At 56.9% G+C, this 114,851-nt stretch carries 106 protein-coding genes, 5 tRNA genes and 1 riboswitch (1 of these 112 running past the window's edge); of the genes, 65 read left to right on the top strand and 46 right to left on the bottom strand.

Translation table 11 applies throughout. The features are described from left to right. The first annotated feature begins 74 nt into the window (after positions 1-74). Positions 75-1,496 (top strand): ribosome biogenesis GTPase Der, encoded by a 1,422-nt coding sequence (der, locus tag OZ656_RS11595; protein ID WP_183577928.1) that lies wholly within the window; start codon positions 75-77, stop codon positions 1,494-1,496. A 33-nt stretch (positions 1,497-1,529) separates the two neighbouring features. Here der and pta read toward each other — a convergent pair whose 3' ends face one another. The 3 genes from pta to OZ656_RS11580 are packed head-to-tail and all read right to left on the bottom strand — an operon-like array spanning position 1,530 to position 7,379. Then, on the bottom strand, positions 1,530-3,683 hold the full coding sequence (pta, locus tag OZ656_RS11590) for a phosphate acetyltransferase (protein ID WP_036149660.1): 2,154 nt from the start codon (positions 3,681-3,683) through the stop codon (positions 1,530-1,532). Between the two features lie 14 nt (positions 3,684-3,697). Beyond that, entirely contained in the window at positions 3,698-4,903 is a 1,206-nt protein-coding gene (locus tag OZ656_RS11585; protein ID WP_379944511.1) for an acetate/propionate family kinase, read from the bottom strand. 16 nt (positions 4,904-4,919) lie between these two features. Then, a complete protein-coding gene (locus OZ656_RS11580; protein WP_379944510.1) occupies positions 4,920-7,379 on the bottom strand; it encodes an EAL domain-containing protein in 2,460 nt (819 codons plus the stop codon). 236 nt (positions 7,380-7,615) lie between these two features. Between OZ656_RS11580 and ccoM the strand changes: the two genes are divergently transcribed. Beyond that, positions 7,616-7,765 carry a cytochrome c oxidase subunit CcoM gene (gene ccoM, locus OZ656_RS11575; protein ID WP_022992482.1) on the top strand — a complete coding sequence of 50 codons (150 nt, stop codon included), beginning with the start codon at positions 7,616-7,618 and terminating at the stop codon, positions 7,763-7,765. Positions 7,766-7,785: 20 nt separating this feature from the next. On the opposite strand, the gene OZ656_RS11570 is transcribed toward ccoM, so the two are convergent. From OZ656_RS11570 to OZ656_RS11560, 3 genes are all read right to left on the bottom strand, one after another. Then, positions 7,786-7,861: transfer RNA gene (locus OZ656_RS11570), tRNA-Glu, on the bottom strand. An 86-nt stretch (positions 7,862-7,947) separates the two neighbouring features. Further along, complete coding sequence (locus OZ656_RS11565) at positions 7,948-8,853, bottom strand: TIGR01777 family oxidoreductase (RefSeq protein ID WP_206852231.1); 906 nt, start codon at positions 8,851-8,853, stop codon at positions 7,948-7,950. Between the two features lie 40 nt (positions 8,854-8,893). Next, positions 8,894-9,271, bottom strand: coding sequence for a sirohydrochlorin chelatase (locus OZ656_RS11560; protein ID WP_022992480.1), 378 nt, complete (start codon positions 9,269-9,271; stop codon positions 8,894-8,896). 101 nt (positions 9,272-9,372) lie between these two features. Here OZ656_RS11560 and OZ656_RS11555 point away from each other — a divergent pair, with 101 nt between their 5' ends. The 6 genes from OZ656_RS11555 to OZ656_RS11530 all read left to right on the top strand — a co-directional run bounded on the left by OZ656_RS11555 (position 9,373) and on the right by OZ656_RS11530 (position 14,533). Next, positions 9,373-9,975: a DUF924 family protein gene (locus OZ656_RS11555; RefSeq protein ID WP_273031454.1), complete on the top strand. Its 603-nt coding sequence runs from the start codon at positions 9,373-9,375 to the stop codon at positions 9,973-9,975. Between the two features lie 98 nt (positions 9,976-10,073). After that, complete coding sequence (locus OZ656_RS11550; RefSeq protein WP_379944509.1) at positions 10,074-10,820, top strand: TetR/AcrR family transcriptional regulator; 747 nt, start codon at positions 10,074-10,076, stop codon at positions 10,818-10,820. Between the two features lie 98 nt (positions 10,821-10,918). Next, positions 10,919-10,994, top strand: a tRNA-Gly gene (locus tag OZ656_RS11545). A gap of 131 nt (positions 10,995-11,125) precedes the next feature. Continuing rightward, positions 11,126-11,923 (top strand): MOSC domain-containing protein, encoded by a 798-nt coding sequence (locus OZ656_RS11540; protein WP_379944508.1) that lies wholly within the window; start codon positions 11,126-11,128, stop codon positions 11,921-11,923. Positions 11,924-11,927: 4 nt separating this feature from the next. Next, positions 11,928-13,865, top strand: coding sequence for an ATP-binding cassette domain-containing protein (locus tag OZ656_RS11535; RefSeq protein WP_379944507.1), 1,938 nt, complete (start codon positions 11,928-11,930; stop codon positions 13,863-13,865). Next, complete coding sequence (locus tag OZ656_RS11530; protein WP_379944506.1) at positions 13,862-14,533, top strand: DUF6901 family protein; 672 nt, start codon at positions 13,862-13,864, stop codon at positions 14,531-14,533. Before OZ656_RS11535 ends, OZ656_RS11530 begins: the two co-directional genes overlap by 4 nt. Positions 14,534-14,556: 23 nt before the next feature. Here the strand turns inward: OZ656_RS11530 and OZ656_RS11525 are convergent, their stop codons facing one another. Both OZ656_RS11525 and OZ656_RS11520 read right to left on the bottom strand, forming a co-directional pair. Next, positions 14,557-14,988: a universal stress protein gene (locus tag OZ656_RS11525; RefSeq protein ID WP_379944505.1), complete on the bottom strand. Its 432-nt coding sequence runs from the start codon at positions 14,986-14,988 to the stop codon at positions 14,557-14,559. Between the two features lie 142 nt (positions 14,989-15,130). Continuing rightward, the gene (locus OZ656_RS11520) at positions 15,131-15,949 is read right to left on the bottom strand and encodes a hypothetical protein (protein WP_379944504.1); all 819 of its coding nucleotides are present in this window, start codon (positions 15,947-15,949) and stop codon (positions 15,131-15,133) included. Between the two features lie 315 nt (positions 15,950-16,264). Between OZ656_RS11520 and fadB the strand changes: the two genes are divergently transcribed. From fadB to topA, 3 genes are all read left to right on the top strand, one after another. Further along, positions 16,265-18,412: a fatty acid oxidation complex subunit alpha FadB gene (fadB, locus tag OZ656_RS11515; protein ID WP_199451822.1), complete on the top strand. Its 2,148-nt coding sequence runs from the start codon at positions 16,265-16,267 to the stop codon at positions 18,410-18,412. 32 nt (positions 18,413-18,444) lie between these two features. After that, the gene (fadA, locus tag OZ656_RS11510) at positions 18,445-19,620 is read left to right on the top strand and encodes an acetyl-CoA C-acyltransferase FadA (RefSeq protein WP_379944503.1); all 1,176 of its coding nucleotides are present in this window, start codon (positions 18,445-18,447) and stop codon (positions 19,618-19,620) included. A 265-nt stretch (positions 19,621-19,885) separates the two neighbouring features. Next, positions 19,886-22,525, top strand: coding sequence for a type I DNA topoisomerase (gene topA / locus OZ656_RS11505; protein ID WP_379944502.1), 2,640 nt, complete (start codon positions 19,886-19,888; stop codon positions 22,523-22,525). Positions 22,526-22,592: 67 nt separating this feature from the next. Here topA and OZ656_RS11500 read toward each other — a convergent pair whose 3' ends face one another. After that, positions 22,593-23,468: an NAD(P)-dependent oxidoreductase gene (locus OZ656_RS11500; protein ID WP_379944501.1), complete on the bottom strand. Its 876-nt coding sequence runs from the start codon at positions 23,466-23,468 to the stop codon at positions 22,593-22,595. Between the two features lie 341 nt (positions 23,469-23,809). Here OZ656_RS11500 and OZ656_RS11495 point away from each other — a divergent pair, with 341 nt between their 5' ends. Both OZ656_RS11495 and OZ656_RS11490 read left to right on the top strand, forming a co-directional pair. Further along, the gene (locus tag OZ656_RS11495; protein WP_049756858.1) at positions 23,810-24,286 is read left to right on the top strand and encodes a M48 family metallopeptidase; all 477 of its coding nucleotides are present in this window, start codon (positions 23,810-23,812) and stop codon (positions 24,284-24,286) included. Further along, the gene (locus OZ656_RS11490; protein WP_049756860.1) at positions 24,256-25,017 is read left to right on the top strand and encodes a pilin; all 762 of its coding nucleotides are present in this window, start codon (positions 24,256-24,258) and stop codon (positions 25,015-25,017) included. The genes OZ656_RS11495 and OZ656_RS11490 overlap by 31 nt, the downstream gene beginning before the upstream one ends. A gap of 80 nt (positions 25,018-25,097) precedes the next feature. Here the strand turns inward: OZ656_RS11490 and gltA are convergent, their stop codons facing one another. Continuing rightward, positions 25,098-26,372 (bottom strand): citrate synthase, encoded by a 1,275-nt coding sequence (gltA, locus tag OZ656_RS11485; RefSeq protein ID WP_011784657.1) that lies wholly within the window; start codon positions 26,370-26,372, stop codon positions 25,098-25,100. 47 nt (positions 26,373-26,419) lie between these two features. Here gltA and OZ656_RS11480 point away from each other — a divergent pair, with 47 nt between their 5' ends. From OZ656_RS11480 to rluB, 14 genes are all read left to right on the top strand, one after another. Next, complete coding sequence (locus OZ656_RS11480; protein ID WP_014421719.1) at positions 26,420-26,644, top strand: hypothetical protein; 225 nt, start codon at positions 26,420-26,422, stop codon at positions 26,642-26,644. A gap of 204 nt (positions 26,645-26,848) precedes the next feature. Continuing rightward, on the top strand, positions 26,849-27,226 hold the full coding sequence (gene sdhC / locus OZ656_RS11475; RefSeq protein ID WP_011784658.1) for a succinate dehydrogenase, cytochrome b556 subunit: 378 nt from the start codon (positions 26,849-26,851) through the stop codon (positions 27,224-27,226). Then, a complete protein-coding gene (gene sdhD / locus OZ656_RS11470; protein WP_011784659.1) occupies positions 27,223-27,564 on the top strand; it encodes a succinate dehydrogenase, hydrophobic membrane anchor protein in 342 nt (113 codons plus the stop codon). Before sdhC ends, sdhD begins: the two co-directional genes overlap by 4 nt. Positions 27,565-27,567: 3 nt before the next feature. Next, on the top strand, positions 27,568-29,340 hold the full coding sequence (sdhA, locus tag OZ656_RS11465; protein WP_011784660.1) for a succinate dehydrogenase flavoprotein subunit: 1,773 nt from the start codon (positions 27,568-27,570) through the stop codon (positions 29,338-29,340). A 15-nt stretch (positions 29,341-29,355) separates the two neighbouring features. Further along, positions 29,356-30,060, top strand: coding sequence for a succinate dehydrogenase iron-sulfur subunit (locus OZ656_RS11460; RefSeq protein WP_011784661.1), 705 nt, complete (start codon positions 29,356-29,358; stop codon positions 30,058-30,060). A 316-nt stretch (positions 30,061-30,376) separates the two neighbouring features. Then, positions 30,377-33,214 carry a 2-oxoglutarate dehydrogenase E1 component gene (locus OZ656_RS11455; protein ID WP_011784662.1) on the top strand — a complete coding sequence of 946 codons (2,838 nt, stop codon included), beginning with the start codon at positions 30,377-30,379 and terminating at the stop codon, positions 33,212-33,214. 25 nt (positions 33,215-33,239) lie between these two features. After that, complete coding sequence (gene odhB / locus OZ656_RS11450) at positions 33,240-34,463, top strand: 2-oxoglutarate dehydrogenase complex dihydrolipoyllysine-residue succinyltransferase (RefSeq protein WP_379944500.1); 1,224 nt, start codon at positions 33,240-33,242, stop codon at positions 34,461-34,463. A gap of 35 nt (positions 34,464-34,498) precedes the next feature. Beyond that, positions 34,499-35,941: a dihydrolipoyl dehydrogenase gene (gene lpdA, locus OZ656_RS11445; protein WP_011784664.1), complete on the top strand. Its 1,443-nt coding sequence runs from the start codon at positions 34,499-34,501 to the stop codon at positions 35,939-35,941. A gap of 196 nt (positions 35,942-36,137) precedes the next feature. Beyond that, positions 36,138-37,304, top strand: a complete 1,167-nt coding sequence (gene sucC, locus OZ656_RS11440) for an ADP-forming succinate--CoA ligase subunit beta (RefSeq protein WP_011784665.1) — start codon at positions 36,138-36,140, stop codon at positions 37,302-37,304. Next, complete coding sequence (sucD, locus tag OZ656_RS11435; RefSeq protein WP_011784666.1) at positions 37,304-38,176, top strand: succinate--CoA ligase subunit alpha; 873 nt, start codon at positions 37,304-37,306, stop codon at positions 38,174-38,176. Before sucC ends, sucD begins: the two co-directional genes overlap by 1 nt. A 234-nt stretch (positions 38,177-38,410) precedes the next feature. Continuing rightward, a complete protein-coding gene (locus OZ656_RS11430; protein ID WP_014421716.1) occupies positions 38,411-39,586 on the top strand; it encodes a tryptophan--tRNA ligase in 1,176 nt (391 codons plus the stop codon). A 37-nt stretch (positions 39,587-39,623) separates the two neighbouring features. Further along, a complete protein-coding gene (locus tag OZ656_RS11425; RefSeq protein ID WP_011784668.1) occupies positions 39,624-40,451 on the top strand; it encodes a ScpA family protein in 828 nt (275 codons plus the stop codon). Positions 40,452-40,467: 16 nt separating this feature from the next. After that, positions 40,468-41,133 (top strand): SMC-Scp complex subunit ScpB, encoded by a 666-nt coding sequence (scpB, locus tag OZ656_RS11420; protein ID WP_011784669.1) that lies wholly within the window; start codon positions 40,468-40,470, stop codon positions 41,131-41,133. Between the two features lie 41 nt (positions 41,134-41,174). Continuing rightward, positions 41,175-42,161, top strand: coding sequence for a 23S rRNA pseudouridine(2605) synthase RluB (rluB, locus tag OZ656_RS11415; RefSeq protein WP_153740166.1), 987 nt, complete (start codon positions 41,175-41,177; stop codon positions 42,159-42,161). A 9-nt stretch (positions 42,162-42,170) separates the two neighbouring features. On the opposite strand, the gene OZ656_RS11410 is transcribed toward rluB, so the two are convergent. Continuing rightward, positions 42,171-43,097, bottom strand: a complete 927-nt coding sequence (locus OZ656_RS11410) for a GGDEF domain-containing protein (protein WP_022992465.1) — start codon at positions 43,095-43,097, stop codon at positions 42,171-42,173. A 272-nt stretch (positions 43,098-43,369) separates the two neighbouring features. Here OZ656_RS11410 and OZ656_RS11405 point away from each other — a divergent pair, with 272 nt between their 5' ends. From OZ656_RS11405 to OZ656_RS11385, 5 genes are all read left to right on the top strand, one after another. Further along, on the top strand, positions 43,370-44,050 hold the full coding sequence (locus tag OZ656_RS11405) for a GntR family transcriptional regulator (RefSeq protein ID WP_272998638.1): 681 nt from the start codon (positions 43,370-43,372) through the stop codon (positions 44,048-44,050). Position 44,051: 1 nt separating this feature from the next. Next, complete coding sequence (smc, locus tag OZ656_RS11400; RefSeq protein ID WP_379944499.1) at positions 44,052-47,543, top strand: chromosome segregation protein SMC; 3,492 nt, start codon at positions 44,052-44,054, stop codon at positions 47,541-47,543. A gap of 130 nt (positions 47,544-47,673) precedes the next feature. Then, a complete protein-coding gene (zipA, locus tag OZ656_RS11395) occupies positions 47,674-48,684 on the top strand; it encodes a cell division protein ZipA (RefSeq protein ID WP_379944498.1) in 1,011 nt (336 codons plus the stop codon). Positions 48,685-48,708: 24 nt separating this feature from the next. Continuing rightward, a complete protein-coding gene (gene ligA, locus OZ656_RS11390) occupies positions 48,709-50,745 on the top strand; it encodes an NAD-dependent DNA ligase LigA (protein WP_379944497.1) in 2,037 nt (678 codons plus the stop codon). A gap of 147 nt (positions 50,746-50,892) precedes the next feature. Further along, positions 50,893-53,631, top strand: coding sequence for a hypothetical protein (locus OZ656_RS11385; RefSeq protein WP_379944496.1), 2,739 nt, complete (start codon positions 50,893-50,895; stop codon positions 53,629-53,631). Positions 53,632-53,659: 28 nt separating this feature from the next. Here OZ656_RS11385 and OZ656_RS11380 read toward each other — a convergent pair whose 3' ends face one another. The 3 genes from OZ656_RS11380 to OZ656_RS11370 form a co-directional block, all read right to left on the bottom strand. Beyond that, entirely contained in the window at positions 53,660-54,304 is a 645-nt protein-coding gene (locus OZ656_RS11380) for a CBS domain-containing protein (protein ID WP_379944495.1), read from the bottom strand. A gap of 90 nt (positions 54,305-54,394) precedes the next feature. Further along, positions 54,395-56,290: a bifunctional tRNA (5-methylaminomethyl-2-thiouridine)(34)-methyltransferase MnmD/FAD-dependent 5-carboxymethylaminomethyl-2-thiouridine(34) oxidoreductase MnmC gene (gene mnmC, locus OZ656_RS11375; protein WP_379944494.1), complete on the bottom strand. Its 1,896-nt coding sequence runs from the start codon at positions 56,288-56,290 to the stop codon at positions 54,395-54,397. A gap of 5 nt (positions 56,291-56,295) precedes the next feature. Next, positions 56,296-56,904, bottom strand: a complete 609-nt coding sequence (locus tag OZ656_RS11370) for a peptidylprolyl isomerase (protein WP_023008230.1) — start codon at positions 56,902-56,904, stop codon at positions 56,296-56,298. A gap of 204 nt (positions 56,905-57,108) precedes the next feature. Between OZ656_RS11370 and OZ656_RS11365 the strand changes: the two genes are divergently transcribed. Then, a complete protein-coding gene (locus OZ656_RS11365; protein ID WP_014421704.1) occupies positions 57,109-57,852 on the top strand; it encodes a hypothetical protein in 744 nt (247 codons plus the stop codon). A gap of 71 nt (positions 57,853-57,923) precedes the next feature. On the opposite strand, the gene OZ656_RS11360 is transcribed toward OZ656_RS11365, so the two are convergent. From OZ656_RS11360 to flgA, 3 genes are all read right to left on the bottom strand, one after another. Further along, positions 57,924-58,394, bottom strand: coding sequence for a flagella synthesis protein FlgN (locus OZ656_RS11360; protein ID WP_121206371.1), 471 nt, complete (start codon positions 58,392-58,394; stop codon positions 57,924-57,926). Positions 58,395-58,401: 7 nt separating this feature from the next. Further along, positions 58,402-58,728 (bottom strand): flagellar biosynthesis anti-sigma factor FlgM, encoded by a 327-nt coding sequence (flgM, locus tag OZ656_RS11355; RefSeq protein WP_011784682.1) that lies wholly within the window; start codon positions 58,726-58,728, stop codon positions 58,402-58,404. A 127-nt stretch (positions 58,729-58,855) separates the two neighbouring features. Then, complete coding sequence (gene flgA / locus OZ656_RS11350; protein ID WP_183577961.1) at positions 58,856-59,563, bottom strand: flagellar basal body P-ring formation chaperone FlgA; 708 nt, start codon at positions 59,561-59,563, stop codon at positions 58,856-58,858. A gap of 184 nt (positions 59,564-59,747) precedes the next feature. Between flgA and OZ656_RS11345 the strand changes: the two genes are divergently transcribed. The 4 genes from OZ656_RS11345 to OZ656_RS11330 all read left to right on the top strand — a co-directional run bounded on the left by OZ656_RS11345 (position 59,748) and on the right by OZ656_RS11330 (position 62,960). After that, positions 59,748-60,677: a chemotaxis protein CheV gene (locus OZ656_RS11345; RefSeq protein ID WP_121206373.1), complete on the top strand. Its 930-nt coding sequence runs from the start codon at positions 59,748-59,750 to the stop codon at positions 60,675-60,677. Positions 60,678-60,712: 35 nt separating this feature from the next. Then, on the top strand, positions 60,713-61,540 hold the full coding sequence (locus OZ656_RS11340; protein WP_023008233.1) for a protein-glutamate O-methyltransferase CheR: 828 nt from the start codon (positions 60,713-60,715) through the stop codon (positions 61,538-61,540). Between the two features lie 34 nt (positions 61,541-61,574). Beyond that, positions 61,575-62,474, top strand: a complete 900-nt coding sequence (locus OZ656_RS11335) for a LysR family transcriptional regulator (protein WP_379944493.1) — start codon at positions 61,575-61,577, stop codon at positions 62,472-62,474. Between the two features lie 120 nt (positions 62,475-62,594). After that, complete coding sequence (locus tag OZ656_RS11330) at positions 62,595-62,960, top strand: hypothetical protein (protein WP_379944491.1); 366 nt, start codon at positions 62,595-62,597, stop codon at positions 62,958-62,960. Between the two features lie 57 nt (positions 62,961-63,017). Here the strand turns inward: OZ656_RS11330 and OZ656_RS11325 are convergent, their stop codons facing one another. Both OZ656_RS11325 and OZ656_RS11320 read right to left on the bottom strand, forming a co-directional pair. Continuing rightward, positions 63,018-63,686: a cupin domain-containing protein gene (locus OZ656_RS11325; protein WP_379945212.1), complete on the bottom strand. Its 669-nt coding sequence runs from the start codon at positions 63,684-63,686 to the stop codon at positions 63,018-63,020. 21 nt (positions 63,687-63,707) lie between these two features. Then, entirely contained in the window at positions 63,708-64,238 is a 531-nt protein-coding gene (locus tag OZ656_RS11320) for an isochorismatase family protein (protein ID WP_011784689.1), read from the bottom strand. A 202-nt stretch (positions 64,239-64,440) separates the two neighbouring features. On the opposite strand from OZ656_RS11320, the gene OZ656_RS11315 reads away from it, so the two are divergent. Then, positions 64,441-64,531: transfer RNA gene (locus tag OZ656_RS11315), tRNA-Ser, on the top strand. A 45-nt stretch (positions 64,532-64,576) separates the two neighbouring features. On the opposite strand, the gene OZ656_RS11310 is transcribed toward OZ656_RS11315, so the two are convergent. The 4 genes from OZ656_RS11310 to OZ656_RS11295 form a co-directional block, all read right to left on the bottom strand. Then, positions 64,577-65,467, bottom strand: coding sequence for an AEC family transporter (locus tag OZ656_RS11310; protein ID WP_049756924.1), 891 nt, complete (start codon positions 65,465-65,467; stop codon positions 64,577-64,579). Positions 65,468-65,523: 56 nt separating this feature from the next. Beyond that, entirely contained in the window at positions 65,524-65,802 is a 279-nt protein-coding gene (locus OZ656_RS11305; RefSeq protein ID WP_222448158.1) for an acylphosphatase, read from the bottom strand. A 76-nt stretch (positions 65,803-65,878) separates the two neighbouring features. After that, positions 65,879-66,892 carry a c-type cytochrome gene (locus OZ656_RS11300; RefSeq protein WP_011784692.1) on the bottom strand — a complete coding sequence of 338 codons (1,014 nt, stop codon included), beginning with the start codon at positions 66,890-66,892 and terminating at the stop codon, positions 65,879-65,881. A 13-nt stretch (positions 66,893-66,905) separates the two neighbouring features. Continuing rightward, positions 66,906-67,553 (bottom strand): cytochrome c, encoded by a 648-nt coding sequence (locus OZ656_RS11295; RefSeq protein WP_011784693.1) that lies wholly within the window; start codon positions 67,551-67,553, stop codon positions 66,906-66,908. Between the two features lie 223 nt (positions 67,554-67,776). Between OZ656_RS11295 and OZ656_RS11290 the strand changes: the two genes are divergently transcribed. Beyond that, positions 67,777-68,181: a DUF1330 domain-containing protein gene (locus OZ656_RS11290; RefSeq protein ID WP_011784694.1), complete on the top strand. Its 405-nt coding sequence runs from the start codon at positions 67,777-67,779 to the stop codon at positions 68,179-68,181. Positions 68,182-68,193: 12 nt separating this feature from the next. On the opposite strand, the gene OZ656_RS11285 is transcribed toward OZ656_RS11290, so the two are convergent. Together OZ656_RS11285 and OZ656_RS11280 are read right to left on the bottom strand one after the other, a co-directional pair. Then, positions 68,194-68,526 (bottom strand): branched-chain amino acid transporter permease, encoded by a 333-nt coding sequence (locus OZ656_RS11285; RefSeq protein ID WP_011784695.1) that lies wholly within the window; start codon positions 68,524-68,526, stop codon positions 68,194-68,196. Then, positions 68,519-69,223 carry an AzlC family ABC transporter permease gene (locus OZ656_RS11280; RefSeq protein WP_041656245.1) on the bottom strand — a complete coding sequence of 235 codons (705 nt, stop codon included), beginning with the start codon at positions 69,221-69,223 and terminating at the stop codon, positions 68,519-68,521. The genes OZ656_RS11285 and OZ656_RS11280 overlap by 8 nt, the downstream gene beginning before the upstream one ends. 156 nt (positions 69,224-69,379) lie before the next feature. On the opposite strand from OZ656_RS11280, the gene OZ656_RS11275 reads away from it, so the two are divergent. The 5 genes from OZ656_RS11275 to pgsA all read left to right on the top strand — a co-directional run bounded on the left by OZ656_RS11275 (position 69,380) and on the right by pgsA (position 74,504). Next, entirely contained in the window at positions 69,380-70,999 is a 1,620-nt protein-coding gene (locus OZ656_RS11275) for a methyl-accepting chemotaxis protein (protein WP_379944490.1), read from the top strand. A 74-nt stretch (positions 71,000-71,073) separates the two neighbouring features. Continuing rightward, positions 71,074-71,337 (top strand): hypothetical protein, encoded by a 264-nt coding sequence (locus OZ656_RS11270; RefSeq protein WP_379944489.1) that lies wholly within the window; start codon positions 71,074-71,076, stop codon positions 71,335-71,337. A gap of 102 nt (positions 71,338-71,439) precedes the next feature. Next, entirely contained in the window at positions 71,440-72,099 is a 660-nt protein-coding gene (gene uvrY, locus OZ656_RS11265; RefSeq protein ID WP_011784699.1) for a UvrY/SirA/GacA family response regulator transcription factor, read from the top strand. Next, positions 72,083-73,942, top strand: coding sequence for an excinuclease ABC subunit UvrC (uvrC, locus tag OZ656_RS11260; RefSeq protein WP_379944488.1), 1,860 nt, complete (start codon positions 72,083-72,085; stop codon positions 73,940-73,942). Before uvrY ends, uvrC begins: the two co-directional genes overlap by 17 nt. Positions 73,943-73,949: 7 nt before the next feature. Continuing rightward, a complete protein-coding gene (gene pgsA, locus OZ656_RS11255; RefSeq protein ID WP_273031113.1) occupies positions 73,950-74,504 on the top strand; it encodes a CDP-diacylglycerol--glycerol-3-phosphate 3-phosphatidyltransferase in 555 nt (184 codons plus the stop codon). Here pgsA and OZ656_RS11250 read toward each other — a convergent pair. From OZ656_RS11250 to thiB, 8 genes are read right to left on the bottom strand one after another with little or no spacing between them, the layout of a single operon-like run. After that, positions 74,501-75,109, bottom strand: coding sequence for an ABC-type transport auxiliary lipoprotein family protein (locus OZ656_RS11250; RefSeq protein ID WP_379944487.1), 609 nt, complete (start codon positions 75,107-75,109; stop codon positions 74,501-74,503). The two genes, pgsA and OZ656_RS11250, sit on opposite strands and share 4 nt — an antisense overlap. Further along, positions 75,106-76,044 carry an MlaD family protein gene (locus tag OZ656_RS11245; RefSeq protein ID WP_379944486.1) on the bottom strand — a complete coding sequence of 313 codons (939 nt, stop codon included), beginning with the start codon at positions 76,042-76,044 and terminating at the stop codon, positions 75,106-75,108. The genes OZ656_RS11250 and OZ656_RS11245 overlap by 4 nt, the downstream gene beginning before the upstream one ends. Further along, positions 76,044-76,838 carry an ABC transporter ATP-binding protein gene (locus OZ656_RS11240; RefSeq protein ID WP_011784704.1) on the bottom strand — a complete coding sequence of 265 codons (795 nt, stop codon included), beginning with the start codon at positions 76,836-76,838 and terminating at the stop codon, positions 76,044-76,046. The genes OZ656_RS11245 and OZ656_RS11240 overlap by 1 nt, the downstream gene beginning before the upstream one ends. Before the next feature lie 3 nt (positions 76,839-76,841). Then, a complete protein-coding gene (locus OZ656_RS11235; RefSeq protein ID WP_011784705.1) occupies positions 76,842-77,990 on the bottom strand; it encodes an ABC transporter permease in 1,149 nt (382 codons plus the stop codon). 36 nt (positions 77,991-78,026) lie between these two features. Further along, a complete protein-coding gene (locus OZ656_RS11230) occupies positions 78,027-78,641 on the bottom strand; it encodes an ATP-binding cassette domain-containing protein (RefSeq protein ID WP_153740141.1) in 615 nt (204 codons plus the stop codon). Then, entirely contained in the window at positions 78,634-79,080 is a 447-nt protein-coding gene (locus tag OZ656_RS11225) for a hypothetical protein (protein ID WP_379944484.1), read from the bottom strand. Before OZ656_RS11225 ends, OZ656_RS11230 begins: the two co-directional genes overlap by 8 nt. Before the next feature lie 20 nt (positions 79,081-79,100). Next, positions 79,101-80,300 (bottom strand): ABC transporter permease subunit, encoded by a 1,200-nt coding sequence (locus tag OZ656_RS11220; RefSeq protein WP_379944483.1) that lies wholly within the window; start codon positions 80,298-80,300, stop codon positions 79,101-79,103. A gap of 4 nt (positions 80,301-80,304) precedes the next feature. After that, entirely contained in the window at positions 80,305-81,309 is a 1,005-nt protein-coding gene (gene thiB, locus OZ656_RS11215; RefSeq protein ID WP_278349991.1) for a thiamine ABC transporter substrate binding subunit, read from the bottom strand. A gap of 48 nt (positions 81,310-81,357) precedes the next feature. Then, positions 81,358-81,449, bottom strand: a riboswitch (TPP riboswitch). 164 nt (positions 81,450-81,613) lie between these two features. Here thiB and OZ656_RS11210 point away from each other — a divergent pair. The 5 genes from OZ656_RS11210 (at position 81,614) to OZ656_RS11190 (ending at position 84,903) form a co-directional block, all read left to right on the top strand. Then, the gene (locus OZ656_RS11210; RefSeq protein ID WP_278349990.1) at positions 81,614-82,357 is read left to right on the top strand and encodes a murein L,D-transpeptidase catalytic domain family protein; all 744 of its coding nucleotides are present in this window, start codon (positions 81,614-81,616) and stop codon (positions 82,355-82,357) included. A gap of 128 nt (positions 82,358-82,485) precedes the next feature. After that, positions 82,486-82,561, top strand: a tRNA-Gly gene (locus tag OZ656_RS11205). Positions 82,562-82,618: 57 nt separating this feature from the next. After that, a tRNA-Cys gene (locus OZ656_RS11200) sits at positions 82,619-82,692 on the top strand. Positions 82,693-82,973: 281 nt separating this feature from the next. After that, entirely contained in the window at positions 82,974-84,464 is a 1,491-nt protein-coding gene (locus OZ656_RS11195; protein ID WP_199452636.1) for a Fic family protein, read from the top strand. Positions 84,465-84,582: 118 nt separating this feature from the next. Then, positions 84,583-84,903 carry a metallophosphoesterase gene (locus OZ656_RS11190; protein ID WP_379944482.1) on the top strand — a complete coding sequence of 107 codons (321 nt, stop codon included), beginning with the start codon at positions 84,583-84,585 and terminating at the stop codon, positions 84,901-84,903. Between the two features lie 29 nt (positions 84,904-84,932). Here the strand turns inward: OZ656_RS11190 and OZ656_RS11185 are convergent, their stop codons facing one another. Then, positions 84,933-86,663 (bottom strand): bifunctional diguanylate cyclase/phosphodiesterase, encoded by a 1,731-nt coding sequence (locus tag OZ656_RS11185; protein ID WP_286715376.1) that lies wholly within the window; start codon positions 86,661-86,663, stop codon positions 84,933-84,935. Positions 86,664-86,812: 149 nt separating this feature from the next. Between OZ656_RS11185 and OZ656_RS11180 the strand changes: the two genes are divergently transcribed. Beyond that, positions 86,813-87,664, top strand: coding sequence for a putative RNA methyltransferase (locus tag OZ656_RS11180; protein ID WP_278349989.1), 852 nt, complete (start codon positions 86,813-86,815; stop codon positions 87,662-87,664). Here OZ656_RS11180 and OZ656_RS11175 read toward each other — a convergent pair. The 3 genes from OZ656_RS11175 to OZ656_RS11165 form a co-directional block, all read right to left on the bottom strand. Beyond that, entirely contained in the window at positions 87,646-88,392 is a 747-nt protein-coding gene (locus OZ656_RS11175; protein ID WP_278349988.1) for a DUF3581 family protein, read from the bottom strand. The two genes, OZ656_RS11180 and OZ656_RS11175, sit on opposite strands and share 19 nt — an antisense overlap. Positions 88,393-88,585: 193 nt before the next feature. Continuing rightward, on the bottom strand, positions 88,586-88,792 hold the full coding sequence (locus OZ656_RS11170; protein ID WP_011784828.1) for a cold-shock protein: 207 nt from the start codon (positions 88,790-88,792) through the stop codon (positions 88,586-88,588). A gap of 246 nt (positions 88,793-89,038) precedes the next feature. Continuing rightward, positions 89,039-89,911, bottom strand: a complete 873-nt coding sequence (locus OZ656_RS11165) for a LysR family transcriptional regulator ArgP (protein WP_278349987.1) — start codon at positions 89,909-89,911, stop codon at positions 89,039-89,041. 89 nt (positions 89,912-90,000) lie between these two features. On the opposite strand from OZ656_RS11165, the gene OZ656_RS11160 reads away from it, so the two are divergent. From OZ656_RS11160 to OZ656_RS11145, 4 genes are all read left to right on the top strand, one after another. Beyond that, positions 90,001-90,606 carry a LysE/ArgO family amino acid transporter gene (locus tag OZ656_RS11160; protein WP_278349986.1) on the top strand — a complete coding sequence of 202 codons (606 nt, stop codon included), beginning with the start codon at positions 90,001-90,003 and terminating at the stop codon, positions 90,604-90,606. Between the two features lie 125 nt (positions 90,607-90,731). Further along, positions 90,732-91,886 carry an efflux RND transporter periplasmic adaptor subunit gene (locus OZ656_RS11155; protein ID WP_286715381.1) on the top strand — a complete coding sequence of 385 codons (1,155 nt, stop codon included), beginning with the start codon at positions 90,732-90,734 and terminating at the stop codon, positions 91,884-91,886. Further along, positions 91,883-93,817, top strand: coding sequence for a MacB family efflux pump subunit (locus OZ656_RS11150; RefSeq protein ID WP_278349984.1), 1,935 nt, complete (start codon positions 91,883-91,885; stop codon positions 93,815-93,817). Before OZ656_RS11155 ends, OZ656_RS11150 begins: the two co-directional genes overlap by 4 nt. Positions 93,818-93,821: 4 nt before the next feature. Next, positions 93,822-95,267, top strand: coding sequence for an efflux transporter outer membrane subunit (locus OZ656_RS11145; RefSeq protein WP_278349983.1), 1,446 nt, complete (start codon positions 93,822-93,824; stop codon positions 95,265-95,267). On the opposite strand, the gene OZ656_RS11140 is transcribed toward OZ656_RS11145, so the two are convergent. The 7 genes from OZ656_RS11140 to OZ656_RS11110 form a co-directional block, all read right to left on the bottom strand. Continuing rightward, entirely contained in the window at positions 95,215-96,009 is a 795-nt protein-coding gene (locus OZ656_RS11140) for an RES family NAD+ phosphorylase (RefSeq protein WP_278349982.1), read from the bottom strand. The two genes, OZ656_RS11145 and OZ656_RS11140, sit on opposite strands and share 53 nt — an antisense overlap. Beyond that, entirely contained in the window at positions 96,006-96,371 is a 366-nt protein-coding gene (locus tag OZ656_RS11135) for an MbcA/ParS/Xre antitoxin family protein (protein ID WP_278349981.1), read from the bottom strand. Before OZ656_RS11135 ends, OZ656_RS11140 begins: the two co-directional genes overlap by 4 nt. A 66-nt stretch (positions 96,372-96,437) precedes the next feature. Beyond that, complete coding sequence (locus OZ656_RS11130; RefSeq protein WP_011784836.1) at positions 96,438-97,997, bottom strand: FGGY-family carbohydrate kinase; 1,560 nt, start codon at positions 97,995-97,997, stop codon at positions 96,438-96,440. Continuing rightward, entirely contained in the window at positions 97,990-99,588 is a 1,599-nt protein-coding gene (locus tag OZ656_RS11125; protein ID WP_011784837.1) for a glycerol-3-phosphate dehydrogenase/oxidase, read from the bottom strand. Before OZ656_RS11125 ends, OZ656_RS11130 begins: the two co-directional genes overlap by 8 nt. Positions 99,589-99,595: 7 nt before the next feature. Beyond that, positions 99,596-101,200, bottom strand: a complete 1,605-nt coding sequence (locus OZ656_RS11120; RefSeq protein WP_011784838.1) for an FAD-binding oxidoreductase — start codon at positions 101,198-101,200, stop codon at positions 99,596-99,598. Positions 101,201-101,323: 123 nt separating this feature from the next. Next, positions 101,324-101,983, bottom strand: a complete 660-nt coding sequence (locus tag OZ656_RS11115) for a transglutaminase-like cysteine peptidase (RefSeq protein WP_011784839.1) — start codon at positions 101,981-101,983, stop codon at positions 101,324-101,326. Between the two features lie 8 nt (positions 101,984-101,991). Further along, positions 101,992-102,648, bottom strand: a complete 657-nt coding sequence (locus OZ656_RS11110; protein ID WP_011784840.1) for a type II secretion system protein N — start codon at positions 102,646-102,648, stop codon at positions 101,992-101,994. Between the two features lie 206 nt (positions 102,649-102,854). On the opposite strand from OZ656_RS11110, the gene gspE reads away from it, so the two are divergent. From gspE to gorA, 11 genes are all read left to right on the top strand, one after another. Then, entirely contained in the window at positions 102,855-104,363 is a 1,509-nt protein-coding gene (gspE, locus tag OZ656_RS11105) for a type II secretion system ATPase GspE (protein WP_278349980.1), read from the top strand. Positions 104,364-104,366: 3 nt separating this feature from the next. After that, a complete protein-coding gene (gspF, locus tag OZ656_RS11100) occupies positions 104,367-105,578 on the top strand; it encodes a type II secretion system inner membrane protein GspF (protein WP_011784842.1) in 1,212 nt (403 codons plus the stop codon). An 88-nt stretch (positions 105,579-105,666) separates the two neighbouring features. After that, positions 105,667-106,113, top strand: coding sequence for a type II secretion system major pseudopilin GspG (gene gspG / locus OZ656_RS11095; protein ID WP_031210904.1), 447 nt, complete (start codon positions 105,667-105,669; stop codon positions 106,111-106,113). A 6-nt stretch (positions 106,114-106,119) separates the two neighbouring features. Further along, entirely contained in the window at positions 106,120-106,647 is a 528-nt protein-coding gene (gene gspH / locus OZ656_RS11090; protein ID WP_014421646.1) for a type II secretion system minor pseudopilin GspH, read from the top strand. Next, the gene (gene gspI / locus OZ656_RS11085; protein ID WP_011784845.1) at positions 106,644-107,021 is read left to right on the top strand and encodes a type II secretion system minor pseudopilin GspI; all 378 of its coding nucleotides are present in this window, start codon (positions 106,644-106,646) and stop codon (positions 107,019-107,021) included. Before gspH ends, gspI begins: the two co-directional genes overlap by 4 nt. Then, a complete protein-coding gene (gspJ, locus tag OZ656_RS11080; RefSeq protein WP_011784846.1) occupies positions 107,021-107,785 on the top strand; it encodes a type II secretion system minor pseudopilin GspJ in 765 nt (254 codons plus the stop codon). The genes gspI and gspJ overlap by 1 nt, the downstream gene beginning before the upstream one ends. Beyond that, the gene (gene gspK / locus OZ656_RS11075) at positions 107,778-108,776 is read left to right on the top strand and encodes a type II secretion system minor pseudopilin GspK (protein ID WP_278349979.1); all 999 of its coding nucleotides are present in this window, start codon (positions 107,778-107,780) and stop codon (positions 108,774-108,776) included. Before gspJ ends, gspK begins: the two co-directional genes overlap by 8 nt. A gap of 2 nt (positions 108,777-108,778) precedes the next feature. Beyond that, the gene (gene gspL / locus OZ656_RS11070; protein ID WP_011784848.1) at positions 108,779-110,086 is read left to right on the top strand and encodes a type II secretion system protein GspL; all 1,308 of its coding nucleotides are present in this window, start codon (positions 108,779-108,781) and stop codon (positions 110,084-110,086) included. 4 nt (positions 110,087-110,090) lie between these two features. Next, the gene (gene gspM / locus OZ656_RS11065) at positions 110,091-110,624 is read left to right on the top strand and encodes a type II secretion system protein GspM (RefSeq protein ID WP_011784849.1); all 534 of its coding nucleotides are present in this window, start codon (positions 110,091-110,093) and stop codon (positions 110,622-110,624) included. A gap of 39 nt (positions 110,625-110,663) precedes the next feature. After that, positions 110,664-111,335 (top strand): GNAT family N-acetyltransferase, encoded by a 672-nt coding sequence (locus tag OZ656_RS11060; protein WP_011784850.1) that lies wholly within the window; start codon positions 110,664-110,666, stop codon positions 111,333-111,335. Positions 111,336-111,352: 17 nt separating this feature from the next. After that, the gene (gorA, locus tag OZ656_RS11055) at positions 111,353-112,714 is read left to right on the top strand and encodes a glutathione-disulfide reductase (RefSeq protein WP_011784851.1); all 1,362 of its coding nucleotides are present in this window, start codon (positions 111,353-111,355) and stop codon (positions 112,712-112,714) included. Positions 112,715-112,764: 50 nt separating this feature from the next. Here the strand turns inward: gorA and OZ656_RS11050 are convergent, their stop codons facing one another. Further along, positions 112,765-114,699: an ATP-binding protein gene (locus OZ656_RS11050; RefSeq protein ID WP_011784852.1), complete on the bottom strand. Its 1,935-nt coding sequence runs from the start codon at positions 114,697-114,699 to the stop codon at positions 112,765-112,767. Further along, positions 114,696-114,851: the end of an ABC transporter substrate-binding protein gene (locus OZ656_RS11045; protein ID WP_041656790.1), read on the bottom strand. It continues 759 nt past the right edge of the window; the window shows 156 of its 915 coding nt (coding positions 760-915); its start codon lies off the right edge, out of view — the gene reads right to left on this strand; the stop codon is at positions 114,696-114,698. The genes OZ656_RS11050 and OZ656_RS11045 overlap by 4 nt, the downstream gene beginning before the upstream one ends.

Raw genomic sequence — 114,851 nt, 5'->3', positions numbered from 1 at the left:
CCCCGACAAGTTTATGCCCGGCCCAGGCTTTAGCCTGTGTGCCGGGTTTCTGGTTTCTTGAATAGCAGATCAATATGACCCCAGTTATCGCCCTTGTAGGCCGCCCCAACGTTGGTAAGTCAACGTTGTTTAACCAGATGACCCGCTCAAGGGATGCTCTCGTAGCGGACTTCCCCGGGCTGACCCGGGACCGAAAATACGGTGAGGGCAACTACGAAGGCCAGAAATTCATCGTTATCGATACGGGCGGCCTTACCGGTGACGAAGCCGGTATTGACGCCGAAATGGCTCGCCAGTCAATGCAGGCGGTAGAAGAAGCGGACATTGTCCTGTTTCTTGTGGACGGTCGGGCAGGACTGACCGCGGGCGATGAAATGATCGCGGATTATCTGCGCAAATCGGGCAAACAGGCTCATCTGGTGGTTAACAAGACCGATGGCCAGGATCCGGACGTGGCGGCAGCGGACTTCTACAGTCTGGGGTTCGAGTCCACGTTTCTGATTGCGGCGGCCCATAACCGCGGCATCCTGTCTTTGCTGGAAGCGCTGCTGCCGGAACCGGAAAATCCGGAAGACCAGGACCGGGCGGATCGTTACCCGGGTATCCGGATTGGTGTGGTGGGGCGGCCGAATGTGGGCAAGTCTACCCTGGTTAACCGCATGCTCGGTGAAGATCGGGTGGTGGTGTACGACATGCCGGGTACTACTCGCGACAGCGTTTACATTCCCTATGAGCGCCAGGGCCATGAGTATACCTTGATTGACACTGCCGGGGTTCGTCGCCGAAAAAATGTTCGCGAGGCGGTGGAGAAGTTCTCCATTATCAAGACACTGCAGGCGATTGATGATGCCCATGTCGTGATTCTGGTAATCGATGCCCGGGAGGGGCTGGTAGACCAGGATCTGCACCTGATCGGGTTTGTACTGGATGCGGGCCGCTCACTGGTGATCGCCATCAACAAATGGGATGGCATGGATCCGGAAGACCGTGACCGGGTAAAAGAGCAGGTGGCCAGGCGCCTGGATTTCCTGGATTATGCGGGCAAGTATTATATCTCGGCACTGCACGGCACGGGCGTCGGAACCATGTATGAGTCGGTCCAGGCCTCCTATGAATCCGCGATGTCAAAGTGGCCAACCAACCGGTTGACTGCAATCCTCCAGGATGCCGTTGCTCAACACCAGCCGCCGATGGTTCATGGTCGCCGCATCAAGCTGCGATACGCTCACCAGGGTGGCTCCAACCCGCCGGTTGTGGTGGTGCATGGTAATCAGGTGGATTCACTACCCGGTGCTTACAAGCGTTACCTTGAAAACACCTTCAGAAAGGTGCTGAAAGTCGTGGGCGCGCCGATACGGTTTGAATTCAAGTCAGGCGAGAACCCCTTTGCAACCAAGGTCGACCGTCTGACGCCTCGGCAAAAGGTCAAGAAGGACAACGACCTGAAGAAAGGCCGTCGGATCAAGAAGACCCGGCAGAAAAGCGTTAAACGCTGATCTGCCGGGGCTAGTCCCTGCCAGGAGCCCTGATCAGGCGGCTCCTGCATCCGCGACCTGTTTTGCCTGTACTGCCGTCAGGGCAATGGTGAAGACAATGTCTTCCACCAGGGCCCCGCGGGACAGGTCGTTTACCGGTTTTCGCAAGCCCTGGAGCATGGGCCCCACGCTGACGACATTGGCACTGCGCTGCACCGCCTTGTAGGTGGTGTTGCCCGTGTTCAGGTCCGGGAACACAAACACGGTAGCCTTGCCGGCCACCTTGCTGCCCGGGGCTTTGGATTTTGCCACGCTCTCAATCGCCGCAGCATCGTATTGCAGCGGTCCGTCAATGAGTAGATCCGGGCGCCGTTCCCGGGCAATGCGGGTGGCTTCGCGAACCTTGTCGACATCCTCACCGCTGCCGGACTCGCCGGTACTGTAGCTGATCATTGCAACCACAGGTTCAATACCAAAGGCTTCAGCAGATTCGGCACTCTGTATGGCAATATCGGCCAGTTCTTCGGCATTCGGGTCTGGGTTGATGGCGCAGTCGCCATATACCAGCACCTGTTGCGGTAACAACATGAAGAATACCGATGACACCACCTTGGCGTTGTCATGGGTCTTGATCAGTTGGAGGGCAGGGCGCACGGTGTTGGCCGTGGTATGAATAGCGCCGGATACAAGTCCGTCGGCTTCGTCCATGGCCACCATCATGGTACCCAGAACGACGTTATCCTCCAGCATGGCTTCGGCCATATCCGGTGTCAGGCCTTTATGTTTTCTCAGCTCCACCATGGGCGCCACGTAACGCTCGCGCACCGATTGCGGGTCTATGATTTCCAGGTCATTTGGCAGTTCCACGCCCTGGGAGGCGGCGACTGAGCGAATTTCGTGTGGATCACCGATCAGCGCGCAATGAGCCAGGTTACGTTGATGGCAGATAATGGCTGCCTGAATGGTTCTGGGTTCACTGCCTTCTGGCAAGACGATCCGCTTGGCTGCAGCCCGGGCTCTCTCCGATAGCTGATAACGGAATGCCGGAGGCGAGAGCCGACGTTGGCGCTGAACTTTCAGGTGCTCCTGCAGCCACTGGGTATTGATTCGCCGGGCCACAGATTCCATGGCTTCTTCAATACGTTCCGGATCGTCAATGGGAATGGCTGAAGACAGATTTGCCAACAGGTGGGCGCTCTCGTAGGTATTGGTTTCCGAGCTCAGCACTGGCAAACCGGTGTCCAGTGCCCGCCGACACAACTCTATAACCCGTTCGTCCGGCATCAGGCCGCCTGTCAGCATCAGCCCGGCAAGCGGGACACCATTGAGGGCGGCGACGGCCGTGGCCACTACGATATCCTCGCGATCACCAGGGGTGACCATCAGGGTGCCTGGCTTGAGGGTGTCGGTCATGTTGCGGATGGATCTGGCGCACACTGATACCCGCTGCACCCGCCGTGAGTGCATTTGCCCTTCGTGCAGTACCGGAACACCAAGCTCTCGCGCTACATCAGAGACCCGGGGTGCCAGCAGTTGTGGTTGCCAGGGAATCTGCGCCAGCAACTGGAAGCGGCCGTTCGCGAACACTTTGCAGGAGGTGTGATAATCCGTTTCGGTGGCTTCACTTGCCGGCGGATGATCCAGTGCCATACCGGACTTCTGTGGTTCTCCCACCTTGTTAAGAATGACCGCAATCACGTCAGGATCCGACGGTGCCGCAAACAGGCGTGAGGAGAAATCCAGGTCGTCATCGAGCTCGCTGGCAGTACAGCTCTTCGGTGTGCTCACCAGGATCACTTCGGAACCGAGATTGCGGGCGACTTCCACGTTCAGCCGGGCGATATAGGCTTCGGTTCTGTCCGGTACCAATCCTTCAATGATGACCACATCCGCTTCATTGGCGACTTTCTGGTATTCACCGACCACGTTCTCCATCAGCAGGTCTGCTTTGCCGTGGTTCAACAGCTGCTGGGCTTGTTTCAGGGGAATCGGGTCGGGTGGTTCGAGGTGGCTGCGGGCACGCACAAAGGCCACCGAAGAATCCTTGCCGTCGTTATGAAGCGCTTCGCCTCTGTGTACGGACTGACTGAATGGTTTGTAAAAGCCGACGCTCACTCCTTCCCGTTCCAGGGCGCGCAGAAGACCTAGGCATACGGATGTCAGGCCGGAGTCAAGAGAGGTTGGGGCTATGAAAAGACTTTTTGCCATGATTGTTCCAGGTTTCATTCTTCGGAGTGTTCGGTGCCGGCAGCGGCCAGGCGGGAGGCTTCTCGGGCAATCACCAGTTCTTCATTTGTGGGAATGACCAGCGCCGGATAACGCGAGTCCGGGGAACTGATGCGGCCATCACTCCAGCGGCCGTGATGCTCGTTGAGGTCCGGATCCAGCTCAATCCCAAGCAGGTGCAGATGTCGGGTTGTGTCCTGGCGAATGCGGGCACTGTTTTCACCGATGCCGCCAGTGAAGACCAGAGCGTCCAGTTTTGTCAGGGACGCGGTCATCGCTCCAATATACCGCGCCAGGCGGAAGCAGAATACGTCAATTGCCAACTGTGAGGGTTCGTGGCCATGGTCAGCCAGCTCGCACAAGGTTCGCATGTCGTTGGTCTGGCCTGAGAGCCCCTGCAATCCGCTTTCTTTATTCAGCATCTCGTGGACGTCATTGGCACTCATGCCACGACTTGCCAGGTAATCGAAAAGCCCGGGATCGACATCCCCGCTGCGGGTGCCCATCACGAGTCCCTCAAGCGGAGTCAGGCCCATGCTGGTATCGACGCTGAGCCCATTCTGGATCGCTGTGATGCTACAACCGTTACCCAGATGGGCAGAGATAATTGAGGTAGTGGCCGGTGTCTTGTCCAGCAGACGAGCGGCCTCGTGTGCCATGAAATAATGACTGGTGCCGTGGAAGCCGTAACGACGCACTCCCCAGTCGCTGTAGAACCGTTCCGGTAGTGCGTATCGGTAAGCGCGCTCGGGCAGGGTCTGATGGTAAGCGGTATCGAATACCGCGATCTGTGGAACGTTCGGGAACAGCGCCTGCATGGCGCGAATGCCCGCGAGGTTTACCGGATTATGCAGGGGGGCCAGCGCTGCGCAGGCTTCAATGGCGGACACTGTTTGATCATCAATCAACGAAGCTTCACGGAAGGTTTCGCCCCCATGGACCACTCGATGGCCAACAGCCATGGGTTCGCCCGTCATCAGAGCCCGGTCTTTAAATGCGTTGACGAGCGCCGCCAGCGCCTGGCTGTGGCTGGCACCGGAAGGTAAGTGAACCGGTGTTTTGTCGCCACTGATACGGGCAAAGGCATCGGATTGATTGAGTCTTTCCGCCAGGGCAGAGGTGATTTTATGGTGGTCGTGATCAAACAGGGCAAGTTTCAGTGATGAACTGCCGCAGTTCACGACGAGGATAGAGTCGTCCATGGTTGTGCCGTGTTGATTACTTGAGATTGGCCCGCTCATTGGTTTCGAGCCAGTGAATGAAATCCTGCTCGGGCAGGGGGCGACTGTAGAAGTAGCCCTGGGAGTAGTCGCAATGCTCCGCTTTCAGGAAGTGAGTCTGATCCTCTTCCTCAACGCCTTCGGCGACCACTTTCAGGCCAAGACTGTGGGCCATGTTGATAATCGCGCGAACCAGGGAAGCGTCTTCGTTTTCTTTCAGGACATCCTGAACAAATGACTTGTCGATTTTCAGGGTATCGAAGGGATAGCTTTTCAGATAGCTGAGTGCCGAATAACCAGTTCCGAAATCGTCGACCGACAAGCGGATTCCAACTTTGTCGAGTTGTTTGAGGATATCAGCGGTTTCGATGGAATTGTCCAGAATCAGCCGTTCCGTGATTTCCAGTTCCAGCAGTTCCGGCCGTAAATTGCTGTCGTTCAGCGCGCGCATGATGGCGTCGGTAAACCCGGGGTCCCGGAACTGGCGTGGTGATACATTGACGGCAATGCTGATCTCGCGCCCGGTCATCGCCTGCCAGCAGTACGCGGCTTGACAGGCTTCCTTGACGACCCATTCGCCGATCGGAATGATCAGGCCGGTTTCCTCGGCCAGCGGAATAAAGCGATCTGGCATCACCATGCCCATGGCCGGATTGTTCCAGCGAAGCAGGGCTTCTGCCGCCACCAGGCCACCACTGGCGGTGTCGACAATGGGTTGGAAATAGAGCTCGAATTCACCCAGCTCCAGGGCCTTGCGCATGTGAGATTCCATCTGCAGGCGCTCGTGGGAAACCTCGGTCATCTCCGGAGTAAAGCGGGCATAGGCGCTCTTGCCTTTGTGTTTTGCCTCGTACATGGCCGCATCGGCGTGCTGGAGCAGGGTGCCGCTGTTATCCGAGTCGTCCGGGAAGGTGGCGATGCCAATACTGGTCGTAACGAACACTTCCTGGCCGCTGAGCATAAACGGAGGTGCGAAGGTTTTCAGAATACGTTCAGCAACCTGGCGAGAGGCGTCCGGCCCGTTAAGCCCCGGCAGCACCACAAGGAACTCATCACCCCCCAGTCGGGCAACCGTACTGGTGCCTCGCAGGCAACTGGAGATCCGGCGCGCGGCTTCAATCAGCAGCGTGTCGCCGGCATCGTGGCCGAGCGTGTCGTTGATGTGCTTGAAGTTGTCCAGATCCAGGAACATCACACCAACCTTGGATTCATCACGCCTTGCCTGGGCCAGCGCCAGTTTAAGACGATCAAGTGCAAGCATCCGGTTGGGAAGCCCGGTAAGGATGTCGTAGTTCGCTTGCCGCAACAGTTGTTGTTCGTAACGTTTGCGGATGCTGATGTCTTCCCCGAGTATCAGGTAACCGGTGGTTTCACCGTTATTGTCCTTGATAGGGGTGACCACAAGCTGTTCCCAGTAGCGCTCGCCATTTTTCCGTGTGCTGTTGACTTCGCCTTGCCAAACGCCCACGCGCTGTACCTGAAGCCTGATGGATTTCCAGAGCTGTCTGGCTTCGTGGGAATCCACACCAGGGTCAATGAGTGAGGAGGGATGCTTGCCGATGATTTCAGACGGGCTGTTCCCCGTCAGCTGGCTGAATTTCCGGTTCGCATATTCAATGCGCCATTGCCGGTCACAGATCAGAACCGAAGACGGGCTCTGGTCGATGGCTTTGGAGAATTTACGAATTTCGGCTTCATCCCGTTCCCGCCTTGCCACGTCATCGGTAAGGCGTTCGCGCATCTGGTTAATGGCTTCCGTCACCATACCCAGTTCATCACGCTGGTAAGCCGGCGTATCAGGCCTATCCAGTTCCAGCGGGCGCGCAAGATTCCGCAATGACAGATCGCGGGTGTAGTCAGCCATGTCAGCCAGGTGGCGGGTGACCAGGTGGCGGAAGATCCATAGAATCAGAATGGAAACAAAGAAAACGATCAGGAACTGGGTGCCAAGAATGAACCCCACCCGGCGCCGCAGCTCATCGTACACTCGCTGCAGGCTGGCGGTTATGGTGAGTTCGCCCAGCTGGAACTCGGCATCGTCACGATAGATCAGCTCAAAACTGTGGGTGAGGGTATCGGCTTCTCTTGGGAGCTCTCCCATGACCAGCTCCGAGTCAGGTTCAATCCGGAGCCGAAGGTGTTCGATATCGGGCAGACTAAGGATACCGTCCATTTGGGTTTGCAGGTGCTTTTGATCCAGCGCCCACAGGCTCTGGGCAAGACTGGAACGATAACCGGATTCGATAACCTGCATCCGCTGTTCAATCTTGGACAGATCCTCCCGGTAGTCTGAGTAGATCTGGATGCCGGATGCGAGCAGTGTAAAAGCAGAGCTGAACAGAAGGATCCATGCCACCAGCCGGAAAGATAAAGGAGAGGCTGCACGAAAACGTTTCAAACGCGTCGCAATGTCTGGCATGTCTTTGATTTTTCGACCATCCAAGGAAGTATCGGACATAGCAATTACAGAAGCGATCCCTGACTTTGTTACCTGTATTCCCTTGCCTACGACTATAGCAGCAGTTTATGGCAAATGCGCTGCAAACTCAGGATAAATCGAGAGAAATGGGGCAGGGCGTCTCACTTTGGCAATTATTGCAATGACGAAATGAGCTTGATGCAGATCAATACGGGGCAGGCGGTGCCGGCGTAACCTGAGCTTAATCAAGTTTTACAGGTACAGGAGACATAGCCATGTATATGGACGCAGTTGTAATCGCCGGAATCGCCACAGTATTGCTGATGATTGGCTTCTTCGTCGGAGTTGGCATCTTCGTCATGAAGGATCAGAAGAGCCATGCTGCTAAAGGAGGAAAGCACCACCAAGGTGGTCATGGCAGCTGACGAACAGACAGCTTTGAAATTGGCGTCCCCTAGGGGGTTCGAACCCCTGTTGCCGCCGTGAAAGGGCGGAGTCCTAGGCCACTAGACGAAGGGGACGCAACGTTTTCAAAAGCTTGCCTCGTCGAGGTGGCGCGTATATTAAGTAAGGTGCCCTGGGCTGTCAACGCTTTTTCTTAAAAAAGTTAAGTTCCCACACTTTCCCTTAACGCGGCTTCCAGTTCCGCAAACCGGAATTCAAAACCCTCACGTTTTAGCCGTTCCGGTATCGCCTTCTGACCGGTCAGTAACAGCCCGGCCATTTCCCCCAGCATCAGTTTCAGCGCAGGCGCTGGAGCCGGTATAACGGCTGGGCGGTGTAGAACCTGTGCAAGCGTTCTCGTAAATTCCGCATTGGTGACCGGGTTCGGGCTGACCATATTGTAGGGGCCGCTTGCCGTTGGCGTATCCAGCATCCAGAGCAGGCCGGAAACCACGTCGTCCCTGTGAACCCAGGGCATGTATTGCCGTCCGGAGCCCAGCTTTCCGCCAAGCCCGAGCTTGAAGGGCAGGATCATGCGTTGCAGAAAACCGCCGTTACGGCCGGCCACCACGCCGGTGCGGGACAGGCAAACGCGCACGCCATCAGTTTCAAGCTTCAGTGCCTCCTGTTCCCAGTCCCGGCACAGTTGGTGTGTAAACTCATCATGGGGTTCTGTGTCTTCGGTAACCAGGTGATCCCCCTGGTTGCCATAAAAGCCGACGGCAGAGCCGGATACCAGAACCTCCGGCATGTTGCTCCAGGTTCTGACCACTCCGACCAGGGTGCGGGTAAGATCAATGCGGCTGGCACGCAGTTGTTCCTTGCGGGCATGGCTCCACCGTTTGTCGGCAATGCCTTCCCCTGCCAGGTTGATAACTGCATCGAAGCCCGGGTGTGCGCGCAACTTTTCCAGATCATCCGTGACTTCTACCCGGCCGCAGATGGAGCGCACGGCATCCGGCTTCTGACGGCTGAGAACTGTTAGCCCATAACCGCGTTCAATCAACTCTCGGCATAGTATGTGGCCGATAAACCCTGTGGCACCGGTAACCAATATACGTTTGTCCATGGGTTCCCTCCTGCGATCGGAATCCGTCGTTGGTTCTTTGTCAGTGTTCAGAGCGCTCCAGTTCCTCCTTAACCACATCACGGATGGCCAGTCCAAGCCTCGGATTTTTCCCGATTGGTTCAGCCAGGCGGATAGTAACGCCGTGTTCCGCCTCCAGCTTTTCGATCATGGCTGGCACATCTTTTCGCAAGTGGCGGCCCGCAGCGAGAAATAACGGGACGACCGTGAATTGCTCTACGCCTTGCCCTTTGGCCCGGTTCACAATGGTATCCAGCGAGGGTTCTGCCAGTTCCATATAGGCAATGGCTGCGTTCTCGATTGACTCTACGGTCGGTTCGGCCAGTTTCTCGAAGGTTTCGCACCAGCGTGCGTCGCTGCTGCCGTGGGCCAGTAGAATAATCTGGTGTGGTTGGGTCATAACATCTCCGATCTGGTCGTTTGTCTTGATACGACCGTAAACTTGACGACAGTGGGCCGTTTAAAGTGATCCTGACAATCAATGTATCAGGGAGTTGTCAGATGTTCGATTGGAAAGAGCTTCTGGATTTCTGGTTCGGTGAATTAGATGAAAATGGTATTCCTGATCGCGATCATCGCAACCGTTGGTTTCGCAGCGACCGGGCTTTCGATCAGGAAATCCGGCGCCGGTTTTTGTCTCTGGTGCTGTTTGCCTCGGAGCAGGGGTTAGATCACTGGCGTAAAGCCGCCGGAGGCTCGCTTGCTGAGATTCTTCTGCTGGACCAGTTCACCCGTAATATTTTTCGCGGAGGCGCCATGGCCTTTGACAACGACCGGCTGGCCAGGCAGTTGTGCCGTGGCGCAATGCAGCGAGGACAGGATCTGGAGCTGCCCCCGGTGCAACGCGCCTTCCTCTATATGCCGCTGCAACACTCCGAGAAGCTGGCTGATCAGGATCTTTCAGTAGAGTGCTATCAGCAGTTGTCTGCCACCACCGACGGCGTTCTGGGAGACTTTCTTGGCAGCTTTCTGCAATCGGCTCGCGATCACCGGGATATTATTGCCCGGTTTGGCCGTTTTCCCCATCGCAACAAAGCTCTGAAGCGCGCCTCTTCGCCGGACGAACTGGCTTATCTTGAAGGTGGGCCACGCTTTGGCCAGTAGAGCTGGCCAGTTTGATGATCGGTTCAACGAATTGGCAGTCGATAACGGGCACACTCACTCACACGCAATAACAAGAAAATCAGCGGAGTGAGAACAGGATGTCATCTTCCAACCCGGCGGTGAACGATGGCCCGGGCGCCAATAAAGCTATGCCCAACGATAACAGGGCCCCAGGGCGGGGTGGCAGAACCACTCGGGCCAAAAGTGAAATCCGGCGTCATGCCATTCTCAAGGCAACCATCCGGGTAGCGGCCAAAAACGGTATCAAAGGTATCAAGCATCGTTCCGTCGCCAAGGAAGCGGGGGTTCCCTTGGCCGCAACCACCTACTATTTCCGAGACATCAATGAGTTGATCAGCGATGCCTTCATGCTTTACGCAAAAGAAGCCGGCGCAGAACTGAAAGCGTTCCACGACACCTTGAATCTGGTACTTGATGGTGTGCCCCCTGAGCAATTGCGCCGGGGTGCTGAGTTTCGTCCGGAACTGTGTCAGCGCCTGACTGACTTTGCCCGGGCCTGGATGCAGGAGCAGTTTACACGCCGGCGGGAGCAGGTACTGGCAGAGCAGGTGTTTGTGATGGAGGCGCTCAGGGACGACCGCCTGGCCAGGGTGGCACGCCGGTATCGGCAGTCCTGGATTGACGGTCTGGAGCAGCTTCTGCAGCGCCTGGATTCGCCATGCCCTCGCCAGGACGGCACCCTGATCGTCAATGTGGTGCTGGGTATGAGCTACGATCTGTTGCTGGAGGTGCCCGGCACCGAGGCGGAGGTGTTGAGCGCGTCGGTGGCCAGGATCGTTCAGCTGGCGCTTGGGGTGGAACCTGAAGACCTGCGTGCACCATGATTATCGGCGGTTGTGAAATTTTTTCACGAAAGTGTTGACGGCCCCCGAGTTATCAGTAGAATACGCAGCCGTTGTCAGGCAACGCCCGGCAACAATCAGCGGGAATAGCTCAGTTGGTAGAGCACAACCTTGCCAAGGTTGGGGTCGCGAGTTCGAATCTCGTTTCCCGCTCCAGAATTCCGAAACCCGGCCTCAGGCCGGGTTTCTTCGTTTCAAGCCTCTCAAAATCACTCACTCCCCCTGTCTCGTCAGTTATACTCGGCAGCCATTTCCTGAATAATCCGGCAACCGAGGAAGGCGAAACCATGAAGGTGAAATCCCTCTATATCTATCCGGTCAAATCATTGGCGGGAATCGAAGTGTCCCGTTTTGAGTTGGATGATTTTGGTCCGCAGGGCGATCGACGCTGGATGATCATCGACAGGGATAACCGTTTTGTGACTCAGCGTCGTTTGCCTGAGCTCGCCAATGTTTCCACGGCTCTGCGAGATGGAGTGGTCGTTATTGATGTGCCTGGCGAGGGGGTTTTCCCTCTCGAGGCGGGCACTGACGCTGTGGAAGTAACGGTTTGGCGTGATCAGGTGGTTGCCACTGCCGGAGCCGGCCGCGCTGGTGAGGCCTTGAGCCGTTATTGCGGAGAAAAGCTTAGCCTGGTTTATATGCCTGACAGCTGTTTTCGGCGGGTGGATCCCGGCCGTGTCAACGCCGAACGCCGGGTGGGTTTTGCCGATGGTTTCCCGTTACTGGTAGTTAACCAGTCGTCTCTGGATGAGCTCAATTCCCGTCTCGAATACCCGGTTGATATGCGTCGCTTCAGGCCGAACATTGTGGTTGAGGGGGCGGGGGCCTGGGCGGAAGACCTCTGGCGGGAAATAAGTGTTGGTGATAGCCAACTCGATATTGTCAAACCCTGTTCCCGTTGCGTGATGACCACGGTCAATCCCGATACTGGCCGAAAAGATCCCGCCACTCAGCCCCTCAAGACCCTGGCCGGGTATCGAAAGACCCAGGACGGCGTTATTTTTGGGCAGAATGCCGTGCATCAAAAACCGGGTGTGATTGCTGTGGGCGACAAGGTAACCGTTTTGAATCAGGAGAATTGATACAGTGCCACTGTTAACGCTAGACCGGATCTCCCTCGCTTATGGCATGCATCCATTGCTGGATGAGGCAAGCCTGACCATTGACCCCGGTGAACGGGTTTGTCTGTTGGGCCGAAACGGGGAGGGGAAATCCACGCTGTTGAAAATCGTCAGCGGGGAAGTGACGCCGGACGGCGGCGTGGTGCGCCTGGAAGATGGCTCTGTGTTGTCGGTACTGCCCCAGAGCCTGCCATCGGATGACGCTCGTACAGCCTATGATGTGGTGGCCTCCGCATTTCCGGAAACCGGGGATCTGCTGGCGGAATTCCACCGGCTATCCCAAAAGGCGGACGAATCCAGTCTTGAGCGTTTGATGAAGGTTCAGGAACGATTGGAATCTCTGGACGGCTGGCGGCTTGACCAGAAGGTAACCACGATTCTGGGTCAATATGGTGTGGACCCGGATCGGGTGCTGAATACCCTTTCCGGGGGCTGGCAGCGCCGCGTGCTTTTGGCCAGGGCATTGGTGGCAGACCCGGATATTCTGTTGCTGGATGAGCCGACCAACCATCTTGACGTGCCCGCCATTGCCTGGCTCGAAGAGGCGCTGTCGCAGTTCCGTGGGGCCATGTTGTTTGTCAGTCATGACCGTGCGTTTATCCGGCGAATGGCCACTCGCGTCGTGGAGCTGGACCGGGGGCAGTTGGTGAGTTTTGCTGCCAGTTATAACCGATATCTGGAGCTTAAGGAAAAAGCGTTGGAGGAAGAGGAGCGCCAGAACGCGCTTTTCGACAAGCGCCTGAAACAGGAAGAAGCCTGGATCCGCCAGGGTATCAAGGCTCGCCGCACTCGGAATATGGGGCGGGTGAGGGCGCTCAAAGCGATGCGTGAAGAGCACAGGCAGCGTCGGGTGCGGGGTGGCACCGCCAGTTTTGCCGTTGAGCAGGCGGATATTTCGGGCAAGCTGGTGGTGGAAGCCAGCAACGCCGGTTTTTCGTATGTAGAAGGGGAGCCGGTGGTTCGCGATATGGATCTCACTATTCTCCGGGGCGATAAGATCGGATTGGTTGGCGAGAATGGCACGGGGAAGACGACCCTCGTGCGCCTGCTGTTGGGGGAGTTGAAGCCCACCGAGGGGAATATCCGGCTGGGAACGAATCTTCAGGTTGCCTACTTTGATCAGCTTCGGGGAGAACTGGATCTCCAGAGGAATGCGTTGGATAACCTGGCTGAGGGCCGGGAATTCATTGATATCAATGGTCAGAGCAAGCATGTGCTGGGATATTTGCAGGAATTTCTGTTTACCCCGGAACGGGCACGCTCTCCCGTGCGTGTATTCTCCGGTGGTGAACGGGCGCGGCTTCTACTGGCCAAGTTGTTCAGTAAACCGGCCAATATTCTGGTGCTGGACGAACCGACCAACGATCTTGATGTCGAAACCCTGGAATTGCTGGAAGAGCAGCTTTCGGAGTTCAAAGGTACGGTGATTGTTATCAGTCATGACCGGGAATTTCTCGATAACGTGGTGACTGACACCATTTTTCTTGATGGTTCCGGGGCGGTGGCGGAATACGTGGGTGGATACACAGATTGGCGCCGGCAAGGCGGTCGTTTTCCCTCGGAAACCTCCGGTAGCCGGCTGGACAAACAGGACAAGCGTGATAAACCCGACAGTTCCGATAAAAAGCCCAAGCAGGATAGTGGTACTGTGGGGCAGTCGGCAAAACCGAAGCCCGTAAAACTGAGCTACAAGCTTAAACTTGAGCTGGAGCAATTGCCCGGCAAAATCGAACAACTGGAGCAGCAGGTAGCTGAGCTTCAGGATAAAATTTCTGCACCGGATTTTTATTCAGGCCCACCGGAAGATGTATCGGCCACTCTGGAACAACTGGCGGAAACGGAGTCTCGCCTGGAGTCGGTGATTGAACGGTGGATGGAGCTGGAAGAACAGGCGAATCAATGAACATAGATTACAATTTCAAATTTCAGGATGGCCGCAATATCGAGTTCAAGGTAAGTGGGGGGTCATCCTCGCCGTCACAGGGCCAGCCATTGCCGGCCTGGGTTCGCCTCGAGCATTGCCAGTGTTCGAATTGCCCGCTGAAACCCGGCGATACCCCGTATTGCCCGGCGGCAACCGAGATATTGCCGGTGGTAGAGGCATTTCAGGCAGAAGACGCCTATCAGAAAGTGGAAGTAACGGTTACGGATGAGCGTCGCTCCTATTTCAAGCAGACGACGCTGGAAGAGTCCCTGCGCTCTCTGCTGGGGCTCAAGATGGCTACCAGTGGTTGCCCGGTGCTGTCGGAGCTCAAGCCTATGGCGTTACACCACCTGCCGTTTGCCAACAGCGATGAATTTGTGATGCGCAGTGTGGGGTATTATCTGCTTCAACAGCTGTTCGCAAAGCGGAATCAGCAGGAAGCGGATTGGGAACTAAAGGGTTTGGTGGAGCGTAATCAGCGGCTGCAGCTGGTCAATCAGGCGCTCTGGCAGCGGATACATGCTGTCTGTAAGGGTGACAGTAATCTGAAAGCACTGCTCAACTTTTTCTCAATGGCATCCAGCGTCAGTGTTTCTCTGGAAAGCCAGCTCAGGAAGCTACAGGCCAGGATGAAAGGGGAGGGCTGATGCCTTCCCCGTCATCAAGAGTCTTAATGAATACGAACGGCCAACACATCGCACTCCGTACCGTGAAGAACACCGTTCGCAGTTGAGCCAAGCAGTAACTGGAAGCCTTTGCGGCCATGGCTTCCCACAATCACCAGATCAACGTTGTGTTCCTTGGCCAGGCGGTGGATTTCCGATTCCGGCCGGCCAACGGTTACCACCTGGTTGGCTGCCGCAATACCATATTCATCCCCGTACTTGCCCAGCTGTTCACGGGCAGCCTTGTCCAGCTGATCCTGCAGTTCGGAAAGATCCATCGGAATATCGCCACCATAGGCGTAACCAACCGGCTCAACAACGTGAACCAGCACCAACTCCGCTCCCTGGGCGTCACACATTGCTTTGGCTTTGTTCAGAACCTGTGGTGCCTCTTCGGTCAGATCAATGGCAACCAGCATTTTCTTATAGGTGGACATAGGTTAGCGCTCCTTCGTACTTGGGGAATAGGTTCAGAATAGTACCGAGAGTATACCGGGGAAAGTGTTTTGTCATGCTGACCGGTATCAACCGGGGAGGGATTTGGCTGGGGGTGAGCTGGGTGCTCACCCCGGAAGAGCGTCAGGCGCTGGCGCGAAGCAGGTCAATGGCGTTGGTCAGGCCTTCAATGATGCCTTTGGAGTAGCGATCAATCACAAAGCCAACGTTGTTTTCGTTGTAGTTGATGTAGGAGCCGCGGATGAACTGCCATTTGGAAGCGACATCGTCCAGGGCAGCCTTGAGCTCGCCGTTAGTTGAGCCGGCCCGAAGTGACGACAGCAGTTGATCGAATGTCTTTGCCTGTTCGTCCAGAGGGACTTCGCTGGAGGCACCCTGGAAGGTCTGGGAGACGGACGAGTGCGTTCTGGCCGCATAACGTGCCATCATTTGGGCCATGACAACAGCGGCTGAGCGCGCCGACTCGATGCGCGTGTCCGCTTTGATGCCGCTGCCTTCCTGCGCCACTGAGTACAGTTCGGTGGCCAGGTTGTTCATGTTCAGGGCCTGGTTTGCCAGGTCGGCCATCAGGCGAAGATCCGGGTAGCCACGGTCACGTACTTCATTGATGTTGCCACGCATCAGGTTCTTGAACTGATCGAAAGCCTGGTTCAGTTCCTCTACTTGCTGTTCAGAAAGAACACCGCTGGTGCTGGCGACCACGGAATTCATGGCATCGTTCGAGTTGTTGATTCCGACAACGATCCTGTTCAGTGTTTCGGTATCGCCGGTTGCACTGAAGTTGTAAAAGGCATCGAGGGCCAGGTAATTGTTAACCCGGAAATCGTGGAGGTCAGACAGAAACTCTGCTCCGGTTTCCTGGGCTTTGGCGCTCAAAGCCGTCAGGGCGAGAAGAATGAACGCGGCAATCAACGACTGGATCCGCAGGCGGGCGTCTTTCATCGGATGAGTCTCCGTAATGCAGTTTTATTATTGTGGACTAAAGTCGTAACCCGAAGTTAAAGTAAGTCTGCCGGCTAATCAAGTAGTTTCCGGTGCTTACAGAGTCAGCTCCCTTTTTTCTACAGGTTTCATTCAGAAACAAATTGACAAACGCGTCTTTTTTTTTCATCGTGTGCCCTCACGATTCAAACGACTGTATGAATTTTTGGATCGGAAGATCGGGCAGTGACCGAAATCTCGCTGCACAAACAGCCGGCATGGCGGCCATCGTCCGCCGGTTGTCAGCAGTTCCAAACACAGACTGGAGATCAGTTGATGATTTACGAAGGTAAAGCCATCACGGTTAAAGAGATCGAAGGCGGGATCGCTCAGTTGGACTTCGACTTGCAGGGCGAGTCAGTCAACAAGTTCAACCGTCTCACCATCGAAGAACTGGGCGCCGCAGCTGAAGCACTCAAATCCCAGAAGAACCTGAAGGGCCTGGTGGTAACCAGCTCCAAAGACAGCTTCATTGTCGGTGCCGATATCACCGAGTTCACCGAGCTGTTTGCCGGTTCCGAAGAAGACCTCGTGGCCAATAACCTCAAGGCCAACGAAGTATTCAACGCCATTGAAGACCTGCCGTTCCCGACGGTTACCGCTATCAACGGTATCGCTCTGGGTGGTGGTTTCGAAATGTGTCTGGCGACCGACTACCGTGTTATGGCTCCCAAGGCCAAGGTAGGTCTGCCGGAAGTGAAGCTGGGTATCTTCCCGGGTTTTGGCGGCACTGTTCGCCTGTCCCGCCTGGTTGGTGTCGACAATGCGGTTGAGTGGATTGCCGGTGGTACTGAAAACCGCGCTGATGCCGCTCTGAAAACCGGTGCTGTTGACGCTGTTGTAGGCGCTGACAAGCTGGTCGACGCAGCCGTTGCCATCATCAATCAGTGCAACGAAGGCAAGCTGGACAACCTGGCTCGCCGTGAAGAAAAGAAAGGCAAGATCAAGCTCAATGCCATGGAAAGCATGATGGCATTCGAGATTTCCAAGGCGTTCGTGGCCGGCAAGGCTGGCAAGAACTATCCGGCGCCGGTGGAAGCGATCAAAACCATGCAGAAGCATGCCGGCATGACCCGCGACAAGGCGATCGAAGTAGAAGCCAAAGGCTTTGCCAAGATGGCCAAGACCAACGTTGCTGCGTGTCTGGTTGGTCTGTTCCTGAACGACCAGGCCCTGAAGAAGAAAGCCAGTGCCTGGGAAAAAGAAGCCTCTGATGTGAACCTGGCCGCTGTACTGGGCGCAGGTATCATGGGCGGTGGTGTTGCGTTCCAGTCTGCACTGAAAGGCACGCCGATCATCATGAAGGACATCAATCAGGACGGCATCAAGCTGGGCCTGAATGAAGCCAAGAAGCTGCTGTCCAAGCGTGTTGCCAAGGGCAAGATGGACGCCGGCCAGATGGGCGACGTTCTGAACGCAATTACTCCGACCCTCAACTACGGCGACTTCAAGAACGTCGACCTGGTGGTTGAAGCGGTTGTTGAGAATCCGAAGGTGAAAGATGCTGTTCTGCGTGAAACCGAAGACGCGGTTCGCGAAGACACCATTCTGACCTCCAACACCTCGACTATCTCCATCAACCTTCTGGCCAAGAACCTGAAGCGTCCGGAGAACTTCTGTGGCATGCACTTCTTCAACCCGGTGCACATGATGCCGCTGGTTGAGGTTATCCGTGGCGAGAAGACCAGTGACCGCGCTATCGCGACTACCGTTGCGTATGCCAAGGCTATGGGCAAGACCCCGATCGTGGTCAATGACTGCCCGGGCTTCCTGGTTAACCGTGTTCTGTTCCCGTACTTCGGTGGTTTTGCCGCGCTGGTACGTGACGGCGCCGATTTCCAGAAGATCGACAAGGTGATGGAAAAGTTCGGCTGGCCCATGGGCCCGGCTTACCTGCTGGACGTTGTCGGCATGGATACTGCCAAGCACGCCAACGAAGTTATGGCTGACGGTTTCCCCGAGCGCATGAAGGCCGACTTCAAGTCTGCCATTGACGTGATGTTCGAGAACAACCGTTACGGCCAGAAGAACGACAAGGGCTTCTACAAGTACGAAGAAGACAAGAAGGGCAAGCCGAAGAAGGTTGTCGACGAAGAAACCTACAAGCTGATCGAGCCTGTGGTTGACGGCAGCAAAGACTTCGATGAAGAAGAAATCATCGCCCGCATGATGATTCCTCTGTGCCTGGAAACCGTTCGCTGCCTGGAAGACAACATTGTTGAAGACCCGGCCGATGCAGACATGGGCCTGATCTACGGTATCGGCTTCCCTCCGTTCCGTGGTGGTGCATTGCGCTACATCGACGACATGGGCGTCGACAAGTTCGTCGAACTGGCAGACAAGTACGCAGATCTTGGCCCGCTGTACGCGCCGACCGAGAAGCTGCGTGAAATGGCCAAGACTGGCAAGAAGTTCTTTGGCTAACCCTAACGAGATTTCCGAACGGAGAAAGATCTATGAGCCTTAATCCGAGAGACGTTGTCGTCGTCGATTGCGTGCGGACTCCGATGGGTCGTGCCAAAAACGGCTGTTTCCGCAACGTACGTGCCGAGACTTTGTCGGCTGCGCTGATTGAAGCACTGTTTGAGCGCAACCCGAAGCTCGACCCGAAAGAAGTAGAAGATGTGATCTGGGGCTGTGTAAACCAGACCAAGGAGCAGGGCTTTAACGTGGCGCGGCAGATTTCCCTGCTGACCCGTATCCCGCACGAGTCTGCTGCCCAGACCGTAAACCGTCTGTGTGGTTCTGCCATGAGCGCGATTCACACCGCTGCCCAGGCGATTCAGACCGGTAACGGTGACGTGTTCATGGTAGGCGGTGTCGAGCACATGGGCCACGTACCCATGACTGAGGGTTTCGACCACAACCCGGCTGCGTCCAAGTACTCTGCAAAAGCGTCCAACATGATGGGCCTGACTGCAGAAATGCTGGCGAAAATGCACGGTATTACCCGCGAGCAGCAGGATGAGTTCGGTGCCCGTTCCCATCGCCTGGCCCACGAAGCGACTGTTGAAGGCCGCTTCAAGAACGAAATCGTTCCGATTGAAGGCCACGACGAAAACGGCTTTGTGAAGCTGATCGAAGAAGACGAGACCATTCGTCCGGAAACGACCGCTGAGTCCCTGGGCCAGCTGCGTCCGGCGTTTGATCCGAAGAACGGTACCGTAACTGCCGGTACGTCTTCCCAGCTGACCGATGGCGCGGCTGCCATGGTACTGATGTCCGCTGAGCGGGCAGAAGCACTGGGTCTGACCCCGATTGCCAAGATCCGCAGCATGGCCGTGGCTGGTTGCGATCCCGCGATCATGGGTTACGGCCCGGTACCGGCCACCAAGAAGGCCCTGAAGCGTGCAGGCCTGAAAGTTGAAGATATCGACTTCTGGGAACTGAACGAGGCCTTTGCTGGCCAGTCCCTGCCGGTTCTGAAAGACCTGAAACTGCTGGGCGTCATGGAAGAGAAGGTGAACCTGAACGGCGGCGCGATTGCTCTTGGCCATCCGCTGGGCTGCTCCGGTGCCCGTATCTCCACCACACTGCTGAATATCATGCAGGCCAAAGGCGGTAAGCTTGGTGTATCCACCATGTGTATCGGTCTTGGTCAGGGCATTGCCACTGTGTGGGAGCGTATCTGATCAGGAGTATCTGATTAGTGAGCTCAGTCAGGAGGCCCGGCATATGCCGGGCCTTCCTGTTTCCGGACGCGCAAAATGCGACGGAACCCGGAAAAAAGGCTGATTGAAATCAAAGAATGGGTTGTCTTGCCAATCTTGACCCTGTAAAACAGTGAGCCTATACAGAATGGCAGCCTCTGTGTTTTCCAGTTGCCTGATTTTTATGCGAGTTTACGGTTCTGTTCAGATATTGACCGATTGATCGCCAAGGATACAGATCTCCGATATGGGTAAAAGTCTCGTTATTGTCGAGTCGCCAGCGAAAGCGAAGACCATCAACAAGTACCTGGGCTCGGATTTTATCGTGAAGTCCAGTGTTGGCCACATCCGTGACCTGCCCGTAAGTGGCAGCGGCAGCCAGTCAGACCCGAAAGAAAGGGCGAAGCAGGCAGCGGCCACACGCAAGATGAGCCCGGAAGAGAAAGCCGAGCACAAGAAGCGTAAGGCCCGCGAACAACTGGTAGCCCGTATGGGTGTAGATCCCGACCATGACTGGAGCGCCCGTTACGAGATTCTGCCCGGTAAGGAAAAGGTGGTCAGCGAGCTCAAACGGTTGGCCAAGTCTGCTGACCATATCTATCTGGCAACGGATTTGGATAGAGAAGGGGAGGCGATTGCCTGGCACCTTCAGGAGACCATTGGCGGCGAGCCGGACAAATATCGGCGCGTGGTGTTCAACGAGATTACCAAACGGGCAATTCAGGAAGCCTTCAAGGATCCGGGCAACCTGGATAACAACCGGGTGAACGCTCAGCAGGCCCGCCGGTTCCTGGACCGTGTTGTGGGTTATATGGTTTCGCCGCTGTTGTGGGCAAAGATTGCCAGGGGCCTGTCTGCCGGACGTGTGCAATCCGTCGCCGTGCGGCTGATTGTGGAACGGGAGCGGGAGATCCGGAAGTTTGTGCCGGAAGAGTTCTGGCAATTGCATGCAGACCTGGCTGCAGAGGGCACCAAAGACCCGGTCCGGTTTGAAGTAACCCGTTATAACGACAAGCCCTACCGGCCGGTGAACGAGGCTCAGAGCAAGGAGCACGTTGAACGCCTGAAGGCTGGCGGCTTCAAGGTGGCCAAACGCGAAGACAAGCCGACCCGATCTCGCCCATCCGCGCCATTTATTACCTCCACGCTGCAGCAGGCGGCCAGTAACCGCATGGGGTTCAGCGTCAAGAAAACCATGATGCTGGCCCAGCGATTGTACGAGGCCGGTTTCATTACCTACATGCGTACGGATTCCACCAATCTGAGCCAGGATGCCGTAGCCAGCTGTCGTGACTTCGTCCAGAAGCAGTTTGGCGAACGTTATCTGCCTGAGAAGCCGCGGGTCTATGGCAGCAAGGAGGGCGCTCAGGAAGCTCACGAAGCGATTCGCCCGACCGATGTTGCTCGCAGGCCAACGGATATTACCGGCCTGGAAAAGGACGCAGAGAAGCTCTACGACCTGATCTGGCGTCAGTTTATTGCCTGTCAGATGGCGGATGCCGAATTCCTGAGCACCTCGATTGTGGTGGCCAACGGCGACTACGAATTGCGCACCAGAGGCCGTATCGTCAAGTTTGACGGCTTCCTGAAGGCAGCGCCGCAGTCCACCAAGAAAGATGAAGACGTGGCATTGCCAGATATCAAGGTGGATCAGCCCCTGGATCTCAAGAAACTGGATCCAACGCAGCACTTTACCAAACCGGCACCCCGGTACACCGAAGCCAGCCTGGTCAAAGAGCTGGAGAAGCAGGGTATCGGCCGACCGTCCACCTATGCGTCAATCATTTCTACTATTCAGGATCGGGGCTACGTAAAGCTTCAGAATCGTCGCTTCTACGCGGAGAAAATGGGCGAAATCGTAACCGAGCGGCTGGCGGAATCCTTCCCGAACCTGATGGATTACGATTTCACCGCGCGCCTCGAAGATGAGCTGGACGAGATCGCCGAGGGTGAAGTCCAGTGGAAGAAAGTGCTGAACGACTTCTATGCCAAGTTCCGTAGTCAGCTGGAAAGCGCTGAGAAGCCGGATGGTGGTATGCGCGCCAATACTCCCACGGAAACCGATATACCGTGCCCGAGCTGTGGCCGGAATATGCAGATCCGGGTGGCCAGTACCGGGGTGTTCCTGGGCTGCTCCGGCTATTCGCTGCCACCCAAGGAGCGCTGTAAGACCACCATTAACCTGGTGTCTGGTGACGAAGTGGTGAGCGCTGACGACGACGTGGAAGGGGAAGGCGAAACCCGACTGCTCCGGAAAAAGCGCCGCTGTCCGAAATGCGGCACCGCCATGGACAGCTACCTGATCGACGAGAAGCGCAAGCTACACGTGTGTGGTAACAATCCGGACTGCTCAGGGTACGAGGTTGAAGAGGGTACGTTCCGTATCAAAGGTTACGATGGGCCGACGCTGGAATGTGACAAGTGTGGCTCCGAGATGCAGCTCAAGACCGGCCGATTCGGCAAGTACTTCGGTTGTACCAACAGCGAATGCAAGAACACCCGTAAGTTGCTGAAAAATGGTGAGCCGGCACCCCCCAAAATGGACCCGGTGCCGATGCCAGAGCTCAAGTGCGATAAGGTGGACGATACCTACGTACTGCGTGATGGTGCGTCCGGCCTGTTTTTGGCAGCCAGCAAGTTTCCGAAAAATCGGGAAACCCGGCCGCCACTGGTGATGGAGATCAAACCGCACCGCAAGGAAATCGACCCGAAATACGATTATCTGATGGATGCCCCGGAAAAAGATCCGGAAGGCAATCCGACGGTCATTCGTTATAGCCGAAAATCAAAAGAGCAGTACGTCATGTCGGAGAAGGACGGCAAGGCTACGGGGTGGTCAGCGTGGTATGAAAATGGTCGCTGGGTGCCGCGCGACAAGAAAAAGTAAGATGGTTGGTGGCGCACCCTCACCTTTGAGAAGGCGAGGGTGCGTTACTCTCGTATACGCTGGCGCGTTAACGGAACTTGCGTAGCCGCTGTATGAGAGAGGATGTGTCCCAGCGTCGTCCGCCCATGGATTGCACATCCGCGTAGAACTGGTCTACCAGTGCGGTAACCGGCAGCGATGCATTCACTTTTCTCGCTTCCTCCAGGCAGATCCCCAGATCCTTTCGCATCCAGTCAACCGCAAACCCGTGATAGAACTCACCGGCAATCATGGTTCCTGAACGGTTTTCCATCTGCCAGGACTGGGCTGCACCTTTGGAAATCACATCCACCACTTTGCGTACATCCAGCTCTGCCTGCTCGGCAAAGTGCAGCGCCTCTGAAAGCCCCTGAACCAACCCGGCAATGGCAATCTGGTTAACCATCTTGGTTTTCTGCCCGCTGCCCGCCGGGCCCATCAGGTTGAGCGCACGAGCGTAGTGCGCCATGACCGGCCTGGCTTTTTCGAACGCCTGCTCGGCGCCGCCACACATGATGGTGAGTGCGCCATTCTGGGCGCCTTGCTGACCACCCGAAACCGGCGCATCGATAAAAGCCTGTTTGCGGGCGCCAGCGGACTCGGCCAGGCGTTCGGCAATCCCCGCAGATGCCGTCGTGTGGTCAATCAGGATGGCGCCCTCTGGAGCGTTTGCGATGATTCCCTCGTCGCCTTCAAATACTTCGATCAGATCTTTGTCAGCGCCAACACAGGTTATGACAAAATCTGCGTCTCTGACAGCGAGCGCGATCGAATCACAGGCGGCGCCTGAATGTTCTGACGCCCATTGTGTTGCCTTCTCGCCAGACCGGTTCCAGACACGGACAGAAAGTCCTGCGTTTGCCAAATGCCCCGCCATGGGATAACCCATTACGCCCAGGCCAATAAACGCTACCGTTGTTGTCATTGATTTACTCCAGTCGGTGAGTGTCAGTGTGCTTTGATTATGAAATCGAGCCGAAAGGATTGAAACCCTTTTCGACCGTTCGCGGGGTATCCATTGGTCTGGGCTCACAGAATGCTCAATGCAGGCATGACGCTAATCACAGACCGGTAAACTATCTGCCTATTTCAGGCGCATACGATAGCAGGCGCTTCCAGGCCTTCTTATACTTAGCAGGCTAGCCGCATGGATGCTTACAGGCCGTGAGAAACCAGTTTTTGGGTCTCCCGGTGCTTCTTATCCTTGTTGTTCAGCGAATGGGGGAGGCCGTGATGCCGCCTGTAGTTTATTCGTGAGGGAAGTAAATGAATCTGGTATACAAACATGAAAAACCGTTGCTGCTGGTGACGGCGGTGCTTGCTGTGGCCATCTGGCTGGCTCTGATACTGGGGACGCTCGGTATTGTATTGCTGTATCTGTTGGTGGGGTACGTGTTCTTTCTCTTTGCCCATTCGGCTTTCATCTCACACCTGAAGGGGTCTGGGGTGCGAATCAGTCGCGAGCAATATCCGGATCTCTATGACCGGCTTATTCGTTGTTGCGAAAAGGTTGGGGTAAAGGAGGTGCCGGAAGCCTACCTCCTGCGGACGGACTTTTTCAATGCACTTGCGACCAAGTTTCTTGGACGGCATTTTGTTGTGCTGTTCACTGATGTTGTTGATGCGTTGGAAGAGCGCCCGGACGCTATTGATTTCTACATCGGTCATGAGTTGGGTCATATTCACCGGCGCCATCTTTCCTGGGGGCCGCGGTGCTGGCACCCGCTGCCTGGCTGCCTGTAATCGGGCCGGCGTTGCGGCGTGCCGAAGAATACACGTGTGATCGCTACGGTGTAGCCTGCTGTCAGTCACCGGAGGACATCAAGGCAGCGCTGGCAGCAATCGCTGCTGGCGATACCCGCTGGCAAACCATCAACGTGGACGCATTTGTAGGGCAAGTGGCTGTGACCAACGGCTTCTGGATGTCCTTCAACGAAATAACGGGAGACTACCCCTGGCTCACCAAGCGAATGGCAGCGGCCATTGCCCTGTCGGAAGGGCGTGAAGTATCTCACCCGGGGCGGAGCAAGTTAGCCTGGTTCTTCGCTCTGTTCGTCCCGAGGCTCGGGGTTGGGGGAGGGGCTGCGTCCTTGCTCGTGATGGTGGCCATTGTCGGCATACTTGCCGCTGTTGCGATTCCTCAGTATCAGGAATACGTAGAGAGAAGTCGCTATCAGGATGCCTACCTGGAAGGCTTGGGGGTTACGGATTCTGTCGATGCCTATGTCAGTGAACACCAGGCCTGGCCCGGCTCGATGGCGGAGCTTGGTTATGGCGGTACCTTCGGGGGCTCTGGTGAAGACTATACTATCGATGTCTATGACGGTGGTGTGATCGGCATTGAGATGGGGGTTGATGAAACCGGAGAGTCGGAATACATCGTTCTGGAACCGGAGGTCACCGATAACGGGTTATTCTGGAGTTGCTATGGTCAGAACGCTGTTGAAAAACTACTGCCGGCGGACTGTCGTTAGCATGGTGAAAGACTGACCGGGAAATGAAAAAAAGCCGCTGAAGTCAGCGGCTTTTTTCTGGTTGAAGGCAAGTGGTGTGCTTACTTCTTCGGGTAGTCCCGCTTCGGCGAGCCGGTGTACAGCTGGCGCGGGCGGCCGATACGGTTGGCACCGCTGACCATTTCGTTCCAGTGGGAGAACCAGCCGATGGTACGGGACATGGCGAAGATAACGGTAAACATGGAGGTCGGAATACCGATGGCCTTCAGGATGATGCCGGAGTAGAAGTCGACGTTCGGATACAGCTGGCGCTGAACGAAGTACTCGTCTTCCAGGGCGATCTTTTCCAGGCGCTGGGCAATTTTCAGCAGCGGATCGTTTTCCAGGCCGAGTTCGCTCAATACTTCGTGGGCAGTCTGAGCCATGACCTTGGCGCGTGGATCGAAGTTCTTGTAAACCCGGTGGCCGAAGCCCATCAGGCGGAACGGATCGTCCTTGTCTTTTGCCTTGGCAATGAACTTCTCGATGTTGGACTCGTCGCCGATCTCGGCCAGCATGTCCAGTACCGCTTCGTTCGCGCCGCCGTGAGCCGGGCCCCAGAGTGCGGCAATGCCGGACGCAATACAGGCGTATGGGTTGGCGCCGGTAGAGCCTGCAAGGCGAACGGTGGAGGTGGACGCGTTCTGTTCGTGGTCAGCGTGCAGAATGAAGATCTTGTCCATGGCGTTGGCCAGAACAGGATTTGGCTTGTACTCTTCGCACGGAGTGCCAAACATCATGTGCAGGAAGTTCTCTGCGTAGGACAGGTCGTTCCGTGGATACATGAAAGGCTGTCCCATGGAATACTTGTAGCACCATGCCGCAATGGTCGGCATTTTCGCGATCAGGCGATGGCCGGTGATTTCACGTTGCTTGGGATCGGAAACGTCCATCTGGTCGTGATAGAAAGCAGACAGCGCGCCCACAACGCCACACATGATGGCCATTGGATGCGCGTCACGGCGGAAGCCGTTGAAGAAGTTGCGCATCTGGTCGTGCAGCATGGTGTGGTTTTTGATGGTGTCGTGGAACCGCTTGTTTTCTTCTTCGCTGGGCAGTTCGCCGTTCAGCAGCAGGTAGCAGACTTCCAGGAAGTCGGAGTGCTCGGCCAGCTGGTCAATGGGGTAGCCGCGGTGCAGCAAAACACCGTTGGCGCCATCGATGTATGTGATGGCCGATTCGCAGGCTGCGGTGGATACAAATCCGGGGTCGTAAGTGAAAACGCCTTCCTGTACCAGGCCGCGTACGTCAATAACGTCAGGGCCGACGGTGCCGGAATAAACCGGTAGCTCAATGGACTTATCTCCCACCGAGAGCGTGGCTTTCCTGTCGGTCATGGTGCTCTCCTGTCTGATTAGCTATAACAGCTTTTCTGCATGTGTAGATGCGCCAGAAAGCGCGTATTATCGCAAAACTGGCGGCAAAATATAGGGCGTCAGCTTTTTTTGTCAATGCACTGGCGGAGAAAACGGCAAATTTCTTCCCGTTTGTAAATGAGGGATATCCGGAATATCGGGCCCCTGGGGCGGAAATTGGTTTTGTCAATAAGCCTTATAGATGGGTAGAGGCTGCAAGCTGCAAGGCCTGGAGGGCGATTGCAAGTTTGTAATTACCGGGGTGTCTCCTTATAATCCGTAGCCCGGAATCGGGGATGCACCGGCTTATGGGCTTGAGTATAGCAAGCTACCGGGTAGTCATCCGCCCTCCTGAACCAATCGGTTATCGGTATCGTACCGATTCTCCGGTCCCAACATACCAACCATCCGCCACCGTTTTGCGGTCCCGCGGAACCAAGAGAGAGTGTGAGAGCGCTGTGAATAGCAAACGACCAGTAAATCTCGATCTCGGCAAGTTTCATTTCCCGCTGCCAGCCATTACTTCGATCCTGCATCGCATCAGCGGCATCATCATCTTCGTAGGTGTTGCCTTCCTGATGTACGGCCTGGATCTCTCCCTTTCCGGAGAAGATGGCTTTAACCGGGTGAATGAGCTGCTGGACAGCTTCCTGGCGAAGCTGATCATCTGGGGCATCCTGTCTGCTCTGCTGTACCACCTGGTTGCAGGTATCAAACACCTGTTGATGGACGCTGGTATTGGCGAAGAGCTTGAAAGCGGGCGCCTCGCCGCGAAAGCCACGATTGCGGTTTCCGTTGTTCTCATCGTTCTGGCAGGAGTCTGGGTATGGGCATGAACAGTGTAACGAATATTGGTCGTAACGGTATTCAGGACTGGATCATCCAGCGCGTAACAGCCTACGTATTAGCTCTGTACACGCTGTTCCTGCTTGGCTTCTTTGTGACCACCGATGTTGACTACCAGGCGTGGTCTGCATTGTTTGCTCAGGGATGGTTCAAGATCTTCAGTCTGCTTGCGCTGCTGTCCATTGCCGGGCACGCGTGGGTTGGCTTGTGGACAGTTTCTACCGACTACATCAAATCCGCGATGCCGCGTTTTCTGCTTCAGGCAGCCTGTGTGCTCGTAATGTTTGTATATGTCGTGTGGGGCATTCAGATTCTTTGGGGGCTTTAATCGATGGCTAACATCAAGACCATGTCGTTCGACGCGATTGTTATCGGTGGTGGCGGTGCCGGTATGCGAGCCGCCCTCCAGCTGACCGAATCCGGTCTCGATACCGCGTGTATCACGAAAGTATTTCCGACCCGTTCGCACACGGTATCCGCCCAGGGCGGTATTACCTGTGCGATCGCAAGTGCTGATCCCAACGACGATTGGCGCTGGCACATGTACGACACTGTGAAAGGTTCTGACTACATCGGTGACCAGGACGCGATTGAGTATATGTGCTCCGTCGGTCCGCAGGCAGTGTTCGAGCTCGAGCACATGGGCCTCCCGTTCTCCCGTACCGAGCAGGGTCGTATCTATCAGCGTCCGTTCGGTGGTCAGTCCAAGGACTACGGTAAGGGCGGTCAGGCTGCCCGTACCTGTGCCGCAGCCGACCGTACCGGTCATGCTCTGCTGCACACGCTATACCAGGCTAACCTCAAAGGCGGCACTTCGTTCCTGAACGAGTGGTACGCCGTGGACCTGGTCAAGAACAGTAAAGACGAAGTGGTCGGTGTTGTCGGTATCGAAATTGAGACCGGTGAAGTCTGCTACATCAAGGCCAAGGCGACCGTTCTGGCAACCGGTGGCGCCGGTCGTATCTATGCGTCAACCACCAATGCCCTGATCAACACCGGTGACGGTATCGGTATGGCCCTGCGTGCCGGCTTCCCGGTTCAGGACATGGAAATGTGGCAGTTCCACCCGACCGGTATCCACGGTGCCGGTGTGCTGGTAACTGAGGGTTGCCGGGGTGAGGGTGGTTACCTGATCAACTCCGAAGGTGAGCGTTTCATGGAGCGTTATGCTCCGAACGCCAAAGACCTCGCTGGTCGCGACGTTGTTGCCCGCTCCATGGTTCTGGAAATTCTGGAAGGCCGCGGCTGTGGTCCCGACAAGGATCACGTACTGCTGAAGCTGGATCACCTGGGCGAAGAAACGCTGAACCTGCGTCTGCCGGGTATCTGTGAGCTGTCCCGTACCTTTGCCCACGTTGATCCGGTCAAAGAGCCGGTGCCAGTGGTTCCGACCTGTCACTACATGATGGGCGGCATTCCGACCAACGTTGGTGGTCAGGCGCTGACTCAGGATGAAAACGGCAATGACAAGCCGATTCCGGGCCTGTTTGCCTGCGGTGAAGCCGCTTGTGTGTCTGTGCACGGTGCTAACCGTCTGGGAGGCAACTCTCTGCTGGATCTGGTGGTCTTTGGTCGTGCGGCTGGCCTGCACATTGAGGAGCAGCTGCGTGGTGGTTTCGAGGTCGACGGCGCAAGCGACGAAGACATCAAGCGTGCCATGGCTCGTCTGGAGCGTCTGGACAGTGCAAGTGAGGGTGAGGATGTGGCTCAGGTTCGTAAAGACCTGCAGAACTGCATGCAGCTCTACTTCGGCGTGTTCCGTGACGGCGAAAGTATGGAGAAGGGTCTGAAGCTGCTGGAAGAAATCGGTGAGCGGGTTCGTAAGACCAAGCTGACTGATACCAGCAAGGCATTCAACACCGCCCGTATCGAAGCACTGGAGCTGGACAACCTGTACGAAGTTGCCTATGCGACCGCCAAGTCTGCGATTGAGCGTAAAGAAAGTCGCGGTGCCCATGCCCGTAACGATTTCACCGAGCGTGACGACGAGAACTGGCTGAAGCACTCCATGTACTTCCCGCTGGACAAGCGCGTTGGCAAGCGTGACGTGAACTTTGCACCGAAAACGGTTCCGACCTTCGAGCCGAAGATCCGGACCTACTAAGGGGGTATCCTGAAAATGTTGGTAAGTCTGTACCGTTATAACCCGGAAACTGACAACGCCCCTTACATGCAGGACGTTGAGATTGAGTTGCCGGAAGGCAAAGATCTGATGGTTCTGGATGTTTTGGCGCTGGCCAAGGAAAAGGACCCGACTGTCGCATTTCGCCGTTCCTGTCGTGAGGGCGTTTGCGGCTCAGATGGTATGAACATGAATGGCAAGAACGGCCTGGCTTGCATCACACCGGTTTCCGATGTGGTCAAGAACAACAAGCTGGTTTTGCGCCCGCTGCCTGGTCTTCCGGTCATTCGTGATCTGGTGGTTGATATGGGCCTGTTCTACAAGCAGTACGAAAAAGTGATGCCGTACCTTGTGAATGACAACCCCGCGCCAGCCATCGAGCGTCTGCAGTCTCCGGAAGATCGTGAGAAGCTGGACGGCCTGTACGAGTGTATTCTCTGTGCCTGCTGCTCTACCGCTTGCCCGTCTTTCTGGTGGAATCCGGACAAGTTCATCGGTCCGTCTGGTCTGTTGCAAGCTTATCGCTTCCTGGCCGACAGCCGTGATACCGCCCAGGCAGAGCGTTTGGCGAACCTGGACGATCCGTTCAGCGTGTTCCGCTGCCGTGGCATCATGAACTGTGTCAGTGTGTGTCCGAAGGGCCTGAACCCCACAAAGGCAATTGGCCATATCCGGAACCTGTTGCTGCAAAGAGCCACCTGACCGGCAAAATTCGCAGCACCAGCTATACTGGTGTTCTGACACCAGTTAGTACCCCTGAAGGCCTCGCTATATGCGGGGCCTTCAACCAAAGGCTTATAGTCAAAAGTCTTACCGGGGTGCAAACTTATGCACGCTGTTTCGGTGCGCTTATCCAGTCACCGGACAGTATTGCTGAGTATAAAAATCACTGGGGACGGAAAACATCCTTGCCGGGTGTGGTGGCCAAAGTCATGCCGTAATAACCCGTATTGACTGAGAATTACCCCTGGCCGACCATACTGGCTCCCCCGCACCAGCCCAAGGTGAGCTATTCAAAATGCACGAAAGCATCATGGAGCAGTTATGGCAGACTTCCCACCTGCAGGGTGGTAATCTTGCCTATGTTGAACAGCTTTTTGAAACCTACCTGACAGACCCCAATGCAGTTCCAGAAGAGTGGCGGAGTTACTTCGACAAACTCCCGAGCGTCGATGGCTATCAGGGCCGCGACATCGTTCACTCCACCATCCGCGAGCAGTTTGAGCACATCTCCCGCAATCAGCGTTTTCTGGCGACCAATGGCGTGCCTGCCAGTGCTACGTCCGACGCTGATAAAAAACAGATCCGTGTTCTGCAGCTGATCAACGCTTTCCGTTTCCGCGGTCACCAGGAAGCAAAGCTTGATCCTCTGGGTGTCTGGCAACGTCCTCAGGTAGAAGATCTGGACCCGCGATTCCACGAATTGGGCGAATCCGATCTTGATCTGGAGTTCCAGACCGGCTCTCTGAACTTTGGTTCCGAGAGCATGAAACTCGGCGATATTGTCCAAGGCCTGCGCCAGACTTACTGCGAGAGCATCGGCGCTGAATACATGCATGTGGTAGACACGCGCATCAAGCGTTGGTTCCAGCAACGTATGGAGCCGGTTCGTTCCCGTCCGGAATACGAGACCGAAACCCGCAAGCATATCCTTGAGCGCCTGACGGCTGCCGAAGGGCTGGAAAAATACCTGGGTTCCCGTTATCCGGGCGTCAAGCGTTTTGGTCTCGAGGGCGGTGAAAGTCTGATCCCCTGCCTGGACGAGCTGATTCAGCGTGCGGGCTCCTATGGCGCCAAAGAGATCGTGCTGGGCATGGCCCACCGCGGTCGACTGAACGTGCTGGTCAACACCCTGGGCAAAAATCCGAAAGAACTGTTTGATGAATTCGAGGGCAAGAAGCTCGCGGATTCCGGCTCCGGCGACGTGAAATACCACCAGGGCTTCTCCTCAAACGTAATGACGCCGGGTGGCGAGGTTCACCTGGCCATGGCCTTCAACCCGTCTCACCTGGAAATCGTATCCCCGGTAGTGGAAGGCTCGGTACGCGCCCGTCAGGACCGTCGTGGCGATACCGATGGCAGTACCGTGGTGCCCATTGTGATGCACGGCGACGCTGCGTTTGCCGGGCAGGGCGTAGTGATGGAAACCTTCCAGATGTCCCAGACCCGGGGCTTTGGTGTTGGTGGTACCATCCACATCGTGATCAACAACCAGGTTGGCTTCACCACCAGCAAGCAGGAAGATGCTCGTTCCACCGAGTATTGCACCGACGTTGCCAAGATGGTTCAGGCGCCGATTCTGCATGTGAACGCAGACGATCCTGAAGCGGTGATGTTTGCCACCCAGATGGCGATGGACTACCGCAACGAATTCAAGCGTGATGTGGTGATTGATCTGGTTTGCTACCGTCGTCGAGGCCATAACGAGGCGGATGAGCCGGCAGCGACCCAGCCGCTGATGTACGACAAGATCCGCAAGCTGAAGACCACCCGTGCGATCTACGCGGATCAGCTGGTTGAAGCCGGTGTGATCACCGAAGATGAAGCCAAGCAGATGGAGACTGATTACCGGGACGCCCTGGACAAGGGTGATCACGTGGTCAAGTCTCTGGTTAAAGAGCCTAACAAAGAGCTTTACGTGGACTGGGCTCCGTATCTGGGCCATGAGTGGACAGCGAAGTGCAAGACCAGCGTTGCGCTGAAAACCGTCCAGAAACTGGGCAAGAAGCTGACTGAAGTGCCGGAAGGGTTCAGCATCCAGCGCCAGGTTTCCAAGATTGTTAATGATCGCGAGAAGATGACGGCCGGCGCGCTGTCCCTGAACTGGGGCTACGGCGAAATGATGGCCTACGCCACTTTGCTGAACGAAGGCCACCCGATCCGCCTGACTGGTCAGGACGTGGGCCGGGGCACCTTCTCGCACCGTCATGCTGTTCTGCATAACCAGAAAGATGGGTCTACTCATATTTCCCTGCAGAATCTGAAAGACGATCAGCCGAAGTTCGACATCTATGACTCACTGCTGTCTGAAGAAGCGGTGATGGCGTTCGAATACGGTTATTCCACCACAACGCCGAACGCGCTGATTGTCTGGGAAGCCCAGTTTGGTGACTTTGCCAACGGTGCACAGGTGGTGATTGATCAGTTCCTGACCAGTGGTGAGCATAAGTGGGGTCGACTGTGTGGCCTGACACTGCTGCTGCCGCACGGTTATGAAGGGCAGGGGCCGGAGCACAGTTCCGCCCGTCTGGAGCGTTTCCTGCAGCTGTGTGCAGAACACAATATTCAGGTCTGTGTGCCGACTACACCGTCTCAGGTATTCCACATGTTGCGTCGGCAGGTGAAGCGTCCGTTGCGCAAGCCGTTGGTTGCCATTACGCCCAAGAGCCTGCTGCGCCATAAGGAAGCCATTTCGGGTCTGGACGACCTGACATCCGGCACATTCCAGACAATTCTGCCGGAGAAAGAGCCGTCCGATCCCAAAAAAGTGACTCGCCTGATCCTCTGCAGTGGCAAGGTCTACTATGATCTTCTGGAGAAGAAGAAGGCGGATGAGCGGGACGATGTCGCGATTGTTCGTATCGAACAATTGTACCCATTCCCGAGCGATGACCTGGACGAACTGCTGAGCCAGTACAGCAAGCTCAAGCATGTGGTCTGGTGTCAGGAAGAGCCGATGAACCAGGGAGCCTGGTATTGCAGTCAGCATCACATGCGGAACGCACTGCAGCGCCTGAATCCCAAGCTATATCTCCAGTATGCCGGTCGTGAGGCTTCTGCTGCTCCTGCCTGTGGACACATGTCTGTTCACATCGAAGAGCAGAAGAAACTGGTTAACGACGCGTTTGAAATCTGACGAGCTACCGAACTAAGGATCCGTAATGTCAACAGAGATTAAAGCCCCCGTTTTCCCTGAGTCGGTTGCCGAAGGCACCGTCGCGACCTGGCACAAGCAGCCGGGTGAGGCCTGTTCCCGTGACGAGCTGATTGTCGATATCGAAACCGACAAGGTTGTGCTCGAAGTGGTTGCGCCGGCGGATGGTGCGATCGAAGAAGTTCTCAAGAACGAAGGCGACACCGTGGAAAGCGGTGAGGTCATCGGCAAGTTCAAGGAAGGCGCAGCAGGTGAATCCAAGCCGGCCGAGAGCAAGTCTGAAGCGAAAGCCGAAGCACCGAAAGCCGAGGAGAAATCCGAAGCTGCTTCCGGCGACGCCATTCTGAGCCCGGCTGCCCGCAAGCTGGCCGAAGAAAACAACGTTGACCCGAGCGCGGTAAAGGGCACCGGTAAAGATGGCCGTGTTACCAAGGAAGACGTTCAGAACTACGTGGACAGCAACAAATCTTCCGGTGGAGCGGCTGCCGCCAAGCCGGCAGCGATGCCTGAGGTGAACGTTGGCCAGGGCGAGCGCGCCGAGAAGCGGGTTCCGATGACCCGCCTGCGTGCCAGCATCGCCAAGCGTCTCGTTGATGCCCAGCAGACAGCAGCCATGCTGACCACCTTTAACGAGGTGAACATGGCGCCGATCATGGAACTGCGTAAGCAGTACCAGGACAGCTTCGTGAAGCGCCACGGCATCAAGCTGGGCTTCATGTCGTTTTTCACCAAAGCGGCTACCGAAGCTCTGAAGCGCTTCCCGGCAGTAAACGCCTCCATTGACGGCAACGACATGGTTTACCACGGCTATCAGGACGTAGGCGTAGCAGTATCCACCGACCGTGGCCTGGTGGTACCGGTTCTGCGTGACACCGACGCCATGGGTCTGGCCGACATCGAGAAGAAGATCGTCGAGTACGGTACCAAGGCGAAGGAAGGCAAGCTGGCCATTGAAGATATGACCGGTGGCACCTTCACCATCACCAACGGTGGTATTTTCGGGTCTCTGATCTCCACGCCGATCCTGAATCCGCCCCAGACTGCCATTCTGGGTATGCACAAGATCCAGGAGCGCCCGATGGCGGTAAATGGCAAGGTTGAGATTCTGCCGATGATGTACCTGGCGCTGTCATACGATCACCGTATGATCGATGGCAAGGAAGCGGTGCAGTTCCTGGTGGCGATCAAGGAAATGCTGGAAGACCCGGCACGTATCCTGCTGGATGTGTAATCTGACACTCAACGAATTCGATAACAGGAAAGATTATGTCCGATAAGTTCGACGTTATTGTCATTGGTGCAGGCCCCGGTGGTTACGTTGCTGCCATTAAAGCCGCTCAGTTGGGTCTTAAGACCGCCTGTGTTGAGTCCTGGACTGGTAAAGACGGCAAGAGCCAGGTGCTCGGTGGTACCTGCCTGAACGTAGGCTGTATCCCGTCCAAGGCCCTGCTGGAAGTGACTCACAAGTTTGAGGAAGCCAGCCACGATTACGACTCTATGGGCATCCTGGCCAAGGACGTGAAAATCGACGTTGCCAAGATGATGGAGCGCAAGGCTGGTATCGTTAAGCAGCTGACCGGTGGCATTGCTGGCCTGTTCAAGGCCAATGGCGTCACCTCGATCCACGGCCACGGCAAGTTGTTGGCCGGTCGTAAGGTGGAAGTCACCGACAAGGATGGCAAAACCAAGACCTACGAAGCCGACAACGTGATCATCGCCACCGGTTCCCGGCCGATCGAGATTCCGCCGGCGCCGTTCGACGGTGAGTACATCGTCGATTCCGAGGGTGCGCTGGAGTTTACCGAAGTGCCCAAGCGTCTTGGTGTGATCGGTGCCGGTGTTATTGGTCTGGAGCTGGGTAGCGTCTGGGCCCGCCTGGGTTCAGAAGTAACCGTGATCGAAGCGCAGGACAGTTTCCTGCCGGCGGTTGACCAGCAGTGTGCCAAGGATGCGTTGAAGCAGTTCCAGAAGCAGGGCCTGAACATCGTGATGGGCGCCCGCATGACTGGCGCGGAAGTCAAGCGCAAGCTGGTTAACGTCAGCTACGAAGACTCCAAGGGTAAGCAAGACGCCAAGTTTGACAAGCTGATCGTGGCTGTTGGCCGTCGTCCGTACACCGATGGTGCACTGGCTGAAGACTCCGGCGTGACCATGGATGAGCGGGGCTTTATTTTCGTAGACGACAACTGCAAGACCGAAGCACCGGGTGTCTGGGCCATCGGTGATGTGGTTCGTGGTCCAATGCTGGCCCACAAAGCGTCTGAAGAGGGCGTGATGGTTGCTGAGCGTATTGCCGGGCATAAGCCTCAGGTCAATTACGACTGCATCCCGAATGTCATCTATACCTTCCCTGAGGTTGCCTGGGTCGGCAAGACCGAAGAGCAGCTGAAAGCTGAAGGCGAAGAATACAACGTCGGAACCTTCCCGTTTGCGGCGAACGGTCGTGCCATGGCTGCCAATGCCGCTTCCGGTATGGTCAAGATCATCGCAGATGCGAAGACCGACCGTATTCTTGGCTTCCACGTGGTGGGTCCGCAGGCGTCTGAAATCGTTGCCCAGGGCGTGATCGCCATGGAATTCGGTTCAAGCGCAGAAGATCTGGCCCTGACCTGTTTCGCGCACCCGACTCTGTCCGAGTCTGTGCACGAAGCGGCCCTGGCCGTTGCTGGCGGTGCGATTCACGTCGCCAACCGTCGCAAGAAGAAGTAACGCATTGTCGGAATACGGGGCGCCAACTGGGGCGCCCCGCTGCCATCATAACGGCGGCTTTTCGCATGTGTGACCGGCAGGCCGAGGCGATCCCTGGCCTGCCAGAACGAATTCGTTCCAGCTGCACCAATGGCGGTGCACTGACGGGTTCATTTCCGTACGTGGTTATCCTCCATCAATAGACGGGACATTAACTATGAATTTGCACGAATATCAGGGCAAGCAGCTGTTCGCTGAGTACGGCCTGCCCGTATCCAAAGGCATTGCCTGCGATACTCCCAAGGAAGCCGTAGCAGCGGCAGACGAAATCGGCGGTGACGGCTGGGTAGTGAAAGCCCAGGTTCACGCCGGTGGTCGCGGCAAGGCCGGCGGTGTAAAGCTGGTCAAGAGCAAAGAAGAGATCCGTGAATTCGCCGAAAAGTGGCTGGGTAAGAACCTGGTTACCTACCAGACCGACGAAAACGGCCAGCCAGTCAGCAAGATTCTGGTTGAATCCCTCACCGACATCGATCAGGAACTTTACCTGGGCGCTGTGGTAGACCGTGGTTCCCGTCGTATCGTTTTCATGGCCTCCACTGAAGGTGGCGTGGAAATCGAGAAGGTTGCCGAAGAAACTCCGGAAAAGATCCTGAAAGCCGAAATTGATCCGCTGGTCGGCGCGCAGCCGTACCAGGGTCGTGAACTGGCATTCAAGCTGGGCCTGGAAGGCAAGCAGATCGGTCAGTTCACCAAGATTTTCCTGGGCCTGGCCAAACTGTTTGAAGAGTGCGACCTGGCTCTGGTTGAGATCAACCCGCTGGTGATCACCCCGGCTGGTGACCTGCACTGCCTCGACGCCAAAGTAGGTGTAGACGGCAACGCACTGTACCGTCAGAAGAAAATCCACGAGATGCACGATCCCTCCCAGGAAGATTCCCGGGAAGCGGAAGCGGCCAAGTGGGAGCTCAACTATGTTGCGCTGGAAGGCAACATCGGCTGCATGGTTAACGGTGCTGGCCTGGCCATGGGCACCATGGACATCATCAAGCTGTCCGGCGGCCAGCCTGCCAACTTCCTGGACGTAGGCGGCGGCGCAACCAAAGAGCGCGTATCCGAAGCGTTCAAGATCATCCTGTCTGACGACGCGGTACAGGCCGTTCTGGTTAACATCTTCGGTGGTATTGTTCGCTGCGACATGATCGCTGAGGGCATCATCGGTGCGGTTAAAGAAGTCGGCGTTAAAGTGCCTGTTGTGGTTCGTCTGGAAGGCAACAACGCGGAGCTGGGTACCAAGGTACTCGCCGAAAGTGGCCTGAACATCATCGCCGCCACCAGCCTGGCGGACGCCGCAGAGCAAGTCGTTAAAGCCGCAGGGGGTAAATAATGAGCATCCTGATCAACAAAGACACCAAGGTTATCTGCCAGGGCTTTACCGGCGCACAGGGTACCTTCCACTCTGAGCAGGCCATCGCTTATGGCACCAAGATGGTAGGTGGTGTCAGCCCCGGTAAGGGCGGCACTGAGCATCTGGGTCTGCCGGTGTTCAACACCGTACGTGAAGCGGTAGAAAAGACCGGCGCTGAAGCGACCGTCATTTACGTTCCGGCTCCGTTCTGTAAAGACGCCATCATCGAAGCGGCCGACGCCGGTATTCAGCTGATCGTTTGTATCACTGAAGGTATTCCGACCATCGACATGCTGTACGCCAAAGAATACGTTGATCGTAAAGGCGTTCGCATGATCGGCCCGAACTGCCCGGGCGTGATCACTCCGGACGAGTGCAAGATCGGCATCATGCCTGGCCATATCCACAAGAAGGGTAAGGTTGGTATCGTGTCCCGTTCCGGCACCCTGACCTACGAAGCGGTCAAGCAGACCACGGACTTCGGCTACGGTCAGTCCACCTGTATCGGTATCGGTGGCGACCCGATTCCTGGCTCCAACTTCATCGACATTCTGAAGCTGCTGCAGGAAGATCCGGAAACCGAAGCCATCGTCATGATTGGTGAGATCGGTGGTACCGCTGAGGAAGAAGCGGCTGCGTTCATCAAAGAGAACGTCACCAAGCCGGTGGTTTCCTACATTGCCGGTGTCACTGCACCTCCGGGCAAGCGTATGGGCCATGCTGGCGCCATCATCTCTGGTGGTAAGGGTACGGCGGACGAGAAGTTTGCTGCCCTGGAAGACGCCGGTGTTAAAACCGTGCGCAGCCTGGCCGAAATCGGCAAGGCCCTGAAGGAAGTGACTGGCTGGTAAAGCAGCCCTGAGCTTCACCAAAACCCCCGGATTCGCGAGAATTCCGGGGGTTTTGCGTTATAGAGCCTCGGTTTTGTGCCGCATTGCTTAACGCCGGCGAGTGTAAAGACTATAATGCCCGGTCAGCCTGATTTCAGCGGCCGGTTTAGGCGCTGATCTCCGGCGCTCTATAAACAGAAAGAAGGAGTTCGTGCTTTGAGTTCTGTCGATTCCCAGCAAAGAGTGTTGTCCGGCATGCGTCCGACCGGCAAGCTGCACCTCGGCCACTACCATGGTGTGCTGAAAAACTGGGTCAAGCTCCAGCACGAGTATGAGTGCTTCTTCTTTGTGGCGGACTGGCACGCCCTGACCACGCAATACGATGATCCCTCAGGCATTGAGCAAAGCGTATGGGATATGGTCATCGACTGGCTGGCGGCCGGAGTTAATCCGGGCTCGTCCACCATGTTTATCCAGTCCCAGGTACCGGAACACGCCGAGCTGCACCTGTTGTTGTCTATGATCACGCCCCTGGGCTGGCTGGAACGCATTCCTACCTACAAGGATCAGCAGGAAAAGCTGCGGGAAAAGGATCTGGCCACCTACGGCTTCCTCGGTTACCCGCTGCTCCAGACTGCGGATATCCTGATGTATCGTGCAGGCAAGGTGCCGGTTGGTGCTGATCAGGTATCCCACGTTGAGATTACCCGTGAAATCGCCCGTCGGTTTAACCACATCTATGGTCGCGAGCCCGGTTTCGAAGAGCAGGCCGAGGCCGCTATCGTCAAGATGGGCAAAAAGAACGCGAAACTCTATCGCAACCTGAAAAAACGGTATCAGGAAGAAGGCGATTTTGAGGCGCTTGAGACCGCACGGGCCCTGCTGAAAGAACAGCAGAACATTTCGCTGGGTGACCGCGAGCGGCTATACGGTTTCATTGAAGGCGGCGGCAAGGTGATACTGCCGGAGCCGCAGCCGTTGCTGACGCCGGAATCCAAGATGCCGGGGCTGGACGGACAGAAGATGTCCAAGTCTTACAACAATTACATTGGCTTGCGTGAAGATCCGGACAGTGTTGCTCAAAAGATCCGGACCATGCAAACCGACCCGCAGCGGGTGCGACGGACAGACCCGGGCGAGCCGGAGAAGTGCCCGGTCTGGGGTATGCACAAAGTCTACTCGGACGAGCAGACCTGCCAGTGGGTACAGGAAGGCTGCCGCAGCGCCGGTATTGGCTGCCTGGACTGCAAAAAGCCGCTGATCGATGCCATCATCGAGGAACAGAAGCCGTTGCATGAGCGTGCCCGGGAATACGAGAGCAATCCGGATCTGGTGCATTCCATTCTGCAGGAAGGGCGAGAGCATGCGCGCGATGCCGCCCGTGATACCCTGGAAGAAGTCCGTGCAGCGATGGGGCTCAGCTACCGCTGATTCCTGACCGCCAATAACGTCAAAGGCTGGCAAAGGCATGACCGAAGACACCAGGGAGCCGGAAGAAGCGCAGGCAACGACACCGGAACAGGTGCCGCTGGCGCTCGTATCCGGCAAACCCCTGGTGGATATCCCCAAGGATCTATATATCCCGCCGGATGCCCTCGCGGTTTTTCTGGAGGCCTTTGAGGGGCCGCTGGATTTGCTGCTCTACCTCATTCGCCGCCAGAACATGAATATCCTCGATATTGATGTCAGTGAAATCACACGCCAGTACATGGATTACATTGGTGCGGTGGAAGCGATGCGGTTCGAGCTGGCAGCCGAGTACCTGGTGATGGCTGCGACCCTGGCGGAGATTAAATCCCGTATGTTGCTACCCCGCCAGGAGAGTGACGATGAAGACGATATTGACCCCCGGGCAGAGCTGATTCGCCGGCTGCAGCAGTACGAACGCTTCAAGAAGGCTGCGGAGGATATCGATGAGATCCCGCGCATGGAACGGGATACCTATCCGGCTTCCGCTGCTTTACCCAAGCTTCCGTCATCGCAACCCCATCCGGACGTTGATATGAAGGAGCTGTTACTGGCGTTGCAGGGTGTTTTGCAGAGGGCGGATCTGTTTACCAGCCACCATGTCGAGAAAGAGCGGTTATCGACAAGGGAGCGGATGTCCCACATTCTGTCTGTGCTGCAGGGCGACCGGTTCGTAACATTCGAGAGCCTGTTTACCCTTGAAGAGGGCCGGCTTGGCGTGGTGGTCACCTTTCTTGCCACACTGGAACTGGTGAAAGAACAGCTGATTGAAATCGTTCAGGCGGAAGTGCTCGGCCCCATTCATGTCAGGGCGCGGGCGGCAAGCTGAAGGATCGAGTGACACTATGAACGAAGAACATCTGGCCCGTATTCAGGCTATTGCGGAGGCGGCACTGTTGGCGGCCGGCAAGCCGTTGTCTCTGGAGCAGCTGCGCGAGCTGTTTGGCGAAGATGAGCGCCCGGCCCGGCAGGTGATGGAGCATGCGCTGATGATGCTGGAGCAATCCTGCGAAGGCCGCGGCTTCGAGCTTAGTAAGGTTGCCAGCGGGTACCGATTGCAGGTCAGGGAAGAGTTTGCGCCATGGGTTGGTCGGCTGTATGAGGAAAAGCCCCAGCGTTATTCCCGGGCGCTTCTCGAAACTCTGGCCCTGATTGCCTATCGTCAGCCCATCACCCGTGGCGAGATCGAGGATATTCGTGGTGTTACGGTAAGCAGCAATATCATTCGAACACTGCTTGAGCGAGAGTGGGTGCGCGTGGTCGGTCATCGGGATGTCCCTGGGCGGCCTGCCATGTATGCCACCACACGCCAGTTCCTCGATTATTTCAACCTGACCGGGCTGGATGAACTGCCTCCGCTTTCTGAGGTGCGTGACCTTGAGGAAATCGGTCGGGAAATAGAGCAGAACATGCAGGGAGAGATCAAATTCGACTCTCCTGATGGTTCCGGTGCCAGTCCGGACTCTGACTCGGAGTCCCAGGCGCCTGAATCGGATCAGACACTTCACTGAAACCCAGGTTTCAGCCCCGTATATCAAGGATATCTACCCTTATGGCGGCAAAAGGCCCCGAAAACAAAACAGCCCGTAGCGATCAGTCTCTAAGTGCAGGCCCCGAGCGGGTGCAGAAGCTGCTTGCCCGCGCCGGCGTTGGCTCCCGGCGGGAAGTGGAAGGCTGGATAGAGGCCGGTCGACTGCTGGTCAATGGCGTTCCGGTTCAGCCTGGCCAGAAGGCTTCCACTTCTGATCGTTTTGAGCTTGATGGCAAGCTGCTGGACGTGAGTTCAGCTGCCGAAGTTGTGCGTCGGGTGCTGATTTACAACAAGCCGGAAGGTGAGGTGACCAGCCGGAAAGACCCGGAAGGGCGGCCCACGGTGTTTGACCGCCTGCCGCGGCTCAAGGACCAGCGCTGGATCTCCATTGGGCGTCTGGATATCAACACTACCGGTCTGGTGTTGTTTACCACTGACGGTGAGTTGGCGAATCGCTTGATGCATCCCTCCAGTCAGATTGACCGGGAATACGCGGTTCGGGTATTCGGTGAAGTGGATGACGCCATGATTGAGCGCCTGAAGGAAGGTGTGCTGCTTGAAGACGGCATGGCCAAGTTTACCGATATCAGCCCGGCGGGTGGCAAAGGTATGAACCAGTGGTTCCACGTAACCTTGCTGGAAGGTCGCAACCGGGAGGTGCGTCGCCTTTGGGAATCTCAGGGCGTTCGGGTGAGCCGTCTCAAGCGGGTACGGTATGGACCGATCTTCCTGCCCAGCCGGTTGACCATGGGCCGTTGGGAAGAGCTGGATCAAAAGGGTGTTGATGCGCTGAGCCGTGCCGTCGGGCTCGGCAGCGTTGCTGTACCCCAGAAAACTCCGGGAGAGCAGGCTGCCCATGATCGCAAACGTCGCAAGAGTCCTGGCAAATCGCTGCAACGGACGCGTAAAGGTGGAAGCTGGCAAGTCGCCGATGGTGCGCCGCCAAAAGCCCGGTCAGATTCCCGCGGGAAGCCATCTGCAGGCAAGGGCGGAAAGCGAGCACGCTGAGACCTCTCTTCAGGAAATACTTGCGAATACCCGCGTGCAGTTTCTGCCGGCCGCCTTGGCCCGGTAGAGTGCTTCGTCGGCCCGGGCAAGCCATTGCTCGGGCTGTTCATCCGTCAGATGCATCGCCACACCGCAACTGGCGGTAACCGTCAGAGGTGTTTCACCGCCGTCCACTCGAATGCTTTCAATGGCAGCCCGAATTCGATCTGCTACGTCACGGGCTTCCTGCTCGTTGGTATGAGGCAGGAGAATGGCAAACTCCTCGCCACCAAAGCGATAGACCGTGTCGGAATTACGCAGGGCCTGCTCAAGCTTTTCTGCGGTGCGAGCGAGAATGTGGTCGCCAACCACGTGGCCGTGGTTGTCGTTAATCAGTTTGAAGTGATCCAGATCGCACAGGATCAGGCTCCAGGGGGCGCCGTGTCTGTCCGCCATGGCGCTGGCGCGCTGGAGCGCCTCATCCAGTGCCCGTTTGTTGCCAATGCCTGTCAGGGAATCCGTCAGTGCGGTCTGTTCGATGGCAATGAACTGGCAGGCATTGCGAATATGGCAGATCGCACCGGAGAGCATCATCTCGATACCCGTCAGTTCCTCTTCGCTGAATCGCTGGCGACGGTGTAACGTCAGAGTGCCATACTGGTGACCTTCCAGAGAGAGACGGTACTCGCAGCGATGGGGCCCACCCATGCCAGTGGAAAAAACGAAGTCCTGACGGGCGATGCGGTGCCTGTAATTGAGGGAGTCGAAAGGCACCATGTCTGTCATCTCCTCCGCCAGAATCGACAGTTGCGCCTCGAGGGAGAGAGTGGTGCTCAGGCGTCTGGCCAGCCGGGCCATGACATCGGAGGTGTTGTTCCAGTCCTGGAACGACTGCTTCAAAGCGGCAAGCCGCGCGGGGCGGGAAGTGTTTGGCCGGATCGATGTCAGGTTTTTCACAGTAGGACGCTCTGCTGGTGACAAAGTGATTTGCTGTACCAATAAGCAGAAAAAATGCCATAAGATAAAAAGCCAATAAAAACAACAGAAAAGCGCCTCCTGTTAAAGTCGATTCCATAAACTGGCAGATAATATTTGCCTGGTTGTCAAAATTCCGGCAGCGGGTTGCCGGTTCTGAAGACGTGCAATCGAAATGTCGGACAAAGGGGTGGGGCTGCCAAAAGCCTGTGATAAACTCCTGCGCTTGAATGTACCAAGCGAGCTGTCGATTTATGAGATTTCAGGCACCGGAAAGCCTATCCGAACAAATTGCCCAGCATCTGGGGCAGCGCATTGTTGTTCGCGATCTCAAGCCGGGAGAGCGAATTCAGGAGCTCAAGGTCGCCGGTGATCTGAATGTCAGCCGCGGCTCCGTGCGTGAGGCTCTGCTGATTCTGGAGCGGCGTCATCTGGTTGAGATCTATCCCCGGCGCGGGGCGGTGGTGTCGGAACTGACGATAGGCTCGGTGAATGCCCTTTACGATATTTACATCGATCTGTTGTGCATGTTGGCTCGCAAGGTGCTGGAGCGTTGGCCAGGTGAACAGCTCGGCGGCATGATGGGGCAGGTTAATGAAATGCAGGCGGTTATTGATGCCCTGAACTCGAATGCGCCCGATGCCGCAGAGCGGGTCATTGAAGCGGGGTTCGGGGTCATGCAGTATGCCTACCGTCTGGTTGACAATCCCTTTCTTGAGGAAACCCTCGAAAACTTCCGTCCCGCCATCAGCCGGACCTACTATGTGGCGCTGGAACATTTCCGGAGTGAGATCGCAGAAACCGGTACCTTCTTCCGTCGTCTGGCCGATGCTGCCGTTGAGGGTGATTCCGAGCGTCTGCAGCGGGTTATTCAGGACTTTGGCGAGCATCAGCGCCACCAGGTTCTGAGCATTCTCACGGAGGAGACCGCCTGATATGCGGCTGAAGTCCATCAAGCTCGCGGGATTCAAATCCTTTGTTGATCCCACTACGGTGCCTTTCCCCTCCAACATGACCGCGGTGGTGGGCCCTAACGGCTGTGGCAAGTCCAATATTATCGATGCCGTTCGCTGGGTAATGGGTGAAAGTTCCGCGAAGTACCTGCGTGGCGAATCGATGACCGACGTTATCTTCAACGGTTCCAGTGCCCGCAAGCCGGTGGGACAGGCGTCGATTGAACTTGTTTTTGACAACAGTGACGGATCGGCGCCCGGCGAGTTTGTGAAGTTCAACGAGATTTCGGTAAAACGCCGGGTTTCCCGGGAAGGGCAATCCGAGTATTTCCTGAATGGCTCCAAATGCCGTCGTCGTGACATTACCGATCTGTTCCTTGGCACTGGTCTCGGGCCGCGCAGTTACGCCATTATCGAGCAGGGCATGATTTCCCGGCTGATTGAGGCGAAACCTGAGGAATTGCGGGTGTACATCGAGGAAGCTGCGGGCATTTCCAAGTACAAGGAACGGAGGCGGGAAACGGAGAACCGTATTCGCCGTACTCAAGAGAACCTGGAGCGGCTGACAGACCTTCGCGAAGAGCTTGGACGTCAACTGCAGCACCTGGAGCGTCAGGCGGCCGCCGCGGAAAAATACAAAGCCTACAAACAGGAAGAGCGCGAAAAGAAAGCCGAGCTAACCGTGTTGCGCTGGAAAGCCCTGGATGACGATCTTCAGACCTGGCGCGGAAAAATCCGCGATACCGAGCTGGAACTTGAGAAGTTCCTGACCGAAAGGGTGAACCTGGAAACTTCGCTGGAATCGCTCCGGGAAGACCACCATGAACGGACCGAGCACTTTAACCGGGCTCAGGCCCGGTACTATGAGGCCGGGGCCGACATTGCCCGTATTGAGCAAAGTCTGGAGCACCAGCGCGAGCGCAGCCGACAGACTGCCGCAGAGCTGGATCAGGCCCTGGCCAACGAGCGCGAATTAGGCCGCGAACTGGAACAGGATGAAGAAAAGCTGGCCACGCTCCGGGAAGAGCTCGACATGATCGAGCCTGAGCAGGAGGCATTGGCGATACGTTCAGAGGAATCGGCCGAGAAGCTCCAGCAGGCAGAAGAGGCCATGAGTGACTGGCAGCACCGCTGGGATGAGTTCAGTACCCGTTCATCGGATGCCCGCCGGCAGGCCGAACTGGCGCAATCCCGAATTCGCTCTCTTGAAGACGCCATCGAACAGCTGAAAACCCGACAACAGAAATTGCGCGATGAGCAGGCGCTGCTGGACGGACAATTGGATCGCTCGGAGCTCGAGCAGCTTCTGGAAGAACAGGAAACCCTGGAACTGAAAAGGGAAGAAACCGCGGAGCGTATTCAGCAACTGCAGGATCAGGTGTATTCGAGCCGACAGGCTTTGCGCGACGCCGAACAGAGTTCATCTGAATATCGCCAGACGGTACAAAGCCTCAAAGCCACGATGGAGTCCCAGCAGGCACTGCTGGACGAACAAATGGGTGCAGGCGACGATGCCCTGCAATCGTGGCTGGCCGATCATGGGCTGACCGACGCGCCGCGACTTGCTGCGAAATTGTCGATTGAGGACGGCTGGGAGTTTGCCGTCGAGCAGGTCATTGGCCGCTTCACTCAGGGCCTGACATTGCCGGAATTCGATCAACTGGCTACGGCGCTGGAATCGGCCCCCAAAGGTTTTGCGGTGGTCAGTGACCGTGCCGTTGCCTCCGAAACCCGTGGCCTGGCGGCCAAGGTGAGTGGTGTCGGGGCGATCAGCCAGCTGCTTTCTTCGGTTCAGGCTGCGGATACCCTTTCTGAAGCCATGGCCAACCGATCTGGTCTGGCGCCTGGCGAGAGCATCATCACCCGGGACGGTGTCTGGCTCTCTCGTGACTGGTTGCTGATGCCTGACTCCGATGCTGCTCAGGTTGGTGTGATTGAGCGTCAGAAAAAGGTAACGGAATTGCAGGCAAAGCTGGCAGAAGCAGAAGCCAGGCTGGAGCAGGCAACCGAGCAACTCGAGCATCTCCAGGAGAAGGCGGAGCGTGCCGAAACCGAACGGGACGAGGCTCAAGCCCGCCACAGCGACGTTGAGCGGGAGCTTGGGGCTCTGGCCTCACGTGCCAGTGGTCTGAAAGCCAGGGCAGAGCAGATTGAAGCCCGGCTGTCCCGGATCAGGGAAGACATTGCGGATGTGGGCCTGGCGTTGGAAGAGCAGAACGCCAACCTTCAGGAAGCCCGCGAGGAGTGGGATATTGCACTCGCATCCAGCGAGGACAGTGAGGAAGAGAAAGAGCAGTTGCTGGAGCAACGGGATTCTCTGAGGGAAACACTGGACCGCCTGCGCCAGGAAGCCCGGCATGACCGTGATCACGCTCATCAACTGCAACTACAGTTGCAGACACTCCAGAGCCAGCGCGACGGACTGCAGCAAACCATCGACCGGATGCAGATGCAGAAAGAGCGTCTGGAAGAGCGGCTGGATGTACTCAGGGAATCCCGCGAAAGTGCCGAGGAGCCTATTGAGGATCTCCAGTTGCAACTTGAAGGGTTGCTGGAACGACGACTGGCCGAAGAAGAAAAGCTCAGTGCCGCCCGGGATGCCCTGGAAGAGATTGATCGACAGGTTCGTGATCGCGAACAGGGGCGGAGCCGAACCGAGCATCAGGTTCAGGAAATCCGGGCGCGGCTGGAAAAACTGAAGATGGAATCCCAGGCCCTGGAAATTCGCTCCGGCAACCATATTGAGCAGCTCAAGGAACTCAACGTTAAGCTCCAGGAAGTGCTCGAACATCTGCCAGAGGATGCTGAAGAAAAGGTCTGGGCCGAAGAGCTGGAGAAAATCGGTAACCGTATCCAGCGTCTGGGAGCAATTAACCTCGCGGCCATTGAAGAGTATCAGGTACAAAGCGAGCGAAAGACCTACCTGGACGAGCAGCACAACGACCTGATGGAAGCGCTGGAAACCCTGGACAATGCTATCCGGAAAATTGACCGGGAAACCCGGCAGCGCTTCAAAGAGACGTTTGATCAGGTGAATGGCGGCCTGCAGGCCCTTTTCCCGAAAGTATTCGGTGGTGGCAATGCCTATCTTGAGTTGACCGGGGAAGACCTGCTGGAGACTGGCGTGGCCATCATGGCGAGGCCGCCGGGCAAGAAGAACAGCACCATCCACCTGTTGTCGGGGGGGGAGAAGGCGCTGACAGCCATCGCGCTTGTGTTCTCGATTTTCCAGCTCAATCCCGCTCCGTTCTGTATGCTGGACGAAGTGGACGCGCCGCTGGACGACGCCAACGTGGGTCGCTACGCGAATATGGTTAAGGAGATGTCGAAACAGGTTCAGTTCATCTACATTACCCATAACAAGATCGCTATGGAGATGGCGGATCAGTTAATGGGGGTCACCATGCACGAACCCGGCTGCTCGCGCCTGGTATCTGTTGATGTGGATGAGGCCGCCGCGCTGGCTGAGGCCTGATAGGCGCAGTGGTTGGTGAAATGCTCGCCAACCATGACAATAACGCCATCTGGGCCCGGTGTGCGTTGTATTCATTACGGGCTTTTCTTAGAGTAGCAACGTTCCAAACTGCAAACAGGACAGCAGCATTATGTCACTTAGGGAATGGTTAATTGCCATAGGTACCCTGGTTATTATTGGAATTGTGATTGACGGTGTGCGCCGTATGCGGCGTGCCCGGAAGGAATCCATGGCCATTTCGTCGGGTATGGGGGCTGACGAGCTCAAGGATTCCCCGCTGGATGATGACTTCAACCCGGAATTGCCAAACGGTGGTGCTCGCACGGTTTCCCGCTCGACACTGGAAGACCGGGGCTATCTGAAGCGCGATATGTCCGCCCCCGTAAGTGCCGATGAAGAAGACGATGTTACCCCGGAATCCGGCTGGAGCGCCCGAGATGGGGATGAAAATGATGGCATCCTGAGTCCGCCCAGGGTTGTGAAACCGGAAATAGAAGAACCCGAGTCCCCTGAGCCCGAGGTGACCAGCACTCCGGAACCAGAAGCGGATAAACCGAAAACCAGGCCCGCCCGGCCTGAAAAGGCCAAAGCCGAACCCAGAGCGGAAGAGCCGCCGGTGGTTACCACCGAAGTTGAGGAAGATACCGCCCGGCGAACGCCTGGGAAACCGCGCAAGAATCAGCCCCTGGCTGGAGCCAATCGCCCGGAGGCCAGGGAAGTGCTGGTGATCAATGTATTGGCTCGCAGCGGTGAGCAGTTCCAGGGCAGCAAGCTCAAGAGCCTTTTTGAGGCCTGCGGCCTGGAGCATGGCGATATGGACATTTACCACCGCCATGAATCCGAGGACACCACCACGCCTGTGCAATTCAGCGTGGCCAACGCCGTGGAGCCGGGCACCTTTCGCCCTCAGGACATGGCCGGGCTCAGCACCCCCGGTATCAGTTTCTTCATGAGCCTGCCAGGGCCCACCAATGCGTTGCAGGCCTTCGAATTTATGCTTGAAACTGCCCAGTGCGTAGTCCGAAACCTTGGTGGCGAACTGAAAGATGAGCGCCGAAGCGTAATGACGCCGCAAACCATTGAGCACTGTCGTCAGCGCATTCGTGAGTTTGAACGCAAACAACGCTCCCAGCGAGCCTAGCAGCCCGTCCGGACCCCAGAACCGATGACCAACGTTCCCGAAACTATCCGGAAGCGCGTGGACTCTCTGCGCGCTACCCTCGAAGACCACAATTATTACTATTACGTTCAGGACGACCCCAGGATCCCCGACGCCGAGTACGATCGGTTGTTTCGGGAGTTGCAGAAGCTGGAAGCCGAACACCCGGAACTCGCGACAGAGGATTCGCCGACCCGCCGGGTAGGCAGCAGCGCTGAGACCAGTTTCGAGGAAGTTACCCATCGCCTGCCGATGCTGTCGCTGGATAATGCCTTCAGTGAGGACGAACTCCGGGATTTTGACCGTCGGGTTCGTGACCGGTTGGGAGAGGACGGGGCCATTGAGTATGTCTGTGAGCCCAAGCTGGACGGTCTCGCCGTCAGCCTGCACTACGAAAACGGTACATTAACCCGTGCCGCGACCCGGGGTGACGGCTATACCGGCGAAGATATCACCGCCAATATTCGCACCATTCCGTCGGTACCTCTCAAGCTGCGTGGCTCGGGATATCCGGATCTTGTTGAGGTCCGCGGCGAGGTGTACATGCCCCGTGCCGGTTTCGAGAAGCTGAATGAGCGCCTGGCAGAGCAGGGCGAGAAGACCTTTGTAAATCCTCGCAACGCTGCTGCCGGAAGCCTGCGCCAGAAGAAATCGACGGTAACCGCCAGGCGCCCGTTGGAACTGTGTGCCTACAGTATGGCGGTAACTGATGAAAGTGTACTGCCTGAAACTCATTGGGACAGTTTGCAGCTTGTCAGGGACTGGGGGTTCCGGATCAATCCGGAAATGCGCAAGGCCGAGGGTGTGGAAGCCTGTCTGGATGCCTACAACGAATTGATGGCCAAGCGCGACAGCTTGCCCTATGAAATCGATGGCATTGTGTTCAAGGTAAACCGTCTCGATCTTCAGCAGGAGCTGGGTTTTGTTTCCCGCGCCCCGCGCTGGGCGATCGCCCACAAGTTTCCGGCCCAGGAAGAGCTGACGATCATTGAAGATGTGGAATTCCAGGTGGGTCGAACCGGAGCAGTGACACCGGTAGCCCGCCTGAAGCCGGTGTTTGTCGGCGGTGTGACTGTGTCAAATGCAACCCTGCACAATATGGATGAGATCCGACGCCTGGACGTTCATATCGGCGATACGGTGTTCATTCGCCGGGCCGGGGATGTTATCCCGCAGGTAGTGAAGGTGGTGCCGGAAAAGCGCCCGGCCATGGCGCCGATGGTTGAAATGCCCGAGCACTGCCCGGTCTGCGGCTCGGATATTGTCCAGATTGAAGGAGAGGCCGTTGCGCGGTGTTCGGGCGGCCTGTATTGCCCGGCTCAGCGCAAGGAAGCGATCCGGCATTATGCCTCCCGGAAGGCCATGGATATTGAGGGCCTTGGGGACCGGCTGATCGAGATGTTGGTGGACGAAGGTATGGTCAGCACCGTGGCGGATCTTTACCGGCTGACGAAATTCCAGATCGCCAGCCTGGAGCGTATGGGCGACAAATCTGCGGCAAATCTTATTGCCGCCATCGATCGCTCCCGTGAACCGGTGCTTTGGCGGTTCCTTTATGCACTTGGTATTCGTGAAGTGGGTGAGGCCACCGCCAAGGGCCTGGCAGCCCATTTCGGCACGCTGGAAGCGATTTCTGAAGCGGATGAAGAGTCTCTCCAGACGGTGCCTGATGTCGGGCCTATTGTGGCCGGTCATATCCGGAGCTTCTTTGATCAGCCCCACAATCAGGAAACACTGGCGGCTCTGAAAGAGGCAGGTGTCACCTGGCAGGAAGAGCAGGTGCTGTCAGTCGATGAACAGCCTCTCAGTGGTCAGACCTGGGTATTGACCGGCACTCTCTCAGGCATGACACGGGATCAAGCCAAGGAAAAGCTTGAGCAGCTCGGTGCCAAGGTTGCTGGTAGTGTCTCCAAAAAAACCGCCTGCGTTGTCGCAGGCGAGGCCGCCGGCTCCAAGCTGGCCAAGGCTGAGCAGTTGGGGGTGCCGGTGTTGGACGAGGAGGGGCTGGCCAATCTGCTGCGGGAGCATGGTATCGAGGTCTGAGGGCTGCTGGCCAAAGAATCTGAGAACTCGCGCAGATCGCTCCGGATTCAAATTGGCTACCATGGCGTTGATCTGTAACGGTGTGTAAACCGGATGCCAGGCATCCGGGCACGGCCATAACAATAACGTCATGAAACGGATTTTTGCATGCGCGCCGATTTGTTCTCCCGCTCAACCGCCTCGGGCCGCCTCCTTGGTGTTGCCCTGATTGCCCTGGCAGCAACCGGCTGCAAGACCGAAAAAGATCCTGACCAGCCCACGTTGTTGGGGGCGCCACCGACCACCGCCTATCTGGGGGTGGAGTATTACTACAACTGGGGCGCCTATGGCGGCGAAAGCATTCTCGATTACTCCCTGACCAATGCGCCATCCTGGCTTGCGCTGGAAGACACCAGCAATAAGGCCCGTCAGGGTATTATCATGCGCGGTGTGCCTGGGTTATCCGGGGGCAACCGGGGTGAGGCTGATCTTGGCCAGACCGAGAATATCGAGATAGTCACCACGGACGGCCGCATGGCGGGTTTTCAGCCGTTTGATATTGAAGTCAAGCGAAACGTAATTACCCTCGACGGAGCCAACCTGAAAGAAGGTGAAAGTCAGGCGTCTGAAGATGAGTCGGAAGAGCGGTGTGCGGTGCCTGAGCTGGATGCCGGTTCCTATTCTTACGAGCTCCAGAAGTTCACGGATGAGGGCGCGCCGGATGGAACTGAGTCAGTCACCTACCCAACCAAGCGCGCGTATGTAAAAGTAAATCTGGATCAACCCTCGGTTACCGAAGTCAAAATCGCCTTTGAGCTGCGTTCTGATTTCGACCCAACTGCTTGTGACAATGACGAAACTGATCCCGCCCATCAGGACTGCAAATATAGCCGCGCCAACACCGGTGCGATTATTATTGGCGAAGACCTTGTTGCGCTCAGCGACGAACTGAATCACCCCGTTGATAAAGAGGGTAACCCCCTCGAGTACGTCGAGTATGACACGACTGGCGATACGGTAACCGGCGGTGTTGTGACACTGAAGCCCGGTCTTACCGAGTGCTATATCCCCTTTGAAGTGGTTGACGACCTGCTTCCCGAGCCAACAGAAGTGGCGACCATGGTTCTGACCGAAGTACGCCAGGGCATTGCCTCCCTGGGCAATGGTAGCGTTGAGGTCAAGGCCAACCTTTCAATTGAGGATAACGAGCCGCTACTCAGTATAGAAACCGTCAATGGCGGTAGTCGCGATACCATCAATACCGAGACGACTCGTGAGTATCGCGCCATTCTCACGGGTGACCGTAAAACCCTGTTCAGAGCCAAGCTGACAAGAATTGGTGCGCTGACCGGTGTTGTCGAGGACGAGACTTTCGAGATTGTTGAGAAGAACGCTCAGGGTACCTATGACCCAATTGAGGAGCTGGTATTCCCACTGGAGCAGGATGAAATCACCTTTGGTGTGCGTGCGCTTGTTTACAACAATCTTCAGGATGAATTGGACGACAACGCAGCGCCTATTGGCGTCGATGTAAATTACCAGGCTGGCCGGGCCGGATATGCGAGGGGCGAGTCTGAAACACTGCTGAGGTTGAACCTTAACCGTCTGATTGAACCGCTGGTCTGGAGTGATGGCTTTATGGCAACGGATGTGTCGCTGGGCCATGAGGGCCGGGTGTTTGTTGCTGGTTACCTTCCAGGGAACAATCAGGTCCAGGTCCGCATTTATGACCAGGCGGGTACGGAGCTGCAGATTGTTGAGGTGACAGACCCGGCGATAGCGCTGCAACCTTCAGACGTATTCCTGGACGTTGGTGTACGAACGGTCACTGAAAACAATAACCGTGTGAATCGTTATGAAATTGCCGTTGCTTTTAGCTCTGACCAGGCAGAACCGGGTGCTCCCGTTGGCGGGTCTGATGCGGTAACGGCCCTGTTCCATTATGACGGTGCTTCGGGGAACTATCTTCCGAGCTGGACCGGAAACAATATCTTCAGAATTGGCACGCCGGCGGACGATTCGGTGCGATGGGTGGGCATTAACGGCACCACTGGTTATGTTTTGGTGGGCGGCGAAACCCTCGGTGCCTGGAATACCGATGCCTACCAGGGCGGCACCGACAGTTTCCTGGCCCGCATTGATACGGCGGAGAACGCAGGGGCTCTGGAGCCGACCCTGGCCTGGACGCGGCAGGTTGGCTCATCAGGTGATGAGACGGTAGTCGGTGGTAGCTCACAAGGCTCCCTGGCTCTGTTGTTCGGGGCGTCGCCAATGACGCTGGATGGCCTGGGAAATGTTGGCCCGTATTTCTTCAATGGCAACACAGGAGAATCACCGACCGTGTATCAGGTAGGTGAAGACAGCTCTGAATCACTGGGGGACGGTCTTTATGGCGGTGCCGGGGTTGTGCTGGTCGGCGATGCACCCTATAGCTACCGATTCCGTGAAGCTCAGCCAGAGGACGCCGGTACCGTTAACGCAGGGGATGAGATTATTCGCACACCGTTGGATAACCGCGCTGGTTTTGTTCTTGGATTCAATACTTCAGGCGAACCTCTGAGCGCGTACACCGTTGATGATGCGGATGATCTTTCCAATGAATTCCTGACCAGTGGAGTCCGGTTTGACGGTGATATTGTGGTGTCGGGCAATACCAACGGGAGCTTTGTTGAAGGCCAGGCGGCGCCGGTGACGGGCACAGAGAGTATCCTGGCGAGAGTGGATACCTCCGAATCTGACGCAGCCTTCCGCAACTGGCGTAGGCAACTGGCATTCGAAGGTCTGGACATTCTCGATCTGGAGAATTACCGCGACGATGAAGTGGTGGCGCTGGTGAACCGAAATGGCGAAAGGATGCTGCTTGTTTTCAGCCCGGAAGGTGAGTTACTGACACCGATAACGCCGTAATCCTCCGGGTTGCAGGTCCGGGGTGGGGTCAGACCGCCCCTTCCTGTCGGCCCGCATTGGCATAGAGCTTCAGGTAGTCGGTGCTGGTGACCACGCCGGCGGGTTGTCCGGCAGCATTGATGACCAGGGCCGCATTCAGCCGGTGAGCGAGCATCAGGCGTGCCAGTTGATGGGCATCGGTTTCGGGAGATGCAGTCAGAAAAGCCGGTAGTTCGATGTGAATCAGGCTTTGGTTCAAAGCTTCCGAACTGTTCTCGTGAATCCACGAAAGAAGCCAGCGCAGGTCGATCAGGCCTGCGACATTGTTATCCGAGAGCACGACCAGATGGTGAACGCCGTGTTCTTCCATGGTCTCCAGCGCCTCTGCGACGGTGGCAGAAGCAGGAACCGAAAACTGTGCTGGCGAGCTGATGTCGGCGACTGGCAGGTAAACCCTTTCCTCCCGACGTTCGCCCGCAGCAGCGGCACCATACTCCTGAAGTGCGCGGAAGCTGCTACCACCACCGCCGCTGTGCATCGCCTGCTGGAACTCGGCGTCGGTAGCCTCGCTGTGTTCGGCAGAAATGGACGCAGACTCCGACAGCTCGGTGACATCGCCCACCCGGCGACTTCGGAACGCTTCGGGTAACCGGGTTCCGATCGGACGTCCGGGTTCACTGACGAAAATGGACATGGTTCCACCTCTCCGGGGATTTCCCCCTCTACTGCCACCTTATGAAGGTTTATCGGCCGCCGGACCGTTCGCTATAGCTCGAGTTTATTACTATACGGTTAGTTGGTTCCGGTAAAGGCGTCCCGTTTCCACACGACGGGCGAGCCGGGTATTCAGGCAGGCCGGTTGCTGGCAGATCCGGTCGGCCAGATATTCCGCCAGCAGGGGAGCCCATACCAGGCCTTTGCTGCCAAAACCGGTGAGCAGATACACGCCGGGCCCGGCTGTCTCATCGTTACCGGGGCACGGACCAGCCACCGGCTGATAGTCGTGTGTGGTACAGCGAAATCCCACGCGCCCCTGAAGATGTTCTGCCTGTATGTGTTCTGAGATGTTTACGGAGGGCAGCAGTTCCCGAAGTTGGTCCAGGTTTTCCTGATGTCCCTTGGGCGTTGGTTCGGGGTTATCGTCGCGCAAATCAAATGTGGCGCCGGTTATGGCACTGCCGTCATAGGCGGGGTTCAGGTATTTGGTGCCACAAATGACCACGTCTGGAAGTTGGCAGTCGTCTGCGGGTATGCGCGTGACCTGTCCGCGAATGCGCTTGAGGCGCAGCGACTGGCCCTCAGGTACTGGAGCGAGGGCAGTGCTTTCATGGCCGGCAGCAACCACAACCTTTGCGGCTCTGAGAGATCTTCCGCCTCTGGCCTGAATGGCCCAGTGGTTGTCTGCCCACCTCAGCGTATCGACCTTGAACCCGAAAATCGTGCGGATGAGTGGGTGCTCAATCAGCGTTTTGCACGCTCGGGCCGGTTGTAGCCACCCGGAACCCGGAAACCATAGCCCTTCGCACTGGAGCGGTATGCCGGCAATACGACTAGCTTCTGCGGGTGATACGGCACCCAGCAGGTTTTCGGGGTAGCTGCTGCGTTCCAGAAACCGCTTTTGGCGATCCTGCTCCTGGTCTGTGGCTGCGAGCTGCAGCAACCCGCTTGGGTGCCAGAACTCGCCCTGCCAGCGTTGGTAGAAGCGCTGACTGAAGCAAAGCGCGGTGGCTGCGAGTTCTGTCTGGTCGTTGTACTCGACACCGAGTTTTACGTACAGGGCCCCCTGGTCATTACCGGAAGCTCCAGCTCCGGGGCCGCTGGCCTGGTCGGCAAGCACCACCGGAACGCCCCGTTCCGCCAGGTTGCGGGCCAGAGCGGTACCGGCTATCCCGGCGCCAATGATGACGATGGGGTCAGTTCCGACAGTGGGGGCAGAGACCTCTTCCGACGTTGGCAGTCTGCCGGTCAGCATTTCCCGCTTGCGCCCGAAGCCGGGAACTTTCGCCATCTCAAAGCCTTCATCTGCCAGCGCACGACGAACCCTGCCGACCGAGGTGAAGGTGGCCAGGGTGGTGCCTGGTTGGCTGTGAGCCCGGATCTGATGAATGGCTTTTTCAAGCCACATGTCCGGGTTCAGCGACGGCGCAAATCCGTCAAGGAACCAGGCGTCGGCCACGAATTCCAGTTCGTTCCAGGCGTCCAGTACATCGCCAAAACAGAGGGTAAGCCTGATAGCGCCGCCGCCAAGTACCAGGCGGTGCGTTCCTTTGATCAGAGGTGGGTAGTTCTCAATCAGCTCCCGTGCAAGGGGCTGCAGCCCCGGCCAGCTCTCCAGGGCCTTTTCCAGATCGGCCAGAGACAGGGGGTAACGTTCCACCGAGATGAAGTGAAGAATTGCGTGGCCTTTATCGTCAGGTCGTTGAGCCAGCCACTCGGCCCAGGTCGCCAGGAAGTTGAGCCCGGTTCCGAAACCTGTCTCGGCGATCACAAAGTGGCTGTTCCTGTCGAGTTTCGCGAAGCGCCCGGGTAGTCCATTTCTTTCGATGAACACGTAACGGGTTTCGGCCAGACCGTCATCTCTGCTGAAGTAAACGTCGCCAAAGCGCGTTGATTCAGGCACTCCGTCTCGCCATATCAGCTCCGCCGGTTCCATTGCCGGCGGACGAAGGTCGTTGATCATGGGGCTCAGTTGTCTTTTGTGATTTCTTCGGCGGACTCGATGATGACCGGGCTCACGGGAACATCGGCCATTCCGCGCTGGTAGCCGGTCTGGACCCCTGCGATACGATCAATCACACCCATGCCATCGGTCACCTTGCCGAAAACCGCATAGCCCGGGCCCCGAACTCCGGCGTTCAGGAAATCATTATTGGCCACATTGATGAAAAACTGGCTGGTGGCAGAATCCGGTGCATTGGTTCGGGCCATGGCGATGGTGCCGCGAAGGTTGGGCAGGGTGCTGGTGGCTTCATTCACAATCGGGGTTCTGGTTTTTTTGCGTCCAAGATTCTCATCGAATCCTCCGCCCTGGACCATGAAGCCGGGAATCACTCGGTGAAAGATGGTGCCATCGTAAAAACCGCTGTTTACGTAAGCCAGAAAGTTTTCCACGGTTTTGGGCGCAACATCGGGCCGAAGCTGAAGCACAAAAGGGCCCTCCGTCGTGACAAAACGGACCTCAGGAAGTGCCGGTTCCTCGTTCTGGGCCATGGCTGGTGAGGTGGTCAGCAGAGTGGCAACGAAGGCAAACAGGACAGACATCACAATCGGGACGAGTTTTACGGGATTTGTCATTTCAAGGCAGCTCTCTGTTACAGGTGGTGACCAGAATACTGAGATAATCCGGTTATTACGTAGTTTGTGCAGATCTTAACAGATCATTACGTCATTAAGGGCAAATCAGAACAGCACGCTCAGAGGTTGTGGGCTACGCTTCACTTGACTGTTGAATACCGGGCCGGGTTGTACGGTGATCACTGATACTGCAGGAGGAATCTGGTGAGAATCCGTCAGGGTTTTGAAGAGAAATCCCGGCTTGGCCGGTTGCTGATCAATCGTGGCTACCTGTCTGAAGGTCAGCTGGAAGAAGGGCTTCGTGCGCAGAGGGAAACCGGGCAGCGCCTTGGTGAGGTGTTAATTGCTGCCGGCTGGATCTCAGAGAGGGAACTCCACCGCGTACTCAAGCATCAGTCGCGTTACCGCAATGCAGCAGCGCTGGTTACCATGGTCACCTTGCCATTTCAGCCCCTGGTGTCACTGGCGTCCAGCAACACCAATGCAGCGCAGATAGGCGCCGGAGCGGGCGAACTCTACGAGCGGAGCGGACTCACACCCCTCTCGGAAGAGGAAATGTCAGGGGTGTCTGCACAAAGCGGTATTGGCCTGATGGAGCGCCTGGAGGCCGTGTCTTCCATGCCCGCCAGCGCCCGGGACGATCTCTCAGGAGAATCTCCCGATGTCGACGTGGTGGAAGGGATCAGGCTGGCGGCAAATGTATTCGTGCCGGTGCTCAGTTTTCTGGATTCAGACCTTACAATTACGGGTGTGCATTACCGAGACTCAGAGCCTCGCTACTCGCTACAGGAAGACGGAGGCCTGAGGCTGGCATTTCCCGAGCGTATCGAGGAAATCCGGATGGATAATATTCGCGTGATGGGCGGCCAGACTCCACCCATGGGCAATGTCAGCATTCGCGATATCCGCTTTCACCCGGATTCCCAGATGACCATCTATACGCGTTGAAAACCTTGCCCTGAAACGAAAAATGCCCGGAAGATCTCCGGGCATTTCGTTGTCTGTGAGCGATGGGTGTATCAGGCGCTGGCCAGAATATTGGTGCTTGAGACGTTGGTCTGCTGGCCTTTGGCACCATAGAGCTTCTGCTGGGCGGAAGCACCTCGGAAGATGTCGGTAAGGCGTGACAGGCGCTTTTGCAGGTGGCCAAGAATTCGGCCGTTGTTCTGATTCACGGCCTGGCATTCGCGCAAACGGGTGTCGGCTTCTTTCCAGAGTTGGTGCAGCTCATCCATACCAGCGGAGCGAATGAAGCGTGATGGCTCTCCGGCATTGGGCTTGTAGCCCATATTCACCAGCAGGTGAATCTTCTTTTTGGCGCGTTCGCGTATGCCCTCAAGAATCTGGTTTTTCCGGCTGGTCATTTCCTGGAGGGGTTGGATATCCGCAGAGGAGAGCACGGATTTTTCCTGGTGGAGTACTTCCGCCAGCAACTCAAGCTGGCGGATATCTTCCTGAAGAATCGCTTTCAACTGTTCATGTGCAGTCATGCTTTACTCACCCGAAAATGCTTTTATCCATCTCAAGCATTTTCTGGGCCAGTTTCTGGGCATCTACCTTGTAGGTGCCGTTCTCAAGAGCAGAACGAATCTGTTCGATGCGATCATCGTCCATTTCGGGGTAGTCCCCCAGCTTCTGCTCAAGTTGCTTCAGGTTTTTCGCCTGATTGCTCAGGTTCACGTTTTCGCCACGGGCAGCGGGGCTCTGGGCCTTGGCTTGCTCGCCTGTGGGCGCCTGTGACGTTTGATTGCCTGAGGCTTTGTCGGCCGTCGTGCGCGTGGTGTTGACCTGGCCGGGGCCAATTCCATTTAAGTCAACTGACATATCAATACCTGCTTGCCTGGGGCCACAAGAAAGTGGCGTATTCGGGTTTATATCTGCTTAACGGCAAATCCGCGCCATACTTTAGTTACAAAACGGAAAACATTTGCCGCTCTTGCTGTTTGCCGCCTTACATCGGAATTTCGACCCGCCCTGGGCCAACGGCACGAGCTTTGACTGTCCGGGACGAGCGGAGATTTTCCACCAGTACCTGTTCTCCAACGCCCGCGCTCGCCAGTGCCTTACCGCGAGATGATACCGAAAATGAGCCTGAGCGCGCGGTGATAATAACATGGTCACCCCGCTCAATCGCGTTGGGAGCTTCAAGGAGATCCGGGGTCATTACCGTGCCGGCGTTCACCGGGCGGCGCATCATCATGCCTGAAACGGACTCTTTGCGGGTGAGTACGCCGCGACGACTGGCATTGATCTGCACCGAATTTAGGGTGACCAGGTCCGGCGTCAGGCGTTCGCCGCGCGCCAGAGGACGGGCTGCTATCAGGGCAGGGCCGTGAACCTCGACGCTGGTGGTAACGTACATTCTCCAGGGGCGCTCACCACTGCAGGAAACCAGGACCGACGGGCTGGTGGTCTGTAGCGGATCGCCCGCAAACTCGGCGTTCAGCCCCTGGTTGCAGGCAGCAAGGGCGATGCGGCTGTCGATAGCGCCAACTTCGTAGCGGCTCGTGTAGCCCTCGGCAGCAAGGGTTCTGGACCACTCTGCCAGGAACGTCTGGGCAGCGTCACGGATGGCTTCAGCACTGGTTCTCTCTGAAGACAGAGTGATTGGGCTCAGTGATAGACACAATGCAGCCAAAAAGATGATTCGCATACGCACCGGTTTGTCCTATGCTGTGTTTACCTGTGTGTATTGTCGAAATCCGCTAAGGATTCGGGTTTTCGGGCCGTTAACCGTTAACAGGTTGCAGGCGTCAAAGATTTGTCTTGGACAGGCCTGAAAACACCTTACAAAGGTCAAAGCAATATTGATGCCGGTAAAGGCGCGCCAGGAGTAAAGCATCATGACAGGGGTACTCGACAGCGTTAATCAGCGAACGCAACTGGTCGGTAAGAACAGGCTGGAATTATTACTTTTTCGGCTCCGGGGGCAGCAGCTATACGGTATCAACGTCTTCAAGATTAAAGAGGTGCTGCAATGTCCCAAGTTATCCTCGATTCCCAACAGTAAAACGGTGGTGAGAGGCGTTTCTCATGTTCGGGGGGAGACCATTCCCATTATTGATCTGAGCATGGCGATAGGGCTCGCGGGCATACCGCAGGAGCAGTTAGCTACAAGCTTTGTGATCATTACGGAATACAATCGTAAAACGCAGGGTTTTCTCGTGGCTGGTGTCGAGAGAATCATGAATATGAATTGGGAGGATATTCTTCCGCCACCCAAGGGTGCGGGAAAGGATGTTTACCTGACTGCGGTGACGAAGATTGATGATAAGCTGGTAGAAATCATAGATGTAGAAAAGATTCTTGCAGAAGTTTCTCCGCTCAGGGAAGATGTTACGGAGGAGTTGGTTGCCAGGAGTGCCGAACGTGTGCCGGGCCACCTGCCTGTGCTGGTGGTGGATGACTCTTCGGTGGCTCGTCGGCAGATCGAGCGTTGCCTGACCGCTATAGGAATGGAAGTGGTTACCAAAAACGATGGCAAGCAAGCACTGCAGTATCTCAAAGAGATAACTCAGGATGGATCGCGCGCAAATGATCATCTGTCTCTGATTATCTCTGACGTTGAGATGCCGGAAATGGACGGCTACACCCTGGTTACCAGAATCAAAGAAGATCCGGCTCTGAAAGATATGTATGTAATGCTGCACACCTCGCTGAGCGGTGTCTTCAACCGGGCGATGGTGCAGAAGGTGGGCGCAGACGATTTCATGGCGAAATTCAGCCCGGATGAGCTGGCCGAGCGAGTAATGGAAATTATTGATCAGCACTGATGCTCGGCTGATGGTTTCACCCACGAAGAGATCCAATGAAAGCGGACATAACGCCCCAGGAATACGAAGCCTTTAAAAAGTTCCTGCAGGATGCGTGCGGCATCCTGCTGGGTGATAACAAACAGTATCTTGTAAAGAGCAGGCTTCGGCGCATTCTCGAAGAAAACAGCCTGAATTCCCTTGGAGAGCTTCTAGAACGATTAAAGAGGCCTGGAAGGGCAGGCTTGCGCGAGGTGGTCATCGACGCGATGACGACCAACGAGACGCTTTGGTTCAGGGACAACCACCCGTTCCGGATTCTGCAGGAAAAGCTCTTGCCAGAGTTTGCCGAGCGCAGTTCACTCCAGCCGTTAAGAATCTGGTCTTCCGCCTGTTCTACTGGCCAGGAGCCATACTCCGTAGCCATGGTAATTGACGAATTCCGCCGCACCCGGCCGGGTAAGCTGCGGGATGTAAAAATCACGGCAACGGACATTTCCAAAAGCGTGCTGGAGGTTGCCCGCAGAGGCGAGTATGAAATGATCGCCATCGGCCGCGGGCTGTCGCCGGAGCGTCAAAAGCACTTTTTTACCCCCTCGGCCAACGGTGGTTGGCAGATTCGACCGCAAATCAAGTCCATGGTGGAATTCAAGGAATTGAACCTGCTGGATCGATACATGCTTGGCAAGTTCGACATCATCATGTGCCGGAATGTGCTGATCTATTTCTCAGCGGAACTGAAAAAGGACATTCTTACCCGGCTGCATGGTGCTCTGAACCCCGGAGGCTATCTGATTCTTGGTGCTTCTGAGTCTTTGAACGGGCTTCCCAATCTCTACGAAATGGTCCAGTGTCACCCTGGCATCATCTATCGCAAAAAATAGCCGGGAACTGTTCAATGCGGAGTAGGGGACCGATGTGGAGAATCTGAACCTCCGACATCTCTATTATTTCTGGGTTATTAGCCGCGAAGGCTCTATTGCCCGAGCCAGCGAGGTACTCGACCTGGCACCCCAGACCCTCAGTGGCCAGCTTGCGACCTTTGAAGGCGCGGTGGGTGGCCGGTTATTCAGCCGCGAGCGCCGGCAACTGGTGCTCACAGAACTCGGCCATATGGTTCGCAGTTATGCCGATGAGATCTTCGAGCTGACCGGTCAGTTGTCTGAAACCCTGAGGGCGGGGCCTGAACACAGGCCGCTTTCCTTGTCTGCGGGCATATCGGCGTCTATCCACAAACTGATCGCCTATTACCTCCTTCACCCGGCGATGAAGCTGAACCGGCCCGTGCAACTGGAATGCCGGACCGGCCGGACGGAAGATCTTCTTCTCAGCCTCAAGCGGAAGGAGCTCGACGTGGTACTGACCGATAGAATGCCCCAGGCAGAATCTCCTGAACGTTTCGCGGTTCATCCGCTATCCCGGTCTACCATCAGTCTGTTTGCTGCACCCGAACTGGCGGAGCAACTCAAGACCGGCTTTCCTCACTCGCTCAATCACCAGCCGTTACTGGCGAACGCTACCGATGCGCCGTATTTCGAGAAACTGATGCACTGGTTCAATCTCAATAATGTCCGAATGAACCTGGTTGCCCGAGTCGATGACAGCGCCCTTATCAAGGTGTTTGGTCGGGAGGGACTTGGTGTGTTCGCGGCGCCTACGATGATTCAGGATGAAGTGTGCCGTCAGTATCAGGTGGCTCTGATTGCTTCGCTCGATGAGGTGACGGATCAGCTGTTTGCGGTCTCCCGAAGCCGAAAGCTGGCCCATGAGGGGGTAAGGGCAATCTGCGAGGCTCGTCAGGGGCTCTTTGAGCGCTAGGTTTCAAGCTGTTAAAGCATCGAAAAATACGATGGTTTATGCTTAATAAAGCTTATTTTATCGAAGCCTGCGCTGCTCCATTATGGAATCGTATTCCGCAGTATCCAGAGGAGCGCAGCTATGAAAACGATTCACAAGTTCAGACTCGAACCTGGTAAAGAGCCTACCACCCTGACCTTGAGGGAGGGTTATGAAGTGGTGCGCTGCGAGTATCTGGTGCCGCATAAAGCGGTCTTCCTTTGGGTACAGCAGCCTTTGAATGTAACCACGCCTACGGTGGAACGGCAGTTCCGGGTGGCAATGTCGGGTGAGCCGGTTCCCGATCGGTTCCAGTACATTGATACCGCGCTTGACCCGTTCGGCCCTGAGGCCTATCACGTCTTCGCGGTGCCGGTAGGTGAATTACACCTCACTGGTAATGGCCACGAGCGGGCCAGCGATGAAATGCTGGGTGGCGCTGGGTGGCAAGGGCGTTACGTGTCCTGAATATGATCGCTAGCAAGCAGCGTTGCACGCGCTCTTGGGCCCCATCTGGGGCCCTTTTTACGTTTCAGGGGAGTGGTTTACCGGTAAGTGGCCGGTTTTTACCCAGATGACCGTCTCGTGTTCAACAAACGGATGATGTTCGCTCTTATGCGGGCTGCGAATCCAGCTTCCTGCGGGATACCGGCCGTGCTCATCACAGAATTCGCCCGACAGCACAAAGATCTCTTCTCCACCAAAGTGACGATGTGGCTGAAACGTTTCGTTTGGCGGCCACTTTACCAAGGCAACGTGTTCATGTTCGAATTCGTGCAAAGGCATAACCTGTAAGCCGCCAATGCCGGGTAGCCAGTGGCCGGAATTGGTATCGATTCTGACCGTCGCGGTTTCTCTCGGATCGAACTGGTGGAGTTTGACCAGCAGGGTGCAACCCTCTTCACTGAACGGTGCGTGACTGCTGCCCGGAGGGTTCCGGATGTAGGTGCCGGCCGGATAGTGGCCGGTCTCGTCGGAAAAAACGCCCTCAAGCACCAGAATCTCTTCGCCCAGAGGGTGTTCGTGGGTAGAGAAGGAGGAACCGGGCTTATAGCGTACAACGCTGGTGGCGTGGCCCCGTTCCGCTTCCTCTCGGGCCAGTGGTTTGCGCTCAACGCCAGCGGCAGGGCTGGGCACCCAGTGATGTTCGTGGGTGCGAATAACAACGCGCCGGGAAAAGTCCATGTTGAGCATAGTGTATCTACCTTCTGTCATTCACTTTATCAGGGCCTGAATGTCCCGGAAGTGTGGATGCTTGCAGTGAACCATCCACTCGAAGGCCACCATTTCCGTGGTAACAATGCGGGCGCCGCTCTGGTGCAGTCGATCCAGGGCAACGTCCCGGTCAAGTTCGCTACGGGACCCGGTGGCGTCTGCCACCACCCACACCTTATAGCCTGCATCCAGAAGGCTCAGGGCGGTCTGCAGCATACATACGTGAGTTTCGCAGCCCCCGATGACAATGTGTTGCCGGCCTTCGGGCAATTCGTCGATGAGTCCGTCCGGGCAGGCGTCGAAATGGGTTTTCGCCAGGGTTTTGTTGCACAGCTCCTTAACGCCTTCCAGATTCGGTCCAAGTTTTTCAGGTATCTGCTCGGTTGCAATCGCGGGTACGCCAAGCAGTCCCGCAATGGTTGCCAGCGTTATGCAACGCTCAGCAACCGCATCGCCCTCGCTGATGGCGGGCATCAGCCGTTCCTGGACGTCAATGAGCAACAGGGTGGATTGGTCGGCTTTCATCAGCATGGTCATTCTCCTGAACGTGTTGAGCGGGTTTCCTGAAAGGATACGCCATGGACCCCGGGTTTGTTATGCCCGAGGCCGTCGTAAGGTTCTTCTGAAAAAAATTTTGATGAATTCAAAACATGGAGTTGCCAAACGCCGTCAAAACCATTAAAGTTTGCGCCCTCAAATGAGCGACGACATCGCTGATTTGAAACAGTTTATTGGAGAGGTGGCCGAGTGGCTGAAGGCGCACGCCTGGAAAGTGTGTATACGTTAATAGCGTATCGAGGGTTCGAATCCCTCCCTCTCCGCCAATACAAAACCCCAGCAGAAATGCTGGGGTTTTTTATTGGTTCTCTCTACGCAACTCCTATCGACTGCAGCACAAACACCCCGGTAGTTACCGTCACACTCGCCAGCAAGGTCGTCAACGCGATAATGTTTGCTGCCATGCGATCGTTGCCGCCCAGAGCCTTCACCATCACGAAACTGGCCGCTGCCGTTGGGCTGGCGAAGAACAGGAACATGAGCCCGAGTTCGCGCCCTTCAAAGCCGGCCAGCCAGGCTACAAGTGTGCACAGGGCCGGCAAAGACACCATCTTCCAGATGGATGAACCCATGGCCGGGCCACTGTCACTGCGGATGGATTTCAGCGAGACTGTCGCGCCGATACAGAGCAGAGCGAGGGGCAGGGTTAGCGAAGCAAAGTAGTCGCCGCTCGTCATTACCCAGCCTGGAAGCGTGATTTCAAAGGCAGCGAACGGGATGGCCAGTACCACCCCGATAATCAGGGGGTTGCGGGCAATGTCTCGAAGGGTGTTGCTCAGGCTCATGGTTTTTCCGGGCTGATAAGCCAGCAACACGATCACCGACAACGAGTTGTAGACCACAATCACCAGACCCAACAGAAGCCCCCCGGCCGAGAGCCCGTAGTCACCATAGAGGTTAGCGGCCAACGCCAGACCAACGATGCCACAATTGCCCCGAAACGCGCCCTGGACATAAACCCCGCGATCCTCTTGCCGGACCCGCTTTGTTGCCCAGAACCAGACAAGGGCAAAACTGGCCAGGGTCGCCAGGAAGTAAAAGATCAGCATGCTGATGCTGAGGGTGGTATCCAGGTCGGCTCTGATAATGCTCAGGAAAACCAGGGTGGGGAGTGTGGCCTTGAAAACCAGGGCAGAGGCGGTGGCGATGAAGCCCTGGTCAATCCAGCCAATGCGCCGAAGACCGATGCCGATAAAGACCATGGCAAAGACCGGCAGCGTGGTCTCCAGCGTATACAGAAAGGTATCAAGAAGACTGCTCAATGTATGGTCCTGAAGTCAGTGAATTCCTGAGTAGCTGGCAGTTCCTGAGCCGCCACCTCATCGACCACCGCGCGTTCCGGGCCTTCGTGACACCATTCATGCAGTGCCTTGAGCTGGAGTGGCTCGCCCTCTGCCACGATTTCGACCCTGCCGTCGGGTAAATTTCGTACCCAACCTGTGAGGCCAAGTTCCCGGGCTTTCTGTTCGGTGGATGCCCTGTAGTAAACGCCCTGTACTTTGCCGCTTACCAGCAGGTGCCATCGATTGATGGTCATCGTGTTCCTCCTTGCGCTGATTGCAAGTAAAAAGGCCTCCGCGAGGGAGGCCTGTGGCACCGCATTATAACGTCTGTCAGTCGAATGTTCTCGACCGTACGGTGTCTGGCTTCAGGAAAGGCTTGTCTCCGGTGTTGTCGTGGTCGCCTAGTAACTTGCCATCGGATTCCCGAACCTGACCATACATGGAATGTTTGTGGAAGGTGGGGCCGAATTTCTCAGCGGTTTCCTTTACGTCGCCCGTGTAGCGTGGATCTTGTGGCCGCTCCTGGCTGTCCATGTAGAAGGCGATATCCCAGGCCTCCTGATCGGTCAGGGAGTTGGGCTGTCCCAATGGCATGTTGTTCTTGATGAAGCCAGCTGCGGTATGCAGGCGCACAATACCAGCCCCCCAGTTGTTGGACATATCGCCCCAGGGGGCCGGGAATACTGTGTGGCCGTCGATACGCAGACCAACCCCGTCTTCGGCATGGCAAACCGCGCAGTTTTTCTGGTACAGCTTTTCACCGTTGACGTAGCTCAGTTCGGCTGGCCGCTCCGGAGCCGGGAAGCCTCGGCCATAGATGGGCTGTTTGGGGTACATCTCCACACCTGTCGCCAACCACTGATGGTAGGCAGACAGTGCCAGCATATCGTCACTGCCGTATTCCAGCGGCTTGCCGTTCATGGAATAGGTGAAGCAGCCCGCAATCCGTTCCTCCAGGTTGTTTACATGGCCGTTCTTGCCGCGATAGCCGGGCAGGGTGACGGCAGCAGGCCAGATAGGCGCGCTGAAAGGCATCCGGCCTTCACCCAGATGGCAGCTGGAACAGTTCATATTGTTGAACACGTTCTTGCCACGTAGTTGCTGGGTATTGGTGAACAGGTCGTAGCCCCTTCGAATAACCTTTTTCAGTTCCGGATGGATGTCGGCTTTTTCCAGGTCCGCCATGGACGGCGGAATGTGTACCAGCTGGTTTTCGTTCGGGGCAGGAAAGCCCATGGCCGTGAGCTGATCGATGTAGGCCTGGGTTCTGTCGTCATTGGCCGCAGCGGTTATCGGAAGCATTACGCAGCCGGAGAGGGCGACGGTTAGCAGTGTGCGCATCATGATCTTTGTCCCCTCAGTTGCTGGCGGTGTTCTGGTTTGCAAGCCATACGGCGACCGCGTGAATATCGGCATCGCTCATACGGCGGGCGATGGAACCCATCAGATCCTGGGGATCGTTTTTGCGGGTGCCTTCCTTCCAGGCCTTCAGCTGCGCCTCGATGTAGCCGGCGTGTTGGCCGGCAATGCCGGGAAATACGTCGCCCGCACCCTGGTTGCCGGGGCCGTGGCAGCTCTTGCAGGAAACAACGTATTGGGACCAGTCGCCACGCTCGGCCAGTTGTTCGCCCCGCTTCAGAAGTGCTTCATCGGCATTGTTGCCGCCCTCACCACTGGTGGGTTCAAGCTGGCTATAATAGGCCGCAACGTCAGCGATCTTCTGATCGTCCAGCATGTTCACGAAAGGCATCATGGAGGGGCTGGCCCGGGAGCCATCTTTGATGTCGTGCAGCTGCTTGGCCAGATAGCTGGCATTCAGCCCAGCCAACCGGGGCCAGGATTCTCCGCCCTCGATGTGTTTGCCGCTGCCATCGGCCTGGTGGCAGGCCACGCAGAGATTGGCGACGCCCTTGCCGTTTTCTGGGTCACCAGATACCGTAGCGGATGCAGAACCTGCTGTGGTGGCCAGCCCGAGTGCGACCAATATCGCTGGGAGTTTGCTCACGGTCGATTGCCTCTCTTGATCTGAAAAGCGCGGTTTAGCACTTATGGTTATGTCTATATAGCCTGGCGGAAGCGCGCAATTCTTGCTTGATCAAGGTCAATAATGCAAGGGAACCCCTCCGAAAGACGAAGATGGAGATGCACACTTCGGGATTTTGGTTTACTGTCCTAGTAAAAGAATGGCAGCAAAGAACCATCTTGCAAACGAATGAACAGGGACAACTATGGCGACCGTCAATCCATCTCAGGAAGAGTTACAGAAGATTCTTGATGAAATCCCCAAAGATCAGCCTGTTGTGATGCTAAATCTGCTTCGGTTCAGGGACAAGGCTGCATACAAGGATGACAGCGAAGACTGTTCGGGAAGGGATGCCTACAAGCGTTATATGACAGAGGCTGCCCGCAGTGTCTCGGAAGTTGGTGCTGAGGTGATCTGGTCTGGCCGTTCCGTCGGTTCGCTGATTGCGCCGCCGGATGAATCCTGGGATCAGGTGCTGCTGGTCCGCTACCCCTCCATTAACGCCTTTCTGGCGATGATTGAAAGTCCGGAATACAAGGGCGTGGTGAAGCACCGCACGGCCGCGCTGGAAGATTCCCGGCTGGTGGCCAATGTTGAGGGCACCCCCTGATTCGAGGGTGTCTTACAGAATGCCGGACTGCTGAATAGCCATGTAGGCTGCAGTGCCAATGGTGATCGAAAGCAGCGCGTTTCTGCGCCACAGGTGAACGGCAACCACCAGTAATGCGGGTATCAGCGCATCTGCGCCAGGTGCCTGTGCCTGCCAGTCCGCAGACCTCTGCAAAAATACTGTGGCCAGTAATGCCATCACGGCTGCGGGCAGGAAGCGCCCGATGTGTTTGATCAGAGGGTGTTCCGTGTGCTTTTCAAAGAACAGGAAAGGCACCACTCGGGTCGCAAATGTGGCCAGGGCGGAGATGGCAATAAACGCCGCCAGGTAGCTACTTTCATCCACGATTTGCGTCTCCTGCCATGGTGTCGGTTCGATACTTCCGGTAGTGCAGAAGAAGCACTGCAGTAACCAGTACAATGCCTGCTATCAGTTGATGGGTTGCCGGTACCAGCATCATGGCAAGCGCAGCTGCCGCCGCCCCCGCCCACACCGGAAACGAATCCCCCAATGCTTTCAATTGTTCGATTGTGAGCACAATAAACAGCGCCACGAGTGCAAACTCAATGCCGGTACTGTTGAAGGCGACAGTCTTGCCGAGTACCGCACCCAAGGTGCATCCGACAATCCAGTAGCCCTGGTTCATGGCCGTGATCCGGAAGTCCACATGCTGTTCCTGTTCGCGATTGGCCGAACGGGGACGGCTGGTGAGCAGCGAATAGGTTTCGTCGGTCAAACCGAAAATCAGATACGCCTTACGCCAGCCGGCGCCACGGAATTGCCCCAGCAGCGACAATCCATAGAAGAGATGTCGAGCGTTCAGTACGAACATGGCAACGGCCACCTCAACCAGTCCGGCATTGGCAGCCAGCAGGCTGACCGCCAGAATCTGGCCGGCACCGGCGTAGATAACAAGGCCCATCAAGGGAGCAATCCACCAGGGATAATCCAGTTGCGTGGTAAACAACACACCAAAGGCCATACCAAGGGGGATGTAGCCAAATAAAATCGGCAGGGTTAGCTTGAAAGCGTGGTGATTCATTAGCATCCGAACGGAAATAAAAGAGCGATGATAGTGATTTAGCAGTTATTTTTGAAGATCGCCAAACGTAGTATCGAAAAAATGACGCAAGCAAATACATAAAAGTGTCATAAAACGGGCATACCCTCCGACCGGGTACACCTGATCGGAGTTTTTATGCTGACCACTGTTCGCGCCAGAATCCTGGCGTTTGCGCTGCTGTCGGTGGCTGCTGTTGCCGGCCTCACGTTCATTGCCTGGATGATCATAGCGAAAGCCGAGCATACCTCTCAGGCACTGGTTGGAGAGAGTCTCGAGCAATCCTGGATGCTGGTTGATCTGGAGCAGGACCATCGACTGTTGCAGGATCTGGCTTACAAGATCAAGGCACAGCTTTTACTGTGGGACGAAATCGATCCTTTGTTCACCGAGTTGGAGCGCTCAATTCCCCGGCACTGGCAGAGGATTCAGCAGAATCCCGGGTTAGGCACCTGGTCACGGGACAATCGCGAGCAATATGACCGGGTCGTGGCGCTGATGGCGGACATGAAACAGGGAATAGGCCAACGTAGCTACTATGAAGTGGGAAAAATCGTCGATTTTCAACTGTTCCAGGCGTTGGAGCCCATGCTGGCGGCGATAAGCGAGCGCCAGAGAGCCAGCCGCGATGGCGTTACTGCGAGCGCATCAGAACTGTTGCATTATCTGGCAGACCAGCAGAGGTTCCTGCTTGGTGGCGCCCTGGTCTTTCTTGCGTTGGTCGTGGCGATGACGCTCTGGCTACGGACTTCGGTGATCCTTCGCTTGCAGGCCATGGCCCAGGATGTGTCGGCCATGGAGCAGAACGCTGATCTGACCAAGATCCTGGCGGTAAAAGGTCGTGACGAGGTTGCCGGCGTGGCCGGAGCTATTGAACAACTGGTCCGGCGCTTTGAGGTCTTTGTTGAGGATGTTCGGTCAGCGGCTTCAGGCCTTGATGCACGCTCTGCCAGCCTGGATAACGGAGCGGAAGCACTGCAGCAAACCGCCGAAAGCACTCGCCGTCAGATTTCCGATGTGGCTCAGTCTATGGCTTCCATCGCGGATCAGGCGTCCCAGATCGAACAGGCCACCGAGCACTCTGCAGCAACGGTGATGCATGCTGTCAATGCCAACAGCGAAGTCCGTGAGGGGCTGGCTAACAGTGAGAAAGGCGCTGACCACACGGTTGAGGTGATTGGACGGGTTTCTGAGTCGATCACTGCGTTGATAGACGCAACCGGAAAAATCGAGCAAGTCACCGGCGTGATCGCCGATATTGCCGAGCAGACCAACCTTCTGGCCCTCAATGCGGCGATTGAAGCTGCCAGGGCGGGCGAACACGGCCGGGGATTTGCCGTGGTGGCAGACGAGGTGCGCACGCTTTCACGTCGGACCTCGGAATCCACCGCCAATATTCGCCAGTGGGTGCAGGATCTTGTCGTGGGTGCAAACAACGCAGACTCACTGTTGGAAGATATGGCGGGCGCTGGCGAAATGAATCGCTCTAATCTGCATGCCCTGAGAGCGCACCTGGAAGGCCTGGCGGCTCAGTTCCATGAGCTGCAGCGTCAGAGTGAGAGTGTGCAGGGTGCGGTTGCCTTGCAGCGGGGTGAAATCGCTAGGGTGGGGCGTCGTGCGGAGGCTCTCGGTGAGAGTGCTGAGACCCTGACTCTGAATGTGGAGGATACCCGCCTTGTCAGTGAAGCGCTTAGGCAGGAATCGGTGGGCATGAAGCAGCTCATTGCCCGTTTCCGCACCCGCTCTCCAGAAACGTGATGATGTGTCTTCATCTGCGGGGGTTCTTGTCTGGCTCATAAAACCGTAACATACAGCGACTGACTGGAGGTTCTATGAGTAACGATGCAGTGCAGCCTTCCGATCCGGACCCGCGAGAAGAAAAATTTGTAGTAGACACGGGTTTGCTTACGGCTGATCAGCTCGAGGGCCTGGCCGAGGAATACTGCACCCGTTATCACGGGCTGAATGACACCGAAAGTCCTCTGGCAGAGCGGGAGCGCGTACTTGAAGCGGTGCGCATGGGAGAACTGGTGGTCTGGTTCGATCCGGTTGAGAACACTGCCGGCCTGGGCTCCCCTTCCGGCAATAGTCTGTGATCAAGGTGCCCATTTTGGCAGTTTTTTTCATGCCGCCTACCGGCTGACGCTGCTAACCGTTACAATCGGCCTGTTTCCTCATACCTGACGGCGAGGTGAGTTTTGATCAGGGTATTGGTTGTTGATGACCACGAGCTCGTACGCTCGGGTATCACTCGCATGCTGGCTGACAATCCCGATATAGACGTCATTGGCCAGGCTTCGTCTGGCGAAGAGGCGATTGACTGTGTGCGTGAAAACCGTCCGGATATTGTCCTGATGGATATTCGCATGCCCGGTATTGGCGGCCTGGAGGCGACCCGGCGCATTCTTCGTATTGATGATTCCATTCGCGTTATCGTGGTTACCGCCTGTGCTGACGACCCCTATCCGGCCCGTGTGATGCAGAGCGGCGCCACCGCGTATGTCACCAAAGGCGCTGACATTCAGGAAATGGTGCGGGCCATTCGTAAAGCCCATTCCGGCCAGCGCTACATCAGCCCCGAAATTGCCCAGAAAATGGCACTGAAACAGCTCGGGGGGGAGCGGGATGAAGACGGCGAGCTGTCGTTGTTCGAGCGCCTGTCTGAGCGCGAAATGCAGATTGCCATGATGGTGGTGGATTGCCAGAAGGTTCAGGATATCTCCGACAAGCTGTGCCTGAGCCCGAAAACCGTAAACAGTTACCGTTACCGGATTTTCGAAAAGCTGGAGATTTCCAGTGATGTGGAACTGGCACTGATGGCAGTAAGGCTTGGATTGCTGGATGCCGACAAGGTCTGATCCCGAGCAATCTCCCGGGAAGTTCGACAGCCAGAATTTCCTGAAACAACTGACAGAACGCCCCGGTGTCTATCGCATGTATGACGATACCGGTGGCATCCTCTACGTGGGTAAAGCCCGCAACCTTCGCAAGCGCGTCAGCAGTTATTTCCGTAAATCAGGCCTGGCCCCTAAAACCGAAGCCCTGGTGGGCAAGATTGCGGCCATTGAAGTCACTATTACCGGCAGTGAAACAGAAGCGTTGCTGCTGGAACAGAATCTGATCAAATCGCTGCGGCCGCCCTACAATATTCTGTTGAGGGACGATAAGTCCTATCCCTATATCTATCTCTCCTCGCATTCGGATTATCCCTCGCTGACCTTTCGGCGGGGCCGCACCAAAAAGGGTGGTGGCACCTGGTTCGGGCCCTTTCCAAGCTCGGGAGCGGTCAAGGAAAGTCTTAATATTCTACAAAAGGTTTTCCGCATAAGATCTTGTAGTGAAAGCTATTTTAGAAACAGAACCCGGCCCTGCCTGCAGTACCAGATCAACCGCTGCACGGCGCCGTGCGTCGGCTTTATCAGCCCTGTGGAATACCAGGAGGATATCCGGCACGCCAGCATGTTTCTGGAGGGCAAGAACCCGGCGATTATTCAGGACCTGATGCAATCCATGGAGGATGCATCAAGGGCGCTGGAGTTTGAGAAAGCCGCGGCGTACAGAGATCAGATCAACAATCTTCGCCATGTTCAGGAACAGCAATCCGTAGACGGTGAGGGAGGGGATGCAGATGTCATCGCCATTGCCCAGGATGCCGGTGTGGTCTGCATCGTTGTGATTATTGTTCGTGGCGGGCGGGTGCTGGGCACCAAGGATTATTTTCCTCGCTATTCCCTGGAACAGACCGAAGGCGAATTGCTGGCCTCGTTTCTGGGCCAGTACTATTTCGGTGGCGACACCCGGCGGGAGATTCCGCGCGACATCCTGGTGCCGGTGGCGGTAGACGGGCAGGAATTATTGTCGCAGGCCCTGTCGGAAGCGGCGCGCCGGGAAACCCGCATCCGCGGCAATGTGCGGGGCGAGCGTCGGCGCTGGCTGGAGCTGGCGATGACCAACGCCCGGCAAACCCTGCTGACACATCTCGCCAGTAAAGAAACCGTGTATCGCCGATTGCTGGCCCTGCGGGACCTGCTGGAGCTGACGGAAACGCCTTCCCGTATGGAATGCTTCGATATCAGCCACAGTCATGGGGAAAATACCGTCGCATCCTGTGTGGTTTTCGACGAGAATGGGCCACTGAAAAGCGATTACCGGTTGTATAACATCCAGGACATAACCGCCGGCGATGACTATGCCGCCATGCGACAGGTACTCACCCGGCGTTACCGGCGGATGGTGAACGGCGAGGGCAAGCGGCCAGATCTGGTGTTTATCGACGGTGGTAAGGGCCAGTTGAATATTGCTCGTGAAGTGTTTGAAGAGCTTGGAATTTCCGATATCCCCCTGATTGGTGTCGCCAAGGGTGTGACCCGGCGCGCAGGGATGGAGCAGCTGATTGACGCCTTAACAGGGGCCGTATTCCGAGTACCGGCGGATTCTCCGGCGCTGCACCTGATACAGCATATTCGGGATGAATCCCACCGCTTTGCCATATCCGGACACCGGGCCGGGCGAGATAAAAAGCGGCGCCAGTCAACACTGGAAGGCATCGAAGGGGTTGGTCCCAAGCGTCGGCGCGAACTGATTCGCTATTTCGGTGGCATCCAGGAACTCAGAAAAGCCAGTGTTGATGAAATGGCCAAAGTGCAGGGCATCAGCAAAACACTGGCAGAGACCATTTACGCAGCATTGCATGACCAATAGGAACACCATGAATTTACCGAACATACTGACCATGTCCCGTATCGTGATGATTCCGGTATTCGTGGTGATCTTTTACCTGCCGATGCAGTGGAGCTACCTGGTCAGCGCCATCATATTTGCTTTGGCGGGTCTGACGGACTGGCTGGACGGCTACCTGGCCCGCAAGCTGAACCAGAGTACGCCTTTCGGCGCCTTCCTGGATCCGGTGGCCGACAAACTCATGGTGGCAGTGGCGCTGGCGGTCCTGATCGAAGAGTATTCGGCGGTACTGCTGACAATTCCCGCCACCGTGATTATCGGTCGTGAAATCGTTATCTCCGCGCTACGTGAATGGATGGCCGAAATGGGCAGTCGCGCCAGTGTTGCCGTGTCCTATATCGGTAAGATCAAGACGACCGCTCAGATGGCGTCCATTGTGGGGTTGCTGGCGTTTCCGCCGGGTAATTTCTGGGCTTATGTGGCCATCGGTCTGCTATACATCGCAGCAGTGCTGACTCTGTGGTCCATGATTCTTTACCTTCGCGCCGCCTGGGCTGACCTGTTTCCGAAAGAGGCAGGTTAATTGGCCGGAGGTTCCTGGGCCACACACTGATGTGCCCAGGTGACGGTGGTCACGGATGAATGTGCACTGGCGTTACTGAAGGCCTTCATCAACTCCCCCAGCTCGGTGCTTTTTGCGTTCGCCCTGGCCTCATAACTCCTCACACACAAGCTCCGTCTGGTGCGATTATCCATGAGTTGCTGATGTTGCCTGATCACCACCCGGGTGCCGTTCTCACCGTTTTCAGCCTGAAATCCAGTCAGCTCGGAGACCAGGGTTAACTGCGACGTTGCCGGGCTGGTGTCGGTCATCACATTCGCGAACGCGCCGCTTGCCCGGAAGGTTTCCAACAGGTGATCGCGAACGACCACGGGAATACTCTCTCGCCATCGGGCGCCTGCCAGGGCCCGGTATTCGTAAGCCGACGGTTTAATCAGAATACGAGCGCTGTCCAGCGGGTCAGAAGCCAGTGGCGTATCTACCCGAAGGCTGGCCGGAAGCGCCTGTTCAAAAGCTGGCAAGTCACTCGCTGGTGCCAGCTCCATCAGGCGAGGGGATTCGGGCACCGGGAAGACCGTGCAGCCAGCCAGAACCAGGCCCAAGGCGAGAGCGGATAGCACTTTCATTGTTCGTACTCCTTGATGCCGGTGCCGCCCCACAAGGTTCCGGTGGGGTCCTGTTCCAGCCTGCGGGTAAATGAGTTCAGGTTGCGCAAGGTGCTACGCAGCTCCTGCAATGCAGGGGTTATTTCTCCCAGACCCTGAAGCCCGGCGTCCAGCGCCAGTTCGTTGTCGCCGGTGAGGGTGTCCAGTCGATCCAGGGTAGGTTGAAGGGTGGTCAGCGCCCTGGACATGGCCAGGAGAACCGGTTCCACCCGCTCATCCAGTACCTCTCGGGACCTGTCTGCTGCGGCAGACACCTTGATGGCAGCTTCTTCGGCACGGATGCCGGCGTCATCGAACCGGGTCATCAGCGCCTCAAGCTCGTCCCGGCTCGCCAGCAGGGATTCACTGGCCTGGCGGGTGTTTTGAAGAATTTCGGCAATGTTGCTCAGGTTGTCTTCGGACATTAGTCGGTTGGCATTCTCCAGCAACTGCTCTGCTTTGCTGAGCATGGCCTCGCCGTTGGTCAGCAGGTTACTGAAGGCCGAAGGCTCGGCGGCTATCAGCGGTGGATTGTCTTTGTGGCCTTCCAGAATGGGGCTGTCTGGTGTGCCTCCGGTAAACTGTATGCTCATGCTGCCGGTTATGTTGGCCAGGACCAGGCCCGCGCGGGTATTCTCCCGTACCGGAATATCCTGGTTCACCCTCACCAGTACCCGCACATGGGCGGGGTTGTCCGGCGCCAGGGTAAGATCCAGCACGTCGCCCACCGGGACGCCGGTATAGAGGACCGGGTTACCCTTGGCCAGCCCGCCAACCGGGTGATCAAACCCGATCCGGTAATAGGCCCAGTTGGTGTCGGTAGATGATTTTCCAAGCCACAGGGCAAACAGCAAGGCAGCGCTGACTGCCGCAAGCGTGAAGAATCCGATGATAACGTGATGGGCCTTGGGCTCCATTAACCGGGCTCCTGTTTGGTTAGCCTGTTGTGGGCTGTAATCGCCGCGCGGCCACGGGGACCATGGAAGTAGTCCTGAATCCAGCGATCGTCGGTTTGTGCCACCTTTTCCAGAGTATCGGCAACCAGCACCCTGCGTTGAGACAGAACCGCAACACGGTCACAGGTGGTGTACAGGGTATCCAGATCGTGGGTAACAAGAAATACCGTCAGGCCCAGTGCGTTGCGAAGGGTGACAATCAGCTCGTCAAAGGCGGCAGCGCCGATCGGGTCCAGACCGGCGGTTGGTTCATCCAGAAACAGGATTTCCGGGTCCAGCGCCAGCGCCCGGGCCAGGGCCGCCCGCTTGACCATACCGCCGGAGAGTTCGGCCGGGTATTTCGTGGCGGCTTCTGGTGGCAGGCCGGTCAAGGCCAGCTTCATTCGGGCCAGTTCCTCCGCTTCGGCCCGCGACAGTCGGGCGTGTTCAATCAGCGGCAGCGCGATGTTCTGCTCAAGGTTCAGTGACGTGAACAAGGCGCCGCCCTGAAACAGAACCCCGAAACGTTGCTCATAGCGAGAGCGTTCGGTGGCGGATAGTTCCGTCAAATCTTCACCAAAAACGGTGATGTGCCCGCCGGATGGTGGATTCAGGCCAACAATACTGCGCAGTAGAACGGACTTGCCGGTGCCGGAGCCGCCGACCACACCAAGAATCTCCCGGGGATACAGATCCAGATCGAGTTTCTCATGAACGATGTGGCTGCCGAACCGGTTGTCGAGTGCACGTACCTGTATGACCGGATGATCCGCCATGCCTTACCAACCCATTTCCATGAAAAACAGCGCTGCCACGGAATCCAGCAGTATCACCATAAAGATAGACTGCACCACGCTGGAGGTGGTGTGTTCCCCGACAGACTGAGCACTGCCGGCCACTTTGAAGCCTTCCAGGCAACCAATGACGGCGATCAGAAATGCGAACACCGGCGCCTTGCCAAGGCCGACCAGGAAGTGCTTCAGGGCAATATCCCGTTCGACAATGGCAATGAACTGGCTGGGCGGAATGTCCAGAGCCACCGCGCAGACCACAGCCCCACCGACCATGCCCGAGATCATGCCGATAAACGTGAGAATGGGGAGGCTGAACATCATCGCCAAAACCCGGGGAACGACCAGCAGTTCCACCGGATTGAGCCCCAGGGTGCGAATAGCGTCGAGTTCTTCATTGACTTTCATGGCGCCAATCTGTGCGGTGAAGGCACTGGCGGTTCGGCCGGCCAGCAGGATGGCTGCCAGAAGTACGCCGAACTCCCGCAGGAATGAGAACGCCACCAGATCCACGGTGTAAATGGTCGCGCCAAAGTCTTCAAGAACTGTCGCGCCAAGAAACGCAACCACGGCGCCAACCAGAAAGGTAAGCAGGGCAACAATGGGCAGGGCGTTCAGGCCGGTGTCGTGTAGTGCCGCCACAAAGGGCGTTATACGCCAGCGAGTAGGCCGGGGCAGGATGTAGAACAGCGTGCCCAGCGTCTGGCCAATAAACCCGGCCAGCAACCAGACAAGTTGCCCCAGCGTGGTCACCTTCTTTCCTATCTCCGCCAGAAACGCCACGACCGGGTTAACGGTTGCGACCGCCGCCGATGGCTGGTTCATGGCTTCAGCAACCGCCTGTATCAGGGCGCGCTGTTCATCCGGTAATTCAGCTCGTTGCAGAGCGCTGATCAGAGCGTCGCTGCCAAGCAATTTCACCATCAACGAGGCGCCGGCGGTGTCCAGGCGGCCCAGGCCGGAAAAATCCGGGTTGCAGGCGGCTGCGCGAGGTTTCAGGGCAGTTGTTTGCCGATTCAGGACGGAATAGTGGGACAGAGTCCAGTCGCCGGAAAACTTCAGCGTATGGCCACCGAATTCGGCGTTACCGGGAGTGTGGGCGCCAAGTGGCTGAGATAGGCCTGGTTCATTTGCCACGGAGTCACGGAGTCCCTGTTTGAGTTCTCTGAAAGCTTAAAGATTCCAGTGGCTGTCTGCCAGTATTCTGCGTTCTTCTTCATCGTGACTGGCCAGTAGCATGGTGATGCCCCGGGCTTTCTCTTCCAGCAGCATGGCGTACAGAATCTTCCGGGTCTCGGTGTCCAGGCCAGTCATCGGCTCATCCAGCAAGAGCAATGGTTGGCGCCGCAGGATGGCTCGCAGCAAGGCAACGCGCTGGCGTTGGCCACCGGAAAGCTCGCCAGGCATTCTGGGACCGAAACCTGCTAACCCGGTGCGTTCCAGTCCGGCTTCAATGGCGTGGCGTTGAGATTCATCCAGCTTGAGGCCGGGGTGAATGCCAAGGCCAATATTGGTGAAGACATCCAGGTGCTCGAACAGGTTGTGTTCCTGGAACACGCTCGTGACCGGGCGCTGCCAGGGCTTTAGCAAGTGGATCGGCTTGTCCTGCCAGAGAATCCGGCCGCTGGCTGGCGGGAGAAAACCTGTAACCAAACTGAGCAGGGTTGATTTGCCGGAACCGCTGGGGCCCTGGATGGCCAGACATTCGCCGGCAGGCACGGAAAAATCGAATCGCCAGAGACGACCGTCAGGCCCATACTCGAAGGCCAGATCTTTGATCTCAAGCATGTTCAGGCTCCGGCAGTGGTTGGCTCGCAGCGGAAGTTGTTCTGGACTTAATGCCGGGAACACGGGAGAGCGATACAAAGATCAGTACCAGCAGCCCCAACAGCCAGAGCCCGGTACCTGCAGCTTCCGCCAACCGGTAACTGCCCAGTTGCTGATAAAGCAAAACCGGGAGCGTCGGTTTGCCCGGGCTGCCGAACAGGGCGATAACACCGAAGTCACCCAGAGATAATGCCACACCATACGCCAGGGCCAGAGCAACTGGACGGCGCAGATGCGGCCAATACAGCCATCGCCATCGATACCAGCCCAGGAGGCCCAGTTGGTCTGCCTGTTTGAGTGATCCGGCGTCCAGGCTTGCGAGAGGTCCGCGCAATATCTGTAGCACAAACGGCACGGCCATCAGCCCGTTGATCAGTGCCACCAGGAACCAGCCCTGCATGGTGTTCCCCAATTGCGGCCTTAACAGAATAAAAGCCCGGTCCCCAGTACCAGAGGCGGTACGATCAATGGGAGATAGCCAGTGACGGCCGGCACTATGGCCAGCCAGCGCAGACGAGCCCTGTTGGTTGCCGCCAGGGTTAGCAAGGCAACGACCACCGAACCGAGCCCGGCTGGAAGGGCGATTAACAGGCTGCGAGCGGTGGCCGGCAATAGCTGTTGATAAATAGAAGTAGCATCCGCCGTTGGCCACAAGGCCGGTAAACCGCGCAGAATAATAGCCAGTAGTGGCGCGACCAGAAAGGCCGTGAAAATCGCCAGGAGCAGACTTGCTGAAAACCCTTGCCAGCGCCGTGCGAACAGAGGGACCTGACGCGATAGCCGTCGGTTTGGCAGTACCGCGGTGTCCAGGCGTTTCCGGAAAACCAGCCACCAGAGGCTGCCACAGATCAACAGCTGCAGAATGGCAAACAGTGCGGCACGGGCGAAATCGAATTCAAAGCGCAGTGCCTGGTAGATGGCGACTTCCAGGGTGGTTGTTCCTGGCCCTCCGCCCAGCGTCATGATGATGGCAAAACTGGTGAAGCAGAGCGTGAACACCAGTGCCGCCACGCCGGGCAGGACCGGTTTGATGGCGGGCCAGTGTACCGCACGCCACAGCCACCAGCCGCCGAGCCCAAGCTGAGAGGCGGTTCTCATTCGTGGCGCGGGTATGGAATCCAGAGCCTGCAACAGGATTCGGGCCGCCAGTGGCGCATTGAAGAACACGTGGGCGAGCAGAATGCCGTTCAGCCCATAAAGATTCCATCCATTTACAGGAACCCAGATATTGAGCAGGCCGGTGAACCAGCCCTGCCGACCAAACACCGCTATGATGCCTGAGACTGCCACGATAGTGGGTAAGACCAGACTCAACTCCATCAGCCGCAGAATCAATGTGCGACCAGGGAAGCTTCTGTAGCGGGCGAGGGCGGTCGCTACCGGGAGCGCCAGCGCCAGGCTTAACAGGACAGATAAAAAGGCCTGCCAAAGGGTAAATCGGACCACGCTCTGGAAATAGGAGCTTGCTAACGTGCGCCCCGGATCCAGCTCTCCGGCCTCCTGTAGTATGCTCAACAAGCCAAGTGCCACGAGCAGCAATAGCCCGGTGCCGAGTAACAGGCCAGGCCAGATTTGCCAGCCAGGATGGCTGAAGGGGGCGGCTCTCGCGTGTGTTGGCATCACTTCAGTCGGTCAGTGCATCAAGCCAGTCGTTCACCAACTGTCGGCGAATGGTGGCAACTTTCGCGGGGTCTATATACAGGGCTTCGGATGGTGTAATCAGCTTGTCGAAAACGTCTGGCAATTCATCGCCAAGATCAACCGCCGGATACATCACATTCTTCAGTGGAATATGACGCTGGAAGTCCGCGGTCAGCATGAAGTCCAGAAACTCTCTGGCAAGTGTCTTGTTATCGGAGCTTTCCACCAGGGCGGCGACTTCCACCTGCAGGTAATGTCCTTCATTGAAACGGGCCGCCTGATAACGGTCAGTTTTGTCGATAGCCATGTGATACGCAGGAGAAGTGCTGTAAGAGAGGATCATAGGCGCTTCGCCATTCATGAATAGCGAGAAATAACCGTCACTCCAGCTTTGGGTGGTTGCGAGAATCTTGTCGCTGAGCTGCTGCCACTTTGCTGGCGCTTCATCACCATAGACGGCATGCATCCAGAGCAACAGGCCGAGTCCCGGTGTGCTGGTGCGCGGATCCTGAATAATGATCTTGAGATCGTCTGGCGCGTTGACCAGTTCTTCAAGGCTTGAGGGCGGCTCCGACAACTGCTCGGTATCGTAGACAAAGGCAAAATAGCCCCAGTCGTAGGGCACGAAAGTGTCGTCGTCCCAGTCAACAGGCAATGCCAGGCGTTCCAGTGATTGGCCGTGGCGGCCCAGAAGGCCGGTTTGCCGAGCGGTCTCCATGGTGCCGGTATCCAGCCCCAGAACCACATCTGCCGGGGTGGAGCTTCCTTCCAGCCGGAGCCTTTGCAGAATGTCTCCGCCGCTGTCCAATACCGTGTAGTTCAGGGAGCAGCCGCATTGGGCTTCAAACGCCTCTTTAACCGCGGGCCCCGGGCCCCATTCGGCGGCAAAGGAGGGATGGGTATACACATTCAGGCCGGTCGGTTCATCGGCGGCAACCATCAGCGGCAGCGACACGGCGAACAACGCGGGAATCAAGCGTGAAATCATACATTGGCACCTTGTTCAGTAGTGGGGGTGCCATGCCGCGAACACCACGAAAGGTGGTGACTCAATCCCTACGCCGGTATTAACCGGGTCAGGTTCCGCGGGTATGGTCTCAGCCCTTCCAGGCACCCCGTTGAGTTGAGTCAATGCTATCACGCCGGAGCCACACCCCGGAATTCGTATGTTTGATTACTGCTTGTTTATTTTTTGTACGGCGATGACGGGTGTCTCATTTTTTATTGGTAGAATAGGGCATTTTTTGATCTGCGGATTTATGCAGCTTCTATCTGGTTGAGAGGTAAGTTTGATGCCCAAGCATCACAAACGACGAGGAATTTCTGCTCTGGTTGCAGGCGCGCTTTTTACCCTTGGGTTGTCGGCCGCAGGCCACGCCCAAACCGCGAACGATGATATGTTTGGACGTTTGGCTTCCGCGGCTCCCAAGCTCAGCCCGCAGGTTCTCGAAGCCGCACTCAAGGCAACCCGTTGCGCCATCAGCAATGGCACAGCCATGCCGGAGCGGCTGGCTGTGATCGACTTCTCTTTGCCGTCCTCGAAAGAAAGGCTGTGGCTGTTTGATCTGAACGAAGGAGAATTAATCCTTCGTGACCTCGTGGCTCACGGTAAAAACTCCGGTAATGCTGAGGCAACCGCATTTTCCAATATCGAGGGCAGTCACCAGTCCAGTATCGGCCTGTTCAAAGCCGCCGAATCCTATCGGGGTTCCCATGGCTATTCGTTACGCCTTGACGGACTGGAACCGGGTTTCAACGATCTTGCTCGTCAGCGGGCGATTGTTATCCATGGTGCAGACTACGTTCAGGACAGCTGGGTAACACAGTACGGCAGAATCGGCCGTAGTCATGGCTGCCCGGCGGTAGACAATCAAATCATCAAAACCGTGGTAGACGAGCTCAAGGGCGGACAGCTGGTGTTTAAATACTATCCCGATCAGGAATGGCTCCAGTCCTCCAGTTACCTGAACTGCGATTCCGCCGGGCAGCTGGCCGGCGCGCGTAATGCAACAGCGGTGGCTGGGGATCGATCCTGAATCGTTGCTGGCTAAACTTTGTGCAGATTTTCAGTAAAAACAGAAAGTTGAAAAAAAGGTGTTGACGGCGAAGGCGGAATCCGTAGAATACGCAGCCGTTGACGAGGCAATGCCTCTGAAACATTAGAGCGGGAATAGCTCAGTTGGTAGAGCACAACCTTGCCAAGGTTGGGGTCGCGAGTTCGAATCTCGTTTCCCGCTCCAATTTCTCCAAGTCTCTCAATGCCTCCTGAGAGCAAAAGCCAGAATCCAGGCTTCCCCGGCGCGGTGGCAGAGTGGTTATGCAGCGGACTGCAACTCCGTGTACGCCGGTTCGATTCCGACCCGCGCCTCCATTTTACCCTTGCTTTTCAGTTGCTTACGATTTCGGAAAATAACCGGCGTCTTTCCCGCGAACGTTTTCCTAATTTTTTCCATCTCTCTCAGCGATTTCAGCGTCGATTTTGACTATAACGGCGAGATGATTTCCTGCTCTCGCTTTTAGTGCCTCGCAGCAGGTACAGTCAATGTGAGCACCCGGACCTTGCGTGTAAAAAATGTTGCCTATATTATCAAAAGTGTAAAAAAAGGGAGTTTCGTGTAAATAAAGTTTTGGCGAGGGGATGAAAGGGAAAACATGCAGTACGCAGGTTACGCACATCTTATTAATCAGGACAGTATCTCGGCCATAGCGCCGGCGATATCTGCGGAAGTGCGCTCGGTCACCCGCAAGGAAACCATCGGCCAGACTATTGCTGTGCCCGCAAAGCTGGCCCCGGCCCCGGACGATCGCCTGGGGCACGTTCTGTTTGCCATCAAACACGAAGGTATCAACTTGCAAGTATTGGCCCAGGCACTGCCGGCCATCCCAGAGCCTGAGATCCGGCAGGCCTTTGATGCCTCCCCAAACAGCCAATACCTGCGCAAGGCCTGCTTCCTGTGGGAACACTTTACCGGTGAGACGATTCGACGCGCCACGGAGAGCATCCAGCAGGCTTACGTGCCGTTGTTTAACCCCAAAGCCTACATTACCGGCCAGGGACAGAAGAATCCCCGTTGGCGAGTGATATTCAATGGCCTGGGCACACTGGATTACTGCATCACAGTGCGGCGAACCAGAGAGCTTCAGGCGTTGCTTGATGAACACTTGCTGCAAAAAGCAACCGAGTTTACCGAGTCGCTGCCGAAAGACATTCTTAACCGCACGCTGGCCTGGGCCTACCTGCACGAAACTAGGGATTCCTACGCCATTGAAAACGAAGCACCGTCGGAAGATAAAGCCACCCGCTTTGTGAACCTGCTGAAACAGGCCCACAGCCCCCGAAAACTGGATGAAGACTACCTGGTAGACCTGCAAAACGCCGTTATCAGCAACGTGTTCTCCCAGGCGGTGTCTTTCCGAACGGAACAGAACTATCTCAGTAACGGCCTGCGCGGTGCGCTGGGTGTTAGCTATGTGCCGCCGGCCCCGGAACTCTCGCGTTCCTTGATGGAACATCTGATGGTGCTGGCAAACCAGCAGCCGGAAGATACGGACCCACTGGTATTGGCCAGCATCGTATCTTTTGGTTTTGTTTTTGTTCATCCCTTTATGGACGGCAATGGCCGCCTGTCCCGGTTTTTGTTTCACCAGGTACTGTGCCAGCGTGGAGCCCTTCAGAATGGCCTGGTGCTTCCTGTATCCATAGTGTTACGCCAGAATGAATCCGAATATCTAGGTGTGCTGCAAGCGTTTTCGGAACAAGCGAGGCAGTACTGGGATGTTACTTACATCGACGAAAACCAGTTTCAGTTCGAATTTAAGGGCCATGAAGCCCTTTACCGGTACTGGGATGGCACCCACTGCGCAGAATTTATGGCCCGTGCAACCAAACAGGCTATTGAACAACACCTGAAAGAAGAGACCGTGTTCCTCACGCGGTACGACGAAATCTACCGCCGCATAGACCAGTCCTTCGATATACCCAACACCGATCTCTCCAGGCTGGTGATGTTCTGCCTGGACCAGAACGGCCGCATTTCGAATCACCGACGCAAGCAATATCAGTACAAGGTTCCAGAAGAGATCTTCGATGCGCTGGAACAGGCATATCGAATCCTGGTAAATGAAGACATCAAGCCTATGTAGCAGCGAGGGCTTCTACCCCTGATTGTCGAAAAAGGGTTACCGAAATTGCCAACAGCTTGCTGTTATCTTGTATACAGTGGAGCGAAATCTCTAACCCATTAAACACAGATTGAATGAAATGAAATTGGTCTGTATTTCCGACACCCACAGCCTGCATAGGTGCATTCCAGGCATCCCGGACGGTGATGTGCTGATTCATGCCGGGGACTGCCTGGGGCAGGGTACGTTAGAAAACGTCATAGACTTCAACGACTGGCTTGGGACTTTGCCTCACAGGCACAAGATTGTTGTTGCCGGTAACCATGACTGGGCTTTTCAGGAAACTCCGGAACTCGCGCGGCAGGCATTAACCGAAGCCATCTATTTGGAAGACAGCGGTGTTGAAATCGAGGGAGTCCGATTCTGGGGGCCCCCTGGCGTACCCCTTCAGCAAGGCTAATCCGAATGAAATCAGGCTTCGTTCGTTGCTTATAAATTGCGCGAAGTCCGGAGCTTCATAAACGCCTCTGCCGCTTTCGCCGGCATCGGTTTGGCGTAAAGAAAGCCCTGAGCGAAATCGCAACCGAGATCACGTATCAGCTTTGCCTGTTGCTCCGTCTCTACACCTTCTACAAGAATGCTCAACCCGAGACTCTGGCCGACCGTAACCATGGCTTTCATGATGGACATGTCGCTTTCGTTTTCCATAGCATAGTGAAGGAAGCTTCGATCGATCTTGATGCTGCATACCGGCAGCTTCCGAAGATAAACCAGGGAAGAGTAACCAGTGCCGAAGTCGTCAATGGATATATGGAGCCCCGCAGCCTTGAGGCGCTCCAGTTGCCTGGTTTGGCTTTCTTCACTGCCAAACACCTCGTTCTCCGTGAGCTCCACCCCGAGTTGCTCAGGTTTCAAGCCATAGTGTTGGATGGTTTCCAGGATCTGGTCAGCCAGGTGTGGATTGGTCAGTTGGCGACCGGACAGATTGACATCAATACGCACGCCCGCGAGCTCAGTTCCCTGCCAGGCTTTGAGCTGTTTGCATGCGGCATCGATGACCCAGTCACCGATACGGTTTATAAGTCCGGATTTTTCAGCGACCGGGATAAATGTCGCCGGAGAGACAAGGTTTGATGCTTTATCGAAACATCGTAAAAGCGCCTCGCAGGAGGTCGTCCCACCAGTTCTCAGGTCTATTTGTGGCTGGTAGTAAAGCTCCAGGCCACCATTTGTCAGGGCCTGGCGCAGCAGGGCGGTTATCTGTTGGTATTCGACCAGCCGGTCGTTGATATCAGAGGTGTAGAAGCAGACCGTATTTTTTCCGATCTCCTTTGCGCGGTACATGGCCGCGTCTGCGTTGCCCATGAGTTCTGCTACGGTGCCGCCATTGTGTGGGTAAAGGCTGACGCCAAAACTTGCCGATACCTGATAGCAATCACCTTGAAGCTGCACTTTGTTTTCCAGCGCCTTGATCAGACGCTGGAGCAATTCATGAATTCCCTCTGGGCCGTCAAAATCAAACAGAAGAAGCACGAACTCGTCGCCTCCGAAACGGCTGAGCAGATCGCTGTGCCTTAGTTCCTGCTTTAGAATGTCGGCTACCGATTTAAGGAGGGTGTCGCCGTGATGGTGGCCGAGGGTATCGTTGATCAGTTTGAAGTTGTCCAGATCCAGAAAGATCACGGCAACTTCACGATCCTGGCGTTCTGCCTCCGCCAAACGGCTTTCAAGCTCAGATTCCATCAAACGGCGGTTGGGCAGCCCGGTAAGGTCATCAAAACTGGCGCGGTGGACCAGCTCTTCCCTGGTTTGCTTCTGCTCTTCCAGGCTGATGTCGATACAGAACATCTCGCACTCGCCAGTGTCCTGTTTGATCATGACGTGACTGGAATAAACCGGCACCAGATGGCCCGCCTTATGTTTCAGTTCCAGTTCTTCCGAGGGAATGCTGATGTTGTGATCAAGCCAGTTAGTATGGGCCTCAATGACGGCTGCGCGCATGGGCTCCGGAATAATCAGGTCCTCCAGCAGCTCTCCCTGAGCCTCAGTTCTGGAGTACCCATACAATCGTGTGCTGGCTTCATTCCAATAGATGACCCTCCGATTCCGGTCGTAACCCTGAACGGCAACCATCGGCAGGCTCTCAATCAACTCATGGAACTTTTGTTCACTTTGCTCCGATTGTGACGGTAACGACGATCTGTCCTTATTCCTCTCCATGACGGACGAGACTCCTCCCGGTGGGTGAGAACGCATCTAAGCGTTTTCGAGTCATTCACAACAAGAATAGGAAGCCATTCCGCAGTTTGCGAGCCTGATGGGGTATTCCTTGTTAGAATGGCCCGGCATTTCCAACGTTTGGACGCTCAGTGAACATCACTTCCTTCGAATCCCTCGCCTGCCCACTCGACGGCAACCCGCTGCAGCGGGTAGATAAAGCCTGGCGATGTCCGCAGGGCCATAGCTTCGACATTGCGCGGCAGGGTTACGTACATTTGCTGCCGGTTCAGAAAAAGCGCTCGAAAGATCCCGGCGACAGTAAAACCATGGTGGCGGCGCGCCAGCGCTTTCTTGAGGCGGGGTACTATCGCCCGATTGCGGATGCCGTGTCGGCTGCAATCCTGAACGACGCTGCGACGGGCAGCGAACTCAGTTGTCTGGATGCCGGCTGTGGTGAGGGCTATTATCTGCGCCAACTAGCGTCCCAGGAGGACGAAATCTCACTATCGTTGCTCGGACTGGACATTTCCAAGTGGGCGGTGCTGGCGGCGGCGCGCAGGGAAAAGCGCGCATGTTGGGTGGTTGGCAGCAATGCTAATCTGCCGGTGTTGTCGGCTTCAGTGGACCGTCTTCTTTGCCTTTTCGGATTTCCGGTGTATCCGGAGTTTGCCCGGGTTATGCGGCCGGGTGGGCGACTGGTGCAAGTAGACGCCGGCCAGGATCATCTGAGGGAGTTGCGGGAGATTGTCTATCCGGAAGTTCGCGCAGACTCTCGTAAAGTGGCTCTGGTACCAGAAGGATTTCGGCGAATTGGCACCCAGGATTTACGCTTTACACTGCATCTCGAGGGCGCCGATCCTATTGCCGATTTATTGGCAATGACCCCGCACCTCTACCGGGCGAGTGCGGAAGGCAGGGCACGGGCTGCGGCGCTGAAAACGTTATCGGTAACCGTGGATGTCTGCCTGCAAACGTTTGAACGTTACAATCCGGCAGGTTGATCCTCGCTCTCTATCCCCCAGCGGGTACCCCTTGCCTTGAGCCGGTAGAATTCTTCGACGATGCCGGCCATGGCTTCAGGGCAGTATTCCCGAAGGCCAGCCAGCACCAGGCGCTTGGAAACCTCGCCAACGGTTTTTCCAGAAGACTGCAAATTGTATTCGAGCGTTACGTTGCCGCGTTTCCCCGCAACTTCCAGATCCGCATTATTCAACTCAAGGTCTGGCTGAGGGTTCTCCAGCTGCGTGAGAGCCAGGCTCATGCTCTCATACATCACCATTGGCCGGTCGGGATTGAACATCACCCCGTGTGATTCCATCAAGGGCTTGAGCGTGTGCGGAAAGTTTTTCCCGGACGCCGCAACATAGCACCGACTGAACTCTTCAATCACTTTTTCATCCCGGGTTACCGCGCCTTTACGGGTAACTTCCAGGTAGACCTTACCGGCTTCGTCGACAACGTTGATGGCTTCGCCATTTTCGCTTTCGCGGAACTCAAGCGGAACCTCGGCACCAAGCAGGTTACGGAACTTGAAGGTCATATTTTCTGAGAGCCCGAAACGGGACACCACAATGGTGAACAGAAGGTCGCCGGGCACGCAAAAACGACGGGCGTCCGGATCGTGGATCGGATTGAAGTCCCCGGCGATCTCTTTGGCAAAGTAGCTGGCCTGGGGTGCGGAAATCACAATACGTCCGTCCTGGACGGAATAGAACTGTTCAGAAAACATGGTGGGCCTTTTCTGGTTTGCTGAGCCTCGAGGGCCTGGGGAGTGAATTCACCCGAGCAGGCATTATAGGCCTTAGCGTGGCTCAAGGTGAGCCCGACCATGGTACTAATAAGGATGAATACGGACTAACACGGAATTTCAGGCAACAAAAAAGGCAGCCGAAGCTGCCTTTTTGATCGTACTGGGCTGTTAATTACAGACCAACTACGTTTTCCGCCTGAGGACCTTTCTGGCCCTGAGTCACGGTGAATTCAACCTGCTGGCCTTCTGCCAGAGTCTTGAAGCCGCCGCCCTGAATGGCGCTGTAGTGAACGAAAACGTCCGGGCCGCCTTCACGAGTGATAAAGCCGAAGCCTTTGGATTCGTTGAAGAACTTAACAGTACCGGTAACAGTAGACATATTTTACTATCCTGAATTCAATCATTTAATGTGCCGCCTGATCTCGTTGTGAGGGCAGGTCAGCGGTGTGCGGAAACATAAAAACTGGCGTGATCAAAAACAGGACGAACACTACTTATAACAACAGGGATGCGTCTTATTGATGAATGCTTTGCTAAATCTTTCCAACGACCGCCACTGTACTCCTGTCTGGATGGTTTGCATAGCTATTTTTTCTAGGCAGATACCCTGATCACCAGAAACCACTTAAACCAGCCCGTTAGAATCCTGAAGTTTCCGGGTCAACCGAGACATCAACTCCCCACCGTGCCGCCAGAAGTGCCAGTAAAGCGGTACTTCCAGGCCGCTGCCAGGGGCGATATTAACCAGTTGATTTGCCTGGATATGCTCCCGGGCCTGAATTTCCGGAATCATTCCATAGCCCATGCCGGCCAGCGCGAGCTTTACGAAGCCTTCGGATGAGGGGCACAGGTGGTGCGGAAATTTGCCCTGATAGCCTACCTGGGCCAGAAATCGATGCTGGAGTTGGTCGTTGGGGCCAAACACAATGGCGGGCGCGGATTGCAGGCTCCCGTTGTTCAGCCCGTCTGGAAAATAGCGGCGGGTATACTCCGGTGTGGCCAATGGCAGATACGTCATCACTCCCAGCGGTATGCACCGGGCGCCGGCAACCGGCTGAGGGCTGCTGCAAAGGCAGGCGGCTACGTCGCCCTCGCGCATGCGCCGCAGTCCTACGTCCTGGTCTTCTACCACCATGTCCAGAAGTATTCCTTCTTCGGTACAGAAGTCGCCGACGGCAGAGGCCCACCAGGTTGCGAGGCTGTCGGCATTGAGCGCGACGCGAAATCGAGTGGCTGGTTCGGCCAGGGAGGGAATGGAACTGGTCAGGTCGCGTTCCAGCAGGCGCACCTGATGAACATGATTGAGTAATCTCTGGCCTGCGGGCGTTGCTCTCGGAGTCTGGCTTCGCACCAGCACAGGTTGGCCAAGCCTGACTTCAAGTGTACGAATTCGCTGAGAAATGGCGGACTGGCTAATGCCCAGCATGTCGCCGGCTTTGTCAAAACCGCCGGCGTCGACCACGGCCGCAAGGGCTTCCAGCAATTTGTAGTCAAGCATAAGAAAAACTTATCAGGTATTAACAGGATGAATTTCAAGTATAGCGGTAACGGGGTAGGCTTTCGTCATTAATCATAAGGAGTGCAGTGGTGTTTGAGAGTTATCTGACAGGCCTGGTTGTGTGTGGCGGTATCATCGTGGCTATTGGTGCCCAGAATGCCTACGTTCTCAGCCAGGCCATTCGTCGTGAACACCATTGGTGGTCAGCAGGTTTGTGTATGACTTCGGATATCCTGCTGTTCACCCTGGGCATGTTTGGCGTGAGTGCAGCACTGATGGCCATGCCCGAGGCGCTGGATGTGCTCAGGTGGTTGGGCGTGGCGTTCCTGGGGCTGCTCGCAGGCCAGGCGTTCTATCGGGTTTTGAGGGGGCGCGCGTCGCTGGAGGCCGGGGAAGCTCGGCGCAGCACCGTCAAAGGTGTGATCCTTACAACATTGGCTGTCACCTTGCTGAACCCCCAGGTTTATCTGGACACGTTACTGCTGATTCCGGCCGTGGGTGCTCAGCAGCAGGATCCGGCCACGTTTGTGGCAGGTGCCAGCAGCGCGTCCGTGCTTTGGTTTGGTGCGCTGGCCTGGGCCGGTTCCCGACTGGCGCCATGGCTAGCCAGGCCTGCGGCGTGGCGTGTGATTGACGGTGTTATCGGCCTGATGATGGCTGCGATTGCTATTCAGCTCGCTGCAGGAGGGCTGTAACCCTATATCCTCTTTGCGCCTGAGATCGTTCGTGTAAAGGTTTCGCAAAACCCTGATCCCCGACTTCTTTTTCACGTATCAGTTCTCTATGGTTCGGTCTGATTTGAACTCATGGAGATATCTGAATGGCCTCTGCTACCCGTGCCGGGCATCGCTGGCTGAAGTGGGTTGGATTTCTGATTGTACTGTGCGCTTTGGCTTTCGCTGCCTTTTGGTACGCCCGCAACGGTAACGGCAATGAGCCGGCGTTGAATACCGTGGCGGTGAGCCGAGGCGACATCCAGAATCTGGTTTCGGCCACCGGCGTGCTTGAACCGAGCAATTATGTCGATGTGGGTGCACAGGTTTCCGGCCAGCTGGAGCTGATTCACGTACGAGTAGGCCAACCCGTTAGCACCGGCGATCTGCTGGCGGAAATCGACCCTACCGTCTATGTGGCGAAAGTGGATGCCACCCGCGCCCAGCTGAAGAACCAGCAGGCCCAGTTAGCCGATCGCAAGGCCCAGCTGCGGCTGGCGGAGACCCAGTTCCAGCGCCAGCAGAACCTGTGGCGCGAAGACGCGACCACACGGGAATCCCTGCAGACTGCCGAAGCATCGTTAGCGTCCGCCCGGGCGCAGTTGGCCATGCTTGAAGCCCAGATTGAACAGACCTCCTCCACACTGCGGGCCGAAGAAGCCAACCTGGGTTATGCGCGAATCTATGCGCCGATGGACGGGACCGTGGTGTCCATTGAAGCCCGCCAGGGACAAACCCTGAACGCCAGTCAGACCGCGCCGTTGCTTATGCGCATTGCCAACCTGAGCACCATGCGGGTGCGTGCCCAGGTGTCCGAGGCCGACGTCGGCAAGCTGCAACCGGGCATGCGGGTGTACTTCACCACACTCGGTGATGCCGAGCATAAGCTCTATGGAGAGTTGCAGTACATTGAGCCAACTCCCGAAGTAACCAACAACGTGGTGCTCTACAACGCCCTGTTTACGGTCGATAACCAGGAGGGGCGGTTGCTGCCCCAGATGACCGCCCAGGTGTTCTTTATTCAGGAGGAGGCACTGAATGTATTGCGGGTGCCAGTCAGTGCGGTGGCGAGAAACCAGGTCAAGGTCCTGGATGCAAAGGGGCAGCCACAGATTCGGGACATCGAAACCGGCATCAGCAACCGGGTATACGTGGAGGTGCGGTCCGGGGTGAGCGAGGGCGATCAGGTGGTGCTCGCAAACCGTGATCCACGGGCCGCTCAGGGTGAGGGCAGATCTGCCTTTCGGGGTATGCTGAGATGAGTCCGCGGCCGTTGATTGAGCTTCAAGGCATTACCCGTTCCTTTGGTGAGGGTGAACTGGCGGTTCCGGTACTCAAGGGCATTGATCTGAAGGTCTGGCCCGGTGAGTTTGTGGCCATCATGGGGCCATCGGGCTCCGGCAAGTCTACCCTGATGAACATCCTCGGCTGTCTGGATCAGCCCAGCGCTGGCCAGTACCGATTCAATGGCAGGGACGTATCCGCCCTGAACCGGGACGAACTGGCACTGCTTCGGCGTGACGCCTTTGGTTTTGTATTCCAGAGTTACAACCTGCTGCGCGGGATGACTGCCCGTGAGAATGTGGAGATCCCCGCCATTTACGCCGGAATGGCGCCGGCCGAGCGGCACGCAAGGGCAGAACGGTTACTCACCGGGCTTGGGCTGGGCGAGCGTCTGTCGCACAGGCCGGCACAGTTATCGGGTGGTCAGCAACAGCGAGTGTCAATTGCCCGGGCCCTGATGAACGGCGGCCAGTTAATCTTCGCAGACGAACCGACTGGTGCTTTGGACAGCAAAAGCAGCCAGGAAGTGATCCGGCTGTTAACCGATCTTTCCAGACAAGGCCATACCATCATCTTGATTACCCACGATCCCGACGTGGCAAAAGTGGCCCGCCGTCAAATCCGCATTGCCGATGGTGAGCTTGTTGAGGACACCGGCGCCGAAATGCCATCCGCGCAAATACCAGAAACTGACCAGAATGGCCGTCGCCACTCTCGTCTTGGGGATTGGCAGGAGGCCCTGAAAAGCGCTGTGCGTTCCCTGCACAGCAACCTGTTTCGGACGGCGTTGACACTGCTTGGCATCGTGATCGGGGTTGCCTCGGTGATCACCATGCTGGCGATCGGGGAGGGGGCCCGAAAGGATGTCGTCGACCGAATCAGCACCATGGGCAGTGATCTGCTGCTGGTGCGCCCGGGTGGTCCCGATCAGCGGGGTGGGCGCTGGAGCGTGACCACACTGGTGCCATCTGACTTCAAAGCAATCAATGAGATAGAGGGTGTTCTTGCAGCAATACCTGAGCTTACTGGCGGCCAGACGCTGCGCTATTCCAACCGGGATCACTCGGCTGAGATCAATGCCACCTCCTTCCGGTTCCCGGTGGCCCGCCAGTGGCCTGTTGTTGAGGGCACCTTCTTCAGCGCCCAGGATGAAGCCAGTTACGCAGCCGTAGCAGTATTGGGCAAAACCACCGCCAACGCTCTGTTTCCTGACGAAAGCCCCCTTGGTAAACACCTGATGGTTAACAACGTGCTGTTTCAGGTGATTGGCGTGATGGATGAAAAAGGCGCCTCTCCCATGGGACAGGACCAGGACGATGTGGTGTTTGTTCCCTACACCACGGGCAGCCTGCGCATTTTCGGGCAAACGCACCTGCGCAACATCACCGTGGCTGTGGCCGACATCGACCGTATGGATGAGATCGAAGCCCTCATTCACGACACTCTGATGGCCCGCCATGGCATTGAGGACTTTACTATCCGCAACATGGCTTCATTGATTGAAACCATTTCGGAAACCCAGAATACACTCACCTGGCTGCTGGGCTCTATTGCAGCAATTTCCCTCCTTGTGGGTGGCATCGGGGTGATGAATATCATGCTGGTGAGCGTCACTGAACGTACCCGCGAAATCGGTATTCGCATGGCCACCGGTGCCCGGGCGTGGAATATCCTGCAGCAGTTTCTGACCGAGGCCTGGCTGGTATCGGCCATAGGCGGGTTGATTGGTGTTGTCATCGGCATTGCCGCAACCCGGATTATTGGCTCTCTGGGCACACCCATTCACATGACGCTGCTACCCATGGCTCTGGCCTTTGGTTGCGCTTTTGCCACAGGCCTGCTGTTCGGGTTTCTGCCCGCCCGTAAGGCCGCCCATCTGGACCCTGTTCATGCCCTGGCCTCGGAGTAATGTTATGAGCCTTCGCCATATTGCACTGTTGTCGGTGTTGTTGACCGGGTGCGCGAGCTTTCCGCCACAACCCATTGAGCTGCCGTTGAATCCGCCAGCCCATTGGCACATCGGGGCTGGCGCCGGTGAAGCGGTTGGTTCGCGTTGGTGGTATGCCTTCGGTGACGAAGAGCTCAACCGTTTGGTCGACCGGGCACTCTCGAATAATCCGGACCTGGCCGCCACCGCTCAGGCAGTGATTCAGGCAGACTTGCAGTTGCGCAACGCCGGAGCTGCCTTGCTGCCGACCCTTGGTGCGTCGGGAAGCACGGGTAAACAGGCAAGCGAGGCCTCCGGCCAGGATCGTGTCACCAGTGGTTCGAGTAGCCTCGGGCTGTCGGTTGACTACGAGCTGGATCTCTGGGGTCGCCTGTCCGCCGCGGAAGCCGGGGCTCTCGCGGGTTTCCAGGGCTCGGAGTATGACTATGACGCCGCCCGAATGACGCTGGTGGCCTCGGTAGCCAGTACCTGGTTCGAATGGCAGGAGTTGCAGCAGCGCGTGGATATTGCGCGTCGGAATCTGGAACTGGGTGAAAAAACACTGGCCCTCGTCGAGGCCCGGTATCGTAACGGTGTGGCCGATCGCTCGGAATTGTCCCGCCAGCAAACCTCCGTACTGAACCTGAAGAATGCGGTGCCGCCACTGGAGTATCAGGCCCGGCAACGGTTAGCGGCCTTGCGGCTACTGACCGGGGATTATCCGTTTACGGAAGAGATTCCGGAGGCTGGGCTACTTGCGGTTCAAGTGCCGGAGATCAACCCGGAAACGCCGGCCAGCCTGGTTACCCGAAGACCGGACCTGGCGGCTGAGGAGGCTCGGCTGATGGCCGCCAGTGCGGACGTCGAGCAGGCCAGGGCGGCCTTGATGCCATCGGTGTCGCTCAGCGGCGCGGTTCGCTTCTCCACCAATAGTTTTGTAAGCCTGGCGGACCCACTGCAAACCGCCAATGGCCTGATTGCCCTCAGCCAGACTCTGTTTGATGGAGGCCAGCGTCGCAACAATGTTGCCATTTCGGAATCTCGGCGGGTGGCGTTGTTGGCGAGTTACCGTGCCAGCCTGCTCTCGGCATTCCAGGAAGTAGGGGATGCACTCGACAGAGAAGCGCTGTACCTGGACCAGGAGCAGCGGTTACAGAGTATTCTGACTCAGGCGGAAGAGGCCTTGCGGTTGACCGAGGTGCGTTACCGGGAAGGGGCAGATGACTTGCTCACCTTGCTGGAAAGCCAGCGGACCGTGTTTGATGCTCGCCAGCAGCTGAGCCAGGTGCGGTTGAATCGGCTGATTGCAGCGGTGGATCTGTACAAGGCGCTGGGAGGCGGCTGGCAGGCCGATCATCAGAAGAGAGAAACGGCAGAAGCTACGGCGCCGGCTGAGGCAGTTCGCCTTCGATCAGAAACTGATCCAGGCTGAATTCGTAAACCTGTTTACTGCCATCCGGTTCCGACAGGCTCATGGACACCTGGCTGGGCGACGTCACGGCAATCAGTTTTTGATAACTCCTGGGTGCGGCGTCCCGGAACACGCTGACGTTAAACAAGGCCACATTGACGCCCTCAACGCCGTTGTCTGGATGGTACGGAAGAGCGTAAAGGCCGGCTTGCAGGGCGCGGGCTGAGAGAAACTGGAAGGCGCCCACTTGCAGGCTACGCATGTCGGTACCCACAGCCTGGCTTTCCCGGTAGCTGACTGGATCTGTCAGCGTATGATGAAGATCCTGCCAGCGTTCAGACTGCAGCCGAACACCTCGTTCCGTTCGGAATCGCGCGCTGAACACCGTGTGCAAGGTGGTTAACGGGCGCTTGAACGGGGTTTTCAGGTGGCTCATGAACACAAACCGGTAAAACGCGGTTTCCGCCAGGGCAGCGGGAATGGCCATGGCTCCGTAGAACAGGCTTGGCTCGAAATTGCGGCCAAAACGTGAGCCGTATTTCAGGGGCGGGTAGCGGAACGGTGTGGTCAGCAGGTAATGGCGTTTTCGTGCCGTGCCGGGTACCGGTGGCTTGTTGCTTTCCAGCAGTTCCTCCAGTCGATTCTGTTCCTGCATACTGTCGACAATGCGCGCCGTCGCGATGTCTTCCTGGCTTTCCACTACCCGGAACAGGCTGCCTTGCAGCGGTGCGATGGACTGGGCAATCCGTTCCCGATAATTCAAATCCGCCCCCGCATGGCGTCCAGGTAGTGAACCACCCGAACCAGGCCTTCCGTACTCTGGATCATCTCTCTGGGTGTATCCTCAAAATAGTGGTTGGGCGTGTTCAGCCAATGGGTCATGGCCTCCCTTTCACCGCCGGTCAATGCATAGACGCTGCGGTAAAGCCGGATAAACAACAATGCCAGTTCACCGGACTTGCTGGCCGGATCGATGCCGTCGCGGGTCAGACCTGTGCGGTTTCGGCCAACCACGGCTGCGATTTCCGCTTGTGGCAGACCAAAGGCTTTCGCTGCGTTCAGCAGGGCTTTGGACAGCAGAGCTTTATCGCTGGTTTCCGGTGCTACGCTAACCGCTTCTGGCATGCTCTGGCCTCCTTTGATGAATTTTCATCATTATAGGCGCGGGTGAATAAAAAGTCACCAATAGAGCTAGCGCGGATAGCCAGTAATTTCCCTGATCTTTTTGTACAGTGGCTGCAGGCGGGGGTACATATCCTGATATACCTCCCGGTAGAGGCGTTGATAGAGCGCAGACGCTTCGGGGTTGGGCTCGAATACCCGGCCGGTTCTGGTCATAGCCGTGACCGCCGTGTCGAAATCCGGGTGTAATCCCAGCCCCACGGCGGCATCAATAGCCGCTCCCAGTCCGGAGGTTTCATAGGTATGCGGGCGTTCCGCCGGCAGGCCAAATATATCCGCCGTCAATTGCATGGCCGCATCACTCTGGGACCCGCCGCCTGCCACTCGAAGCCGCTTGATAGCCTGGCCGCTGCGTTTCTCGATGCGTTCCTTGCCTTCCTTCAAGGCGTAGGCCAGCCCTTCCAGTATGGCCCGATAGACGTGAGCTCGTGTGTGCACGTCGCCAAAGCCGATAATGGACCCCTTGGCTTCCGGGCCAGGTTGGCGCACGCCGGGGCTCCAGTAGGGCTGTAGCATCAAACCCATGGAGCCTGGCGGCACCGCATTCACCAGTTCGTCAAACAGGGCTTCGGGTTCAATGCCTTTCTGTTCTGCCAGCTTTTGCTCACGCAGCCCGAATTCCCGCTTGAACCAGCTCACCATCCAGAAACCCCGATAGATCATGACTTCGGTGGAGTAGTGGCCGGGCAGGGCAGACGGATACGGCGGCATGAACCGGGTGGGTTCCACATAGCGGGCATTGGTGGTGTTGATGGTGGCCGTGGTTCCATAGCTCATGCAGCCGGTCTCCGGAGACAGACCGCCGGAGCCGAGAATTTCGCAGGCTTTGTCTGATGCCGCGGCGATGACGGGCAGTCCACCCGGCAGGCCAAGGTGCGCCGCCGCCTCAGGCAGCAGGGTTCCGATCTGTTCACCAGGCGGTATCAGTTCAGGCAGCATACCCGGGGTCACCGGCATCACCTGCCATTTGAAATCCCGGGGCCCCGCCCAACGCTGGCGTTTATAATCAAAGGGCAGGTAGCCCACCTGACTGCCGGTGGAATCGCGGTATTCACCGGTCAATCGGTAATTCAGATAGCCTGATAACAGCAGGTACTTGTGGGTTTTCGCCCAGATGTCCGTCTGATTCTGCGCGATCCAGTTCGCCTGGGTTTTTTCCCGGAAGCGGCCAATGGTCTCCTCCAGGCGGGCAAGCTTGAACAGCCAGCCCCAGGGGCCTTTCACCGCCCCGTCTACCCGTGCATGGCGCTGATCCAGCCAAATGATGGCGGGCCGCAGGGGCTTGCCCTCACGATCGAGGTTGACCACCGTGCCGCGTTGCGTGGTAACGGTCACGCCCACCACCTGCTGCGGGCGGGCGCTGGTGGTTTGCCAGAGTTGCTGGCAAGCAATGCCAAGGTTGTCCCAGAAGTACTCCGGGTGCTGTTCTGCCCAGCCGGGTTGCTCGGAAAAGTAAGGCTCGATTTCCTGCTTGCCCTTGCCCAACAAGTTACCCCGGGTGTCAAACAGCAGGGCGCGGATGCTCTGGGTGCCGTTGTCGATCGCCAGTATCAGTGGGGTCTCAGGCATCCCGGGCATCCTCGCCCATCGGCAGTTGATAGCCCTTACGGTAGGTTGCCAGATATCGCTCTTGCTCCTGATGCCAGCGGGCATCATCCCAGCCAAGCAGGCTCTGGCATCGGTTACGGATTTCAGGAAGCAAACTGGCCGCCCCGTCAGGCAGGATCAGCCCCAGGCGGGTACGCCGCAGCATCAGATCATCCAGATGCTGAACCTGTTCATGGCGACAGGCCCATTCCAGTTCGGCCCAGAGCACACCGGTGTCCGGGATTTCGGTGGCGTCACCGTTGTTCAGGATAGACTGGCGGTGCGGGCCGTAATAGCCGCCCAGTCGATGCCAGGCCAGCGCCGTAATATCATCGGGTTTACGGTCGTTTGGCGTGGCCGTGAATACCCGTTGCTCGTCGCTACGAAGCCGGTCTTCATGCTGATCACCCAGGGCCATGGCCAACGCCTGTCGTGCCATCTGGCGGAAGGTGGTGAGCTTCCCGCCGGCGATGCTGATCAGGCCCTTGTCGTGCCGAATGGCGTGTTCCCGATTCTCCCGGGACGGAGCTTTACCTCCGCCGTCGGTGACCACAGGTCGAACGCCCGCCCAGGTGGACAGCACGTCGGCCCGATCAATGGTCGCACCGGGGAATAAACGGGTGGCAATTTGCAGCAGATAATTTACTTCCCCACCGGTGATGGCCGGCTCCTCGTTCAGATCTTTGGCGTGTTCGAGATCGGTTGTTCCCAGAACCGTGGCACCTGCCCAGGGGAAGGCAAATACAGGCCTTCGGTCATCCGGGTGGATCAGGGATACAGCGCAGGTCACCGGCAGCTTGTGCCACGGAATGACCAGGTGACTGCCTCTCAGCGGTCGGATGGTGAGCGGGTGATCCGTCGCTGATTGTTTCTGCAACCGATCGGCCCAGGCGCCGGTAGCGTTAATAACGCATCGGGTATTGACCGTGATGGCGCTCTGCTCTGCATTCTCTTCGGCAGTCAGTCTTAATCCGCAGACAGTTCCGTTATCATCCCGGTCGACGGCGGTCGCGGCGACGTAGTTCAGGCACATGGCGCCGTCGTGGGAGGCTTCGGCAATCAGCCTTTGGACCAGGCGGGCATCGTCTGTCACCGCATCGGTAAAACGACTGGTGGCGCGCAGGTTGGTAGTATCGAGCCCCGGGGCCCAGTTCAGGGTTTCCGCTGGCGTATATTTCTGATGGCTGCGGGTGCCGGCCAGGCGGTCGTACATGGCCAGCAGCATCTGGAACAGCCCGGGGCCCGGGAAACTGCCTTTGTAGTGGGGCATCAGGAAAGGCAGTGGATCGACCAGTCCAGGCGCTTCCAGCAACATGCGTTCGCGTTCCCGGACGGCATCGCGGGTTAACCCGATGTGTCCGCTGGCCAGATAGCGAAGTCCGCCATGGACCATCTTGGAAGAACGGCTGGAGGTGCCCCAGGCGAAATCTTTCTGCTCCACCAGCAACGTCTTCAAGCCGCTGCCCGCGGCTTCGCGGGCAACGCCGGCGCCGGTAATGCCGCCGCCGACCACTACCACATCGAAGGTCTGCGTTTCGCCCTTCAGGTTTTCCAGTATCTGTTGTCGATCCATGATCACTTCAATCCAGCAGAGTTTTGGGATTCAGGCGCTGGTCCGGATCAAAGCTCTGGGTCAGCGAACGAATTGCACGCATACCCAGCTCTCCCTTTTCGACAGGGAGGAAGGGGGCATGGTCCTTGCCTACGCCATGCTGATGGCTGATGGTGCCCCGGTTCCGCACGATCAGGTCTGAGGTGGTGTTTTTCAGATGTTGCCAGCGGCTCAGGGTCTCGTTATAGCTATCCGCAACCCGGAAAACATAGGTTGTGTAGATGGAACAACCCTGGCCGTAAAAGTGAGACAGGTGGGTAAATACGTGGGTTCGCTCGTTCCTGTCTGTCAGACCTTCCCTGAGGTTGGTTTCAATCCGGTTCATCAGGGTATCAACGTTGTCCCAGTCGGTGGCGGTTTCCAGGGTGTCCACGGCGTAGCCCATTTGCCACAGGGCTTCGCGCAGGTAGGGCATGGTGAAGCGTTTCTCCGCCCACTTGGCGCCAAGTTTTGTGCCGGTATAGACCCCTTTGTAGTCACTGCAGAGTTTGCGGGCCTCCGCAAGTGCTCCCCGGCACTGGGCTTTGCTGCCGGTTACGCCAAAGGTCATCATGCATTTGCCGTCTTCCGCACCGCGAAACGCCAGAAAACGTTCCAGTAGCCCGATCAGTTTCGGATGCCCGGCCAGTGCCAGCTGGGTTTCGGTTTCAATGGCGTTGCTCAGTCGTAGCATGGAAAGCTGAACCCGGTTCTGAACCAGCTTGCGAGCGGCGGTTCGGGCCTTGTCCCAGTCCGGGAAGAACACCACATGAAAGCTTTCCTGTTCAGGCAGACGGCTGATCCGGGCTTTGACCTCGGTAATCAGGCCCAGCCGGCCCTCGGAACCGAGGATCATTTCCCTGACATCCGGGCCGGCGCTGGAGGCCGGAATGGTGGGGATTGTCAGGGTGCCTTGCAGGGTTTCAATCCGGCCGCCGGCAAACAGCTGTTCTATACGGCCGTACCGCAGTGACTGCTGGCCACTGGAGCGGGATGCCACCCAGCCGCCAATCGTGGAGAGCTCGAACGACTGAGGGAAGTGTCCCAGGGTATAGCCATGGGCTCTTAACTGGGATTCCACCAGCGGGCCGGGGGTGCCTGCTCCGAAGGTGGCGATCTGGCTCTCCCGATCCAGATCCATCAGGCGGTTAAGATTCGCAAGGCTGACGGTCAGAACCGGTTTGCCCTGGTCTACCGGGTTGATGTGCCCAGCTACGCTGGTGCCACCCCCGTAGGGGATCAGTTGGATATCCTTGTCGTTGGCGTAATGGAGCAGGGCGCGTACATCGGTACTGGTGTTCGGGAAGGCCACGCCGTCCGGGAACTCGCCAATATCACCGCTGCGCATGGCCAGCCAGTCTGGCAGGCTTTGGCCCCGGGCGTGTCGGACCCGGGTTTCCGGGCTTCGGTCGATCAGGTCATCAACCTGTGGGTCTGAGGGCAACCGGGATTCCGGAACCTGCTCACAGGCTGCATGCAGGGTGATATCCGCCAGCGGGGAGCCGCCTCCCACACGATCTGTGAGAAAGGCCTGACCTTGCTCCGGTAATTCCAGTGAGAACTGTTCGTCACCCCATCCATTCCAGCGTCGCATTCTGTGCTGCTCCATCGTTTATCGAATTGCGGGCATTCTAACGGCTGGCCGGCCGTTACCAGTGTCAGAGAGCGACAAGCTCGCTGTCATTTACCGACAATCGGTATTCACAGCGCGTTTTTTTTAAGGGCGGAGGGCTTCGGTCAGCCTGTCGTTAAGATCCCGCCAATGCTCCAGCTTCCGGGCATCGCCAATTCTGGCATTGTCGCCGGATGTGCGGTTCAGCCACAGGCCTTCACCGTTGAAGCTGTAAACCGGTTCCAGATCGTTTCTCTGGGATGCCGGTTTGATGTCATTGATCAGGTTGTCGAGAATCAACGGGTCGGAGCCCGGCGTTTCATACCAGGCCAGGACCATATGGGCCTGGTTCAGCTCCAGTGCTTTGACGTAGATAATCCGGAGTTGGTCATCCGGGACGCCCATGGCCCTCAAGGTGAGGTACTTGGCGATGGAGAAGTCTTCACAGTCACCGCCGTTGGTGGTGAGCAACTCAACGGGGGTAGCCCAGTAATCTTCCTGGCCCCAGTGGCGGATGTCGCTGACAAACGTCACCCGGTTGAAGAAGGAATTAACCAGCCGAAGCTGGCGATCTCTCGGAGCGTTGGCAGCCATTGCGTGCAGGCGTTGCCAGTTCTCAAGCCGCTGGTGCGCGGCTTCGCCGAACTCTTCCAGCACATAAGTCATCAGGCGACTGCTTAGTTCAAGAGCGCTGACAACAGACACGGTAAGGATGAGGGGAAGCAACAGGGACTGGCAACGTATGAGTCTGCTTGCCGCTTCCATGGCGGGCCTCAGTTGTTGTTCTGAAGCCGCTGGCGTAACTGTTCCAGCCGTTGACGAATTTCCTCTCGCCGCTGTTGCTGGTCGGCCGACGAGGCGCTGGTCTGGGGGCGTGCTCTCTGCACCTGAACCTCTTGCTGTGGGGGAGCTTCGTAAGCAGGCTCGTCATTGCTTGCGAAATCGACCCCGGAGCGATCTTCGGTCTCCGGGAAGTAGAGGTTTTCCAGTTTGCCGGATCGCTCAATGATGACCCGATTGGCAAACACAGTACGAAGCCTGGCATTTCCGGGCAGTTCATCACCTACCAGAAAGGCCTCGGTTTTGCCTTTGTCATCTTCGATCAGGGCGCTGCCGGGGAAGTCGCCGTCTGCTGCCAGGACACCACGCAGGGAGAGGCGCAGATTGGTTTCCGGCAGATTTTCTGTGTTGGTGTCTTCACTTTGCGGGGTGGCAGTCGCCGAGCCGAACACTTCCAGATCCGACAACTGAACATCAGGCACGGTTCTGGCCTGATCTGCACCTGTTGAAGCTTCCCGGGTCGGTTGGGGCGGGGTACGTTGGGTTTCATTCTGCCAGAACTGATAGCCTTGCCAGCCGGTCAGCGCCAGCATGGCCGTTGCTGCTGCTATGGCCAGAAGCAGCGGAGTCCTTCGATCAATTGCAAGCATTGTCGTTCCTGAATGCATTGGGAAATCGTAAAAAGCTCACAGGTTATCAGACTGCAATGAATTAGTGGCAGTATAGTGTATAGAGTTGTTCAGTGGTTCCCATTCCTGTGGTAGCCTTTTTGCTTACGCTGACAACGTGGAGGGCCGTCGCAACGGGTGGCCCCATAAGAACAATCAGTGACCAGACGGATTTAACGAGGACGAGCTTGACCACCCAAACCGACATTCAGCCGCAGGATGCGCCGCTGGGCAGACTTCCCTTTACTTTCGCCAAGCGTAACGGAGTCATCCTTACCCGCAACGAAGAGGGCGAACCGGTCATTCTCGTGCGCCCGGGGGCTTCCCATGCCGCACTGGCCGAGGCGAACCGCGTGAGCGGTGGCCGGGCGAAGTTCTCTACCGTTGAGCCGGACCGCTTCGACCAGGCCCTGAATGCCGCCTATCAGAACGATTCGGCGGAAGCCATGCAAATGGTGGAGGGGATTGGTGACGACATGGATCTGGCCTCTCTGGCCGATTCGGTTCCGGAAACGGAGGATCTGCTGGAGCAGGAGGACGACGCTCCCATTATCCGCCTCATTAACGCCATTCTTACCGAGGCGGTCAAAACCAACGCCTCGGACGTTCACATCGAAACCTATGAGAAACAGCTGATTGTCCGGTTCCGGATTGACGGCGTGTTGCGGGAAGTGGTCCAGCCCAAACGGGCGCTGGCACCATTATTGGTCTCGCGGATCAAGGTTATGGCAAAACTCGATATTGCAGAAAAACGGGTACCCCAGGACGGCCGCATTGCTTTGAGGGTGGCCGGCCGGGAAGTCGATATCCGGGTGTCGACCATGCCCTCGTCCAGTGGTGAACGGGTGGTGTTGCGCCTGCTCGACAAACAGGCGGGCACCATTCGGCTGGAATCCCTTGGCATGGCCGGGCAGGATCTGAAAACCCTGCGCAAGCTGATCTATCGTCCGTACGGTATTCTGCTGGTGACAGGCCCCACAGGTTCCGGTAAATCCACCACGCTTTACGCCTCGCTGCAGGAAATCAATGATCGCAGCCGCAATATACTGACGGTCGAGGATCCGATCGAGTACAACCTGCCGGGCATTGGTCAGACCCAGGTGAACCCGAAAGTGGATATGACCTTTGCTCGGGGCCTGCGAGCCATTCTGCGCCAGGATCCGGATGTGGTGATGATCGGGGAAATCCGGGATCTGGAAACCGCGGAGATTGCCGTTCAGGCGAGTCTGACCGGGCACCTTGTGTTGTCTACCCTGCACACAAATACCGCCGTGGGTGCCATTACCCGTTTGATGGACATGGGTATCGAGCCTTTCCTGATCTCCTCCAGTCTTGTCGGTATCGTTGCGCAACGGCTGGTGCGGGTGCTCTGTACCCACTGCCGCGAGCCCTATATGCCTACCGAAGAGCATTGTGAGTTCCTCCAGCAGGACCCGGCCAACCCGCCCACCATCTTCCGCGCCAAAGGCTGTGAGCATTGTAACCAGTTGGGCTATCGGGGCCGGATTGGTATCTACGAAGTGGTCGAGATCACGGAAGAAATCAGCACCCTTATTCATAAACGCGCAGGGGAGCTGGATCTGGAACGGGAGGCCCGCCTGCACAGCCCGAGTATTCATGCCGATGGCGTTCAGAAGATTCTGGATGGCGTAACCACGGTGGAAGAAGTACTGCGTGTGACCCACCGGAGCCAGTAATCCATGCCGGCCTACGAATACAAAGCTCTGGATGCCAGAGGCAAGCAGAAACAGGGCGTGCTGGAAGCCGACGCGCCCAGAGCGGTGCGCCAGCAACTCCGGGAAAAGGGGCTGACCCCGCTGGCGGTAGAAGCGGCCGTAGAAAAACAGGCCCGTAGCAACCCACTGAGTAGCCGCGGCTCTCTGAGCGCAGCCGATCTCGCGCTGGTCACCCGGCAGCTGGCCACGCTAATCCAGTCCGGGATTCCGGTCGAGCAGGCACTGAGTGCGGCCGCCCAGCAATCCACCAAGCCGCGGATTCGCAGCATGCTGATTGCTATCCGGGCCAAGGTGATGGAAGGCTACACACTGGCGGACAGCTTCGGTGAATTCCCCAAGGCCTTTCCCCGGCTCTACCGCTCCACGGTCGCTGCCGGTGAACATGCCGGGCATCTGGACCTGGTGCTGAACCGGCTGGCGGACTACACGGAAAGTCGCCAAGAAGCCCGCCAGAAGATTCAGTTGGCTGCGATTTACCCGATTATCCTGAGTGTCGTAGCTATTGCCATTGTGGTGTTCCTGCTCACCTATGTGGTGCCCGACATTATCGAGGTCTTTCTCAAGCAGGGACAGGAGCTGCCCGGGCTGACGGTGGCTATGCTCTCGGTGTCGGAATTTCTCGGCAGTTTCGGAGTCTACCTTCTAGTCTTGCTGGTGGTGGCGATCATCGGCTTCCGTTTCGCGTTGACGAAACCGGCGGTGCGCCTGAAGTTTCACAAGCGGCTACTTCACCTGCCGCTGTTTGCAGGCATGGTACGAGGCGTGAATACGGCCCGCTACGCCAGTACCCTGAGCATTCTGACCACCAGTGGTGTACCACTGGTTGAAGCGATGCGCATTGCCGGGGAGGTGCTTTCCAACGATTATCTCCGGCAGGAACTGCGGGAGGCTGCCCGGAAGGTCAGTGAAGGGGGATCGTTGCACCGTTCACTGGACCAGACCGGTTACTTCCCGCCAATGATGCTGCATATGATTGCCAGTGGCGAGGCCAGTGGCGAGCTGGACAGTATGCTTGAACGCACGGCCCGCATGCAGGAAAACACCCTGCAATCCAAGATCGCCGCTATTGTGGGATTGTTTGAACCCATGATGCTGCTGTTCATGGGGGCGGTGGTGCTGATTATTGTTCTGGCGATCATGCTGCCGATTCTGAACATGAGCAACCTGGTGGGATGATGGCCCGCCGTCGGGCCAGCAAGGAAGCCAGAAAACTTTTCTGAAAGCGACGAGAAACAACGGACCCAAGATGAGTGAAACTATGAGCATGAACCAACCGAAAGCGCTGGCCCGGACCAAGGGCTTCACCCTGATCGAAATCATGGTAGTGATGGTCATTCTCGGCCTGTTGGTGGCAATTGTGGCGCCCAACATCATGGGGCGCAGTGATCAGGCCAAAGTAACGGTGGCCGAAACCCAGATCAGTAACATCGCCAACGCACTGGACCTGTATCGCCTGGACAACAGCCATTATCCCTCTACCCAGCAGGGCCTTGAAGCACTGGTCAACAAGCCCAGCGGCAGCCCTGAGCCCAAGAACTGGAACCCGGATGGCTACCTGAAAAATGTTCCCGAAGACCCCTGGGGTAACAACTACCAGTATGTCAGCCCTGGTGTAGACGGGCCGTACGATCTGTATTCCTATGGTTCTGACGGCCAGGAAGGCGGGGATGGCGATGCCGCTGATATCAGCGTCTGGGACAGCGGGAACTGATTGATTGTGGGCCGCAGGGCTGACCAAAACGGCTTTACGCTGATCGAGATTCTGGTAGTCCTGATCATCGTCGGACTGCTGGCGGCACTGGCGGTGTTCAATATGGCCGGCAGCTCCCAGCAGCGCGAGCTGGAAAGCCAGGTTCGGGAGCTCTACCTCCTGATGCAAACGGCACAGGAACAGGCGGTTCTCAATAACCTGGAAATGGGCTTGCTGCTGGAAGAAGACGGTTATCGGTTCGTGGCGTTTCAGGATAAGACAGGCGAGTGGAAATCCTCAGGTGAGCGCATATTCCACAAGCGAACCCTCCCGGAATGGTTGACCGTTACCCAGTATATCGAAAGTGACGCTCCGCGACTGGCCTCGGCCGAGGATCGGCTCAGGCCAGACGTGGTGTTCTTCTCCAGTGGTGAAACCACACCGTTTGAAATCGAATTCACCCTGGGCCGGGACACTGACCTGATGCACGTGGTTGCTTCAGATGGCGTCTCGCCGTTGGAATGGCGCAAACCTGGTTCCGGGGATGAGTCATGAGTCGGCCTCAGCGTGGTTTCACCCTGATTGAAGTCCTCGTCGCATTGCTCGTGTTCGGTCTGATTGCAACGGCCGCCGCCGAAGTGGGCGGGAATTACATCACCAGTTTCGAGCGCATACGTGACAAGACGCTGGCAGGCTGGGTGGCGGAAAACCGGATTAACGAACTACGGCTTCAGGATGAGCTGCCAGGGATTTCGGAGAATTCGGAAGATACCGACTTCGGAAATTTCCGCTGGCGGGTCACCACCGTTGTTGAGGCTACGGCAGAGCCCACGATGCGGCGGATTGAGGTAACCGTAGCCAAATACTCCGGGGCGCAATCAGAACCGTTTGCCGTCCATACCCTGGCTGCCTTCCTGGGAGAAACCTGATGAGCATGCCCGCGCGCCAGGTCAGGTTAGCCGGGGAGTCCGGTTTTACGCTGATGGAGGTACTGATTGCCGTCACTATCACAGCCGTGATCGGGCTGGGTGTTTGGCAGGTGGTGAGCAGTGTAATGAACTCCCGGGACCGGGTGGATGAGGTTGCCCAGGCGTTCGACGGTTTGCAGAAAACCATGTTGCTGCTGGAACGTGACATCACCCAGATCATCAACCGGCCCGCCCGGGATGTTTATGGTGATTATTCACCGTCCTTAACCTCAAGGGATGATGCGTTTGCGTTGATGCTGACCCGCCAGGGTTGGCGCAATCCGCTTGGTCTCCGGCGTAGCGGTCTGCAGCGCGTCGGCTGGGAATATACCGGAACTGAACTGCGCCGTCGGTATTGGCCTGTGGTGGATCAGGGGCAGGAAGACGAAAGCCTGGACATTCTGATGCTGGACGGGGTTCTGGAGTTTGAAATCCGGTTTCTGGATGAGAACGGTAACTGGCAGGAGCAATGGCCGGAAGATGATGCTCTGGCGCAGATGACGCCGGGAACCCGACCCGACATCTCTTTGCCTCGCGGGATTGAGATTACACTGGAACATGAACGCTTTGGTGAGTTGGTCCGCATGTTCAGTTTGCCGGATTTTGAACCGTCGCAGGCTCAGGCGGTGATCAATCAGCAACAGGAGACCCAGGCCGAGTCGGAAGATGACGCGACTGAAGACGGATCTGGCCAGGCCGCGGGCGGGGTGACCGGCAATGATTAAGTTTGCCGGGAGCAGGCAGCAGGGCGTCGCCCTGATCATGGTGCTGTTGGCGATGGCTCTGGTGGTATTGATGGCATCGGGCATGACCCGCCAGCAAAGCCTGCGGGTGTTCAAGGCTGGCCATTACCTGGCCCAGCAACAAGGCCAGAGTATTGCTCTGGGTGCCGAGGAATTTGCCAAGCGTATTCTGGTTCGGGACTACGAAGAGGATAAGGAAAACAGTGTGATGGTCGACAGCCCGGATGAGTTCTGGGCCATGCACGCTGCCATTCTGCCTCTGGACGACAGTGGTGTTGCCGAGGTCCAGATCGATGATCTTGGAGGAAGAATCAACCTGAATAATCTGGTCACCGCGAGCGGAGAAGTGGACCCCATCACCAAAGACCGGCTCACCCGGTTATTTCGTGCTCTGGGTATCACCGGCCTCACCGTAGACCCGCTCATTGACTGGATGGACGCCGACGACCAGGCCATCAGTGCTTATGGCGCCGAAGACGGCCAGTATCTGATGGCAGACCCTCCGTATCGCACTGGCAACCAGCCCTTTGTTTCCATTACCGAGTTGCGTCTGATTGAGGGCATGACCGAGGAAATCTATGCTGCGCTGCGGCCTCATCTGGTGGCACTGCCAGTCTCTGGCGTCGGCATTAACGTGAATACTGCGACGGCGCAGGTTCTGATGAGTCTGCACGAGGATATGAATGAGGCTCAGGCGGAATCGATTATTGCCAAGCGCGAAGAAGAACGATTCGAAAACCTTCAGGATTTCCTGGCACTGCCGGAGTTCTCGGGGATGGGCCTGAAAGCCAACGGGTTAACGCTTCAGACCCGTTTTTTTGAAGTTGTCTCACGGATTACCTACGATAATCGTGTCGTCAATATGGTCAGCACCGTGTATAGAAACCCGGAGGGCCAAGTCCGGACGGTTCACAGGGATACCGGGCAGAAGAATCGCATTACCAAGGAACCTTACACTTTCTCAGAAGGATAACCATGTCTTACCGCCTTTTTGTCCGGCCGGTGCCTCCGTATGCGGACCCGGACCAGAGCCCCGATGCCCAGCTGTTCAGCTGGGTGCTCCAGGATGCCAGTGGCGATGCTCAGGCCAGAGGCACGGCTGATACACGGGAGCATATCGAGCAAACGCTGGCACAGAATGCGCTGGAGAAAGTGCTGCTGATCGGGCTGATTCCCGGTGACGAGGCGGTTTTCTGTCTGGCGGATATACCGGCGAAACAGACCCGTTTTATTCAGCAGGCCCTGCCGTATGCCGTTGAGGAGCAGATAGCCCAGGACATTGACTCGGTGCATCTCGCGCTGGGGCCGCACACGCCTGAGGGCTACCGGGTTGCTGCCATCGATCGCGAGCAGATGGCCCGCTGGCGCCAACTGTTTTCTGGCTGGTACCACGCCCGTCTGGAGGCCGTCTATCCTGACGCTTCACTGTTGCCGGCAGCGGAATCCGGATGGGTGATCTGCCTGGATGCAGAGTCGGCACTCCTGCAGAGCCAGCGGGGAGAGTGGCTGCGCATGCAGGCAGATAATCTTCCGCTGCTTGCAGTGACACTTGCTGCGCCTTCGTCTGACGAAGTGGTGGCCGAAATTCCGGTGCAGCTATATGGCACCGAGGCAGATCTGGACGCGAGCCAGGCCCTGGTGAGCGAGCTTTCGGGAACCACCGGGCTTCTTCGTATCGAAAAGAAGCCGTTGGAGTTTTCAGTAACCGAGTTCCTGGCGTGGTCGTACCACCATCACCTGAGCCAGCCCATTAATCTGTGCCAGGGGGCGTTCGCGTTCAAGGCGGAGGGCAGCAGCCCCCTGAAACCCTGGAAGCCGCTTATCGCCGTAGCATCACTCTGGTTCGTGATCCAGATGGGGCTGGAGATCGGTATGGGAATCTACCAGCAGCAGCAAGCGGAGCAGCTTGAAAGCCAGGCCATGGCAGTTTACCGGAATGCCTTTCCCTCGGACCGCCGAACCCATGCCGGAAACGTACGACGTGTGATCGAAGGCCAGTTACGGGTTGCTGGCTCCCAGGGCTCTGACGTCGATTTTATCACCCTGATGAAATACACCGGCGATCAGTACGGCCGGCTGCAGAATCCCGGAGCTGTTACCTTTAACTCGATCAACTACAGCCGGAGCCGGGGCGAACTCGTGGTGGATATCCGGGCCGACAGTTATGATCGGTTAAGCCGTCTGCGTAACGGACTGGCCAGCGAAGGGCTGCAGGCCCAGATCGGTTCCGTGGTCAACGAATCCAGCGGCGCCCGAGGCCGCCTCACGGTCTCAGGAGGATAAGCCCATGTGGTCACGCATCAAGGATCAACCAGCCGTGGGCAAACTGATTGCTCGCTATGATCAGTTACCCACCCGCGACCGTCAGGCATTGACTGCTCTGGGTATAGCCCTGTTGCTGGCATTGATTTATCTGCTGATCTGGCAGCCGGTGACTCAGTTTCATGACCGGGCTGCCTCGAGTCGTGAGAATGCCGCAGAACTCCTGGCCTGGATGCGGGCTAACGAGACGACCATTCAGCGCCTGGGCTCGGCTGGTGGCGCAGCGACAACTGCGGCAGGGGCTGACAAGCCGGAAGACGGGCGGGCATTGATGGCCCTGGTGACTCGTTCAGCCGGAGAGGCGGGGCTTTCTTTGCAACGCTTCGAGCCCAGCGGTGAGGGTGCCATCCGGGTCTGGCTTGAAAACGCCGCCTATGCGGATGTGGCAGCCTGGCTTGAGCGTTTGCACAGTAATCATGGCGTGGTGATTGACCAGGCCGCACTTGATCGGGGCAATGGGCCCGGGCAGGTATCCGTGAGGCTTACGCTGGCGATCTGACCGGCAAGCGTGACCCCACACTAGCGAGGGAGCAACACGATGGCAGACAACAACAATAATGCTGAAGCTGTTCTGGTTCGCCTGGACGAGACGGCACGAAACGAGGCCCAGTCGGTGCTTTTTCATGCCTATCGGGAGGAGCCGACATTCCAGTACCTGTTCGATCACCGGAAACCCGGTTACAGCCAGAGGGTGAGGGCGACCATCCGGGAACTGATCGACCTTTATCTGGAGCTGAATCAGGATGCCATCGGTGTGATGGTGGACGAAACACTGGTCGCGGTTGCGTTTGTAGGTGAGCCGGAACTCAGGCTGAATCTGGCAGACCAGCTTGGCTGGCGGGTGCGTATGGTTCTGACGGCGGGCTTTTCATCTACGCGCCGGTATCTGGAGTATCATCGCAGGATTCGCGACCTTTTGCCGCAGAGGCAGGCGCATCAGTTGCCGTTGATGGGAGTCAACCCAAAATACCAGCACAAGGGGTATGGTCGGATGTTGCTGCAGGCAGTGGAGCGCCTGTGTGAGGAAACCCCCCGGGGCAGTGGATTGGTGCTCGATACCGGGAACAGCCGTTACCTGCCGTTTTATGAATCCGAGGGGTTCCGAAGCCTGGGCAAGATCCGGCTTGGTGATTTTGAAGACCACGTGTTGTTCCGGGAAGTGCTCGCAGACGAAGATCAGTCGAGTGAGCCCCGGCAGCAGCAATCTTGAAGTAAACAGGAGAAACAGTGTCTGAGAGCCATGATTTTGATCTGATCGTTATCGGGGCCGGTTCCGGCGGTGTCCGGCTCGCCCGCATGTCGGCCCAGCGCGGTGCGCGGGTGGCGGTGGTTGAATCCCGTTATCTGGGAGGAACCTGCGTTAACGTGGGTTGTGTTCCGAAAAAACTCTTTGTCTATGGAGCGCACGTCAGGGAAGAGCTCGAAGATGCAAATGGATATGGCTGGTCTGTGCCAACAGACGATGTCTCGTTTGACTGGCCAACGCTGGTCGCCAACAAGAATGCCGAGATAGAGCGCTTGAATGGCATTTATGGCCGATTGCTCGAGAATGCCGGCGTCACCATCATTGAGGGTACGGCCAGTCTCCGCGACCCTCACACGGTGATCGTTGGTGATAGAGCTTTTTCGGCAGCGCACATCACAGTTGCCACGGGCAGCTGGCCAGTGGTTCCGGATGTTCCCGGCAAGGAATTTCTGCTCACCTCCAATGAGATGTTTTACCTGCCACAGTTACCTCGCCACGCCGTGGTCTGGGGCGGTGGTTACATTGCCGTCGAGTTCGCCGGCATTCTCGCGGGTCTTGGTGTGGAGACCACGCTGCTGTACCGGGGCGAGCTGTTCCTGCGAGGGTTTGACGAGGATATCCGCAAGTTCACGGAACAGGAGATGCGCAAGAAAGGCGTGGATCTCCGGTTCAATGTCACGATTGAATCTGTCGAGCAGTTGAATGCTCACTACCAGGTGAATCTGAGCGATGGCAGCAGCATGGAGACCGGGCTGGTTATGGCTGCGACAGGTCGCCGCGCGCTCGTAGACGGACTCGGGCTGACCGATCTGGGAGTGGAACTCAATGCTTCGGGTCATGTTGAGGTGAACGATCATTTCCAGACGGCGGTACCGTCCATCTCCGCCCTTGGTGATGTCATCGGAACGCCGCAGCTAACGCCGGTTGCGCTGGCGCAGGCCATGGTGCTGTCCCGGCGGCTGTTTGGTGATGGCCAGGGTGATATGGACTACAGCGCAATACCGACCGCTGTCTTCTGTCAGCCTAATATCGGAACGGTCGGGTTGACCGAGAAAGAAGCGCGGGACGCGGGGCATTCGCTGCGGATTTACCGTTCCGAGTTTCGCCCCATGAAGTACACCCTGAGCGGCCGTGATGAGCGCTGTCTGATGAAGCTGATTGTGGATGATAGTTCAGACAAGGTACTGGGCGCCCATATGGTTGGGCCGGATGCCGGTGAAATCATCCAGGGACTGGCGGTGGCTATTAAAGCCGGTGCCACCAAGGCCCAGTTTGACGCTACGATGGGCATTCACCCGACATCCGCTGAAGAGTTTGTCACCATGCGAGAGCCGGTGGCCTGACAGGGTGGATAGCGCCGGAGTGCAAAGCCTGCCAGCTCCGGCGCTCGTTATTACACGCGAATCCAGCGAGAGAGTACCTCCCGCAACGTATCCCTTCGCACGGGCTTGGTCAGATAGTCGTTCATACCTGCTTCTTTGCAGGCTTTCTCAGTATCCTCAGACACATCGGCGGTCAGTGCGATAATGGGTACGCCGCTCTGACCATTTCCCTGTTCCCAGTCGCGGATCATACGGGTGGCATCATAGCCATCCATTACTGGCATCTGGCAGTCCATCAGAATGACATCATAACCTTCGTGGTCATTTTTGATTCGTCTAACAGCATCGGTACCATTGGTCACGCATTCGGTCTGGAATCCGAACTTCCGCAACAGCGCTTCCGTTACTTTCTGGTTCACCAGGTTATCCTCGACCACCAGGGCCCGGGCGGTACCGGTCACCTGTTCCCGTGGCTCATCGGTTGGAGGATTCTGATAGGCTAGCTCGAAAGGCAGCTCGAACCGGAATGAGGATCCCTGGCCGATGTCGGACTCCACCTGCACATGCCCACCCATCAATTCGACCAGGCGCTGAACCAGCGACAGCCCAAGCCCTGTGCCACCGTGAGCCCGGTTATCGCCGGCGTCCAGCTGCTCAAAGCTGTTGAAGACACTTTGCAGTCGTTCCGCAGGAATACCAGAGCCTGAATCCTTAACCGAGCATTGGACGAGTACGCAGTGGTTTTCAAGCTCAAGCCAGTTCACCCGGATGCCGACGAATCCTTCGCTGGTGAACTTCAGTGAGTTGTCGATCAGCCCGGCAAGAATCTGCCTCACCCGCGGCGCATCTCCAAGCACGGCAGGATGCCGTGGCCATTCACCGAGGAACTGGAGATCCAGGCTCAGCCCCTGCTTTTCTGCGGCGTGACGGTAGGAGGCGACGCAATTGGTGAACAGGCTCTGAAGATCGAAGGCCTGTTGGTCCAATACCAGATTGCCATTGTCCATTCTGGCGTAGTCCAGGATATCGGAGATCACGGTCAGCAGGTCTTCCGTGGATTGCCGGGCCGTGGTCAGGTAGTCGCTCTGGCGCTTGGTCAACGGCTCTTCATGAATCAGGTCAACCATGCCGAGCACGCCGTTCAGGGGAGTCCGAAGTTCGTGGCTCATGGTGGCAAGAAACTCTGACTTGGCCTGGCTGGCGTGTTCCGCTTTCTCCCGGGCACTTTCAGAAATCGCCAGTGTCTGGTCCCGGGCAGACCGAAGTTGTTCCAGATGAACTGCGAGTTCGTTCAACTGTTGCTGTATCTCCGCAATTTCCCGGGCACTGCCCTTGCTGGAGACCGGTTGCGTGGTGTAGTCACCAACAATCAGCTTGCCAACGCGGCTGGACAGTTGTCGCATGGGCTGAAGGATATTGTTCAGGAAATGGTTTGCCAGCAGCAGGCTGAACACCAGCAAGGCAAAGCCCACGGTCAGGGAGCTCCAGAGAATATCCTGCCTTCGGGTTTCCAGAACGTCGGGGTTCACCCCGACTTGCACCAGTCCCACCCGAAGCGATCCGGAATTGAAGTTCCAGCCGCCGGTAAACCAGTCACCCGCTCCACCAGAACCGATCTCCAGTGGTTCCTGCAGAATCTCGGCGTCATAGATGTCGAAGATTCCGTCTGCTGTATGTTCCGATTCGATACCTCGGCTGACAAAACCGAGCTCTTCGCCAACGACGTCGGTCACGCGAATCCAGTCTGCTTTGCTGCGTTTCAGGGACTGCCCGAGGACCTGCTCCAGAGCCGTTGAGTTACCGGAGACCACGGCATACTCAAGTGCTGGGGCGAGGCTGTCTGCGAGCATCTGACTGCTTTGGGCCAGATCCAGACGGGCATCTTCGAGACGGGCTGAGGTAAAGAAAACCATCAACGCCACAAAAATCACGACCGCGGGCAGGGCGCCAAGCAGGAGAAGGCGCCGCGAGAGCGACATGCCGGGAGTGTTGGCTGTGTTGCTCATTGGCCGGCCTCCTGGTTGTTCTCGCTAATCATGTTTTGTACCGCCTGGGCAATCCACTCCCGTTCTGGCATCGGGATGTTCAGGGATCGCGCAACCTGCTGGTTTACCTCAACCCGGTATTCGTCCGGGTAGGTTGGCGCCGGGAAGGTACC

It is taken from the genome of Marinobacter sp. LM1, from assembly GCF_042763285.1.
Classification (GTDB): domain Bacteria; phylum Pseudomonadota; class Gammaproteobacteria; order Pseudomonadales; family Oleiphilaceae; genus Marinobacter; species Marinobacter nauticus.
Note: the sequence above shows the minus strand (reverse complement) of the source record. Positions and strands in the feature narration are given on the sequence as shown.

Coding starts and splice junctions, on each gene's coding strand:
- der (WP_183577928.1), top strand. CDS start 75: ATGACCCCAGTTATCGCCCTTGTAGGCCGCCCCAACGTTGGTAAGTCA.
- pta (WP_036149660.1), bottom strand. CDS start 3,683: ATGGCAAAAAGTCTTTTCATAGCCCCAACCTCTCTTGACTCCGGCCTG.
- OZ656_RS11585 (WP_379944511.1), bottom strand. CDS start 4,903: ATGGACGACTCTATCCTCGTCGTGAACTGCGGCAGTTCATCACTGAAA.
- OZ656_RS11580 (WP_379944510.1), bottom strand. CDS start 7,379: ATGTCCGATACTTCCTTGGATGGTCGAAAAATCAAAGACATGCCAGAC.
- ccoM (WP_022992482.1), top strand. CDS start 7,616: ATGTATATGGACGCAGTTGTAATCGCCGGAATCGCCACAGTATTGCTG.
- OZ656_RS11565 (WP_206852231.1), bottom strand. CDS start 8,853: ATGGACAAACGTATATTGGTTACCGGTGCCACAGGGTTTATCGGCCAC.
- OZ656_RS11560 (WP_022992480.1), bottom strand. CDS start 9,271: ATGACCCAACCACACCAGATTATTCTACTGGCCCACGGCAGCAGCGAC.
- OZ656_RS11555 (WP_273031454.1), top strand. CDS start 9,373: ATGTTCGATTGGAAAGAGCTTCTGGATTTCTGGTTCGGTGAATTAGAT.
- OZ656_RS11550 (WP_379944509.1), top strand. CDS start 10,074: ATGTCATCTTCCAACCCGGCGGTGAACGATGGCCCGGGCGCCAATAAA.
- OZ656_RS11540 (WP_379944508.1), top strand. CDS start 11,126: ATGAAGGTGAAATCCCTCTATATCTATCCGGTCAAATCATTGGCGGGA.
- OZ656_RS11530 (WP_379944506.1), top strand. CDS start 13,862: ATGAACATAGATTACAATTTCAAATTTCAGGATGGCCGCAATATCGAG.
- OZ656_RS11525 (WP_379944505.1), bottom strand. CDS start 14,988: ATGTCCACCTATAAGAAAATGCTGGTTGCCATTGATCTGACCGAAGAG.
- OZ656_RS11520 (WP_379944504.1), bottom strand. CDS start 15,949: ATGAAAGACGCCCGCCTGCGGATCCAGTCGTTGATTGCCGCGTTCATT.
- fadB (WP_199451822.1), top strand. CDS start 16,265: ATGATTTACGAAGGTAAAGCCATCACGGTTAAAGAGATCGAAGGCGGG.
- fadA (WP_379944503.1), top strand. CDS start 18,445: ATGAGCCTTAATCCGAGAGACGTTGTCGTCGTCGATTGCGTGCGGACT.
- topA (WP_379944502.1), top strand. CDS start 19,886: ATGGGTAAAAGTCTCGTTATTGTCGAGTCGCCAGCGAAAGCGAAGACC.
- OZ656_RS11500 (WP_379944501.1), bottom strand. CDS start 23,468: ATGACAACAACGGTAGCGTTTATTGGCCTGGGCGTAATGGGTTATCCC.
- OZ656_RS11495 (WP_049756858.1), top strand. CDS start 23,810: ATGAATCTGGTATACAAACATGAAAAACCGTTGCTGCTGGTGACGGCG.
- gltA (WP_011784657.1), bottom strand. CDS start 26,372: ATGACCGACAGGAAAGCCACGCTCTCGGTGGGAGATAAGTCCATTGAG.
- OZ656_RS11480 (WP_014421719.1), top strand. CDS start 26,420: ATGCGCCAGAAAGCGCGTATTATCGCAAAACTGGCGGCAAAATATAGG.
- sdhD (WP_011784659.1), top strand. CDS start 27,223: ATGAACAGTGTAACGAATATTGGTCGTAACGGTATTCAGGACTGGATC.
- sdhA (WP_011784660.1), top strand. CDS start 27,568: ATGGCTAACATCAAGACCATGTCGTTCGACGCGATTGTTATCGGTGGT.
- OZ656_RS11460 (WP_011784661.1), top strand. CDS start 29,356: ATGTTGGTAAGTCTGTACCGTTATAACCCGGAAACTGACAACGCCCCT.
- OZ656_RS11455 (WP_011784662.1), top strand. CDS start 30,377: ATGCACGAAAGCATCATGGAGCAGTTATGGCAGACTTCCCACCTGCAG.
- odhB (WP_379944500.1), top strand. CDS start 33,240: ATGTCAACAGAGATTAAAGCCCCCGTTTTCCCTGAGTCGGTTGCCGAA.
- lpdA (WP_011784664.1), top strand. CDS start 34,499: ATGTCCGATAAGTTCGACGTTATTGTCATTGGTGCAGGCCCCGGTGGT.
- sucC (WP_011784665.1), top strand. CDS start 36,138: ATGAATTTGCACGAATATCAGGGCAAGCAGCTGTTCGCTGAGTACGGC.
- sucD (WP_011784666.1), top strand. CDS start 37,304: ATGAGCATCCTGATCAACAAAGACACCAAGGTTATCTGCCAGGGCTTT.
- OZ656_RS11430 (WP_014421716.1), top strand. CDS start 38,411: ATGCGTCCGACCGGCAAGCTGCACCTCGGCCACTACCATGGTGTGCTG.
- OZ656_RS11425 (WP_011784668.1), top strand. CDS start 39,624: ATGACCGAAGACACCAGGGAGCCGGAAGAAGCGCAGGCAACGACACCG.
- scpB (WP_011784669.1), top strand. CDS start 40,468: ATGAACGAAGAACATCTGGCCCGTATTCAGGCTATTGCGGAGGCGGCA.
- rluB (WP_153740166.1), top strand. CDS start 41,175: ATGGCGGCAAAAGGCCCCGAAAACAAAACAGCCCGTAGCGATCAGTCT.
- OZ656_RS11405 (WP_272998638.1), top strand. CDS start 43,370: ATGAGATTTCAGGCACCGGAAAGCCTATCCGAACAAATTGCCCAGCAT.
- smc (WP_379944499.1), top strand. CDS start 44,052: ATGCGGCTGAAGTCCATCAAGCTCGCGGGATTCAAATCCTTTGTTGAT.
- zipA (WP_379944498.1), top strand. CDS start 47,674: ATGTCACTTAGGGAATGGTTAATTGCCATAGGTACCCTGGTTATTATT.
- ligA (WP_379944497.1), top strand. CDS start 48,709: ATGACCAACGTTCCCGAAACTATCCGGAAGCGCGTGGACTCTCTGCGC.
- OZ656_RS11385 (WP_379944496.1), top strand. CDS start 50,893: ATGCGCGCCGATTTGTTCTCCCGCTCAACCGCCTCGGGCCGCCTCCTT.
- OZ656_RS11380 (WP_379944495.1), bottom strand. CDS start 54,304: ATGTCCATTTTCGTCAGTGAACCCGGACGTCCGATCGGAACCCGGTTA.
- mnmC (WP_379944494.1), bottom strand. CDS start 56,290: ATGATCAACGACCTTCGTCCGCCGGCAATGGAACCGGCGGAGCTGATA.
- OZ656_RS11370 (WP_023008230.1), bottom strand. CDS start 56,904: ATGACAAATCCCGTAAAACTCGTCCCGATTGTGATGTCTGTCCTGTTT.
- OZ656_RS11360 (WP_121206371.1), bottom strand. CDS start 58,394: ATGACTGCACATGAACAGTTGAAAGCGATTCTTCAGGAAGATATCCGC.
- flgM (WP_011784682.1), bottom strand. CDS start 58,728: ATGTCAGTTGACTTAAATGGAATTGGCCCCGGCCAGGTCAACACCACG.
- OZ656_RS11345 (WP_121206373.1), top strand. CDS start 59,748: ATGACAGGGGTACTCGACAGCGTTAATCAGCGAACGCAACTGGTCGGT.
- OZ656_RS11340 (WP_023008233.1), top strand. CDS start 60,713: ATGAAAGCGGACATAACGCCCCAGGAATACGAAGCCTTTAAAAAGTTC.
- OZ656_RS11330 (WP_379944491.1), top strand. CDS start 62,595: ATGAAAACGATTCACAAGTTCAGACTCGAACCTGGTAAAGAGCCTACC.
- OZ656_RS11325 (WP_379945212.1), bottom strand. CDS start 63,686: ATGCTCAACATGGACTTTTCCCGGCGCGTTGTTATTCGCACCCACGAA.
- OZ656_RS11320 (WP_011784689.1), bottom strand. CDS start 64,238: ATGCTGATGAAAGCCGACCAATCCACCCTGTTGCTCATTGACGTCCAG.
- OZ656_RS11310 (WP_049756924.1), bottom strand. CDS start 65,467: ATGGTCTTTATCGGCATCGGTCTTCGGCGCATTGGCTGGATTGACCAG.
- OZ656_RS11305 (WP_222448158.1), bottom strand. CDS start 65,802: ATGACCATCAATCGATGGCACCTGCTGGTAAGCGGCAAAGTACAGGGC.
- OZ656_RS11300 (WP_011784692.1), bottom strand. CDS start 66,892: ATGATGCGCACACTGCTAACCGTCGCCCTCTCCGGCTGCGTAATGCTT.
- OZ656_RS11290 (WP_011784694.1), top strand. CDS start 67,777: ATGGCGACCGTCAATCCATCTCAGGAAGAGTTACAGAAGATTCTTGAT.
- OZ656_RS11280 (WP_041656245.1), bottom strand. CDS start 69,223: ATGAATCACCACGCTTTCAAGCTAACCCTGCCGATTTTATTTGGCTAC.
- OZ656_RS11275 (WP_379944490.1), top strand. CDS start 69,380: ATGCTGACCACTGTTCGCGCCAGAATCCTGGCGTTTGCGCTGCTGTCG.
- OZ656_RS11270 (WP_379944489.1), top strand. CDS start 71,074: ATGAGTAACGATGCAGTGCAGCCTTCCGATCCGGACCCGCGAGAAGAA.
- uvrC (WP_379944488.1), top strand. CDS start 72,083: ATGCCGACAAGGTCTGATCCCGAGCAATCTCCCGGGAAGTTCGACAGC.
- pgsA (WP_273031113.1), top strand. CDS start 73,950: ATGAATTTACCGAACATACTGACCATGTCCCGTATCGTGATGATTCCG.
- OZ656_RS11250 (WP_379944487.1), bottom strand. CDS start 75,109: ATGAAAGTGCTATCCGCTCTCGCCTTGGGCCTGGTTCTGGCTGGCTGC.
- OZ656_RS11245 (WP_379944486.1), bottom strand. CDS start 76,044: ATGGAGCCCAAGGCCCATCACGTTATCATCGGATTCTTCACGCTTGCG.
- OZ656_RS11240 (WP_011784704.1), bottom strand. CDS start 76,838: ATGGCGGATCATCCGGTCATACAGGTACGTGCACTCGACAACCGGTTC.
- OZ656_RS11230 (WP_153740141.1), bottom strand. CDS start 78,641: ATGCTTGAGATCAAAGATCTGGCCTTCGAGTATGGGCCTGACGGTCGT.
- OZ656_RS11225 (WP_379944484.1), bottom strand. CDS start 79,080: ATGCAGGGCTGGTTCCTGGTGGCACTGATCAACGGGCTGATGGCCGTG.
- OZ656_RS11220 (WP_379944483.1), bottom strand. CDS start 80,300: ATGCCAACACACGCGAGAGCCGCCCCCTTCAGCCATCCTGGCTGGCAA.
- thiB (WP_278349991.1), bottom strand. CDS start 81,309: ATGATTTCACGCTTGATTCCCGCGTTGTTCGCCGTGTCGCTGCCGCTG.
- OZ656_RS11210 (WP_278349990.1), top strand. CDS start 81,614: ATGCCCAAGCATCACAAACGACGAGGAATTTCTGCTCTGGTTGCAGGC.
- OZ656_RS11195 (WP_199452636.1), top strand. CDS start 82,974: ATGCAGTACGCAGGTTACGCACATCTTATTAATCAGGACAGTATCTCG.
- OZ656_RS11190 (WP_379944482.1), top strand. CDS start 84,583: ATGAAATTGGTCTGTATTTCCGACACCCACAGCCTGCATAGGTGCATT.
- OZ656_RS11185 (WP_286715376.1), bottom strand. CDS start 86,663: ATGGAGAGGAATAAGGACAGATCGTCGTTACCGTCACAATCGGAGCAA.
- OZ656_RS11175 (WP_278349988.1), bottom strand. CDS start 88,392: ATGTTTTCTGAACAGTTCTATTCCGTCCAGGACGGACGTATTGTGATT.
- OZ656_RS11170 (WP_011784828.1), bottom strand. CDS start 88,792: ATGTCTACTGTTACCGGTACTGTTAAGTTCTTCAACGAATCCAAAGGC.
- OZ656_RS11165 (WP_278349987.1), bottom strand. CDS start 89,911: ATGCTTGACTACAAATTGCTGGAAGCCCTTGCGGCCGTGGTCGACGCC.
- OZ656_RS11155 (WP_286715381.1), top strand. CDS start 90,732: ATGGCCTCTGCTACCCGTGCCGGGCATCGCTGGCTGAAGTGGGTTGGA.
- OZ656_RS11150 (WP_278349984.1), top strand. CDS start 91,883: ATGAGTCCGCGGCCGTTGATTGAGCTTCAAGGCATTACCCGTTCCTTT.
- OZ656_RS11145 (WP_278349983.1), top strand. CDS start 93,822: ATGAGCCTTCGCCATATTGCACTGTTGTCGGTGTTGTTGACCGGGTGC.
- OZ656_RS11135 (WP_278349981.1), bottom strand. CDS start 96,371: ATGCCAGAAGCGGTTAGCGTAGCACCGGAAACCAGCGATAAAGCTCTG.
- OZ656_RS11130 (WP_011784836.1), bottom strand. CDS start 97,997: ATGCCTGAGACCCCACTGATACTGGCGATCGACAACGGCACCCAGAGC.
- OZ656_RS11125 (WP_011784837.1), bottom strand. CDS start 99,588: ATGGATCGACAACAGATACTGGAAAACCTGAAGGGCGAAACGCAGACC.
- OZ656_RS11120 (WP_011784838.1), bottom strand. CDS start 101,200: ATGCGACGCTGGAATGGATGGGGTGACGAACAGTTCTCACTGGAATTA.
- OZ656_RS11115 (WP_011784839.1), bottom strand. CDS start 101,983: ATGGAAGCGGCAAGCAGACTCATACGTTGCCAGTCCCTGTTGCTTCCC.
- OZ656_RS11110 (WP_011784840.1), bottom strand. CDS start 102,648: ATGCTTGCAATTGATCGAAGGACTCCGCTGCTTCTGGCCATAGCAGCA.
- gspF (WP_011784842.1), top strand. CDS start 104,367: ATGCCGGCCTACGAATACAAAGCTCTGGATGCCAGAGGCAAGCAGAAA.
- gspG (WP_031210904.1), top strand. CDS start 105,667: ATGAACCAACCGAAAGCGCTGGCCCGGACCAAGGGCTTCACCCTGATC.
- gspI (WP_011784845.1), top strand. CDS start 106,644: ATGAGTCGGCCTCAGCGTGGTTTCACCCTGATTGAAGTCCTCGTCGCA.
- gspJ (WP_011784846.1), top strand. CDS start 107,021: ATGAGCATGCCCGCGCGCCAGGTCAGGTTAGCCGGGGAGTCCGGTTTT.
- gspK (WP_278349979.1), top strand. CDS start 107,778: ATGATTAAGTTTGCCGGGAGCAGGCAGCAGGGCGTCGCCCTGATCATG.
- gspL (WP_011784848.1), top strand. CDS start 108,779: ATGTCTTACCGCCTTTTTGTCCGGCCGGTGCCTCCGTATGCGGACCCG.
- gspM (WP_011784849.1), top strand. CDS start 110,091: ATGTGGTCACGCATCAAGGATCAACCAGCCGTGGGCAAACTGATTGCT.
- OZ656_RS11060 (WP_011784850.1), top strand. CDS start 110,664: ATGGCAGACAACAACAATAATGCTGAAGCTGTTCTGGTTCGCCTGGAC.
- OZ656_RS11050 (WP_011784852.1), bottom strand. CDS start 114,699: ATGAGCAACACAGCCAACACTCCCGGCATGTCGCTCTCGCGGCGCCTT.